Here is a 110,505-nt window from a genome sequence, read left to right on the forward strand (position 1 = left end):
CGCCGGTTTCGGCCATCCCCCGGCCCCATGCAGACGGAGATTTCGCATGAAGAAGTTCACCCTCGCCGCCCTTGCCGGCTCGACCGCCCTCCTCCTCGCCGCCTGCGGAGGCGGCAGCGACGACGACGCATCGGGCGACTCCAGCGCCGAAACCGTCGAGTATCCGGCCGACCAGGCCGTCGACCTCGTGCAGGACGAACCGGTCGAGGATCCCGAAGCGGCCGCCGTCGACCGCGGCCTGCAGGACACCACGCCCGAACCCGCCCCGCGCGCGACGATCTCCGAAGAACGCATCGACGAACAGGCTGCCGCGGCCGAAGCCGCAGCCGCGGATGTCGCTGCGATCGCCGCTGCCGCCAGGGCCGCTGCGGACGATTCCGCGCCCAAGATGGACGACAGCCCGCCGAAGATGGACGATTCTTCCGGCGAGTAAGCGGCCATGCCGTAACGACACGGGCGGGCGGATCGCAATGCGGCGATTCGCCCGCTTTTTCTTTGCGCGCGGTTGGGTATGGTAAGGGCCACGATGCGCCCGATTTCCGCCCTTGCCGCAACTATGGCCGCCCTGACGCTGGGCGCCTGCGAGCCGTCGGACAACGATCCCGGCCCGGGCGGCGTGACTGTGGGCGAAGCGCGCCAGCTGGACGAGGCGGCGCAGAAGATCGAGGCAGAGCACCGCGACATTCGCGAGCTGCGCGACGACGCACCCGCCGACAAGGAAGAGGACCCGAACTGATGGACATGCGCACCGGCCAGATCAGCGCCGCCAACGGAATGGACGCGGAAACCTACGACCAGTTCATCGACCAGCTGAAGCGCTACGTGCGCGAACGCCTGATCCCCGCCGAACCCGCGGTCATCGAGAACGACGCCATCCCGCCCGACCTGATCGAGGAAATGCGGGAGATGGGCCTGTTCGGCCTGACGATGCCCGAGGAATATGGCGGCGCCGGCATGAACGTCCCGCAATATGTCGAGACCATCCGGGTTCTGAGCTACGCCCTGCCCGCCTATCGGTCGATCACTTCGATCAATCTCGGCATGGTGTGCTCCGCGATCAAGAACAGCGGGACCGAGAAGCAGAAGCAGGAATGGCTCCCGCGCCTCGCGGCCGGCGAGATTGCCTGTTTCGGCCTGACCGAACCCGGCAGCGGCAGCGACAGCGCGGCCATGGCGACGACCGCGAAGAAGGACGGCAACGGATACGTCCTCAACGGATCCAAGCGCTACATCACCAACGCCCCTCACGCGAAGCTGGGCCTGATCATGGCGCGCACCCATCCCGAGGCGCAGCCGAAGAACGCGCATGTCAGCGCCTTTCTGGTGGACATGGAAAGCGACGGGATCACCGTGGGCAAGCCGGACAAGAAGATGGGCCAGGCCGGCAGCCACATTGCCGACATCTACATGGACGACGTGAAGGTCGGCGGCGAAGCCCTGCTGGGCGGGGAGGAAGGGCGCGGCTTCGCGACCGCGATGCAGAGCCTCGACAATGGCCGCCTGTCCGTCGCCGCAGCCAGCGCGGGATATGCGCGGCGCATCCTCGACACCGCGATCCGCTACGCCACCGAGCGCAAGGCCTTCGGCGATCCGATCAGCCAGTTCCAGCTCATCCAGGCGATGCTGGCCGACAGCGAGGCCGAAATCTACGCGTCCGAATGCATGTTGCGCGATGCGAGCGCAAAGGCAAACGAGGGCAAGGCGATCATCGAGTGCGCCAGCACCAAGATGTTCGCGTCCGAGATGTGCGGCCGGGTCGCCGACCGCTGCGTCCAGATTCACGGCGGGGCGGGATATTTGGCGGAGTACGAGGCAGAGCGGTTCTTCCGCGACAGCCGCATCTACCGGATCTACGAAGGCACCACGCAGATCATGCAACTGGTCATCGCCAAGCAGATGCTGCGCAATTTCGCAGCCGGCGCCCAGGCCTAGGAGTGTACGACCTCCTTCCCGATCTCTCGATCGTCGAAGTCTCCAGCTTCGTCGCTTCCCCCACCTGTGGCCTGTATTGCGCGCAGATGGGCGCCGAAGTCGTCCGGGTCGATCACGTCGCGGGCGGTCTCGACTACGATCGCTTCCTCCTGACGGAAGAAGGCCGATCGCTCGCCTGGGAGAACCTCAACCGGGCCAAGAAGTCGGTCGCGCTCGACCTGCGCAGCGGCGCGGGCCGCGAACTGTGCATCGAGCTGGCCCGTGCCACGGGAACGCTGATCACCAACCTGCCGGAAAAGAGCTTCCTCACGCACGAGGCGGTTTCCCGCGGGCGGGAAGACATGGTCTCGCTGCGCATCATGGGCTGGCACGACGGACGCCAGGCGATGGATTTCACCGTCCATGCCGCCAGCGGATACCCGCTGATGACCGGGCCGGAAGACTGGGAGGGCGACGAAGTCCGGCCGGTGAACCAGATCCTGCCAGCGTGGGATTTCATCACCGGCGCCTATTCAGCCTTTGCCCTCATGGCGGCCGTCAACCGTCGGACCCGCACCGGGGAGGGCGCCGAGATCCGGATACCGCTGGGCGACGTGGCGATCGGCACCGTCGCGAATTCGGGCGCGATGGCCGAAATGCTCTATCGCGGTTCGGACCGCGAACGTCATGGCAACCACATCTGGGGCGCCTTCGGGCGCGACTATGTCAGCCGGGACGGCAAGCGTTTCATGATGGCAGCGCTGACGCCCAAGCAATGGAACGGGATCATCGCCGCGTTCGACGCGCAGGAACCGCTGGCGCAGCTGGAACGGCGTCTGGACGTCGACTTCTCGGAAGGCGACAAGCCCCGCTTCGCGCACCGCGCGGAACTGTCCGCGCTGTTCCAGGATCTGGCCGGACGGCTGGACATCGACGAGATAGAGCGGCGCCTGACGGACGCCGGATGCACTTTCGAGCGGTACCGCACCATGCACGAAGCCAGCAACGATCCGCGCCTGGTGCAGGAAAATCCGTTGTTCGGGCCGTCACCGGACAATCCGAGCGGGTTCGCCTATCCCGCGCCTCGCAGTTTCGCCAACCTGCCGGAAATGGAGGCCGGCAACCCGAAACCGGCGCCGTTCCTGGGCGAACACAGCGAGCAGGTGCTGGCTGACCGGTTGGGCCTGTCCTCCGGCGCCATCGGAAAACTGGTGGACGAGGGCACGGTCGCCCTGTCCGACAAGCATTCGAAGAGGTGATCCCATGAGTACGACGAACATGCGCCGCGTGGCGATCTGCAAGCCGCTGCGCACACCGGTCGGGAGCTTCCTCGGCACGCTGAAGCCGCTCGAGGCTGGTGAACTGGGCGCGATCATCCTGAAAGCGCTGGTCGAGCGAAGCGGCGTCGATCCCGAGCGGGTGGATGACGTCGTCTTCAGCCAGGGATATGGCAGCGGCGAGGCGCCGGCGATCGGCCGGTGGAGCTGGCTGGCGGCCGGTTTCCCGATCGGGGTTCCCGGATACCAGCTGGACCGGCGCTGCGGCAGCGGGCTTCAAGCAGTCGCGAATGCCGCCATGATGGTCCAGACAGGCGCGGCCGATTGCGTGGTCGCTGGCGGGGTCGAGAGCATGTCCAACGTGGAACATTACACAACGGCTGCGCGGCATGGCGCGCGCATGGGCGACATGGTGCTGTGGGACCGGCTGAGCCGCGGTCGCCTTATGAGCCAGCCGATCGAACGGTTCGGCGTCATCACCGGCATGATCGAAACGGCGGACAACCTGGCCAAGGATTACGGCATCACGCGCGAGGCTGCCGATGCCTTCGCCCTGCGCAGCCACCAGAACGCGGCCGCCGCCTGGGAGGTCGGAAAATTCGACGATCACATCGTCCCGGTCGAGGTTCCGCAGAGAAAGGGCGGTCCGCTGGTGTTCGCCAGGGACGAGGGGATTCGCCCGGATGCGAGCCTGGAAAGCTTGGCGGCACTGCGTCCCATCGATGCGAAGCGCGACCCCGATGCCATCGTGACGGCAGGCAATGCCAGCCAGCAGAACGATGCGGCGGCCGCCTGTCTCGTGGTCGCGGAAGACAAGGTCGAGGAGCTGGGCTTGGAACCCATGCTCTGGTTCACCGGCTGGAGCGCTGCGGGGTGTGACCCGTCGCGCATGGGCATCGGCCCTGTACCTGCCGTGGAGCGCCTGTTCGCGCGTACCGGCATGGGTTGGGACGCCATCGACATGGTCGAACTGAACGAGGCGTTCGCACCGCAGGTACTCGCAGTCCTCAAGGGCTGGGGCTGGAGCGAGAACGACGACCGGATGGAGATGCTCAACGTGAACGGATCGGGCATCTCGCTCGGCCATCCGATCGGCGCGACGGGGGTGCGCATCCTGGCGGACATGGCGCACGAAATGCAGCGGCGCGGTGCGCGGTACGGGCTGGAGACGATGTGCATCGGCGGCGGGCAGGGCATGGCCGCGATCTTCGAGCGCGCCGCGTGACCGACTGGGACAGCTGGATCGGCCGCGAGCAGCGCTTGGCCGACCGGCTCGATCCCGCCCTTGCCGCCCGGTGGATCGCGACCTTCGACCGCGACGCCCCGGCAGGCTTGCAGATGCCGCAGGGGATCCATCTGTGCCTGTGCACGCCCGAAGCCCGCACGCGCGAGCTCGGGGATGACGGCCATCCGCTGAGGGACGAAAGCCCCGCCGGTTTCCTCCCGCCCGTGCCCCTGCCGCGCCGGATGTGGGCCGGAAGCGCCATGACCTTCCACGCCCCGCTCGCGATCGGAGCGACGGTCGAACGAACAAGTCGCATCGCCTCCATCAGCGAGAAGTCGGGAAGCCGGGGAGCGATGGTCTTCGTCGAGGTGGACCATGAAACCGCCAGCGATGGCAAACTGACGGTCGCCGAGCGGCAGACGCTCGTCTATCTGGAAGCGGCGGCACCGGACGCGCCGCTCGCGCCGCCGGAGCCGACCGGCAATGCCTTCGATCCGGGCGGATGGGACGGGCACCGGATCGTCATCCCGGACGAGAAGCTTCTGTTTCGCTATTCGGCGCTCACCTTCAACACCCACCGCATCCACTACGATGCGCCTTATGCGCGGACCGTGGAGCGGTACCGCGGGCTGGTCGTCCACGGACCGCTGCTGGCGAGCCTCTTGCTGCAATTCGCTGCGGCGCAATGGGGGGAGAACCGCCTTGCCCGCTTCGCCTTCCGCGGCGTGAGCCCGGCGATCGTGGGGGAACCGGTGCTGCTTGTCATGCGGGACGCGAACGATGCGATCGAATTGGCCGCCTTCGCCCGCGACGGGCGCCAGATCGTGCAGGCCAGCGCGGCGCTGTCCTAATCGACAGGATATCCGGGGATCGGCTCGATCACCGAGTAGCTTTCCACCTGCGGCGCACCCTCCAGCGGCTCGAAATACAGCGGTTCCGGCGGGATCTCGGTATCGGGCAGGCGGTCGAGCAGATCCCGGATCAGGGTCAGGCGGCCGCGCTTCTGGTCGTTGAAATCGACCAGCGTCCACGGCGCGTGATCGGTATGCGTGGCCCGCAGCATGGCCTCGCGCGCCTCGGTGTAGGCGGCGTATCTGTCGCGTGCCGCCAGGTCGATGGGCGACAGCTTCCAGCGCTTGAGGGGATCGTCCAGCCGTTCGCGCAGGCGTTCTTCCTGTCCGGCCTGGTCCGTTGTCAGCCAGTACTTGAACAGGAGGATGCCGTCATCGACCAGCATCCGTTCGAACCGCGGGGCATCCTCCAGGAAGCGTCGGACCTCTTGTTCCGACGCGAAGCCCATCACCCGCTCGACCCCGGCGCGGTTGTACCAGCTCCGGTCGAACATCACGATCTCGCCCCGGGCGGGCAGGTGCGGGACATAGCGCTGGAAATACCATTGGCCGGCTTCCTGCTCGGTCGGTTTCGGCAACGCCACAATCCGGCACTGGCGCGGATTGAGCCGTTCGCTCACCGCCCGGATCGCGCCGCCCTTGCCGGCCGTGTCGCGCCCCTCGAACAGCACGCAGATCCGGCTGCCGGTCGCCCGCGCCCATCGCGCCATGCCGACCAGTTCCCGTTCCAGCGGTTCCAGCAACCGCTCGTATTCCTTGCGCTTCAGCTTGCCCATGCCCACCTCCGTTTGTGCGATCCCGCGCGAGATGATATTGCGGCAACCTATCTATGGCTACACTGGCAGACCCTCCGCAGGACTTTACCCGACTTCCCGAAATGCCGGGACACGTCTTCACCGCGCCGCTCAAGCGGCCGGTGCATGTGGGGGAGGACTGGCTGGAGCCGAAGCAGACCGAGTACGACAGCGAAGACGACGCGATCTGGGACGATCTGTTCGCACGCCAGATGGAAGTCCTTCCCGGGCGCGCAGCCACGGCGTTCCTGCGCGGTCTGGAGAAGCTGGATCTGGGCCGCGGCGGCGTACCCGACTTCGGCGAGATGTCGGAGGATCTGGAAAAGCTGACCGGGTGGAGCGTGGTGCCCGTGCCGATGCTCATTCCCGATCACGTGTTCTTCTGGCACCTGGCAAATCGCCGTTTCCCGGCAGGGAATTTCATCCGCACGCGCGAGACGTTCGACTACATCCAGGAACCGGACGTATTCCACGACGTGTTCGGACACGTCCCGATGCTGACCGATCCGACCTTTGCCGATTACATGCAGGAATACGGCAAGGCCGGCTGGAAGGCGATGAAGTACAACCGGCTGAAAGCGCTCGGCTCGCTCTACTGGTACACGGTCGAATTCGGCCTGATCCAGGAAGGGCCGGACGACATCAGGGCCTATGGCGCAGGGATCCTGTCCGGGCCGACAGAGGTGGTATTCGCGACCGAGGGGGAGAGCCCCAATCGCATCATGCTCAATGTCGACCGGGTGATGCGCACCGATTACGTCATCAGCGACCTGCAGCCGACCTATTTCGTGATCGAGAGCTTCGAGGATCTCTACCGACAGACCGTGGAGCGCGATTTCGATCGGCTGTACCGCAACCTTCCGCCTGCATTCACCTATGCCAATTCCGCGGTCATCGACGTGGACTACGTCGTGCATCGCGGAACCCAGGAATATCTGCTCCGGGGTGGTCGGGGCAGCGGCGCCTCGCCGGTTTAGACCAGGCGCCGAAACGCACCCGGTCGATATCCGCGCATGAAAAAACCGGCACCGGGTCGCCCCGATGCCGGTTTTTCGCAAGCTTCGTTCGAAAGCTTACATTTCGTCGGCTTGTTCTTCCATCGCCTCTTCGGTGGCGTCGGCCTTTTCTTCCATCATGTCCGACTGCTCTTCCATGCCGGCTTCGTCGAGCGCTTCGGCTTCGGCGTCCATCTCGTCTTCCACGGCTTCGGCTTCGGCTTCCTGCGCGTTTTCGGCGGGCGAGTCGCATGCGGCGACGGACAGGCCGAGAGCGGCGACAGCAACGATCGTGAACTTACGCATTGGATTTTCCCCTGTTTGCGAGTGAGAATTCGCCCATAGGGGTAAAGCGCCCGAATGATAAGGACTTAATCAGCGGTTTCCGTCGCGGGACAGGTGCCGGGTCGCGAAGGTGTACAGGCCGAGCGTCAGGATAGCGACGCCGGTCGAAGCCAGGAATCCGTCGGGACTGACACCGATCAGCAGCGATCCGTTATGCACCAGTGCACCGGCGAGGATGGAGGATACCGCACCCACGGCTATCCACGGTACGGGCTGCTCGCCCCCGGTCGATCCGCGCGTGGAGACGGCGAAAAGCCAGCCCAGCGCAGCGCCGTTAACAAGGAGCAGCAGCAGCCCCATTTATGTTAAAAACCGAGTAGCCATACGCCTACACAAAGCGGACCCGCCCGTGCGGGTTCCAACATTGACTCGCGATCAAGTATCCGTGTGACCGATGGGTACCAGTGTCCGCGACGGCCGGATCAGAACATCCAGAGGAGGAGGACGCCCATCGCGACGCGATAGACCACGAACACCATCATGGATGCCTTGCGCAGGAAATTCATGAGGAACATCATGGTCGCGAATGCCGCCACGAAGGTAAGGGCACCGGTGATGATCGCGTCGCGCAGCAGGCTCGTGTCGGCGGCCAGAAGATCTGGTACGATGAGGATTCCGGCCCCCGCCACGGCCGGGATCGACAGCAGGAAAGAAAAGCGCGCGGCTTCCACCCGCTTGTATCCCAGTACGCGAGCCATGGTCATGGTCACGCCCGACCGGCTGGTCCCCGGGATCAGCGCGAACGCCTGCGCGATCCCGACCAGCAGGCCGTCCTTCCAGCTCATGTCCTCGAAATTCTTCACCGACCGGCCGAACCGGTCGGCAAGGCCGAGCAGGATGCCGTAGACGATCAGGTTCACCGCGATAAGGTCCGTGAAGCGCAGGGCGCCCAGCAGATCGTCGTTCTCAATGACGAGGCCGAACCAGCTCTCGATGGTGGAGTTCATCCAGCCAAGCTTGATCGTCAGCCCGAACAGGACCGCAGGGATCGTCCCGAGCACGATCCACCAGAACAGGCGCCGCTGTTCGGGCGCGTGGCCGATGCCGACCGTGGAAAGACCGCCCCGCGCAAGGCCCATCGCATCGCGGAAGAAATAGACGATGATGGCGAGCAGCGATCCGACATGCACGGCGATGTCGATCATCGGTCCCTGGTCTTCCGATCCGGTCAGGAAGGGAACGAGGATCAGGTGTCCGGAGGACGAGATCGGCAGGAATTCGGTGACCCCCTGCACGATGGCGAGGATCAGCATTTCGAGGAAGGTCATGGACGGCTCCATGGCGCAGGCGCGGCCACTGTCAAGCGCGCGATGGTGGCGGTGCGGACAGGCGCACCGCCCGCCGCGCCAAAAAGAACGGGGCGGCTTTCGCCGCCCCGCCTTGGGTTACCAGATGGTCACGCGCTCTTCCGGGGGAAGGTAGAGTTCGTCCTCCGGCGTCACGTTGAAAGCCTCGTACCAGGCATCCAGGTTCCGCACGACGCCGTTGGTCCGGTATTCTTCCGGGCTGTGGCTGTCGGTCCGCAGGCGCTGGCGATAGCTTGCCTCGGTCTGCTTCGAACGCCAGACCTGCGCCCAGGCCATGAAGAAGCGCTGGTCGCCGGTGAAGCCGTCGATTACGGGCACGTCCTGTCCCGCCGTCGCCATCTTGTAGGCGCGATAGGCCAGGTTGAGTCCGCCGAGATCGCCGATATTCTCGCCCAGCGTCAGGCGCCCGTTCACGCAGGTCTCGCCATCGTCGAGCGGGCAATAGGCGTTGTACTGGGCCACCAGCGCATCGCCGAGCTCGTCGAACGCGGCCCGGTCGGCGTCCGTCCACCAGTTGCGCAGCGCGCCGCTGGCATCGGACTTGGAGCCCTGGTCGTCGAAGCCATGGCCCATTTCGTGCCCGATCACGCCGCCGATCGCGCCGTAATTCACGGCCGGGTCCGCCGTGATGCCGAAGAAGGGCTGCTGCAGGATGGCCGCCGGGAAGACGATCTCGTTCTTCGTGGCGTTGTAATACGCGTTCACCGTCTGGGGCAGCATGAACCATTCGGTCCGGTCGATCGGCTGGCCCAGCTTGGACAGGTTGTCCTGCGTCTGCCAGCGCGCCGCCGCGAAACGGTTGGCCAGCGGATCGCCGTCCGCGATGGCGAGGCCCGGATAGGTCTCGAGATTGTCGCGGTATCCGATCTTGGGATCGAAGCTGTCCAGCTTCGCGAGCGCCTGCTGCTTGGTTTCGGCACCCATCCAGTCGATCTCGTCGATACTGGCGCGCATCGCCTTGCGCAGATTGACCACCAGATCGTCCATCGCGGCCTTGTTTTCCGGCGGGAAGTACCGGGCGACGTAGGACTTGCCGAGCTGCTCACCCAGATGCCCTTCGGTCTCGTCGATGGCACGCTTCCAGCGCGGGCGCTGTTCCTGCTGGCCGCTCAGGGTCTGGCCGTAGAAGGCGAAGTTGGCGTCGTCGAACCGCTTGGGAAGGACGGCGGCATTGCTGCTCAGGAATCGCGCCATGGTCCAGGACTTGAGCAGCGAAAGCGGCCGTTCGGCCAGGAATTCGAACATGCCCGGTGTGCCGGTACCGATCTTCTGCAAGGTCGCCTCGTCGAGGCCGAGTTCCTCGATTTCCTGCGCGGTCGGCGGGATCTGCGGGATCACGAACTTGTCCGACGCGTCGAGACCGGTCGCGGCCAGCATCGTGTCGATTGGGAAGTCGCCCGCCAGCGTGCGCAGTTCCTGCGGGGTGACGGCATTGTAGGTCAGGTCGCGGTTGCGGCTGACCGTGCGGTCCCAGGCAATGGTCCGGGCAATCCAGTCTTCTAGGCCATAGACCGACTGCGCAGCGTTGGCCGGATCCTCGTACCCGGCTTCCTCGAACAGGAAGGTCAGGTATTCGCGATACTTGGCCTGGATTTCCTGGCCCTTCTCGCTTTCATCGAGGTAATAGTCCCGGTCCGGCAGGCCGAGGCCGCCGGTGCCGAGATAGACGGTGTAGGTGTCCGGCTGCTTCGCATCGACGGTCACGTAACCGCCGACGGGGGAGGGGTAGCCGGGGATCGACCACAGCTCGACCAGCTCTTCCAGCGTGGAGGCATTGTTGATCGCGTCAAGATAGGGCTGCGCGTGCAGCAGGTTGGCTTCCTCGATCGCGTCGGTGTCGAGGAAAGCCTTGTAGGCATCCACGATGCGCTGTTCCTCGTTGGCGAGCGAGCCGTCCTGCGCCATCAGTTCGTCGACCAGCGTCTTGATGTCCGTGGTGGACTTCTCGCGCAGCAGGTTGAACGCGCCGAAGCGGGAATATTCGGCCGGAAGCGGATTGGCATCGAGCCATTGCTGGTTGACGTAGCCGAAGAAATCGTCGCCCGGATCGATCTGGTCGGAAACCAGGGCCGGGTCGATACCCCATTCGCCGAAGCTCATCGTGGGGGTCGGCACTTCCTGCGGTGCGGCGGCCTGCGCGACATCGTCCTGGACCAGCTTCTCGATGTCCTGCGCATCGGCGTCTTGGGACGGATGGGCGAGGGCGGGCGCGGCGATGGCAAGCGCCGCGGCGCTGGCCGAAACGGTAAGCAGGGTGCGGATCATAAGCGGATTCTCCAATGACGTGCGTCTTCGCGGCGCGAAGGCGCCGATACAGGATGCACCGTACACTAGAACAGATGTACCTGTTATTGCTGCCGTTCGTCGGCCCGGGTCGCACCTTGTCGAAAAGCGGGCGCCCTTCAGTCGGTCAGGCGGCCTCTCCAGATGCGAATTGCAACGCGGCGAGGCGGGAATAGAGGCCGCTGGCGCTGGAAAGCTGGGCATGGGTGCCCTGTTCCACGATCCGGCCGTCCTGCATCACCACGATCCTGTCCGCCGCGCGGACCGTCGCCAGCCGGTGGGCGATGACCAGCGTCGTGCGCTCCGCCATCAGGCGGTCGAGCGCGTCCTGGACGAGCCGCTCGCTTTCCGCGTCGAGCGCACTGGTCGCCTCGTCGAGCAGCAGGATCGGCGCATCGCGCAGCAGCGCGCGTGCGATGGCCACGCGTTGCTGCTGCCCGCCCGAAAGGCGCGTCCCGTCCTCGCCCAGATGGGTGTCGAGGCCCTGCGGCAGCGCTTTCAGGAAATCCGCGGCATTGGCCGCCTCCGCCGCCGCCCAGATATCCTCGTCCGAGGCTTCCCAGTTGCCATAGCGCAGATTGTCGCGCGCATTGGCGCTGAAAAGCACGCCGTCCTGCGGGACGAGCGCGATGCGCCGGCGGATGTCCGCAGGATCGACGCCGGTCAGCGGCACGCCGTCGATGCGGATGGTCCCCGCCTGCGGATCGTAGAACCGCTCCGCGAGCTGGAACACGGTGGACTTGCCGGCACCCGAGGGGCCGACCAGCGCCACGGTCTCGCCCGGCTCGACTTCCAGGTCGAACTCGGCAATGGCGGCGACTTCCGGCCTCGTGGGGTAGCGGAAGGTCACATTTCGGAAAGACAGACTGCCGCGTGGCGGCAAGGGCAGGGATTGCGGACGCTCCGGAGGGGCGATGCGCGGCTGCTCCGCCAGCAGCTCGCCCAGCCGGCTGGCCGCACCGGCCCCGCGCAGCAGGTCGCCCAGAACTTCCGTCAGCGCGCCGAAGGCACCCGCCACGATGATCCCGGCGAAGATGAACGCGCCGATCGTGCCGCCGCTGATCTGGTCGGTCGAAACGAGGAACGCCCCGCGCCACATCAGGAGCGCGATCGCGCCGAAGATCAGCGTCATGATCAGTGCCGTCATGATGGCACGGATGAGAATGCGGCGCTTGGCAGTGGTGAAGGTGCGCTCCACCGCCTCGCCGAAGCGGGCGGCCTCCCGCTCTTCCTGGTTGAAGGCCTGCACGATCTTCATCGCCGCCAGCACTTCGGTCACCATCGCGCCCACATCGGCGACCCGGTCCTGGCTGGTCCGGCTGATGGTGCGCAGTCGCTGGCCGAAGATGGCGATCGGCACGATCACCACGGGGATGGCGATCAGCAGCAGCGCGGCGAGTTGCGGCGCCAGCCAGAAGAGGTAGACCGTCCCCAGCACCGCCATGATCGTGTTGCGGATGGCGATGGAAAAGGCGGTCCCCACGACCTGCTCGATGATCGCCGTGTCCGACGTCATGCGCGAGGATATTTCCTTGGGGCTGTTCTCCTCGAAGAAGGAGGGCGAGAGGCGCAGCAGGTGGCGCTGCACCCGGCTGCGGATGTCGGCGACCACGCGCTCGCCGATCCAGCTGACGAAATAAAAGCGGACCGCCGTCCCGATGCCCAGCACCAGGATCAGGCCCAGCAGGTAGCGGAACCAGCGGTCTATTTCCTCGGTCCCGCCACCGAAGCCGCGGTCGATGATGAGTTGCAGCGCGGAAGGGAGGGCGACCGACATGACGACCGAAGTCACCAGCAGCGCGACCATCGCGATGGCGAGCTGCGCCGGGTATTTGAGCGAAAGGCCGAACACCATGGCCAGCGGACGGATGGAGCGGGCCGGCTTCGGCTCGCCCTCGTCCCGTTCGCGGCGACGGCCGAACAGGCCGCGGCGGCCGCCTGTCTCGGTTTCGTCCTGTGGCAATTCGTCGGCCCCGTCCATGGAGCGCGAGATAGGTCCGCTCGCGCGCTAAATCCACAGCGGAAAGGCAATCGGCACACCCGTTGCGCAAAATGATGCATTGCACAATCGCGCGTGGGTCGCCACGTTGACGCCCGAGAATGCACCGTTCCAAGGGGAAACAGCTTGCTCTACCACGCCTATGAACTGCAGCGCGCCTGGCTGAACAGCGCCAGCGCCTGGGCTTCGATGAGCGCCGAATGGCTGACGAACCCGCGCAACCCGTTCGCCTATAACGGCCTCGGCCCGGCGGCGGCGAGCGCGCTGGAAGTCTTCGCCCACGCGGCCGCGCCCTATGGCAAGCCGGCCTTCAACATCGAAACCGTGAAGGTGGGCGACGAGCATTGCCCGGTCGTGGAAGCGACCGTGGTCAACAAGCCTTTCGGCGATCTCAAGCGGTTCCGCCGCGAAGGGCTGGCCGAAGATGCGCCCAACCTGCTGATCGTCGCGCCGATGAGCGGCCACTTCGCCACGCTGCTGCGCGGCACGGTGGAACGGATGCTCCAGGAATACACCGTCTTCATCACCGACTGGGCCGATGCCAAGACCGTGCCGCTTCACGAAGGGCGCTTCGACCTCGACGATTACATCGACTACCTGATCGCCTTTCTCGAGCATATCGGCGAGGAAGGCGGCGATCCGCGCCCGCATGTCATGGCCGTCTGCCAGCCGTCGGTGCCCGCCTACGCCGCCACGGCGATCATGAACGCGAATGACCATCCCAACCGACCCAGGACGCTGACCATGATGGGCGGTCCGATCGACACGCGCGAATCCCCGACCACGGTCAACGATTACGCGATGGAGCGGCCGATCGGCTGGTATCGGCAGAACGTGATCGCCACCGTGCCGATGAACTATCGCGGCGCGGGACGGCGGGTCTACCCGGGATTCCTGCAGCTCGCGAGCTTCATGAGCATGAATTTGGGCTCGCACCTCCTCAGCCATTACGAGATGTTCAAGCATCTCACCAAGGGCGACGACGAGAGCGCGCAGGCGACCAAGGACTTCTACGACGAGTATCGCAGCGTCTGCGACATGACGGCGGAATTCTACCTCCAGACGGTGGAGGAGGTCTTCCAGACCCATTCCATCCCCAATGGCGAGTTCCGCCATCGCGGCGAGCTGGTGGACCTGTCCGCCATCACCGATACCGCCCTGCTCGCCATCGAAGGGGAGCGGGACGATATCTCCGGGATCGGCCAGACGAAGGCCGCGCTGAAGCTCGCCACCGGCCTGTCGGACAAGAAGAAGCGCTATTACATGGCCGAGGACGCCGGCCATTACGGCATCTTCAACGGCAGCAAGTGGCGCGGCAAGATCGCGCCGGTGGTCGAGGAATTCATCGCCCAGCACGGCTAGGCGGGCGCGCCGAGCGCGCGCCGCAGGCTGTCGTCAGGTATCCGTCGCGGCGCGCACTGCTTCCGCATGCGCCTTCGCGTTCTCCGCATAATGCGCCACGCCCATCCGCATGCCGGCGATGGCGGCGTCGGACAGCTCCTTCATCGGCCTCGCCGGGCGTCCTGCCCATAGCGAGCGCGGCTCCATCTGCTTGCCTTCGGTGAGCATGGCCCCTGCCGCCAGCATGGAATCGCTGGCGATGCGCGCCTTGTTCATGGCGATCGCGCCCAGCCCCACGAAGCCACGGTCCTCGATGATGCAGCCATGCACCATCGCCATATGACCGATCAGCACGTCGTCCCCGATCAGCAGCGGCGACCCGTCGGGATCGCCCGGGCGTTCGGGATCGCAGTGGAGCACGCTGCCGTCCTGCACATTGGTCCGTTCCCCGATCACGATCCGGCTGACATCTGCGCGCAGCACGCAATTGTACCAGATGGAACTGCCTGCCCCGATGGTTACGTCGCCGATAATCGTGCAGCCGGGCGCGATGAAGGCGCTCTCGTCGATGTTCGGGGACTTCCCGTGGATCGGGATGATGGTGACGCCGGGGCGGGTGTGTGCAGTCATGCCTCAGAGACCTAGCACATTATCCCATTCGAGATAGGGGAGGATGGAGGCGAAGTCGTCCGTCCAGACCGTCTTCGCCGGGGCGGGCAGGTCCGTCCATTCGAGATCGCGCGCATCGATTACCTGTTGCAGCGATGCCGGATCGGCCGACAGCGCGACCCAGTAGGACGCGCTGATGCCGCGCAGGCGGTCCTGCGGCGCCTTGCGGATCGCCGCCCGCATCCCGGTTTCCCTTGCAAGGGCCGCGACCATGGGTTCCAGGTCCAGATAGCGGTTCGAGATATGGGCCAGCAGGACGCCGTCGGGGGCCAGCTTCGCGCGATAGACGGCGAAAGCTTCGGCCGTCATCAGGTGTAGCGGGATGGCATCGGAACTGAAGGCGTCAACCACGAGCATATCGAACGAGCCGTCCGGCAGGTCTTCCAGCACGACCCGTGCATCGCCGACGAGGATATCGGCATCGGGCGCGCAGTCGCGGATATAGGTGAAGCTGCCTTCGCGCGAATATTCGACCACGGCCGGATCGATCTCGAAGAAGGTCCACTCCTGACCCGGCTTGCGATAGCAGGCGAGAGTTCCCACACCGAGACCCACCACGCCGACGGACGCGCCGTCGCCGGCAATTGCCGGCACGGCATTGAGCGCGATGCCCACGCCCGAATCGCGCCCGTAATAAGTGGTCGGCTCGTTCCGGCGCTGCGGATCGGTGTGCTGCAGGCCGTGGAGCGTGGTGCCGTGCGTCAGCGTCCGTTCCGCCGCGATCGGATTGTCGCGAATGGTGTAGATCCCGAAGAAGCTGCGCTCCCGCGATCCGTCCAGCGATGTCTGCAGCGTGTCGTAGCCGCCGCGCCCCAGCATCATGGCCAGCAGGATCGCCACCAGCGCGGCCCGGTTGCCCAGCGCCAGCATCCCGCACACCGCGATCGCCAGCGTCAGGAGCAGCACGGGGGCATCGTCCCCGTCGGCCACGAACCCGTTCATCAGCGCCGCCAGCAGCATCGCGGCGAGGACGAGGCACAGCCAGGTGATACGGCGCGAAGGGCCCTGCAGCCCGAGCCTGTCCATCCAGCCGAACAGCTGCTGCTGCGGCAGGAGCGCGGCAGCGGCCAGCACCAGCAGCGGATGTTCCCAGACCCAGTCGAACACCACCGGCGCGACCAGCGCGGTCAGCAGCCCGCCCAGCGCGCCGCCGGCGCTCATCACGAGGTAGAACAGCGTCAGCCGCGCCGGACCGGGCCGGTTCTCGTACAGGCGCCGGTGCAGGGCCACGGCGACCACGAACAGCATCACGACGCTGGCGATGGCGCCCGAGAAATGCCCGCCGCCCTGGCTGACCATGGCGAGGCTGCCCGCGAGCAGCAGCACCAGCGGCGCGCTGCGGACCAGCGCGAAGCCGAGCGCACTGCGTTCCGAAAAGGCGAAAGTGAAGCTCAGCAGGTAGAGGCCGAGCGGAATCACCCAGAGCAACGGCATCGCGACGATATCGGTGGTCAGGTGAGTGGTCGTGGACAGCATCAGGCCGGACGGAACCGCCGCCAGCGCCAGCCACAGGGCGATACGCTTCCAGCCGATCCGCTCCTGCGCCTCGCCCTCGGTGAAAGTCTCCGTCACCGGCAGGGCGCGCCAGCGGGCGGCCGCCACGCAGGCCACCAGCACGATCAGCAGGGCGTATCCGGCACTCCACGCGAGGCTCTGGTCCGCCAGCGGCAGGTAGGGCTCCAGCAGGATGGGATAGGCGATGAGACCAGCGAAACTGCCGACATTGGATGCGGCATAAAGCCAGTAGGGATCGCCCGCCCGCTCGTCCGCGGCGAACCAGTTCTGCATCAGCGGCGCCTGCGCGGACACCACGAAGAAGACCGGGCCGATGGTCGCGGCGAACAGTAGCGGCACCCACAGGAATTCGAGACCTTCCGCCGGCGGAGGAAGGTCCGCCAGCGCTATCGGCAATGTCAGCGCGGCAATCGCGATCAAGGCGATATGGACGATCGCCTGCCGCCTGATCGGCATGCGCGAGATCGCATGGGCATAGGCGTATCCGCCCAGCAGCAGCGCCTGGTAGACCAGCATCGCGCTGTTCCAGACCGCCGGTGCGCCGCCCAGTTGCGGCAGCGCCATGCGCGCGACCAGCGGTTGCACCAGGAACAGCAGGAAACTGCCGGTCAGGATCGCCGCGACGAACAGGATGCGCGCGGGGCCCTTCACTTCGCGCGCTCCCGGTCCGACCGGTCGAGCGTGTAGACCACGGTCGGGTTGTCGCTGTCCGGATAGGCCGGATCGCTGAAAAACAGGTCGGGCCTGCGGGTCATTCCGAATTTCTCCATCACGGCGATGCTGCCGCGGTTGGTGTCGCTGGTAAGCGCGGCGAGGACGGGTGCCCCGTGCCGCTCGAATGCCTCTTCGATAAAAGCTGCCACCGCCTCACTGGCATAGCCGCGGCGCCAGCGGTCCTCGCGGATCAGCCAGCCGATTTCCATGTCGCCGACATTCTTCGCCAGCGGATTGTCGACGCGCTTGAGGCCGCAATGGCCGACGAGCTCGCCGGTCGCCTTCTCGATCGCCATGCAGAAGCCGAAGCCCTCGCGCGCGTGGCTGGCGATGGCCTTGGCAAGCTTCGCCTCGATCTCATGCCGTTCCTTGGGGCCGCCCAGATGCGCCATGACGGCGGGCGTGTTGAGCCAGCGATCCTGCAGGTCGACATCGCCCTCCTGCGGCTTTCGCAGCACCAGCCGCTCGGTCTCCAGCACGATGTCAGCCATGCTGCGCGCGCCACTCGTCTCGCCCGATGGCATAGGCGATGATGGTGGGATCGTCCGGATCGAAATCCGGGCTGGCAAAATCGAGATCGGTCCGGCGTTCCATGCCGAGCCGCTTCATGAGACCCCAGCTCGCTGTGTTCCGCTCCACCGTGAAGGCGACGACTTCGCCCGAGCCCAGCGCCTCGAAGGCGTGACGCAGGGAGGCGAGGGCCGCTTCCTTCGCGTAACCGTGACCCCAGGCATCCTCCCGTAACCGCCAACCGACTTCCATCAGTCCCTGCGGTCCGCCTTCCTGGTTGGATCGCTTGAGGCCGCAGAAGCCCAGGATTGCGCCGTCATCCTTGCGCTCGACCGCCCAGAAGGTGTGGCCGTGATCGCGGCGGTAGGACAGCAGGCGGTCGCGCGCGCCGGTCTTCTTGGCGTCATCGCACACGCCGCCCAGCCAGCGCATCACGGCAGGCGTGTTGGTCCCGTCCCAGAACGGCGCCCAGTCCTCGTCCCGCCAGTCGCGCAGGACGAGACGGTCGGTCTCCAGCCGGAATTCATCCATGCAGGAGGCGCGCGGCATGGGCCGCGTGGTAGGTCAGGACGCCGGTGCATCCCGCCCGCTTGAAAGCCATCAGCGATTCCAGCACCAGCGCGTCCCTGCTGCCGCCGCCGGCCGCGGCGGCTGCCTCGATCATCGCGTACTCGCCGCTCACCTGGTAGGCGAAGACGGGCACGTCGAACCGCTCGTAGGCGCGGCGCACGATGTCGAGATAGGGGAGGCCGGGCTTCACCATCACGCTGTCGGCCCCTTCGGCGATGTCGAGCGCGATCTCGCGCATGGCCTCGTCGCCATTGGCCGGATCCATCTGGTAGGTCTTCTTGTCCCCTTCCAGGAAATCCCCGCTGCCGACCGCGTCGCGAAACGGGCCGTAGAAGGCCGAGGCGTATTTGGCGGCGTAGCTCATGATCTGGACGTTGACATGGCCCGCCATTTCCAGCGCCATGCGGATCGACCGGACCCGGCCGTCCATCATGTCGGACGGGGCGATGATGTCCGCGCCCGCCTCGGCCTGGTTGATCGCCTGGTCCACGAGGATGGCGACCGTATCGTCGTTGCCGACATAGCCACGCTTGTCGAGGACGCCGTCCTGGCCGTGCGTGGTGTAGGGGTCCAGCGCGACATCGGTCAGGATGCCGATGTCGTTACCGCAGGCGTCCCGAACGGCCCGAACGGCCCGGCACATGAGATTGTCCGGATCGAGCGCTTCTTTGCCATCGGGCGAACGCAGATTTGGGGGCGTATTGGGGAACAGGGCAATGCAGGGAATGCCCAGATCGACGGCTTCCCTGGCCCGCTTGGCGACATTGTCGACCGACCAGCGGGAGACCCCCGGCAGCGTCGCCACCGGCTCTTCCACCCCCTTGCCCTCGGTCGCGAACAGCGGCCAGACGAGGTCGCTCGGCGCGAGCACGTTCTGGCGATGCATGGAACGGCTCCACGCATGCGCCCTGCTGCGGCGCATACGGGTGTTGGGATAAGCGGCAGTCATAGGCAGCGCATGGCGCAATCCACGGTCCCGCGCAATCGGCGCGGGGCAAGCCGGTCAGGCGGGCCCGTCCGGGCGGTCGAGCTTGTCCACTTCGCGTCGCGGCGCTTCCGCCCCGCGCTCGGCGGCAGTCGGCGTGAGTTCTGTCAGAGCGGAACCCGCCTCCACCGTCTTCAGCTTCGCCAGAGCATCGCGGAAACGCTGGAGTTCCGCGCCTTCCAGCTCGGCGCGCGTCACGTAGCTGACGCTTTGCGGATCGACCGCCCGGCCGTTGCGGCGCATCTCGTAATGCAGGTGCGGACCCGTAGAGAGGCCGGTCGAGCCGATATAGCCGATGACCTGTCCGCGACGGACCTGCTGCCCGGAATTCACCGCCATGCGGCTCATGTGGCAATATCGCGTCTGCAGGGCGCCGGCATGGTTCAGGCGGACCGTGTTGCCGCAACCGCCTTCGCGCCCGGCGCTCGCGACGATACCGTCTGTCACTGCCACGATCGGCGTCCCGTGGCCGCCCCGGAAATCGAGGCCCCAGTGCATCCGCTTGTAACCAAGGATCGGGTGGCGCCGCATACCGTAGCGCGAACCGATCGCGCCCGGGACCGGAGCCAGCAGACCGCTACGCCGTTCCCCGACGCCGGACGCTTCGTAGAACCGGCCTTCCGAACCCCATCGCATAAGTTGCGCAAGCGGTTTTCCGCCGCGATCGATGCCGGCATAGATGAGCTTGCCGGCCTGCCGTTCGCCGGTGGCCGCGCGGCGATGGCTCACGATGATGTCGAACGTATCGCCGGGTTGCACCGACCGTTCCATGTCCATGTTCTCGTCCAGGACGCGCAGATATTGCTGGATCGCACTTGCAGGCGCGCCCGCCGCGCGGGCCGAACGGTAGAGGCTGTCGCCGATCGTGCCCCTGATCCTGAGCGGCGTATCGTCGACCCGGATGGGGATCGACCTCACCGCAAGATTACCGGCCGTCCGCTCCACGGCGAGCTTCAGGTCGAAGCGCGCACGGAATTCCAGCGCGTCCAGCGGGCGCGGCTGTCCGGGAGCGACCCTACGGCCCAGCGTGATGTCCACTTTGGTGCCCGGTTCGATGTCGCCGAGCGCAATCGACCGGCCCACCAGTTCCGCCACGCGAGACGCATCGGCGGGGCCAACGCCAGCGCGCTGCAGCATCCGTTCGAAACCGTCGCCCTGGGCGAGGGTCGCAAGCAATTGCACCTGCGGCCGCTCGGGCGCCCGCTTCAGCTCGGTAACGGTCGGAAGGGCAGCCATGCGACGGCCGCTGTCGCCGCCGAGCGCCAGCGGTGCGATCATCTGGCTGCGGAACTCGTCCCGCGATTGCTGGTCGAGCCGGGTCGCAGGAGCAGCTTCGAGCGGGGGAAAGGCAGGCCAGAGCGCGATCGCGGCGCCCGCCAGTCCGAGAAACGTCGCCAGACCGCGAAACCAGCGTCGGCTGCCGATGCCCTCGGCAAGGTCGGGTGCCAGGTCGAGCCCGGAAATCCATTCCGATACCGCAAACCGCTTCTGCGCCAGCCGTTCAGGTACCGTCGCGGGCGGTACCGGATCGGACACGCGCGCCTCCCGCCGGACGAATTCGGCCGGCGACGCGAAGCTCGCGGTATCGTGCGACTGGTACAAAATGCCCCTCATCCGTTGGGAGATGCAGACGATCCGGTATGGCCCTGCCGGATCAGAGTTAATTTCGCTTTAATGTGCCGGGTGGAACGCACAGCAGAGCGACGGAACGCCCGCCGTGCGGGGCGAAGCTTGTTTCGTGCGCAGGCAACTGCCACATCGGACCGGTGACCGACCAGGCAATCAAGGCCGTCCTCGGCCCGACCAATACGGGCAAGACCCATCTGGCGATCGAGCGGATGTGCGGCCATTCCAGCGGTGCCATCGGGTTCCCGCTCCGCCTGCTGGCACGCGAGGTGTACGACCGGGTCGTCGCGATCAAGGGTGAGGCGCAGGTCGCGCTGATTACCGGCGAAGAACGCATCGAACCTCCCGGGGCCCGCTATTTCCTCTGCACTGCGGAAGCGATGCCGCGGACCGGAGGCGGCCACGCTTTCGTGGCTCTGGACGAAGCGCAGCTCGGCGCGGATCGGGAGCGCGGCCATATCTTCACCGATCGGCTGCTTCACGCGCGCGGCCGTGAGGAAACGATGATCCTCGGCGCCGGCACGCTGGAACCGATGATCCGCGCGCTGGAGCCGGATGCCGAGATCATCGAGCGCCCGCGTTTCTCGACCCTGACCCATGCAGGGGCGCGCAAGCTCTCCCGATTGCCGCCGCGCAGCGCCATCGTCGCGTTCAGTGTCGAACAGGTCTATGCGGTCGCCGAAATGCTGCGCCGCTTCCGTGGCGGCAGCGCGGTCGTGATGGGCGCGCTTTCACCGGAAACGCGCAACCGGCAGGTTGCAATGTTCCAGAATGGTGAGGTCGACTATATCGTCGCGACCGATGCGATTGGCATGGGTCTGAACCTCGATCTCAGGCATGTGGCATTCGCATCGCTCAGCAAGTTCGACGGAGTCCGGCAGCGACGCCTGACACCCCCGGAAATGGCGCAGATCGCCGGACGAGCCGGCAGGCATCAGACCGATGGGAGCTTCGGCACCTTGTCCGGCACCGGCGGCCACGACGCGGAGTTTACCGAGGAAGAAATCTTCGCGATCGAGGAACATCGGTTCGCACCGATCACTCAGCTCTACTGGCGCGAGGCCGAGCCACGGTTCACCGATGTCGATACACTGATCCGCGACCTGGAGAGCAAGCCGGACAATCCGCAACTGCGCCTCGTGCCCGAGGCGATCGACCTGACCGTCCTCAAGATCCTCTCGGAACACCCGGTTGCGCGCGACGTGCGCGGGCCGGCCGTGGTCCGGCGGTTCTGGGAAGTCTGTTCGCTGCCGGACTTTCGCCAGGTGGGCGCCGACACCCATGCGCGCTTCGTCGCGCGGTTGTGGCAGGACCTGCGCGAGGGATACCTGGGCGCAGACTTCGCGGCCGCGCGGATCGCAGAACTGGACAACCCGCAAGGCGACATCCACGCGCTTCAAGGCCGTATCGCCGCCATTCGCAGTTGGGCGTATATCTGCCAGCGTCCGGACTGGGTGCTGGCGAGAGACGAGATGGCGGCACGTGCAAGGGCAGTGGAAGCCCGCCTGTCCGATGCGCTACACCAGCGCCTCAAAGAACGATTCGTAAATCGAAGGACCGCAATACTGATGAAAACGCTGGGTCAGGATGCCTCCCTGCTGCCCGTACATCTGACAGAAGACGGCGCGCTGATGGTGGAAGACGAAACGATCGGCACGGTCGAGGGCTTTCGCTTCAGCGTGGACGCGAAGGCGAACGTTGCGGACCGCAAGATGCTTCTGTCGGCGGGCGAAAAGGCCTTGCCGAAGATTCTTGGCGAGAGAGCCCAATCGCTGGTCGATTCCGGTCTCGAAGGGGTTGAACTTGTTCGTGGCAAGATTCGCTGGGGAAGGCAGATCCTGGCTTCCGTGGAGATAGACGAGGGCTGCGCCAGGCCGCGACTGGTCCCGCCGCCGGAAATCGAGAAGATCGCCGAAGGGCCACGCACCGCTCTGCTGTCGGCGCTGGAAGACTGGCTGGTAAAGCAACTTGAACCACTCGAGCCGATGCGCCGGATGGCGGGGGCGACCGAAGATGCCGACGCAGGATCGCAGGCGCGCGCCTTGCTGCTGACGCTGATCGACGGGCACGGTTACGTCAGCCGCGAAAGGGCGGGGCTTCAGCACCTGCCAAAGGAAATGCGGCCCTTCCTGCGGCGGCTGGGGGTGACGTTCGGCGCCCTCGATATTTTCGCCCCCCTGCTGCTGAAACCGGCACCGCGGCAGTTGATGGCGTCGCTCGGGCTCGACCGCCGCCCGCTGGAGGAATCCATGTTTCCCGTCATCGACGGGCAGAAGAAGCTGCCATCGGGCTATCGGCCGGCCGGCAAGCAGGCTGTGCGCATCGATGTGGCGGAAAAGATCCTGAAGGCGGCGTTCGAGGCGCGCTCGAAGACCAAGAACCGGCGCTTCATCGTCGACTCCGCTCTCGCAATATCGACCGGCCTGACCCTCGACAGCTTCCGCCGCCTGCTTGGTGCAGCAGGTTTCCGGTCGCTTCCTGCAAAAGACCTGAAGGACGGCATGTTCGGTCCGCCCGAACCCGATCGGTTCGAATGGCGTCCGTCCCGCCGCAAGCAGGAGCGCACGGAAAAGCCTGCTGCACCGAAGGAAGGAAACGCCTTTGCCGGACTGGCGGACCTGATCCGCTGATGCGAGTCGATGCCTGGTTGCATCGCTGCCGCTTCGTCCGATCGCGCTCCCGCGCCCACGACCTCGTCGACACCGGACTGGTGCGCAGGGACGGCGTCCGGTTGCACAAGGCCAGCGAGCAGGTCGTGCCGGGACAGACGCTGACCTTCCCCATCGGGCGCGACGTTCGCATCGTGGAGATACTGCGCTGCCCGGAACGGCGCGGTTCGCCCGCAGATGCGCAGGCGTGCTATCGGGTGCTTGACCGCGTGGCCCAAACCGCCATAGCACGCGCGAAAGCGCCACAACTCAAGGATACCCCCGCGCCATGACCTACGTCGTCACCGACGCCTGCATCAAGTGCAAGTACACCGACTGCGTCGAGGTCTGTCCGGTGGACTGTTTCTACGAAGGCGAGAACATGCTCGTCATCAATCCGTCCGAATGCATCGATTGCGGTGTGTGCGAACCGGAATGCCCCGCCGAAGCGATCCTCCCGGACACTGAGAACGGGCTGGAAAAGTGGCTCGAGCTAAATACGAAGTTCAGTGCCGAGTGGCCCAACATCACCGGCCAGAAGGAACCGCCGGCCGACGCCGACGACCACAAGGGCGAAGAAGGCAAGTTCGAAAAGTACTTCTCCGAGGAACCTGGCGAGGGGGATTGATCGTTGGGGTGGCATGAGTTCCACCAACAGGGATCGAATGCGCAATGCGGTCAGCGACTCCGCCGGTGTGGCGGGCCGCTCCGCGAAAACCGTCGGCGGTATCGTTTCCGACATGTTTGCCCGGGCAGGGCGTAACAATACGTCCATCGTGGCGGCCGGCGTCGCCTTCTACGCCTTTCTCGCGATGGTGCCGCTGCTTGCCGCAACGGTACTCACCTACGGGCTCGTCGCGACACCGCAGACGGTCGCCGCCAATATCGGAACCCTGTCCGACGTGCTGCCCGAAGCTGCCGCAGGCCTTTTTGCCGAACAGCTCGAAACGGTCGTCGAGACGTCGGCGGGGAAGAAAGGGCTCGGTCTCCTGATAGCCCTAGCAGTAGCGCTGTTCGGTGCCCGCAACGGCGCAGGTTCGATCCTGACCGCGCTCAACATCGCGCACGGCGTTCCGGAAGCGCGCGGCTTCATCAAGGCCAACCTCGCCGCGCTTGCCATCACCGCCGCCGGGATCGTTGCGATCGTTCTTGCAATCTTGGCGATGGGCGTCCTGACGGCTACGCTTGCCTATCTGGGCGGGGGCATCGCGATTGCCGGGACGGCGGCGACCTACCTGTTCCTCTTCGGGGTGGGCACCGTGGGCGCCTCGCTCCTTTACCGGTACGCGCCGAACAGGGCCGTTCCGCGGTGGCGGCTGGTCGTTCCCGGTGCGCTGTTGTCCACCAGCGGATGGATGCTGCTCACGCTGGGTTTCGGATATTACGTCGCGAACTTCGGCAACTACAACGCGACTTACGGTTCGCTGAGCGCCGTCGTCGTGTTGCTGACCTGGCTCTATGCATCGGCATTTCTTCTACTGCTCGGGGCAGAACTCAACGCCACGCTGGGCGATCGACGGTCCGGATACAAAGGATTGCCGGTCGGCTGAACGGGCCGAGAACTTGCTCTCGCGCAACTAATTGCGCTGCGACTCGCAATTTTGTTCCAAAGCTGCTATATACTAGGGCGACCCGCCAATCTGGTCTTTGCGCGCGGTCAGAGTTGGAAAGGTCCGGACCACAATTGACAGCACAAGCGGTACCTCCCGCCGTATCCCTCAGGGATACGGAGCTGGCCGCTTTTACCGTCGCAGGGGCTCCGGACCGGCAAGAAAGGAATCTTCATGGCAAGTGAGGCACCTGCCTTCGATGTCGGCGACTACGTTGTCTATCCCAAGCACGGCGTCGGCCGTGTTATCGAACTGCAGAGCGAGGAAATCGCCGGCATGCAGCTCGAACTGTATGTCCTTCGATTCGAAAAGGAGCGGATGACGCTTCGCGTTCCCACGAACAAGGTCGAGTCGATCGGGATGCGCAAGCTTTCCAGCGACAAGACGCTGAAGGAAGCGATGGAGACCCTGAAGGGCAAGCCCAAGGTCAAGCGCACCATGTGGAGCCGCCGGGCGCAGGAATACGAAGCCAAGATCAATTCGGGCGAGATCAAGCTGATAGCCGAGGTGACGCGCGACCTTTTCCGGCCCGAAGATCAGCCGGAGCAGAGCTATTCGGAGCGCCAGATCTTCGAAGCCGCTTCCAGCCGGCTGGCTCGCGAGCTTGCAGCCATGGAAGAAACGGACGAAGCGACGGCGCTGGAAAAGATCCTCAACGTCCTGCGCGAACACGCGCCGCAATATTACGAGAACACCGAAGAGGCCTGACCGTCCTCGATCCGGATTTAGCGAGAGGGCCATCCGCAAGGGTGGCCCTTTTTTCATGTCTTGCACAAAGAAGACAGGTGTATTATGTGAATAACACACAAGGGAGATGAACCATGAATGCCATCGCCAGGACCCTCGCTGCGGCAACTTTGATGATGGGCGTGACAGGCTGCAATGTCAGCTACTCGAGAAGCTCCAGCGATGGCGTACCCCTGTCCGAGCTCGACATGAGCGGGCAGGCTCCCGCCGGACTCGAACTCGCGGCTCCCGTGACCGTCAGGATCGAGGAAGGTCCGGCCCTTTCCATTACCCCTTCGGGCGACGACGAACTCGTCGCCGCCCTTCGCTACGAGATCGAGGATGGCCAGCTGAAGATCGACCTTGAGGACGGCAACTGGCGGTTCGGAGGCAACGCTTCGATCGTCGTGACGATGCCGGCGCCCCGATCGCTGGAGGTCGACGGGTCGGGCGATATCGAAAGCTTCGCGCTTTCGGGCGATGCCGAGGTCGAGATCGCCGGTTCCGGCGGCATCCAGGTTGATGCGATCGATACCCGATCGCTGGACATCGCGATTGCCGGGTCGGGAGACCTTACCGGGGCAGGCACGACCGATACGATATCGATCGAAATCGCAGGGTCCGGCAATGTAGGGCTGGCCGACCTTCAGGCGGGATCCGGCGATATCGCGATTGCCGGCTCGGGTGACGTTGCATTCGCATCCGATGGAAAAATCTCTGTCAGGATCGCGGGTTCGGGGGACGTCCGGATCACCGGAAATGCGACTTGCGATGTCAGTACGGCTGGCTCGGGAGACGTCATCTGCGCGAACAGCGGCTCGTGAACGTTGCCGATGACGCCGCGGCGCCAAACGCATGCGGCGAAAGGGAGCACTATTGGGCTCAATGGGCGAGAATCAGAGCGATTCGGTAAGCATGATCTGTCATGGTGGGCGAACAAGGAGCCGCCCATGCTCATACGCAACCTGCTGATCGTACCTGCTCTCAGTTCCATCCTTGCCGGCTGTTTGCTCAACACCGCTGCCGATATTGTGACGGCACCTGTCAGGATCGCCAGCAAGGGCGTCGATCTGGTCACGACCAGCCAGTCCGAGGCGGACGAAAAGCGTGGTCGGGAAATTCGCCGCCGGGAAGAGCGCCTCGGGAAGCTGCAACGCGAGCTGGATGATAAGCGGCGGAATTGCTCCAAGGGCTCGGCGAAGGCGTGCCGTCAGGCGGGAAGGATCGAAGAGGAAATGCAGGCTCTGCTTCCCACGATCCCGTCCGAGCCTGACAACCGCTAGCCGTGTCAGGCTGCCGCGCGGCGTAGCCTGTCGTTGATCGCGATGCCGATACCCTCATTCGGTACGGACGCGACGGCGATCTTGGGCTTCGCGGACGAAGCGGCGCGGTGGAGACAGGCGTAGAGGCTCGCCGCGGCCGTCGCGAGATCGCCCTCCGCTGATAGCGACACGTCACCCGCGATCGCACCGAAGCCGATGAAGAACTCGTCATCCTCGGCTCGCAATGCGTCGAGGCGCACCGGTTTGCCGGGCGCGTAGTGGCTCGTCATCTGTCCCGGCGCTTCGAGGGCGCCTTCCGGCGAACTCGACAGCAACGGACCACGTCCGAAATCGCGATGGAGGGCTTCCAGATCGACCGGGCCCGGTCTCAGCTCTTCCCAGCTCCCGTCGCCGCGGATCGCGAGAATGGTCGACTCCAGGCCGTTCTCGCAGTCCGCTCCCCCGTCGAGCACCAGATCGATCCGGCCGTCCAGGGTCCGCAGGACATGAGCGGGACTGGTCGGACTGACGAACCCGCTGCGGTTCGCAGACGGCGCCGCCAAGGGGAAGTCGCACTGTGCCAGAAGGGCCTGCATGACCGGATGGGCCGGACTGCGCAGGGCCACGGTGGGAAGCCCGGCGGTCACGGCCGGGGCCAGCCGGACATCGGATCTTGCCGGAAGGACCAAGGTCAGCGGTGCCGGCCAGTAGCGATCCATCAACTCGGCCGCCCCCGGCGGAAAGTCGGCCAGTTCGCGCGCTGCTTCGCCGTTGGCGACGTGTACGATCAGCGGATTGAAGTCCGGCCGACCCTTGGCCCGGTAAATTGCCGTCACGGCTTCATCGCTGTCCGCACGGGCCGCGAGGCCGAAAACCGTCTCGGTCGGAACGGCGACCAGCCCTCCCCGTTCGAGGATTGCAACCGCCCGGGCGATCCCCCCGGCATCCGCCGCAACCGTTTCCGTAGCGTTCTTGCTGCTCATGGAGACGCGCTATATTCCGGTGATGAACAAGCCAAGCCCGGAGCTTGAAGGAAAGGCATAGTCGTGATTCCCTACTCGCCCGCAACCAAGGACCAGCTGCTCGCCATTCGCGTCAATGCCGGGATCGAGGAGCTCGCCAAGACCGAACGGTTCGAAACGGCCGAACAGGACCTGGTCGAGGCCATCGTCGAAGGCGTGGGACAATTTGCGGCCGGAGAATGGGCGCCGCTCAACCGGATCGGGGACACCGAAGGGGCACGCCTGGAGAACGGCGTCGTGCGCCTGCCCAGCGGCTTTGCCGAGGCCTACGAGCATTATGTCGAGCAGGGTTGGAACGCCATCGACGGTCCCGTGGACTATGGCGGTCAGGGCCTGCCCTTCACGCTGTCCTGCAACGTTCTCGAGAACCTCGGCACCGCCAACATGGCCTTCAACCTGCTGCCGATGTTGTCCGTCGGCGCGACCGAGGCGATCATGGAGCACGGCAGCGACGCGCAGAAATCGCGCTACCTCCCCAAGCTGGTGAGCGGAGAATGGCCGGGCACCATGAACCTGACCGAACCGCAGGCCGGCAGCGATGTGGGCGCCCTGCGCACGACGGCCACCCCGATCGAGGATGGCGAACATGCCGGCAAGTACCGGATCCAGGGACAGAAGATCTACATTACCTGGGGCGATCACGAGCTTGCCGAAAACATCATCCATCTGGTCCTTGCGCGCACACCCGGCGCTCCGGAAGGAAGCCGGGGCATCTCTCTCTTCATCGTGCCCAAATACCATGTGAAAGAGGACGGATCGCGCGGAGCTCGAAACGATCTGCGCTGCGTCAGCCTGGAGCATAAGCTCGGTATCAACGCCTCGCCTACATGCGTGATGAGCTACGGCGACAACGGGGAGTGCATTGGCGAACTGGTGGGGCAGGAAAACCGCGGCCTGATGGCCATGTTCACCATGATGAACAACGCCCGCATCAATGTAGGCAACCAAGGCGTACAAATCGGCGAACGGGCAACGCAGCAGGCCTTCGCCTATGCCACCGACCGCGTCCAGTCCGCGAGGGCGGGCGCGGCCGACCGCGCGGCGGTCGCCATTGCAGAGCATCCGGACGTTCGCCGCATGCTTGTCCGGATGAAATCCCTGACCGAAGCGATGCGCGCCCTTCTCTATTACACGGCCGGGCAAGTCGACCGGGGCACTGCCGGTGACGAAGCAGCTGCCCGCAGGGCCGAAGTCCTCGTGCCTATGTTGAAAGCTTGGGCGACCGACACCGGCATCGATGTCGCGAGCCTCGGGGTGCAGGTCCATGGCGGCATGGGCTTCGTCGAGGAAACGGGCGCCGCCCAGCACTGGCGCGATTCTCGTATCGCGCCGATCTACGAAGGAACGAACGGAATCCAGGCCGCGGATCTCGTGACTCGCAAACTCGGGCTGGAGGACGGTGAAGTCTATGGTGCTCTGATGGAAGAGATCGCGCGCGAATGTGCCGATGAAGCCACGCTCTTTGCGCTGGCCGGCGATTGTGCCGCGGTCGCCAAGTGGATGCGTGAAGAAGCGTCGCTCGACGATCGTCTCGCCGGCAGCGTGCCGTTCTGTGCGATGTCCGCCATTGCGGTCGCCGGGTGGCAGATGGTGAGGCAGCTCAAGGCCATCGAGGATGGGCTTTCGGCCGACCTTGGCCCTGCAAAGGCTGTTACGGTACGCTACTTCCTGAACCATGTGGTCCCGGAAGCGATCGGCATGAAGGCGTCCGCCGTAGCGGGCGCGGAACTGCTCTACAGCATCCCGATGGACCGCCTCGCCAGCTGATCGTCAGAACTGCGGCGGGTTCTCCCGGGCGAACTCCTCACTGAAGGCATCCGCGGGATCGCCCCGCAGCTCGCTCTGCGGTGGGAGGCTTTCCCCGCGTACCCTCTGGATTTCCGCCGCAGGTTGCGCGTTCGGAGCGATGACACGCCAGATGATGCCGGCGGTGTCGTCGCTGACAAGGAGCGCACCGTCTGCCGCCCAGTCCACCCAAGTCGGACGACCGCGCGTGGTGCCGTCTCCGGTGATGAAATCGGTCAGGATCGGAACCGGCTTGCCTTGCGGGTTGCCGCGCTCGTCGAACGCCACATAGACGACGTCGTAACCGGACGCGGGGACCCGGTTCCACGATCCATGCCGCGCAATGAATGCGCCGCGGCCGAAGCGACTTCCCATGCGATTGCCCTGCTCCGAGAACACGAGGCCGAGCGCCGCGACGTGCGGGCCGAGCGCGTATTCCGGCGTACGGGTATAATTGGACAGGTATTGCGGGCGCGGGGCCTCAACTCGCTCGTCCACCCGGTCGCCCCAGTACAGCCAGGGCCAGCCATAATGGGCGCCCACGGGCACGTTGGTCAGGTAGTCGGGGACGAGGTCGGAGCCGAGCATGTCGCGCTCGTTGACCGTGGTCCAGAGTTCGCCGCTCCAAGGGTTCCAGTCCAGTCCGTTGGGATTGCGAAGACCCTGGGCGAAAATGCGCGAAACGCCGGTTTCCAGATTGTATTCATGGATAGCCGCCCGGCCCTGTTCGACCTCCATTCCCTGATCCCCGATATTGGAGACCGAGCCGACCGCGACGTAGATCCGCTCGCCATCGGGATCGAGAATGATGTTGCGCATCCAGTGACCGCCGCCTGGGGGAAGGTCCATCAGCTTTCGCGGTTCGCTGGTGATGGCGGACGCGCCGAGGCGGTAGGGAAAGCTCACCAGCGCGTCGTGATTGGCAATATAAAGCGTGTCGTCGCCCCAGGCGATGCCCGAGGGGGAATCGAGGTTCTCCGTCAGGACGCTGCGCTGGTCGGCGCTGCCGTCGCCGTTCGTGTCGCGCAGCAGGACGAGCTGGTTCGGAGAAGGACCGGCCGCGCCGGCACGCTCGAACAGCAGCCCCTCGATCCAGCCCCGGATACCCCCGCTTTCTTCCTTGGCCGGCGCGCGCGTCAGGGTGACAAGGACGTCGCCATTGGGAAGCGTATGGACCACTCGCGGATGTTCCAGCCCGTCGGCAAAGCGCTGGACCTGCAAGCCTTCGGCCGCAGTGGGAACCTGTCCATCCTCCCAGCCGATCGGCTTCAAGACGTTGACGGTGGGAAACGATTCCGCGTCGGGCGCAGCCAGGGTAGGATCGGTGCCTGTCACGTCCGCCAGCGGAACTTCGGCTTCGTCACCCTGGAGGAGCAGGTAACCGGCGACCCCACCCACCAGGATGAGGACCAGGAGGGCGACGAGGAGTTTCTTGATGAGGCTCATGATAAGGACAATTAAGCGCTGCAAAGGCTTGCGGCAACGGCGCATCGCCCTAGGTGCGAACAATGTTCGATTTTGCACCACCCGCCGATCTGCCCGCCGAGGAACGCTACCGGCAGCTCGCCGATGCGGCCGATGCCCTGACGCAAGGCGAACCCGACGGCGTCGCCAACATGGCCAATCTGGCAGCCTTGATTTGGGAATTCATTCCGGACCTGAACTGGGCGGGTTTCTATCGCGTCGTCGACGGGGAACTGGTGCTGGGACCGTTCATCGGCCGGCCGGCCTGCATTCGCATCCCGATGGGTAAGGGGGTCTGCGGAACCGCTGCGCAGACGGGTGAAACCCAGCGGATCGAGGACGTACATGCCTTCCCCGGACACATCGCCTGCGATGCGCAAAGCCAGTCAGAACTGGTCGTGCCGATCGTCCGTGACGGAAAGGTTGTGGCGGTGATCGACCTCGACAGCCCAAAGCCTGCCCGCTTCACCGAGGATGATGCGAACGGCGTGGAACAACTCGCAGCGCGAATCGGCTCCCGCATCTGACGCGCTCCATGGCGCGTGACCCGATACGGGACATGCGCGTCTGGTGCGATTCTCTGCTTCTCCGACATGGTATACCTCAGGTTAACGCGTGCGATTCGCACCCGACCCGGAAAGGATGCCTGTGATGAAGTACCGCTCGATCACGTCCGCGTGTGCCGCCATGGTCGCGCTGACGGCAACTGCGCCCGCCCTTGCCCAACCCGAAATGGGTTACGAGGACGATGCCTACGAATATGCAGTTCCGGTCGAAGGTGCGGATCAGGTTATCTATCGCGACGCTCCACTGCAGCCAGATGCCGGCGAGTACGAGACGCCGTACTGGGAAAATTCGGCAGATCCGCGCTGGTCTGAAGCGGATGCTGCCGCCTATCGCGAGCACGCTTCCTATCCTGGTTACGCCGCCCCAATGGCTTACGACCGGGATGAGTGGGTCGGACGGTGCTACGCCGAAGTCCGCGCCGGCGACTATGACGGGGCCGACGACGGCAAGGCGGTCGGCGGGGTCTTGGGCGCTCTGGCCGGTGGCTTCGTCGGCAACCGGGTAGCCGACGGCAACAGGCTGGCCGGAACTCTGATCGGTGGTGGTATCGGTGCCTTGGGCGGCCTCGCGATCGGTTCGGCCATCGATTCATCGACCGACGAACATGAAATCCGCCGGTATTGTGACTCCGTCTACGATCGGCACTACGGCGGATACGAACAGGCCGGCGCGGATTACGCCGGCGGTTACTACACCGAAGGCGATCACGGGTATGCCTATGCCGCTCCGCTGGGGCATGCCTACCCTTACGCGAACTATCAGCATGCCTATGGCGCCTATGGCTATCAGCATGGCTATGCGCAGACTTATGTCGCCCGGCCCGTCATGCTCGTTCCGGTATTGGTGGCCGTGCCGCAGCGCCGCGTCGTGCGCGAATACGTGACCGAGGAAGTGGTGGTCGAGCGCAAGCCGACCTACCGCAAGGAAGTCGAATACAAGAAGCAGCCCGTGCGTTACCGCAAGGCGGCACCTGCTCCGAAGGCCAAGAAGGTCAGATACGCCAACTAAGCGGAAAGCATTGCGAAGCGGATCACACCCTAGAAAGTGATCCGCTTCCGGAACTCAGATCTCGCCACCGCTCAGGCGCTGGCACAGCATGTCCAGCTGATCGAGCGACTTGTAACGGATCGTCACGGCGCCCGATTTGGGATCGGCATCGGCCGTAATCTTCACGCTGAGGCCAAGGCAGGCCTCGAGTTCATCCTGGACCGCACGAATATCGGCATTGTCGTTCGATGGCTGAGAAGTTGCGCCGCGCGACTTCTGCTTGCGCGTTCCGGCACCCTTGGCGAGCTTTTCCATGTCCCTGACGGTCAGGCCCTTTGCCACCGCCTCTTTCGCGAGCCTCTCGGCATCCTCGTTCCCGATCAGCGCCCTTGCATGGCCCATGCTCAAAGCGCCTTGGACCACAAGGTCCCGCACGGATTGCGGTAGCTGCAGCAGCCGTTGAAGATTGGCGACGTGGCTGCGGGACTTGTCGACCAGCTTGCCGATTTCCTTCTGGGATAGTCCTTCCTTGTCGGCAAGCTGTTGATATGCCTGCGCTTCTTCGACCGGGTTGAGATCCTCGCGCTGGATATTCTCGATCAGGGCGAGAGCCATGATCTCCCGCTCTTCGAGCTCCCGGACGATCGCCGGGATCTGATGAAGCCTGGCCTTTTGTGCCGCACGCCACCGGCGCTCGCCCGCCACGAGCTGGTACCGGCCACCGGCCAGTGGCCTTACGATGATGGGCTGGATCACGCCGCGCTGCGCGATCGAGGCCGCAAGCTCTTCGAGCGCATCCTCGTCGAAATGGGTACGCGGCTGGCCCGGCAGCGGCTCGATAGACGCGACGGGTAGCGACGCGAGGCCGCCCTTTGCCGCATCCGCGGAGGCAATCGTTCCGCCCTCCGACGACAGGTCCACCTTCGCTTCCGTACGGGTCTCGCCCATGAGCGCCCCGAGGCCTCTGCCCAGTTTCTTCTTGCGATCGGTGCCCTTGCCGGCTGGCGACGCCTGGTCGGGTGCATTCTGCGCGCTCATGCGGCGGCCCTTTCTGCCGGAAGACGGCCTATCAGTTCTCTTGCCAGCGCCATGTAAGCCCGGCTGCCACGACAGCTATGATCGTAAATCAGGGCGGGAACTCCGTGACTCGGTGCTTCCGATAGGCGGACATTGCGCGGAATGACCGACTCGAACACCAGATCGCCGAGGCAATCCCGGACATCGTCGGAAACCTGATCGGTCAACCGGTTGCGCTTGTCGAACATGGTCAGAGCCACCCCGATGATGCCGAGCGAGGGGTTGAAGCGCTCCCGCACCTGTTCGACAGTCTGGAGAAGCTGGCTCAGCCCCTCCAGGGCAAAGAACTCACATTGCAGCGGAACGAGCAGCGTGTTCGCAGCACAAAGGGCGTTCAGGGTAAGCAGTCCTAGCGACGGCGGACAATCGATAAAACAGATGTCGTGACCGGAATGCGTAGACAAGGCTTGTCGCATCCGTCCGGTGCGGTGGGGGACATCGACCAGTTCCACTTCGGCGCCACTCAAATCGACTGTCGCCGGAACCAGATCGAGCTTGGGAATACCGGTCGAATGAATGGCACTGGCAATCGAAGCATCATCAACCAGCACGTCGTAGCTGGAAAGCTTGCGCTCGCCGGACGATACGCCAAGCCCGGTGGATGCGTTGCCTTGGGGGTCACAGTCGACAAGGAGTGTCCGCCAACCCGTTGCCGCCAGCGCGGTCGCGAGGTTCACGGCGGTCGTCGTCTTGCCCACCCCGCCCTTCTGGTTCGCAATCGCAATGGTGATCATGGTAATTCTCCGGCTCGAATCTGGCCTCTACCCACAATGATTCCGGCGTCCGCCGAGGTCAACGACTGTTTCACGTGAAACACTTGCTGAAGTCGCTCGGGAAGAGCTCTGATTTCTTGCTCCGCAGATCGCCCCTTGGGCAACACCCAAGCCGTTTCGGATGTGGAGAAGCGAGCGGACAACTTGAGCAATTTTGCGAGCGGTGCGAATGCCCTTGCGGATATCACTCCGGCGTCCTGCCGTGGGACGGTCTGGAGCCTTGATGCCTCAATGGATACATTCGGCAGTTGCAGGCGGGCGACCATTTGGACCAGCCAGTTGGTGCGCTTTTGTCGCTCCTCGATCAGAACGAATTTTAGTTCAGGTCGCATGACCGCGAGTACCAATCCGGGCAGGCCCGGACCCGAGCCGAGATCCAGCCAAGGGGATGTTCCACGTGAAACATGCTCCAAAAGCTGCGCGCTATCGGCGATATGGCGTTGCCAGATGATTTCGACGGTAGGTTCCGCGATCAGGTTCTGGTTCCGGTTCTCCGCTATCAGACCGTCAACCAACCTTCCCAGATTGGCAAAAGCCGATACGTTGCAGAGAGCGCGAACGTAGTCGCGCGCCTGTTCTTCGGATTGGATGGTACTCACGCCGCCTGGTCGTTTCGCCGGCGGGCCTGCACCAGGATCGCGGCGAGTGCGGATGGCGTGATCCCGGCGACCCGGCTCGCTGCGGCCATGTCTTGCGGCCTTGCGTTCGAAAGCCGTTCGACCATCTCGTTGGAAAGCCCCGGGACGGTCGTATAGTCGAAATGGCGTCCCAAAGACACGGCCATGCCCGATTGGAGGTCGCGCAGTTCGGCGTCCTGTCGAACCAGATATGGCTCATAAAGAGCGTCCTCTGCCAGCTCCTCCATGACCGAACTGTCCAAATTAATATCCCCGAGCAGGGGTGCAATCGATTCGGGCGTCACACTTTCGAGCCGCAACCAATCCTTCAGGCTTCGTCCCGGCTGATCGAGGCGCACGTCGATTTCCGCGTCCTTCAGTTCCTTGGCCGTGGCGGTACGTGCCAGCCCTTTCCGCAATGTCGCTGTCGCCTCGGCACGCCGCTCGAACCAGCGCCTGCGTTCGTCGCCAATGCATCCCGCTCCGATGCCAAGCGGCGTGAGCCTAGTATGCGCATTGTTCGCTCTCAGCCGGAGGCGATACTCCGCCCGAGCGGTGAGCATGCGATAGGGTTCGCTCACCCCATGAAGCGTGAGATCGTCGATCATGACTGCGATATAGGAGTTGCTCCGGTCGAGGGCCGGCGCTTGGGTATCGCATTCAGCCGCGGCTGCCGCGAGTCCCGCGACGAGCCCTTGCGCAGCCGCTTCCTCGTACCCGGTTGTGCCGTTAATCTGACCCGCACAATATAGGCCGGGTATGGCTTCCACCTGAAGGGAACTGTCGAGCGCTCTCGGATCGATGTGATCGTACTCGACCGCATAGCCCGGGACCGCCATTTCCACGTGTTCGAGCCCCGGCATGGCGCGAAGCATGTCATGCTGCACATCGACTGGCAGCGATGTACTGATGCCATTGGGATATATCAGTGGGCTATCCAGCGCTTCGGGCTCCAGGAAAATCTGGTGCCCGTCCCGATCTCCGAAACGATGGATCTTGTCTTCGATCGACGGGCAATAGCGCGGGCCCGCCGCCCCGATCGCACCCGAAAACAATGGCGAACGATCGAGGTTCTTCCGGATGATCTCGTGCGCCGCTTCGGTCGTTCTGGTGATCGCGCAAAACAGTTCCGGATTCTTCCGCCGCTTCGTCAGCGGCGACATGGTCCAGTCATTGGCCTCGGACGGCTGAACATCCAGTTGCGCCCATTCGATTGTCCGCCCGTCGAGGCGTGGCGGGGTACCGGTCTTTAGCCGGGCGAGCGGCAAATCCGCCTCGCGCATTTGCAGCCCTAGGCGCGATGCAGCCGCTTCGCCGATCCGCCCGCCTTCGAAACGCTCTTCGCCGCGGAACAGCTTGCCGCCCAAAAATGTGCCTGTGCAGAGGATGACACGCGGCGCGGAGAGGAGCGTGCCGTCGGAAAGCTCCAGGCCGCCGACCCGGCCGCCTTCGAGCCGGAGAGCCGCAACCTCACCCTCGACGACCACGAGTCCCTCCTGCGTCGCGACGAAGGACTGAACGCTTTCGCGAAAGAGGCGCCGATCCGCCTGGATGCGGGGGCCCCATACGGCGCTTCCCTTCGAGCGGTTGAGCATTCGGTAGTGTATCGCCGCTGCGTCGGCCGCCCGGCCGATCACGCCGTCCAGCGCATCGACCTCGCGCACAAGATGGCCCTTTCCGAGCCCGCCGATGGCCGGATTGCAGCTCATCGCGCCGACGGTGTCTTTGTCGAACGTGACCAACGCTGTCGCCGCGCCCATGCGCGCCGCCGCACGTGCGGCTTCGACGCCGGCGTGGCCGCCGCCGACAACAAGGACCTGAAATTCGTTCATGGGCGCCATTTACGCCTGTTGGTTTAAGCGGTCAAAGACTGTCGGACGTTTCACGTGAAACACCTACTTGCCGATGCAGAACCGCCCGAACAGATGGTCCAGCATCGCCTCGGTAGACTTGAGCCCGAGGATCGCGTCGCATGCCGAAAGACACTCGCGCAGGTTCTCGGCAACCAGCAGAAGGTCGCTACCGTCCTCCGCTCGCTCCAGCGCACCCCGCGCCACAACGAGATGCGCGCGTTGTCTTTCGTTCCACGCATTACGTCCCTGTGCCGGGACGAGCGAGCTTCCGGCTTGCTCGGCGATCCGAAGGAGAAGATCCTCGACGCCCCGTCCGGTCCTGGCCGACACGACGACATCCGCGGCCGACTTTCGCGGCGTATCGGGGAGATCGGCCTTCGGCTCTACCTCCCATGCGCCCGTCGGACCCTCGCCTTCCGGACCGAGCCACAGAACAAGATCCGCCTTGGCCAGTTGATCGCGCGCCTTGGAAATGCCGATGCCTTCCGCCTCGTCGGCCACGTCGTCGCGCAGGCCCGCCGTGTCGGAGAAGACCACCGGTACGCCGCGGATACTGACCGGTCGCTCCAGGACGTCCCTTGTAGTGCCCGGGCTCGCCAGTGCGATAGCGACGTCTTCGCCTATCAAAGCATTGAAGAGGCTGGACTTTCCGGCATTTGGCGGGCCGGCGAGGACCACGCGGTAACCGTCGCGCATACGCTCCGCCCTCGGCGCGTCCAGTTCTGCCGCTATTTCGCCCGCAAGAGCCGACACATCTTCGCGGAAGGATTGCGGCAGCTCGCTCACATCGTCCTCGTCCGAAAAGTCGAGGATGCTTTCGACTGTTGCGGACAGGGTCAACGCCCGTTCGCGCCAGCCGTGGACCTTCCGGGAGATGACCCCGCCGACCGCCGACATCGCCGCGCGGTGCTGCAATTCGGTTTCCGCTTCGAGCAGGTCGGCCAGCCCTTCCGCTTCGGCCAAGTCCAGCCGGCCGTTGGCGAACGCGCGGCGGGTGAATTCCCCTGGCTCCGCCTTCCGAAGGCCCGGTAGTGTCGCGAGCGCCTGTTCCACGACGGTTACGACCGCCCTACCCCCGTGCAAATGCAGCTCCGCGCAATCCTCACCCGTTGCCGAGGCCGGACCGGGAAACCACAGGACCAGCGCGCGGTCGAGGACCTGACCGTCCGCTCCCGCCAGCGTCCTGAGCGATGCGTGGCGCGGCTGCGGCAGACTGCCGGCGAGCGCTTTCACGGCGGAGCCGGCGTCAGGCCCCGTAATGCGCATGACGGCGATCGCGGCCGGGGGGCTGCCGCTCGACAGGGCGAAGATCGTGTCCATCGTCAGGCGCGGGTAACGCGGGTGCGCAATCAGTCCTTCGACCTGGCCGGCTTGTCCCCGGTGGCAGGTCCGGTCGCCGCATCCAGGAAGGTCTGGAACAGCTTGAAGCCCACCTGCCCCATGGGGGCGAGCTGGCGCGCGAACTGCTGCATCTGTTCGGGGTTGGCCGCCCCCTTCATCGCATTGGTCACGGCATCCATGTAGACGTCGTTCGCCTTGCCAACGTCCGGCAGACCCATGAAGGCGCGCGCCTCTTCGGGCGTGCAATCGATTTCCACTTGGACCTTCATGGCGTTTTCTCCGTTATCGTGGTGTCCATGACCGCATTTGGGCACGAATTTCCCTGCCCGCAAGCACGACCGACCAAGGAGAGAACCCCCGATGACCGCCAACACGCAGATTTCCACGCTCGACCAAGACGGCGAGTTCGCCGCCTATGTCGCTCGCCCCGAAAGCAAGCCGCGCGCGGCGATCGTCGTGATACAGGAGATCTTCGGCATCAACGCCGGCATCCGTCGCAAGTGCGACCTGCTGGCGGAAGACGGCTATCTCGCCGTCGCACCCGACCTGTTCTGGCGTCTCGAGCCGGGCATCGAGCTCGATCCGGACATCGAACCGGAATTCCAGCGCGCGCTCGACCTGATGGGCAAGTTCGACCAGGACATGGGCGTCCGCGATATCGAGGCCGCCATCGAATGGGCGCGCGACGACATGGAAGAGGGCAAGGTCGGCGCGGTCGGCTACTGCCTCGGCGGGCGGCTCGCCTACATGACCGCCGCACGGACCGGTTCGGATGCAACCGTCGGTTACTATGGCGTCGGCATCGACGAACTGCTGCGCGAAAAGGACGCGATCGCCAATCCGCTGATGCTGCATATCCCGACGGAGGACGGCTTCGTCGACAAGGACACGCAGAAAGCGATGCACGAAGGGCTGGACGACCACCCCAAGGTGACGCTGTACGATTACGAAGGGCTCGACCACGGCTTCGCGACCGAGTTCGGGGAGCGGCGCAGCGAGGAAGCGGCGCAGCTGGCGGACAAGCGCACGGCCGAGTTCTTCGCAAAGCATCTGGGCTGATACCCGTCCCATGCGCGCGCTGACGCCCTGGCGGTTCATCATCCCGTCGGGCCTGCTGGTCCTGACGGCCCTGGCAATCTGGCTGGGGCCGGTCTGGCTCGCAGTCGTCCTCGGCGCCCTCACCGCGCTGGCGCTGTGGGATTTCGTGCAGCGGCGCCATACCTTGCGACGCAATTTCCCGCTGATCTCCCGGGTTCGTTGGCTGATGGAGGACCTGCGGCCCTTCGCGCAGGCCTATGTGGTGGAAGACGACCTCGACGGGCGTCCCTTCAACCACCAGGAGCGCAGCCTGATCTACGCCCGCGCCAAGGGGGAGCTGGACAAGCACCCGATGGGGACGGAGCTGGACGTCTATTCGGACGAGTACGAATGGCTCAGCCACTCCATCGTGCCGAACGATCGCGCACCCGATACCTGGCGGACCACGATCGGCGGGCCCGATACGCGCAAGCCCTACAATTCCGCCCTGCTGAACATTTCGGCGATGAGCTTCGGCTCGCTTTCCGCCCGTGCGATCGAGGCGCTCAACCTGGGCGCCGCGATGGGCGATTTCGCGCACAATACGGGCGAAGGCAGCATCAGCAAGTACCACCTGGCCCATGGCGGCGACCTGATCTGGGAAATCGGGTCGGGCTTCTTCGGGTGCCGCACGGACGATGGCGGTTTCGATGCGGGCCGGTTCGCGTCCAACGCTACGCGCGACGTGGTGAAGATGATCGAGATCAAGCTGAGCCAGGGTGCCAAGCCGGGGCATGGCGGCGTCCTGCCGGGGGAAAAGGTGACGGCCGAAATCGCCCGGGCGCGCGGCGTGCCCGAAGGCAAGACAGTCACCTCGCCCGCGGCCTTCTCCACCTTCGCCACCCCGATCGAATTGCTCGAATGGCTGGCACGCCTGCGTGAACTGTCGGACGGCAAGCCGGTCGGCCTCAAGCTGTGCGTGGGCAAGCCGCACGAGGTGTTCGCTCTCGCCAAGGCCATGCTGGAAACCGGCATCACGCCCGATTTCATCACGGTGGACGGCGCGGAAGGCGGAACCGGTGCCGCACCGCTGGAACTGTCGAACAGGGTCGGCATGCCGCTGCGCGAAGGGCAGATCTACGTGCGCAACGCACTCGTCGGCACGGGACTGAAGGACAGGGTCCACCTCGCCGCTTCGGGCAAGATCTATTCCGGCGCTCAGATGGCCGCAGCCTACGCGCTGGGGGCGGACTGGTGCAATGCGGCGCGTCCCTTCATGTTTGCGCTGGGCTGCGTGCAGTCCATGCAGTGCCATACGGATCATTGCCCCACCGGAGTCGCCACCCAGCAGGCCTGGCGCCAGAAGGGCCTGGTGGTGGAGGACAAGGGACCGCGCGTGGCGCGCTTCCAGCAGCAGACGCTCAAGTCGCTGCGCGAAATCGTGGTCGCGATGGGTCTTTCGTCACCATGGGAAATCGAACCGCGCGACTTGCGCGAACGGCTCAACGGGGCGCGCAGCGACGCGATGAATGCGATCTACACCTTTGCGGAGCCGAACCAGCTGCTCGAAGACCCCGATTCGCTCGCCTTCGCGCATCACTGGCACGGCGCGCGGGCCGATACCTTCAAGCGAATGAGCTGAGCCGGACTGGGGTCAGTTCAGGACGGCGAAATTCAGCACCGACTGGCGCAGGTGCCCGTCGAAGCGTTCCGGCAGCAGTCCTGCGATTTCCTCGCGCCGCCGGTCGCGGTCGTGGTTCAACGAGATGCGCTTCATCGCCCAGTCGGGAAAGGTGCGATCCTCGACTCGGGCATCGTCGATCTTCACGATCCCGCTGTGGCGCGGATCGGACCCGATACGTCGCATGAGCGCGTTGAGATCCTCGCTCGCCCCCTCGAGGACCTGCAGGAAATTGCGGCCGTTGTAGAGGAGGAAACCGGTGATCCCAACATGGGCGTTTCTGCGCATGGCCGACTGGAGGATAGCGTCCACATTCGCTTCCTCCAGCGCCTCGGCCGTGCTGATGTAGGCAATCCTGATCATTGCGACTGAACCCGACTGAGCGCCCTACTGGTTCATCGTGTCGAAGAAATCTTCGTTGGTCTTGGAATCCTTCATCTTGTCGAGGAGGAATTCCATCGCGTCGATCGTGCCCATCTGCATGAGGATGCGGCGAAGGACCCACATCTTGGACAGCTTGTCTTTCTCGACCAGCAGCTCCTCCTTGCGGGTGCCGGACTTGCCGACATCCAGCGCCGGGAAGATGCGCTTGTCGGCGACCTTGCGGTCGAGCACGATTTCGGAGTTACCCGTGCCCTTGAATTCCTCGAAGATGACTTCGTCCATGCGGCTGCCGGTATCGATCAGCGCGGTCGCGATGATGGACAGCGATCCGCCTTCCTCGATATTGCGTGCCGCACCGAAGAAGCGCTTGGGACGCTGCAGCGCGTTCGCGTCGACACCGCCCGTCAGCACCTTGCCCGAGGACGGCACCACGGTGTTGTAGGCGCGGCCGAGACGCGTGATCGAATCGAGCAGGATCACGACGTCCTTCTTGTGCTCGACCAGGCGCTTGGCCTTTTCGATCACCATTTCGGCGACCTGCACGTGGCGCTGCGCCGGCTCGTCGAAGGTGGAGGAAATGACTTCACCGTTCACGGAACGCTGCATGTCGGTCACTTCTTCCGGCCGTTCGTCGACCAGCAGGACCAGCAGGAAGACTTCCGGATGGTTGTCCGTGATCGCCTTGGCGATGTTCTGCAGCAGCACGGTCTTACCGGTTCGCGGCGGCGCGACGATCAGTGCGCGCTGGCCCTTGCCCTGCGGGCTGATGAGGTCGATCACGCGGGCCGACTTGTCCTTCACCGTCGGATCGAGCGTGTCGAGGTTGAGCTTCGATTCCGGGTAGAGCGGCGTGAGGTTGTCGAAATTGGTGCGCATGCGCACCTGCTGCGGATCCTCGTAATTGACCGTGGCAAGGCTGGTCAGCGCGAAATAGCGCTCCCCTTCGCGCGGGGCGCGGATCTCGCCTTCGACCGTGTCACCGGTCCTGAGGCCCCATTTGCGGACCTGGTTGGGCGACACGTAGATGTCGTCCGGTCCGGCGAGGTAGTTCGCTTCCGGGCTGCGCAGGAAGCCGAAGCCGTCCTGCAGCACCTCGATGGTGCCGATGCCCATGATCTTCTCTTCGTATTCCTCGTCCTCCGCCAGTTCGCGAAGGATGCAGAACATCAGGTCCTGCCGCCGCATGGTGCCGGCCGCTTCGACCCCGAGTTCCTCGGCCATGGAGACCAGTTCGGCGGGCGCTTTCGCTTTGAGTTCTTTGAGATGCATGATTCAGGTAATTTTCCGATAGGTAGGACGGCCGGATCGATCGATGGGCTTGGAGAAAGCGGATCGAGGCGCAGGACTTGGAAGGGCGCCGGTTCCGGATACGGGGTTGCAGATACTCGCTTGGCGAAGGGCCGTCAATCGACCTCGGCGGGCCACGATGGTTTGCGCGGGGGCCGCCTCGGGGTCAGAAGGGCTTCACCACCGCCAGGATGACGATCAGCGCCGCGGCGACGGCCGGGACTTCGCCCCACAGCCGCAGCTGCCGGTCCGTCAGCGGACGTTCGCCCCGCGCCATCTTCTTGGCCTGCACGACCATCCAGCCGTGATACCCGCTCAGCGCCAGCACCAGCAGCAGCTTCGCATGGAACCAGCCCATGGTGTAGGCGCCGATCGCGACCATCATCAGCAGGCCGAACGTCCAGACGATGATGAGGCTGGGCGTCAGGATCATCTTGCGCAGCAGGGCGCTGCGCCCGGCCCAGAGCGCCTCTTCCTCGGACCCGGGCGCGCTGGGATGCATGTAGACCAGCTGGCGCGGGAGCATGAACAGGCCCGCCATCCAGAAGATCACAAAGATGATGTGCCCGGCGGTCAGCCAGCCTGCGGCGTAGATCTGGAAGAGAGCGTCCTGCATGGTGCCGATCTAGGAAACGCGAGGGCCCGCGTCACCCCTCCTCCTGCCGGACGATCCGCAAAAGCTGCTCGACATGCGCGACAGGTGTGCGCCGGTCGATCCCGTGGCCCAGGTTGAGGACATGCGGCCGCCTGGAAAACGCCGCCAGGATATGGCGCGCCCGCCGGTCCAGCGCCTCGCCGCCCGCCAGCAGCAGAAGCGGATCGAGATTGCCCTGCACCGGCAGGTCGGGCGGCAGGATCGCCGCGGCCCATTCGGGATCGATCGTCTCGTCTATCCCGAGCGCATCGACTCCCGTTTCCAGCGCGTAGAGCGGCAATTTCTCGCCCGCACCTTTCGGGAAACCGATCACCGGGACGTCCGGATGGCTCGCGCGGATTTCCGACACGATGCGCCGCGTGGGTGCGATCACCCAGCGCGCGAACTCATCGGGCGCGAGGCTCCCGGCCCAGCTGTCGAACAGCTGCACCGCTTCCGCGCCCGCATCGATCTGGCCCCGCAGGTAGCCGATCGTGCGATCCGCGATCCGGTCGATGATCGCCTGCATCGCAGCGGGGTCGCGATAGGCGAGCGAGCGCGCATCGTGCTGGTCCCGGCTGCCCTCGCCAGCGATCATGTAGGTCGCAACTGTCCACGGACTGCCGGCGAACCCCAGCATCGTCACATCGTCCGGCAGGCGCTGGCGACACAGGCGGACGGTCTGGTAGACCGGATCGAACCGTTCGGGATGTTCGGTCAGCGCATCGAGCGGTTCATCGACAAGTCGCGGACACAATCTGGGCCCCTCGCCGGCCAGGAATTCCAGGTCCTGGCCCATCGCATGGGGGACGATCAGGATGTCCGAAAACAGGATCGCGCCGTCGAAACCGAACCGCCGGATCGGCTGCAGGGTCACTTCGGCAGCCGCCTCGCTATCGTAGACGAGGTCCAGGAAACCGCCCTTTTCCGCCCGCAAGGCACGATATTCGGACAGGTAGCGCCCCGCCTGGCGCATGAGCCAGACGGGCGGGATTTCGCATCGCTTTCCGCGCAGCGTATCGAGGATCGGACCGGGCATGGATCAGGTCATTCCAAAATAAATGAAATTTATAAAGAGGATGTAGGAGTCTGTTGGCCCTGTGGAATACGGGGACAAACCGCCCCTGCCGCAATTCTCCCGCCTTTGCCACCCGTCCCGGCCGATCCGAATCGCGGGGCTGCTTGAGTCAAAGACTCGTTTTCCCGCTTACCCACACCCTGTTGGGAACCGGTGCGACGGTCGATAAGCACCCGGAATTTATTCGGCATAGCGAGGAGGAAAACCGTCCCCGAACTTGTCGCCAGAGTCATGCCGTGGTTTATGCCCGTGCTGTCCACAAGCCGCCGAACGAGCGTCGCCACGCATGAACCGCCTTCACCTCCATCTCGTATCCGATTCGACCGGCGAGACGCTGGAGATGGTCGCAAAGGCGGCGCTCGCCCAGTTCGAAAACGCGGAGGTTACCCGTCATTTCTGGCCGATGGTCCGCTCGCGCCAGCACCTGGAGCGGATCGTCCCGGAACTCGCCAGCCATCCCGGGCTGGTGCTCTTCACGCTGGTGAATGCTGAGACGCGGCGCCTGCTGGAGGACCACTGCCGCCGGCTCAGCCTGCCCATGGTGCCGGCACTCGATGCAGTGACCGACGCGCTCGAGGCCCAGCTAGGCCAGGAAGCGCACGGCAAGCCCGGCCGCCAGCACCTGATGGACGATGCCTATTTCCGGCGGGTCGAGGCGATCCACTATACCATCGCCCATGACGACGGTGTCGGGTGGGAAAACTGGGGCGAGGCCGACATCATCCTTGCCGGCGTGTCGCGCTCGTCCAAGACCCCGACCAGCATCTATCTCGCCAATCGCGGATACAAAACGGCCAACATCCCCCTCGTGGTGGAAAGCCCGCCGCCCCCGCTCCTGTTCGAATTGCGCAAGCCGATGATCGTTGGCCTCACCACGGCGCCCGAACGGCTGGTCCAGATCCGGCGCAACCGGCTTCTCAGCCTGAACGAGGGAACGCAAACTTCCTATGTCGATTCGGAGCGCGTGCGCAACGAGGTGCAGTACGCACGCCGCCTGTTCGCGGATAATGGCTGGCCGGTGATCGACGTGACTCGCCGGTCGATCGAGGAAACCGCGGCCGCTGTCATCCGCCTGCATAACGAACGAGGATCGGGCGACGGTAGCCGCAAGAGCGGGACCCGGCCGATCTAATGCTGGTCCTTGCATCCCAGAGCCAGTCGCGATCGGCGATGTTGCAGGCGGCGGGTATCGCGTTCGAGGCGGTGCCGGCCGAGGTCGACGAGCGGGCGCTGGAGCGTGAGATGGAGGGCGCCGATCCGACGGAGATCGCGCAGGCTCTCGCCGCCGCCAAGGCCGCGGCAGTGTCGGCCATGCGCCCGGACGATCTGGTGCTGGGGAGCGACAGCCTCGTGACTGTCGAAGGCGAGCGGTTCGACAAGCCAGCCAGCCGGGAAGATGCTGCACGTCACTTGCGCTATTTCTCGGGAAGGACCCTCCGGCTGCACAGCGCTGCCGCCCTCGCGACAGGCGGCCGGATCGACTGGATTGGCAGCGACATGGCCAGCCTCGGCGTGCGGGAGCTGAGCGACGCCTTCATCGAGGATTATCTCGCTCACGAATGGCCGCAGGTCGCGGGATGCGTCGGCGTATTCCGCATCGAGGCGCGCGGCGTGCTCCTGTTCGACCGGATCGTCGGCGACCATTTCACCATTCTGGGCATGCCCCTCATCCAGGTTCTCGCCGCCCTGCGGGAAAGGGACGTGCTGGAGTGACGGCGTGGGCAGAAGTCATCGGGGATCCCATCACGCAGTCGAAATCTCCTGCGATTCACGGGTTCTGGATCGAGCAACTCGGGCTGGATGCCCGGTACGAGGCAAGACTCGTGCATGCCGATGGTCTGGCAGACTATCTGGACGCACGACGCGGCGATGCGGACTGGTGCGGCTGCAACGTGACCATGCCGCACAAGCAGGCGGTGCTGGATTTTCTCGACGAAGTGGACCCGGTGGCGGCCCGGATCGGCGCGGTGAACACCATCGTCCGGCGGACTAACGGCACGCTTGTGGGTACCAACACCGACATGAGCGGCTTTCTCGAGCCGGTGATGGGCGAACTCGCTTCCCGGCACCTGTTCCGCATGGCGCGGGTGCTGGGGACGGGCGGTGCGGCGCGCGCCATCGTCGCCGGGCTGGCCGAGCATGGGTTCACCATCGTCCTTGCGGGACGCGATCCGGAAAAGGCGCGAGGCATTCTCGATACGCTCGCACCGACCGGGGAGCATTATGCCGTGCAGCTGGATCATTTTGCCGGTCCGACGGATTTCGCCTTCGACGATCGGTCCCAGTGCCTGGATCTCGTGGTCAATGCCTCTCCACTCGGGATGCGCGGCCAGCCTGCGCTCGCGTTCGACTGGAGCCATGCACCCCCCGGATCGATCGCCTACGATATCGTGACAGATCCCGTGGCCACGCCCTTCCTTGACGGGGCGCGGGCACGAGGGCTCGCCACGATCGATGGCCTTGCGATGCTGGTCGGGCAGGCGGCCGGAGCTTTCGAATTGTTCTTCGGCATGAAGCCGCCGCGCGATCGCGACGCCGAACTCAGGGACATGTTGGCCCGATGAGCGCCCCCCGGATTATCGGCCTGACCGGCTCGATCGGCATGGGAAAGTCCACCGTCGCCGCGATGTTCGCCGACGAGGGCGTCCCGGTCTTCGACGCCGATGCCGAAGTCCGCGCGATGCAGGGTGCCGGGGGCGAGCTGGTCCCGGCCATCGAGACCGCCTTTCCCGGAAGCACGGACGGCAACGGCGTGATGCGCGACGTTCTGGGCAGCCGTGTCTTCGGCGATCCGGAAGCTCTCGCGCGGCTCGAGGCGATCGTGCACCCCGCGGTCGCGGAGAGGCGGTCGGCCTTCCTGAAGGACAATGAAGACGCGCCGTTCGTCCTGTTCGATATCCCCCTCCTGTTCGAGAAAGGCGGAGATCGGGGACTCGACAGGATCGTGGTCGTCTCTGCCCCCTCCGCTGTCCAGCGCGAAAGGGTGCTCGCGCGTGACGGCATGACGGCGGACAGGTTCGAGAAAATCCTGCAGCTGCAGATGCCGGATTCCGACAAGCGCGCCCGGGCCGATCACGTCATCGATACGGGTGTCCCGCTCGAGCAGACCCGCCGCAAAGTGCGCGCCCTCGTTGCGCAACTGCGAGAGGAACTGTGACAAACAGGATACCGGCCTTGCAGGGCGCCGCCGATCGGCGGATATTGGGGTCATGCGCGAGATAGTATTCGATACCGAGACGACCGGCTTCGATCCCAAGACGGGCGACCGGATGGTCGAGATCGGCTGCGTCGAGCTCGTCAATCGCCTGCCCACCGGCAAGACGCTACAGCTCTATTTCAATCCGGAACGGGCCATGCCGCCGGGGGCCTTCGCCGTGCATGGCCTGTCCGACACGTTCCTGGCGCAAAAGCCGCTTTTTCGCGACCAGGTCGAAGAGATCCTCGAATTCTTGGAGGATTCGCCGCTCGTTGCGCACAATGCCGGGTTCGACATGGGCTTTCTCAACGCCGAACTGGCGCTGTGCGAGAGGGATGCGATTGATCTGGGGCGCATGATCGATACCGTGGAAATGGCGCGCAAGCGGCATCCGGGCGGGCAGAACTCGCTCGACGGCCTGTGCAAGCGCTACGGGATCGACCGGAGCCACCGCGTCAAGCACGGGGCGCTGCTGGACGCGGAATTGCTGGCCCAGGTCTACATCGAACTGACCGGCGGGCGGCAGATGGGGCTCTCGCTGGCTGCCGAAGCCGCCCGGACCGCCGAAGCGGCACCGGCCCGGATCGTGCGCAGCACACGGCCATACAGGGCGCCGCGACCGCACGCCGCGTCGGCTGCGGAACTTCAGCGACACGAAGCCTTTATCAAGGCCATGGATAATCCCATCTGGAGCAGATAGCGTCAGTCACGCTTTCACGGGAAAGAGGTGCCAATGGATATTCGGGTTTCTGGTCATCAGGTGGACACCGGCGAAGCGCTGCAGGACCATGCGGAAGAACGCCTCACGGGCATCGTCGAGAAATATTTTCCGCGCGCGCTGTCCTCCCACGTCACCTTCGGCAAGGCGCCGGGCGGCGCCTTCACCTGCGATATCGTGACCCATGTGATGCAGGGCGTGATCGTGAAAGGCCACGCGGAAGCGCACGATGCCCACCAGGCCGTCGACCAGGCCGCGACGAAGATCGACAAGCAGTTGCGGCGGTACAAGCGGCGCCTGACCGACCGCCACGCGCAGGCGGATCACGCGGCGCGCGAGGAAGAGGCGGCCTACACGATCTTCGCATCCGAGGACGTGGAAGAGGAGATCGAGGCTGACGCGCCGCCGATCATTGCCGAAACGCGTGTCGACATTCCCGAATCGAGCGTTGCCGATGCCGTTATGATGCTGGACCTGCGCGATACGAACGCCCTGTTCTTCAAAAATGCTGGAACCGGACGGCACAATATGGTCTATCGCCGCCACGACGGATCGATCGGGTGGGTAGAACCCCGCTAACCCGGCATCCCCGCCGCAATTACGGCGCTTTACCCTTCCGGTGCCTGGTGGCGCCGGACAATTGCCTGGACCAATGCTCGACGCATATCTCAAACTTGTCCCGCAGGCGGTCGCGTTTGCGCGCGCATCCGGCAAGCCGGACGTCCTTTCGCAAACCGCGAACATTCTCGCCGACTGCTACGACGTTTCCCCGCATGCCGTCCTCGAAGGGCTGCAGGATCGCGAAGCGCTCGGCAGCACGGGCTTCGGCCGCGGTGTCGCGATACCCCATGCCCGTCTGGCGGAACTCAACCGTCCGGTCGCGATCGTCGTACGGCTCGAAAAGCCGGTCGATTTCGCAGCGGCGGACGGCCTGCCGGTGGAACTGGTCTTCGGCCTCGTCTCGCCCGAAGGCGCGGGCCAGGCCCATTTGCACGCACTTGCCGCCCTCTCGCGGCTGGTGCGCGACGACAGTGTCCTCGAAAGCCTGCTGGCCGAAACCACGCCGGAAGGGCTCTACGCCTTGCTGAGCGATGCAGCCGATCGCGATGCCGCCTGAGCCGAACTCCGGCGAACAGGCCCATTTCCGGGCGCTGGAGCGGCTTTACGCATCGGCCCCTGTCAACTCGCTGTTCGCATCGAGGCTGGCGATCGAATCGCGCGGACATGCCCGACTGGTCTTCGACGTGACCGAGCAATCCTACCACGCGGCGGGCGCTGCCCATGGCACCATCTATTTCAAGATGCTGGACGATGCGGCCTTCTATGCTGCGAACACGCTCGTCAGCGACCGTTTCCTGCTGACCACGTCGTTCAACCTGCATTTCACCAAGCCTGTCAGGATCGGCCAGGTCGTCGCCGAAGGTCGCTGGGTCAGCGGCAAGAGGCGCGTGTTCGTGGCCGAGGCGCGGCTCGTGGACGAGGAAGGGGACGAGATCGGGCGCGGCACCGGCACGTTCATGCGTTCGCACATCCCGCTTTCCGGCCTTCCGGGATACCAGACCGATCACCCGCGTGACTGACGATCGCCTGCCCGCGCATCTGGAAGTTGGCGGGCTGGTGCGCGCAGTGCAGGCTGCCGGCGGGTTTGCGACCGTCCTTTCGAAAGGAGAGCGGGATGCCGGCACGATTGCCCTCGTGTTGCTCGATCGCCACGGGCCCGCCCGCTTCATGGAGCGTATGCCGCAGCTGGACGGCAGCCGGATTTTCACCTGCACGCGCGAGCAGGACACTGAAAATGCAGGGGAATTCGACGCCTATGTATCCCGGCGCGCAGCTTCCGACCCCGATCTCTGGGTGGTCGAACTGGATGTCGCGAGTCCGGAACGTTTTGCCGCAATGCAGCAGAAATAGGTTGACCTGATTTCAGTTGAAACTATCTGGCGGCTCGCAACTTCCGATTAGCGCACGCATCCGGATGGCACTGAGGCCGTCCTGAGAGCACGCAGACGGGGGCCGGACCACAGGTTTTCTACCGTTACAAATGCCCGGACCGTTTCCGGGTTCCGACCTGCGCAGGACCGTCCACCGCCGTAACTTGCGGGATCAATGAAGCGTAAGACTTGTTTCACGGGCCTTCTGGGCCTGGGTACCATGGCGTTCGTCGCTTTCGGCAGTGCCGAAATTTCCGACGCCCACGCCGAAGACAGCTGGACGCCGGAACGCGCCGTCGTCGAATCCACCCTCGATACGATCACGGTCGTTCCGCCGGTCGATCCGGCTCTGGACGGGCTTGCCGCGGACCAGGATGCCGCTCTCGAGGAATTGCAGCCTGACGAACAGGTGGACGCGCCGGAAACCGTGCGCGCGGCGAGCCTCCAGGAACTCATCCGGACCGTCGATACCGGGGCGCGCCTGTCGCGCGAGATGGAGTGCCTCGCCGGCGCCGTGTATTTCGAATCGCGCGGCGAACCCGTGGACGGCCAGCTGGCCGTGGCCCGGGTGGTGATGAACCGCGCGAGTTCCGACGTATTTCCCGACAGCTATTGCGACGTCGTCTACCAGCGCAAGCAGTTCAGCTTCGTCCGCGGCGGGAAGATGCCCCGCATCGTTCGGGGCAGCGCGGCCTGGCAGCGCGCCAAGGCCATCGCCCGGATCGCCCACGAAGGGCTTTGGGACAGCGAGGCCGGCGATTCCCTCTATTTCCACGCGCGCTACGTCACGCCGCGCTGGAGCCGTACCAAGACCCGCCTGGCGGCAATCGACACCCACATCTTCTATCGCTGACGCGGGCCGACCGGGCCCGGGCGGTCCTTTCGGGTCAGTCCCTGACCTGGACCCAGACGGGCGCGTGATCGCTCGCCTTCTCGCGGCCCCTGCGCTCCTTGTCGACGCCGGCGGCTTCCAGCCTGTCGGCCAGTGCCGGCGACAGCAGCAGGTGGTCGATCCGGAAGCCGTGATCGCGTTGCCAGGCGCCGGCCTGGTAGTCCCAGAAGGTCCATACCCCGCCGCGCGGGTTCAGCGTGTCGATCGCGTCGGTCCACCCGTCGTTCAACATGCGCCGGTAGGCGTCACGTGACGCCGGCTGCATCAGGGCATCGTCCGCCATGGCCTTGGGCGACCAGACGTCCTTGTCTTCGGGAATGACGTTGAAGTCCCCGACCAGCGCGGCCGGGACCTCTTCCGCCCAGATTTCCGCGGCGCGCTTGCGCAACCGTTCCATCCAGCGCAGCTTGTAGTCGAACTTCGGACCGGGCTGCGGATTGCCGTTGGGCAGGTAGATGGAAGCGACGCGTACGCCGTTTACGTCGGCTTCGAGGTACCGCGCATGATCGTCCTCGGGTTCGCCTTCGAGGCCCCTGCGGATCTCGACCGGTTCGAACCCGTCGGCGAGGATTGCGACTCCGTTGAAGCTCTTTTGCCCGTGCCAGATCGCCTTGTAGCCGATGGATTCGAATTCCTCGGCCGGAAATCCCTCGTCCATCGATTTAACTTCCTGCAGGCACGCGACTGTCGGCCGCGTCTCTTCGAGCCATTCCTTGAGGCGCGGCAGGCGCGCCTTGATCCCGTTGATGTTGAAGCTGGCAATGCGCATCCGTCGCTGATGCCCGATCGCGCGCGGGAGGTCTAATTCAAATCCCGAAACTCGATCCGCAGCCGCACCCGGCGGCGGCTTGCGGGTTTTCGACCCGGAACGCCGAGCCGCCCAGCGTATCCACGAAATCGACCTGGCTGCCGGCGACGAGGTCGAGGCTGACGGGATCCACCACGAGGCGGACGCCGTCCGTTTCGGACACGGCATCGTCGGCCTTGGGCGTGTCGGCCAGGCCGAACTTGTACTGGAATCCCGAACAGCCGCCGCCCTCAACCGAAAGCCGCAGGATCGCGGGCTTCGACTGCCGTTCCGCGATCCAGGCGATGCGCTTGGCCGCAGCCGGCGTGAGGGTGGGTGTTTCGCTCATGCGCTGGAGATAGGGGGCCTTGCGGGCGCCCTCAAGCGGTGGCGATATAGTCGCGCATCGCTTTTGCTTCCTGCTCGACTTCGACGATGCGCGACTTGACGAGGTCGCCGATGGAAATGAACCCGACCATGTGCTCCCCCTCCATCACCGGCAGGTGGCGGATCCTGCGACGTGTCATCAGGCCCAGCGCGTCATCGACACTGGTCTGCCGGTCCACGGTGATCGCGGGCGCGGTCATGACGCCGCCGACCTTCTTCGCAAGGCAGTCCGTCCCTTCTTCCGCGAGGCGATAGACGACATCGCGTTCGGAAAAGATGCCGACGACCTTGCCGGCGCGAGTGACCGGCATCGCCCCGATCCGCCGCTTGGCCAGGATCGCGATCGCTTCCCCCACGGGCGAATCGACGCTGCACACCACGATTTCAGAGCTGGCCCGGTTTCCCGTCAGTTTGCCGATATCCATGCTTTCATCTCCTTTCCCGGAAAGCAGGATGCCACACGAACCTTCCGAATGCGAATCCCGGGCGCCCTTGAACAGCGGGCGGTCTGCCGCCATTGGAGAGGCATGAGCAAAGGTTCCCCGCTCGACGATCCGGAAAAGGCCGCCCACGCATGGGCGCGCTATCGTCGCATCATGCGATTCATGCTGATCCTGACGATCGGCGTGGTCGTGCTCGCGATGGCGGTTCTCTACGACGGGCAGAGCGAGGCGTCGGTCCACTATTACATCGCGGCCGCGCTCGGCATCGGGTTCACGATGCTGGTCGCCTCAGCACTGATGGGTCTGGTGTTCCTGTCCAACGGAACCGGCCATGACGAGGCGGTCCGGGACGAAAGCGAGAAGCCTAGGCGCAAGCGCCGTTACTAGGTGTCTTCGGGATTCTTCAGCCGGAACCGTTCGACCGGCTTACCCTCGATCAAGTGCTCCTGGATCACCGTTTCGAGCGCTTCTTCGTCCATCGAATGATACCAGACATTGTCCGGCCACACGACGGCGACCGGACCCATCGCGCAGATCTGCAGGCAGTCCGCCTTGGTCCGCTGCACGCCGCCGGTCCCGTCTCCCCGCTTCGGGCCGGCGAGCCCGAGCTCCTTGAGCCGCCGCTTCAGGAAGTTCCAGGCGGCCGTGCCCTCCTCGCGCGAACAGCATTTCTGCTTGTCCGAAACGGAACACAGGAAGATGTGCCGCTCGAGGTCCGGGCCCGCCACCTTGGCGTAGGCCTTCTGCGCTTTCTCCAGCGAGGATCGCTTGCTCATTCGTCGACCGCTGCCGCGCCATCCCGGTTAAGCCAGCGGTCGAGCCAGGCGAACACCGTCCGGTGCCATTGCAGCGAATTCTCGGCACCCAGCACCCAGTGGTTCTCATCCGGGAAGACGAGGAGCTGCGCCGGAACGCTCTGCTGCTGCAGCGCGGTGAAGCTGGCGAGGCCCTGCGTGTAGGGAACGCGGAAGTCCTTCTCGCCCGTGATGACAAGCATCGGCGTCTTCCACTTGTGGACGTGGTTCACCGGGTTCCACTTCTCGTAGGTTTCCTTCTGCGCGGCGTAGGAGCCGCCGAAGTCCCAGCGCGGAAACCACAATTCCTCGGTCGTGTAGTAGAAGCTGCGCATGTCGAACAGGCCGTCATGCTGCACCAGGCAGTCGAACCGGTCGGGCCAGTTGCCCGCGATCCAGTTCATCATGTAGCCGCCATAGGACGCCCCCATCGCGCAGGCCCGCTCCCCGTCGATCTGGCTGTCGAGCGCCAGCGCCGCGGCCAGGCCCTTCTGAAGATCTTCCAAAGGCTTGCCGCCCCAGTCGCGGTTGATGCTGTCCGTGAAGGCTTGGCCGTATCCGGTCGAACCGTGGAAATCGACCGAGATGACGGCATAGCCCTGGCTGGCAAGTACGCGCGGATTCCAGCGGGTGGACCACCCGTCGTTGAAGGAGCCCTGCGGTCCGCCGTGGACGTACAGGATCGCCGGCATTTCGCCGTCGAAATCCTCCAGCTTCGTGATCTGGCCCCAGACCGTGTCGCCATTCGCGCCCGCGAACGAGAAGCGGCGCGTCACGACGGAGGCGAGTTCGCCCACGCGCGACTTGGCGATCATGGATACGGGCATCGCCTGTTCGAAATTGGTCGAGAGGAACAGCTCGGGCGGTGCGCCGATAGAATCCTGCGTGAAGAGCAGCCTGTCGCCGGCAAGCGGCATGACATTGCCGATATGCGCCTCGTTGCCGGCCATGAGATCGAGTTCGGTCACTTCGCCGGAGCGCGGATCGATCCGGTAGGCCGGCGTGTCGAGCACGCTCTGCGCGGTGGCGATGAGGTAGCGCGAGTCCCGCGTCCATGCGAGCGAACCGAAGGACCGGTCGAAACGCTGCGTGAGGGGACGGACCTCGCCCGTCTGCAGGTCGCGCAACTGGACCACCATCCGGTCCGCTTCGTATCCCGGCCGCGCCATGGCGAGATAGGCCAGGTAACGACCGTCGGGCGAAGGGGTCGGCGCGGCATCCGTCGCGGCGTTCGCCTCGGTGACGTTGGAAGCGATTCCCGTGGTCGTATCGAGCTGCCAGATGTCGAGATTGGTCGACAGCGGCTCGTCCGCGCCGCTCTGCCGCGCGACGAACCACAGGTTCTGACCTGACGGCGACCACGCGATGTCCTCCGGCCCACCGAAGGGCTTCGTCGGGGTGTCGCCGGAAAATGCGCCGCCCATGATCCGGGCATCCGCCGGCATGGGGTTGGCAAGGCCGTTGGGCGTCACGTCGTAAACGAAAACGCGGTTGTAATGGCCGGGCGTCTTCCACTGGTCCCAATGCCGCACGAACCCTTCGTCCGCATCGTAGAGACGGCCGGTTCCCACTGTCTCCATGTCGCCGGAGTCCTCGCCAGCGCATGCGATATCCGTGCATTCGCGCGGGAATTCGCCGAACAGGGCGATCCTGTCGCCCGAGGGCGAAAGCTTGAAACCGTCGACCGATCCGCCCGGCGCCCCGACGAGCACCGGCGCGCCGATCCGGCCGCTGGCGTTCGGCGTCACGCGCCAGACGCGGACGGGACCGGCGGAACCGTCGGACTGCGTGCTGCCGTTGGACAGGAAATAGAGGTCGAGGCCGGCACCAAATTCAAGCGATCGCGCATCGCTCGGCAGGGCCAGCGGCACGGGCTTGCTGTCCGCCTCATTCAGGTTCTGGAGGAAATAGGCGCGCGTCCGGTCGTAGCTCTGCGGATCGGTATTCGTGACCGCATACACGACGTAGCGGCCGTCCCGAGTCACCACCGGCGCGCCGAGGCGCGGCATGGTGATGAGGTCTTCCGCCTCCATCGGCCGGGCGGTTTCGGATTGCGCGAACGCCGGCATGGCGGCGAGGACAGCGGCGATGGTGGCGGTAAGCCCGGCGGTCTTTCTCATGCGCGCAAGGACTAAGCCCTTGCGCATTCGATACAAGCGGAAACCGTCAGGAACGCTTGCCGGCAATCCGGGCGATTTCGGCCCGCACCTGCTCCTCCACGATGCCGGGCAGGTTCTCGTCCAGCCATTCGGACAGCATCGGGCGCAGGAGGTCCCTGACGAGGCCTTCCAGCGAGGTTTCGCCGGAGCGCACGATCTTGGGCTGCGCGCCGGGCTCGGCAATCATCGCCAGCGCGGCCAGGTTCTCGCGCATCGCATCGCGCGTCTTCGCCGTCACCAGGCTGATCTCCTCATCCCCGTCCGCGTCGCTTTCGGTCGATCCGAGCGACGGAGCGGAGATAGAGTCCTCGATCAGTTCGGCCGAACCGAGATCGAGGATTTCTTCCGCTTCTTCCTCGTCCACGGGCTCGGGGATCGATTCTGACATGCCGGCCGACTCGCGCCGACGCCGCATGTTCTGCATCCGCTCGCGGTCGTCGCGCGCGATCACTTTCTTGATGGAAGCGAGGATTTCCTCGACCGAAGTTTCGTCGTCGTGCCCCATGCGATCAGTCCCCCCGGCGAAGATCGGTATCCGGATCGATGCTATCGATCGTGTCTGGATCGTCGACATCCGCGGTGGCCGCGGGAATGTCAACTGTCCGCGTGGACTGGGTAACCGGGTCCGGGTCGCGCGACCAGTCCCAGATATTGTTGCGCACGCGGTCGTAATTGACGACCGGATCGTACAGCACGCCCTCGTCGGTCAGGCCGAGATCGCGGGCTTCCGCCTTGCCCATTGCGGCCAGCAGGGTGAAGCCGGCGACATAGGCGTTGCGACGGGCGGTCACCAACTGGACCCGGGCGGTCAGCAGTTCCTGCTCCGCGTTGAGAACGTCGAGGATCGTGCGGTTGCCGATGGAGTTTTCGGCCCGCACGCCTTCCAGCCCGAGCTCGGCCGCCTCCACCGCGACCTGCGAGCTTTCGATGATCGCCAGCGACGCGCGGTAGCTGGCGAAGGAGGCCCGCACCTGCGCGATCACGTCGCGCTCGGCCGCGATGACCTGCTCCAGCGCCTGCGAAGCGCGCGCCTGCGCTTGCCGCTCAAGCGCCGCGGGCCGACCGCCCTGGAAGATCGGAATGCTGACCTGCACGCCCACCTGCGCCGCGTTGGACGTCTGCGGGCTGGCGATGAGCGGGCTGTTCGGATCGTCCGGGTCCAGGAGACCGTCGGGAACGCTGCCGAGGAAATTCTGGTAATCGTAGCCGGTGAAAACGGACACGCGTGGCAAGCGGCCGGCGCCGGCAACGTCGATGTCGAAACCAGCAGCGTCGGCCCGGTCGCGTGCGGCAATCAGGTCCGGATTCTCTTCCAGTGCGACGTCGACGGCCATGTCGGGGGAAGCGGGCAGGCCGGGCAGGGGCGGGGGCGGTTGCAGGTCGTCGGGCGCTTCGCCCACCAGCTGCACATAGGTCTCGCGCGCGCCGATGAGGTTCGACTGCGCGCTGCGCAAATCGCTTTCTGCGAGGGCGAGGCGGGACTGCGACTGCGCAATGTCCGTGCGCGTGAGGTCGCCGATCTCGAACCGGTCCTGAGTCGCTTCCAGATTGATCCGGAGGACTTCGACCTGGTTGGCGTTGAGGCCCACCAGCGCTTCTGCGCGGATCACATCCATGTAGGCCGCGACGACCTGGCTGAAGAGGGCGGATTCGGTCGCTCTCAGATCGGCCCGCCCGGCTTCGACGCGCTGCTCCGCGGCGCGCACGGCGTTCTTCACCGCGCCGCCCGAATAGATCGGCACGCTGAGGTCGAGGCCGGCATTCACCGCCCGGTCGGGAGTGAAGAAGCTCGTGGAGCTCTGCTCGATGAATTCGGTGGCCGTGCCGTTCGCGTTGACTGTCGGCAGGCCGTCGGCCCGCGCAATGGGCACGTTTTCGTCGACGGCACGCTGCTGGGCCCGTGCGCCTTCGAGAGTCGGATTGTTCTCGTATGCCGCGAGCAGCGCTTCGCGAAGGGTATCGGCCTGCGCGGGCGCCTGCGCGGCCGCCAGCACCCCGATCAAAGCCGTAATGACAGCCCCCCGCCGCATGGTCAGAAATTCCAGACTTTCGGTTTGTCGAATTCCGGCAGGTGCGGAATGCCCATCTCGGCCAGGGCCAGCAGGGCAGCGCCCCGGTCGGACCGGCGCCCCGTGGCAAGGCGCGTCACGCCGCCGCTCCACAGCCCGGTGACCAGCCGACCATTGGTGGCGAGCCGCTCCACGAGCGTGTCGGGAATCGCTTCGACGGCGCCGTCGATCAGGAGGAGAGTGAACCCTTCCTGCTTGTCGCCGGTCTGCACCGCCTCGTCGGGCAAGATCGTCTCGACATTCTCGACCAGCGGCTGGACGAGCGCGGGCAGGTAGCCGCTGCCAGAATCCACGACGAGCACCGTGTCGCCGAGCGTGGGCCGTGCCTCTTCAAGCATGCGGCCGTAAAACACCGGCGCGGCGAGCCTGCGCCCGTTCGCCAGCGGGATCGACCGGTCGATATAGGCCAGCTTGCGGGCCTCTTCCGGCACGTAATCTTCCCGCGCGACGGCATTCATGCGCGCCAGCACGAACTCGGCATTGACGCCGCTCGTCCGCAATTGGCTGTCGATCATGGCACGACGGGCTGAAGCGTAATTCATAACGGTTAGTGCATTACCCATATAACACAGCTGGTCAATCCTCGCTTTAGGCGCAAGCGCAGTTGCGGCCAAGCGCTTTGACGGTAACGGGGCACCGACATAGAGCATCGCGCGAATCGACCGGATGAAATTTGCCTTCGACCAGCGACGGCACCCGTCCGGCGTGTACCCGACCAGGAGATTGCCATGACTTCGTCCACCGCTTCCGAGACCCGGCAGGAAAGCGATTCCCTCGGCGAGATCGCCGTCCCGGCCGACCGGTACTGGGGCGCGCAGACCCAGCGCAGCCTCGGCAATTTCGACATCGGCACGGAAAAGATGCCCGAACCGCTCATCCGCGCGCTCGGCATACAGAAGAAGGCGGCGGCGCTGGCCAACATGGAGCTGGGCGTCCTGGACGAGAAAATTGGCCGGGCGATCGTGGCGGCCGCGGAAGAAGTGATCGACGGGACGCTGATCGCCGAATTCCCGCTTGCCGTCTGGCAGACGGGTTCGGGCACGCAGTCGAACATGAACGCGAACGAAGTGATCGCGGGACGCGCGAACGAGCAGCTGGCGGGCACGCGTGGCGGCAAGGAGCCGGTCCATCCCAACGATCACTGCAACATGGGGCAATCCTCGAACGACACGTTCCCGACGGCGATGTACATTGCCGCGGTCGAACAGGTGAACAGCGTGCTGCTGCCGCAATTGCGCCGCCTGCACGAGGCGCTGGACGCGAAGGCCAAGGCATTCGCCGATATCGTGAAGATCGGCCGCACGCACTTGCAGGATGCGACGCCGCTCACGCTGGGGCAGGAGTTCTCCGGCTACGCGAAGCAGGTGGAATACGGGATCGCACGCGTCGAAGGATCGCTTCCGCGGCTGTCGCAGCTCGCACAGGGCGGCACTGCCGTCGGCACGGGAATCAATTCGAAGGGCGGTTTCGCGGAACTGTTCGCGACCAAGGTTTCGGACATCACCGGCCTGTCCTTCGAGACTGCGCCGAACAAGTTCGAGGCGCTCGCCGCGCATGATGCGCTGGTCGAGATGTCGGGCGTCCTGAACGTGCTCGCGGCGAGCCTGATGAAGATCGCCAACGACATCCGCCTGCTCGGCTCTGGCCCGCGCTGCGGGATCGGCGAGATTTCGCTGCCGGCGAACGAGCCGGGATCTTCCATCATGCCGGGGAAGGTCAACCCGACCCAGTGCGAGGCGCTGACGATGGTCTGCGCGCAGGTCATGGGCAACCACGTCACCGTGACGGTTGCCGGATCGAACGGGCATTTCGAACTGAACGTCTTCAAGCCGGTGATGATCTACAACACGCTGCAGTCGATCCGGCTGATCGGCGATGCCTGCGCCAGCTTCACCGACCACTGCGTTTCCGGGATCGAGGCGAACGAGGCACGGATCGAGCAGCTGCTGAACGAGAGCCTGATGCTGGTGACCGCGCTGAACCCTCATATCGGCTACGACAACGCCGCGAAGATCGCCAAGAAGGCGCATGCGGAAGGCACCACGCTGAAGGCGGCGGCACTCGATCTGGGCCTCCTGACCGAAGAGCAGTTCGCCCAGTGGGTCGTCCCGTCGAGCATGATCCGCCCGCGCGACTGAGGACCGCGCGCGTCGACCAAACGCCGCGACAGTTCGACGCGCGTTCTGGCCTTGCCCGCGCCCTGTGCGTAGGCACCGGACGATGACGAGCGAGCAAACGACGACGGACGAGGCGGTGCGCCTTCCGCTGCGCATCGTCGTCCTGTCGGTGACGCTGGTCTGGGTCACCTATTTCGCGCTGACGACCCTTCGCGGCGCGTTCGTCGGTCTCGATTTCCAGCCCGAGCTGCTGTGGCGCCGCGGTGCGGTGACTCTGGCGGGCATCGGCATTACGCTGGTCATGTGGCTGATCCTGCGCACGGTGGAGAACCGCGCGCTGGGCGTGCGGATCACTGCCGCACTGCTGCTGGCGCTCCCGGCGGCGCTGCTTGTGGCGCAGGTCAACCAGATGATGTTCGCTTCCGTCCAGGAGGCTGTCTATCGCGACCTAGGCGAGAAGCAGGGCGTCGTCATCCGGCGCGACGAGACGGGCAACCTCCTGCTGGAAGTCCCGCCGCTGCCGAGCGGGCAGGCGGAACCTGATGCGGAAGAAGGCGGACGGACCATCGTGCTAGCACCTGCGCCTACCGGGGTCGACCGGCTGCGCCAGCTGACCGACATCGCGCTCGGCCGCTACTTCCTGCTGCTGGCCTGGGCCGCGCTCTACCTTGCGCTGCTCGCCGCTGCGAAGGCGCGAATGGCCGAACGCCGGGAAAGCGAGTTTCGCGAGGCGGCGAAGGCGGCGGAGCTGCGCAGCCTGCGCTATCAGGTGAACCCGCATTTCCTGTTCAACACGCTCAATTCGCTGTCCTCCCTGATCATGACCGGCAAGTCCGACCGGGCGGAACAGATGCTGCAGGCGATGGCCAATTTCTATCGCCACAGCCTGGCCGAGGATCCGACCAGCGATGTCGCCCTGGAAGACGAATTCGCCCTCCAGCGCCACTATCTCGAGATCGAGGCGGCCCGCTTCCCGAACCGCGTCCATGCGCGTTACGAACTGCCGGCGGAATTGCAGGGCGTGCGCGTGCCAGGGATGATCCTCCAGCCGCTGGTCGAGAATTCGGTGAAATACGCGGTCGCGCCGAACAATCGCCCGATCACCATTACCCTCGCCGCGGAAGCGGACGGGGAGGGGCGGGTGAAAGTCGTGGTCGCGGACGACGGGCCCGGGGAGAAGCAGGCATCGCCGAAGCACGGCTTCGGCATCGGGCTGGAGAACGTGCGCCAGCGCCTTTCCGCCCGCTTCGGGGACCGCGCCCATGTGACACATGGCGCGACACCGACAGGCTACCGAACCGAACTGCATGTGCCGGGGAGAACGGATGACAGAACAGACGGATGAATCGCCGCTGAGAACGATGATCGTCGACGACGAGCCGCTGGCGGTCGAGCGACTGCAGGTCATCTGCTCGCGTATCGATGCCCTCTCCGTGGTCGGGACGGCCAATGACGGCGCCTGCGCCCTTCGGCTCATCGGCGACCTGCGGCCCGACCTCGTCCTGCTCGACATGACCATGCCGGAAGTCGACGGTCTCTCCGTCGCGCGCAAGCTGGCGAAGCTCGACCGGCCGCCGGCCGTGATCTTCGTGACCGCGCACGATCATTTCGCCGTTGATGCCTTCGATCTCGATGCCATCGATTACGTTCTGAAACCGGTCGCGCCGGAACGGCTGGAACGCGCGGTCGAACGGGCGATGGCCCGGCGAGGCGAAAAGTCCGGCGACAGCGGCAAATGGCTGAAGGAACTATGGGTCCCCCACCGGTCCGAACTGGTGCGGGTAGATGTCGCGCAGATCAGCCGCATCGACGCGGAACGCGATTACGTGCGGCTGCATGTCGATGGCCGCAACTATCTCCTGCTGCAGACCATTGCGGGCCTCGAGAAACGGCTCGACCCGGCCGAGTTCATCCGCATCCACCGGTCCACGATCCTGCGTAAAGACCATATCAGGGGCCTGCGCCACGATGGGCTCGGTGTCTGGTCGGCAGAGCTGCAGGACGGGGACGCGCTGCGCATCGGGCGGACTTACCTCGCCAAGGTCAAGGCGATGGCGGGCCGCTGACAAAAGAGAACCCGGCCGCCGGGGACTGTCGGCGACCGGGTTCCGATCGAGGCGCTGGTCGGGCAGCGCCCCGGATGCCTGGTGGGGAGCTCAGGCTTCTCGCGACTTACCGATCAGGGCCGTTACTTGGCGTTCCGCGCTGGCCTTCGCCCGCGTGTAGCATTGCCTGGATTCGCGGTCGCGAATGCGGGTGCCGAGAGTGGTATCGTCCAGCCCGCAGATCTCGCGGGCGGCACGGTCGATCCGCCGTTCCAGCGTTTTCTGTCCCTGCTCGGTGGCAAGGTCGAGATCGCGGAATTCGATTGTCATGTCCGCGGCCATGGCGGGGGCGACGAGCGCGGTTGCCATGGATAGCGCCATCAAGGTCTTGCTCAACATTGGCTTCCTCCATCTGCGAGGGTTTCGGGGGGACTGGTGCCTCGCATGATCGGATATATCCCCACCGCCCCGCGCGATCATGCGCGCATCGTTGCCGGCATTTCGCCGGTCGACCGGCGATGCGGGCGCTGGACAGATGGCCGGATTTTGCCGACGGAACGCCGATCCGATCCGCCGAATAGCGAGCCCCGAAACGCCCATGCTGATCCTCGCGATCCTGTTTGTCCTCGGAATGGCGAATTTCGCCATGCATCAGGCGATCGTCGAAAGTCGCGCCGCGCAGGTTCCTGGGCTGGCGTTCCTCACCTCGTGCGCGGCGCGCCTGATGGCCCTGCTGGTCGAGCTTGCGCTGCTGATCGCGGCCATGGGCCTTGCCAGTGCCGGCTGGACGGGGTCCGTGGTGGTATACGCGATCTACACCTGCCTGAACGGGCTCGCGGCCTGGCTTATCGCGACGGGACGCATCTGACGGGAACCGGACCGGCCATGACGGGCTTGGGAAGTATGGGAACGCGCCGACAGATGCATCTGGTCGTCAATGCCAGGAGTGGCAGCAACACCGGCGACGCGATCGACAATGTGCGAAAACAGCTTGCGGATGCCGGGTGGGCGATCCCGAGGCTCGCCTGTTTCCCGGACGACGACCTGCCTTCGCCAGAACAGCTCGATGCCGAAGGCGTCGACACATGCGCGGTGTTCGCAGGCGACGGCACGATCAATGCGCTGGTGAACACGCTGGCGGGCTGGGGCGGACAGGTGCTGGTTCTCCCCGGCGGCACGATGAACCTGCTGTCGAAGCGCCTGCACGGCGATCTCGAATTGCCGGAAATCCTGCACTGCTTCCTCGGCGGAGGTGCGCGCCGGGTACGGCCCGGCATCGCGCGCTGTCCGGAAGGATCAGCCCTGGCCGGACTGCTGGCCGGACCCGGGACGCGCTGGAACGTGGTCCGCGAAGCCATGCGGGATCTCGATCTTGCCAAGGCCACCGGCGGGTTTGCAGACGCCATGCAGGAAACGACCGAAGGGCCGGGCGCGCGTCTGGCGGAACCGGAGATCGCGGCCAACCGGCCTTATCCGCTAATTGAGATCACGCCGGGCGAAAACGGCCTCAGCGCGGATGGTTTCCATGCGGAGGATGCGGGCGATTACATCGCGCAGGGCTGGGCATTGCTGCGCCGGCGTTTTCGCGAAGGACCGCACGACCGGCTGGGCGTCTTCAATCGGATCGTGCTGGAAAGCGAGGACGGCAGCGACCTTGGCCTGCTGATCGACGGGGAACCCGCCTCGCTCGCCTCGCCTGCCACCATCACCCTCGCCGAATGCAGGGTCGATCTGTTAGCGACCGGCCATGCCTTCTGATCAGACGCTTCTTTTCCATCTCTCGGACATCCATTTCGGGCTTGAGGACAACCAGGCCCTCGATTGGGTGAAGCAGGAAATCGCCGCCCGCCAGCCCGACGCGGTCGCCATCACCGGCGACCTGACGATGCGTGCGCGCCACCATGAATTCCAGGCCGCCACTCACTGGATCACCACGCTGGACGTTCCGGTGACGGTGGAGGTGGGCAATCACGACATGCCCTATTTCAACCTGCTGGAGCGGTTCTTCGCGCCCTATCGGCGCTTTCAGGGGATGCAGGATCTGGTCGAAAAGGCGATCGACCTGCCCGGCCTCGCGATCGTGCCGCTCAAGACGGCGGTGCGGGCGCAACCGCGCTTCAACTGGTCGAAAGGCTGGGTGACCGACGATGCGCTGCAGAAGTGCCTCGCACTGATCGATGCCCTGCCGGCGGGGACGAAGGCGTTGGTGGCGGTTCACCATCCCTTGCGCGAAGTGGGGACCGAAGGCACCGCGCTGACCAAGAACGGCTCCAAGGCCTTGCAGGAACTGGCGAAGCGGCCCGTCCTTGCCGTCCTCAGCGGCCATGTCCACGACGCCTTCGACATCGTCGAGCAGACCGGGAACGGCCCTGTGCGCATGATCGGCGCCGGGACCCTGTCCAAGCGCACACGCTCCACTCCGCCCAGTTTCAATGAACTGCGCTGGGACGGGGCTGAGCTGCAGGTGACGGTCCGCAACCTCGACGACGTGGCCACGCGGGACATGATGATCGACGACGTGCCGGAAGACGCGATGCCGCCGCGCAATCCGGGCGATCCCGTCGCACCAGTGCGCCAGATACCGCGGACCGATCCCCCCGTGTCCTGAAAGAGAGTGTCCTGACAGAGAGCCTGTTCGCGAGAACCATGAAAAAGGGCGGCACCTTGCGATGCCGCCCTTCCTTGGTGATCCGGTTGAAACGCGCTTAGCGCTTCGAGAACTGGAAGCTGCGGCGGGCTTTGGCCCGGCCGTACTTCTTGCGCTCCACCACGCGGCTGTCGCGGGTGAGGAAACCGGCAGCCTTTACGGTGCTGCGCAGCTTGGGTTCGTACTTGGCGAGAGCCTGGCTGATGCCGTGCTTCACCGCGCCGGCCTGACCGGAGAGGCCGCCGCCGCGAACGGTGGCGATCACGTCGTACTGGCCCATGCGGTCGGTGATCGCGAAGGGCTGGTTGATGATCAGGCGCAGGGTCGGGCGTGCGAAGTAAGTTTCCTGCTCCTTGCCGTTAACCGTGATCGTGCCCTTGCCGGGCTTGATCCAGACGCGGGCGACCGCGTCCTTGCGGCGGCCGGTCGCGTAGGCGCGGCCGTGCTGGTCCAGTTCCTGCTCGCGAAGCGGCGTGTCGCTCTGCTGGGCGATGGCCGCGGCGTCCGCGTCGGGCGCATCGCCGGCGATGTTGCCGAGATCGGCGAAGTCGGTGACGGTGCCGGACTTGTCGTCCGCCTTCTCGTTCGTCTTTTCGGCAGCCTCGTCTTCGGCGGTGTCGCCGGTTCCGGTCTGCGCTTCGACCTTTTCCTCGGCCTTGGGGGCTTCGGTTTCGGGCGTCTCTTCGGGTTTCTTATCGTCGGCCATCAGGCGGTAACCTTGTTCTTGCGGTTCATTCCGGCGACATCGAGCGTTTCGGGCTTCTGGCCCTCATGCGGATGATCCGTACCGGCGTAGACGTGGAGAGCGCGCATCTGCGCACGGCCGAGCGGGCCGCGCGGGATCATGCGCTCGACAGCCTTTTCGATCACGCGCTCGGGGAAACGGCCCTCGAGCACCTTGGCGGGCGTCGTTTCCTTGATGCCGCCCGGATGACCGGTGTGCTTGTAATAGACCTTGTCGGTCATCTTGCGGCCGGTGAACTTCACCTTTTCCGCGTTGAGGATGATCACGTGGTCGCCGCAATCGACATGCGGAGTGTAGCTCGGCTTGTGCTTGCCGCGCAGGTGGTTGGCGACGATCGCGGCGAGACGACCGACGACGAGGCCGTCGGCATCGATCACGTGCCATTTCTTTTCGACCTCGGCCGGCTTGATCGACCGGGTCTGCTTGTGCAGCGCCTTCATGGCTTTTCCATTCGTTGACGAAATGAGTAGTGTGCGAATCGCCGTTTCCGGGATCGCGAGAGGCGCGCATTTGTGCCGCAACGTGCCGCAAGTCAAGTGAAACCGGGCCTTACGGCGGAGGTAAAATAATACCTGTCAGCCTTGTGCGCCGGTCTGCTCGCGCAGCCACGCCGCCGTCGCCTCCCCCGCCCGGCACGGCCAGCCCATGATGGCTGGGGTCTCGTATGGATGAATATCGGCAAGTCGCGCGATCGCCTCGTCGAGGAGGGCCTCATCCGTCTTGAACAGCGCCGCGCACTCGTTCTCGGACTGGACGGCGCCCTTCCAGGCAAAGACCGATACCATCGCCGGGAGCAGGTTCGCACAGGCGACGAGACGCTCCTCGATCAGCGTCGCCGCGGCCGCCCGCGCCTGTGCCTCGTCGGCGAACGGGCTCCAGATCAGGGCGCTCACTTGCGGCGGCCCTCGATATGCATGGCCCAGGCGGTTGCGCCCACGACCAGTGCTCCGATCCCTTGGTGCGCCACCGCGACCCACAATTCGACGCCCGACAGCACGGTCGCGATGCCGACCACGATCTGCAAGCCGACCAGGGCGTTGAGGAGGACGGAGGCCTTCCGCTCGAAGGGCTTAACGCGGCGCGCCTGGAAGATCAGCGCGGCCGCGGCAATCCACGCCCACCAGCGATGGAGGAAGTGGAGCAGGAAGGGATCGTGGGTCACAGCCCACCAGAAGCCCCGCGTACTGTCATACTCCGGGAGGAAACGGTCCTGCATGAGCGGCCAGCTGTCCGACGCATGGCCGGCATTGAGCCCTGCGACCCATGCCCCCAGGAGGAGCTGGATGAACAGCACCACGGCGACGAGGAACGGCACCAGCCGCAGACGGGCCGCAGGTCCGGCAGGAATGCGGGCCAGCCTGCGCATGTCCAGCGCGGTCCAGACGAGCAGCGAGAGCGTGAGCAGAGCCGTGAGCAAATGGATCGAGAGCCAGAAATGGCTCACGTCGGTCATCTGTCCGGACAGCCCGGACCGGACCATGAACCAGCCGAAAACCCCCTGCATCCCGCCCAGGACGAGGAGCAGAACCAAGCGCAGCTTGTAGCCTTGCGGAATGGCCCCGCGGATCCAGAACCAGGCGAGGGGCAAGGCATAGGCCAAGCCAATCAACCGCCCGATCAGGCGGTGGAACCATTCCCAGAAATAGATGAACTTGAAATCGGCCAGCGTCATGCCCGCGGGGCCGGTCACGTTACGGTATTCCGGTATCTGCTGGTACAGTTCGAATTCCGCCTGCCACTGCGCCTCGGACAAGGGCGGCAGCGCGCCCGTCACGGGTTTCCACTCGGTAATGGAAAGGCCCGATTCCGTCAGGCGCGTGATCCCGCCCACGATCACGATCGTCACCACCAGCGCGGCCACGCCCCAGAGCCACCACGCGATCTGCGCAGGTCTGGAGCTCGATGGCACGGCCGCGTCCGGCAGGGTTTCAGTCTCGGTCATGGGGCGTTCCATGCTGCCTGAAGCAGCCCCCGGCAAGAGCAACGCATGCAATAGGACTTGCGGGACTTGCGAAATGTAACATCGTCACATACATGCACCGCGTGTCGATCCCCGCCAAACCCACGATTCGTACGCGGCTCGATCGTGCCGGTCTCATCCTTTCGGGGGTGTGCGCGGCGCATTGTCTGGCAAGCGTCTTGATCATTTCCGGACTCGGCATCGGCGGGCAGTTCCTGCTCGATCCGATTTGGCACGAGATCGGATTGATGCTCGCGCTCTTCATTGCTGCCATCGCAATCGGATGGGGCGCGTTGCGGCACCGCCGCGCCGTTCCCTTCGTCGTCGCCATGATGGGACTGACCTTCATGGGCGGTGCCCTGGCGGCACCCCACGGGATGGAAGAAATGATCCTGACCGTGATCGGCGTCGCGCTGGTTTCGGTCGGGCACGTCCTCAACCTTCGCGCTCCCGCCAAAGCCTGAGCTTGCCTCGCGCGACTTGCCCTCTATCTCGGCGGGCATGACCGATCTGCGCACCGTCACCGTCAACGGCGAATCTCGCCGTACCTCATCGTCCGATGTCGCCGCGCTCGTGCGTGAACTCGAACTCGATCCGCAGAAGGTTGCCGTCGAGCATAACGGCACCATCGCACCGCGATCGCATCTGGGCGAGACGCCGCTTGCCGACGGGGACGTTCTCGAAATCGTCCATTTCGTGGGCGGGGGATCAGGGCAGCAGGACGATAATTGGGAAGTTGCCGGACGCACGTTCCGGTCGCGCCTGATCGTCGGAACCGGGAAATATGCCGATTTCGAACAGAACGCCGCGGCCGTCGAAGCGGCGGGTGCCGACATCGTGACCGTGGCGGTCCGCCGGGTGAATGTCAGCGATCCCAAGGCGCCGATGCTTACCGATTTTATCGATCCGAAAAAGGTCACTTACCTTCCCAATACGGCCGGGTGCTTCACGGCGGACGAGGCCATCCGCACCCTGCGTCTGGCGAGAGAAGCCGGCGGATGGGATCTGGTAAAGCTGGAAGTCCTGGGCGAGGCGCGCACGCTTTACCCGGATATGCGGGAAACCCTTCGCGCCACCGAAACCCTCGCGAAGGAGGGCTTTTATCCGATGGTCTATTGCGTCGATGATCCGATAGCGGCGAAGCAGCTGGAAGAGGCCGGGGCCGTGGCGATCATGCCGCTGGGCGCCCCGATCGGCAGCGGGCTCGGCATCCAGAACCGGGTCACCATCCGTTTGATCGTGGAAGGGGCCAAGGTTCCCGTCCTCGTCGATGCAGGGGTAGGCACGGCGAGCGATGCTGCGGTGGGAATGGAACTGGGATGCGACGGCATCCTGATGAACACCGCCATTGCCGAAGCGAAAGACCCGATACGCATGGCTCGCGCCATGAAGCTGGCCGTCCAGGCCGGCAGAGACGCGTATCTGTCCGGTCGCATGGCAACGCGCAAATACGCCGATCCCTCGAGCCCGCTGGCGGGTCTCATCTGACCGGACATCACAAATGATATGGAGCGAACCGGCAGGATTTGCGGAACGCCGCACCGGTCAACCCGTTCAAATGTCAAGTTGCACGAGAGCAGCCCTGCCTTCCGGCGATACTGCCGGGAGACATAAACGCAGGAAGGATTTCAATCATGGGTGAATTCACAGACAAGGCGAAGGGTATCGCGAACGAAGTTGCCGGCAAGGCGAAGCAGGCTTCCAGCGATCCGGAAACCAAGACCGAAGGAAAGGCGCAGGAACGCAAGGGCGAGGCGCAGAACCTCAAGGGCGAAGTGAAGGGTGCGTTGGGCGACAAGGTCTGACGCAATTCACGATACCACCGAGAAGGGCCGCACTCAGTGGTGGCCCTTTTTGTTTATCGCTTACGCGGCGTTAACCATCTTGCGCGACACTTCCTCCAAGAAGGGGGAATGGTCATGGCGATTACCGGAACGGCTTCACTCGCGATCGCGGAAATGCGGGAGTTTGCCGCGTTCACCGCTGCCGAACAGAGATACATTCGTCGCAGTCTGGACATCGGCCTTGGCAGGCAGGATGCATTCCGCCTCTGGGCGCGGGACGCATCGGAGACTGTAGGAATCAGGCGCCACTACGTTATTTACAACGACCTGAAGGCGTTGCGTTCATCGATACCGGACCCGACTGCATCGGAACCCGCGGAAGCATTCATCGGCAAGCTGACCCGCATTGCAGCCTTCGACCTGGCGCAAGGCAGGATCGAATGTTTCTCCGCCTTCCGTTTTCTCTACGAAAGGCTGCTCGGTCCCGAGGCCCGACCTTGGCTTCCCGCCGCGTTCTGCGGAGCGGCGGCATTGCCGCAGATCGAACCGCACAACCGCAAGATGCTGCTGCAGTCCCTCAGCGAAGCGGCTGCGACGGCACCCGGGTGGTCGGTCCGGCGACCGACCTTCTTCCCGGAATATATCGACAGCGTCGCCGCCTGAGCGCTCCGATCATTCCCACCAATACGGCAGGCGTTCCGCGTCTCCCGTCTCGATTTCGTTCATCGTGCGTGCGTCGTAGAGCCGACCGCCGAGCATAACCGAGGAAATCCGGTCGCTGTTGCGGATGTTCTCGGCCGGATCGGCATCCAGGACGACGAGGTCGGCGAGCTTGCCCGGCTCGATACTGCCGATATCGTTCGCCATGCCCAGCGATTGCGCCGCGACGATCGTACCCGCGCGCAGCGCCTCGACGGGAGACATTCCGCCGCGCACGAAACTCCAGAGTTCCCAATGCGCCGCGACACCCGCCTGCTGCCCGTGTGCACCCAGCGAAACCTTCACGCCCCTGTCGGCAAGCTTCTTGGCCTCGCGTGCGGCGTCGTCGTCCTGAAAAGCCCATTCTGGTGCCTTGGTACGCCGTGCGTTGTCGGCCAGCAGTTGCTTGGGCGGCGTGTGCATCAGCAGCGGGTTCAGCCAGACGTCGGTGGTCTGGCGCCAGTACGGATCGCCCGCCAGTCCGCCATAGGTCACGCCCAGCGTGGGCGTGTAGTTCGACTGGCTCTGGCTGAAGAACTGCAGCACGTCCTCGTACATCACATTGACCGGGACATTGTGTTCGACCGTGGAATTGCCGTCCGCGATCAGGTTCATGTCCATGCCGAAGAGCGATCCGCCCTCGGCCACGACCAGCATGTTCTCGGCAAGAGCAGCGGCGGCCACCTGCTGGCGCTGTTCGCGCCTCGGCTGGTTGTAGTTCTTCACCGATACGCCGCCCTGCGCCTTGATCCGGCGGACATGCGCCAGCGCATCGTCGTAATTGTCGATGCGTGCATAGACGCTCGGCGACTTGGCACCATAGATGATCTCCCCGGTGGAGAAGATGCGCGGCGCGAGCAGTGTCCCGGCCCGCTGGCGCTCCGCTGCGGCGAAGATCATGCTCGCGCTCGAACTGGGGTCGTGGATGGTGGTGGTGCCCATGGCCAGCGCCTGCACCATCGACCAGTTCTGCTGCGGGATCAGGTCCCCGACGCCTTGCGGCCCGTGGGCATGCGCATCGACCAGGCCGGGCATGATGACCTTGCCGCTCATGTCGATTTCGCGGGCACCGCCCGGTATCTCCACCTGACCGCGCGTACCGACCGAAACGATCCGGTCGCCGCGGATCACGATCACGCCATCCCGGTCGATCCTGCCTTCTCCACCGGAAGCCGGCATCTGGAGGATCGATGCATTGACCAGCGCAATCGTGCGATCGGGCTTGGCAGCTTCCACCGTCCGGGCGAGCGAGATGCCTTGACTCGGCGGTGTGAAGGCGGCCTCGCCGTCCGCCTCTCCGGCAGGGGCCGACCGGAACAGGTCGTCCGTGCGCACGGAATACAGGGTCGGCCCCATGGACCAGTGCAGGGTTTCGCCGTCCCGCGTCCAACCGATATAGTCCGCCCCGCCTTCGCTGGCCTTGGTGACAGGGAGCGGGCCACCGTTCTCGGCCACGCTCACCGCTTGCCCGCCGGGCATCAGCGGCATGGCGAACACTTCGTAATTCTGCCGGAACGCGACGAATTCACCATTGGGGGAAACGCGGAAATCGTTCGCGAGTTCGCCTTGGGCATGGACCCGGCGGGCCTCGCCGTTGAGGTCGGTCGAGACGAGCTGCAAGGCACCGCCTTCGTTCGCCAGCATGAACAGCCGGTCTTCGGTCGCCCCGAACTGCGGTGTCCCGGTTCCGCGTGCGACCAGTTGCGGCGTGCCGCCGTCCGCGTCGATGCGGTAGACGCCGGGATTTTCCGAATAGGCCTGGTCGGTGAGGTAACCGCCGCTGCGCTTTTCGAAGACGATCGTTTCGCCGTCGGGTGAAAACTGCGGACTGGCGTAGTGGCCGGGCTGGCGTGTCACGGTGCGAAGGTTGCGCCCGTTCGCATCCGCGACCACGATTTCGCCAAGGCCTTGGTCTGTCCAGCGAACGAACACGATCCGCCGCCCGTCGCGCGAGAATGCGGGCCAGAGTTCCAGCGCATCACCGCTGCCAGTAAGGCGGCGCGGTTCGCCGCCCGATGCATCCTTGGCGTAGAGCTTGCCCATGCTTTCGAAGACGACCCGGCGCCCGTCGGGTGAAAGTGTCGCGAAACGCGGGATGCTGGTGACGAACCGTTCGGGCGCGACTTCGATGACGGGATGCGGCGCGTCGGCCACGCCGCGCGTATCGTCGATGCGGAACGGGATCTCGCGAACGGCACCGTTTGAGACGGCGACCCGGCGCAGCTTCCCGCCGGCCCAGAAGACGATTTCCTCGCTATCGGGCGTCCAGTCCATGTTCGGGTACACACCCGTGACCGCCCAGGTCTCCTGCACGTCGAGATCGAGGTTGGCGTAAATCCGGCGTTCTTCTCCGCTGGCGAGGTCCTTGACCCACAGCTGGGACTGATCCTGTTCCCGCCGGACGAATGCGATGAGGCGTCCGTCGGGCGAGGGCGTGGGCCGGACGGCCCCGCCATAGCCGGAAACGGCGGTCGTGGTTTCCCCCGTGCGCAGGTCGTATGCTTCGATATCGAAGATGCCTTGCGTGGAATCTTGCGCGTATTCGAAGATCGGGCCCGGTGTGGTGTTGCGCGTGAAATAAATCGTTTTGCCGTCCGGGCTGTAGATCGGCTCGCCGAGTTCCTTCTGGTGCTGCTCGTTCGGGCGCTCGACCAGCTTGACGCCGCCGCCGCCGCTCACGTGGTAGAGCCAGACCTCGCCGGTGCCGAGCGACCGACCGGTCGTGAAATGCTTCTTGGCCGCGATGAACCGTCCGTCGGGCGACCATGTCGGCTGGTTGAGGAGGCGGAAATCCTCCTTGGTCAGCTGGCGCATGTCGCTGCCGTCGGCATTCATCAGCCAGATGTTGTCGCCCCCGCCACGATCGGAGGTGAACGCGATGCGGCGCCCGTCGGGCGAGAAGCGCGGCTGCACTTCCCATGCCATGCCTTCCGCGATCCGCGTGGGGGAGCCTCCCGCGATCGGCATGGTGTAGATGTCGCCCAGAAGCGAAAAGGCGATGGTCCGGCCGTCGGGGGAGACGTCCACGTCCATCCAGGTCCCCTCCTCCGTCCGGATCGGGATCTGGCGGATCGTCATGCCCGCAGGATTGCTGACGTCCCACGCCGCGTCCTCGGCCGGTTCTTCCGTCTCCATCGCGGGATCGACAGGCTGGCCGCTGTCTTCCTCGGGCAGGCCGTCGCCTTCCGGTTCGGGGCCGAGTATCTCGTCTTCCGGAACCTCGGTTTCCTCGACCGGCGGGATGCGCTGCTCCTGCGCAGCCGTAGCGGCGGTCTGGATCGCAAACAGGCTCGCAGCGGCGAACAGGAACGTCTTGGTCATGGCAGTCTTCTCCCCACAGGTCGCGAGAAGCTCTACTACCGCCTTGTCGCCAAAGGCAAACTAGCTTCGATACAATCCGTCGAGCCGATCGCCGTAGCGATCCTTGATCTTGTGCCGCCGGATTTTCATGCTCGGCGTCATTTCCTCGTTCTCGATTGTGAACGCCTCGTCCGCCAGCGCGAACTGGCGCACTTTCTCGACCACGGAAAGGTCGGTGTTCACTCGGGCCACGGCTTCGCCCACCGCCTTCCGGAACTCGGGCAGGTCCTGCAACTGGGCCATGTCGAACTTCTTATCGTTCGCCTGCGCCCATTCGACCGCCCATTCCGCATCCGGAACGATAAGGCCGACGATGTAAGGGCGTTTGTCGCCCACCACCATCGCTTGCGCAATCTCGGGCTGCAGCGTGAGCATCCCCTCGACCTTCTGTGGCGCGACGTTGTCGCCCTTGTCGTTGACGATCATGTCCTTCTTGCGGTCGGTAATGACGATCCGGCCTTTCTCGTCGATATGGCCGATGTCGCCGGTGTGGAGCCAGCTGTCCTGCAAGGCGCGCTGGGTTTCGGCCTTGTTCTGCCAGTAGCCCTTCATCACCAGTTCGCCGCGCACCAGGATTTCCCCGTCCTGCGCGATCTTGACCTCGACACCCTTCATCGGCGGACCGACCGTATGCATGGCGATGCCAGCGGCCGGGCGATTGCAGCTGATGACCGGGCCCGCCTCGGTCTGGCCGTAACCCTGCAGCATCGTGAGACCCATAGCGTCGAAGAACACGCCGACCTCGGGGTTGAGCGGCGCCCCGCCGCTCACCATCGCCTTGATGCGCCCGCCGAATTTCTGGCGGATCTTCGGCCGCAGCGCCTTGTCGATAACCAGGTTCATCGGCTTGTCGCGCAGTCTCGTGCGGCCTTTTTCCGCCTTGCGCTCCCCGATCGCGAGAGCCTGCTCCATCAGGAATTTCGCCGCGCCCCCCTGCTTGTCGACCTGCTTCATGATTCGGGTCCGCAGCACTTCGAACAGGCGCGGGACGACCACCATGATCGTCGGGCGGGTTTCCTCGATATTGCTCGCCAGCTTCTCCAGCCCTTCGGCATAGTAGATCTGGGCGCCGACACTGATCGGGAGGAACTGGCCCCCCGAATGCTCGTAGGCATGGCTCAGCGGCAGGAAGCTGAGGAACCGCTCGTCTTCCTCGATCCCGAAATCGTTGATCAGGATCTCGGCCGCCCCGTGGATATTGCACAGGATCGCCCCGTGATGCTGCATCACCCCGCGCGGCGCGCCGCCGGTCCCGCTGGTGTAGATGATGCAGGCGGTCTGGCTGCGGCTGATTTCGGCCACGCGTTCGTCGACCAGCTTGCGCGCCTGGACCCCGTCGCCGTCCGTCATGGCATCCCACGAATGACAGACGAGATCACCCGACTGGTAGGACCGTATGGTCTCGAAAGGGATGATGTGCTCCGCCACGCCGCTGCGCATCATGGCCGGCAGGAGCGGGCCCGAGAGCTTGTCGTTGGAGACGATGACCGCGCGCGCGCCCGAATTGTCGAGTATATGCAGGTGATCGCGTTCGGTATTCGTGATGTAGGTCGGAACGGAGATACACCGGGCCGCCATGATCCCGAGATCCGCGATGCACCATTCGGGTCGGTTCTCGGATACCAGCATGACGCGGTCGCCGTCTTCCAGCCCGATCCGCCGCAAATGTTCGGCAAAGAGGCAGACTTTCTCGGCAGCCTCGCGCCAGCTCATCGTGTGCCATTCCCCGTCCTTCTTTGCGCCGAGGAAAGGCGCATCGCCCTTCGCATCGGCACGCTTCAGGAAGAGTTCGACGAGATTGTTCGCCCGCTCGATGTCATCCAGCAAGTTTCGGCTCCTCACCCGGTTGGTTGCGCGTGCAACCTTTTCCTCTCGATTAGGGTCTCGGCGGCTCGACCACAAGGCAGGGGACGGCGCAACGCGCCGGTCGCTTGCCTCAGGGGGCTACCAGTTGTCCGGAAAGGCGCGGATCGCGCGCGGTGGTCCATCCCTGCGCAGTGCGCAGGATGGCGCCCGCTTTCACCGGTGCGCCCCTGATCTGTAGGTCCGAGTGACCCAGCGCCCGAAAGCGTTCGGCCGATGTTTCCAGCCAGGTTCCGCGTTCCAGCAGGATGCTGTCGCCGAATGCCATGATGAAGGGCATCCCGATGGCTTCCTCCACCGATAGGTCGAAATCGATCACGCCGATTATGCTTCGCGCTGTCTGGACGGGGATCGTTCCGCCGCCCGCCGCGCCGACGACGAACAGCGGCTCACCCTGCGGGTCGAACACGATCGTCGGAGCCATGGAGCTGCGCGGACGCTTCCCGCCTTCCACCCGGTTCGCGACCGGGTTCCCGTCGATTTCGGGCACGAAACTGAAATCGGTCAGCTCGTTGTTGAGGTAGTATCCGTCCACCATCAGGCCGGACCCGAACGCGCTTTCGATGGTCGACGTCCAGCTGACGACGTTGCCGATGCCATCGGCCACGGAAAAATGGCTCGTCCCGGCTTCGGGCCCTTCCTCGCCGTCCGCGAGCGCTTGCGAAGCGCCGGGGGGTGTTCCGGCCTCGGCCTGCGCCAGCGTGCCGCCGGGGTCGATCAACGCGCTGCGCCGGGCGAGATAGGCGGGATCGACCAGGCCGCGGACCGGGACGGACACGAAGTCATCGTCCCCGATATAAAGCTCGCGATCGGCATAGGCGAGACGCTGTGACTCGACGAAGAGATGCCAGGTGACGGGGTTGTCCATGCCCAGGGAAGCGAGATCGAAGCGTTCGAGCTGCCCGAGGATCTGCAGGACCGCCACGCCGCCGGAGGACGGCGGCCCCATCCCGCAAATCTTGTACGCCCGGTACATGCCGCAGACCGGCTGGCGATCCTTCACGGCGTAGCTTTCGACATCGCCGACCTGCATCGGTTGCCGTCCGGCGGGAGTCGCCTCGGCAATCGTGCGCGCGATACGGCTGGCCGATGCGCCGGTGTAGAAGGCCCGGGGCCCGCCGGTCGCAATGGTTCGCAGCGTCGCCGCGAGCGGCCGATTGACCACCGTGGATCCCACCGGCAGCGGTTGCCCGTCCGCATCGTAATAGATGGCGCGCGCTTCGGCGCTGTTGCCGGCGCGCGTATCGGACTGGCCGAGGGAATTGTGCAGCCGCGGGTTCATTTCGAAACCCTGTTCGGCAAGGGAGATGGCCGGTGCGAACAGCGTTGCCCAGTCGAGTTTGCCGTGGCGGCGATGCGCTTCGGCGGCGAGGGCGATGTTGCCCGGAACACCCGCACTCAGCCCGGTGCCGACAGCTTCGCCGAACTGCAGGCGTTCGCCGTCGGGTCCGATGAACCAGTTCGGCGTCGCACCCGCGGGGGCAGCTTCGCGTCCGTCGAGCGAGACGACGTTGCCGTCCCCCTGGCTGTAAAGGTAGAAACCGCCCCCGCCGATGCCGGAGCTCTGCGGTTCGACGACCGTCAGTGCCAGCATCACGGCAATCGCGGCATCGGTCGCGCTGCCGCCCTGCCGCAGTATTTCCTCGCCTGCGGCCTGCGCTCGCGGATCCGCCGCAGAGACGGCCCCGGCAGGAAGAGGCGCCTGCGCCGTTTCGACGGAAGCCTGTTCGGCGGTAATGGAGGAGCAGGCGGCAAGCGCAGTGCCGACCAGAAGGGCTAAACCTGTGCGGAAAGACATGGCCGAAAGGCTATTCGCTTCCGACCGCTTCGGCAATCGAATTGAAACCGTCCCGCTCCATCAGCGCCGCGAGATCGCGATTGATCCGCTTTGCGAGGCCCGGCCCTTCGTAGACCAGCGCGCTGTATAGCTGCACCAGGCTGGCCCCTGCGCGGATGCGCTGCCATGCTTCGGATGCGGTCGAGATGCCGCCCACGCCGATCAGGGGCAGGGTGCCGCCGGTAGCTTGCCGGAAATCGCGCAACCGCTGCAGGGCAAGGTCGTGCAACGGGGCACCGGACAGACCGCCGGCTTCCGCACGATGCCGGGACGCAAGCGCAGGGCGGGAGATGGTCGTGTTCGAAACGATGAGGGCACCCAGCTTCTTTTCGATTCCGATCCGGGCGATATCGTCGATATCCCGCGGTTCCAGATCGGGAGCGACCTTGAGAAAGATTGGCGGCCCGCTTCGCCCACGCGCTTCGATGACGCCGTCGAGCAGGTCCTCCAGCGCCGAGGCGTCCTGCAGCGCCCGCAGGCCCGGCGTGTTCGGACTGGAAATATTGACCGTCAGGTAGTCGGCGTAAGGCGCCATCGCCTGCGTACCCAGACGGTAATCCGTGGCACGGTCCTCGCTGTCCTTGTTCGCGCCGATATTGATGCCGAGGATGCCGCGGCGCGGAGCGGTACGTCGCTCCAATCTTTCGCGGGCGGATGCCTGCCCCCTGTTGTTGAACCCCATCCGGTTGATGACCGCCCGGTCCTCGACCAGCCGGAAGAGGCGCGGTTTCGGATTGCCCGTCTGAGGTAGGGGTGTGAGCGTCCCCACTTCGACGTGGCCGAACCCCAGCGCCATCATCTGACGCGGCACTTCCGCATCCTTGTCGAAACCCGGCGCGAGGCCCAGCGGTGTTGGGAAGGAAAGCCCCGCTACTTCGATACCCAAACCATCTGGATAGGACGGCGTCCCTGGCAGCGGTGCCAGTTTCAGCGCCCGGATGGTCAACCGATGCGCGCGCTCCGGATCGAGGCTGAAAATCGCGGGGCGCAGGACGTCGAACAGCATGATCGCGCCTATGCCAAGCCGGCAAGTCGCTGTCGAGAAAGGGCAGCCACGCGAACGGACAGACAGTGTTTAGGTCCAGATCCGACGCAAAATGTCGATTCCGTACAATACCGGATCGCGCGACCTGCCCTATCTGGACGGTGCGACCCGAGGGGCCCCGGGCAGAAATGCATGGGGTTCGTCGACTTTACGGGCGGTTCCTTCGGGGGCCGCCCCTTTTTTGTGCGGTATTCCCGCATCGAAGGCATACTGGCGTTCCGCCTTCCGATCCCCTAGCCGGAAGGGGCAATCAAATCGGGAGAATGTCATGCGTCTGAACCGGCTTTGCCTGATCGCGAGTCCCCTGGCCCTTGCGGCCTGCGCCACGATGCCGGCTGCCGAACAGGCCGGACAGGGAATGTCCGAGACCGCGACGAGCGCGGATATCGACACGCTTTTCGAAGAGTACGACCGGGCGCAGCTCGCCCTGTCGCCGCTGTCCAAGGCCTATCGCGGCATTCGCGACGACGATTACGGGAAATGGGGCGACTTCTCCGACGCGGCGGCGGTCGAGGAGGAAGCCCTGCTGCAGAGCACCGCGGACCAGATGCGGAGCAATTATGCGCTCGAAGACCTTTCGGGGCAGGATGCCCTGTCATATCGCCTGTTCGATTACGATGCGCGCAACAGCGCGAACCTCTTTCCCTACCGCGATTACGGCTACACCTTCGACCAGATGAACGGCGCGCAGAGCCAGTTGCCGGCGTTCCTCATCAACATCCATTCGGTGTCCACTTTCCAGCAGGCGACTGACTATGTCGACCGGATCACCGGCATGGAGCGGGCGCTGGACACGCTGACCGATCAATCGCGCGAGGCGGCCGCGGATGGCATCATGCCGCCGGCCTGGGTCTACGCCTATGTGATTTCCGACATCGAGAACCTGCTCGAGGCGGGTGACGAGAACGCGATCCTCGAAGATTTTGCGGAAAAGGTCGGCGAACTCGACATCTCGAACATGCAGAAGGAGATCACGCAGGGTGCCGCGCGGCAGGCATGGCGCGAAAAGGCGCGGCCCGCCTACGAACGCCTCCTCGCCGAGATGAAGCGACAGCAGGCGATCGCGCCGACCGACGACGGCGTCTGGCGGTTCCCGGACGGCGATGCCTACTACGCGGCGCTCCTGAAGAACTACACCACCACCGACCTGACCGCCGACGAGATTCACGCGATCGGGCTGCGCGAGGTCGAGCGGATCCATGGCGAGATGCGCGCCATCATGGAGCAGGTGGGGTTCGAAGGCGATCTGCAGGATTTCTTCGAATTCACCCGCACCGATCCGCGGTTCTACTATGATACGCGCGAAGCCTACCTCGCCGATGCCGAGGCGAAGCTGGACGCGATGGAAGCGAAGCTGCCGGAATTCTTCGCGACCCTGCCGACCGATCCGCTGGTCATCAAGCCGGTCGAGGCGTTCCGCGAACAGAGCGCGGGCAAGGCGTTCTATCAGCGGCCGGCGCCCGACGGATCGCGGCCGGGCACCTACTACGTCAATCTCTACAACCTGAAGGACATGAGCCGGAACGAGCTGGAAGCGCTCGCCTATCATGAAGGGCTGCCGGGCCACCATCTCCAGCTGTCGATCCAGACCCAGCTCGGCGACGTGCCGCCCTTCCGCCGCTTCGGCGGGATCACCGCCTATTCAGAGGGCTGGGGCCTCTATTCCGAGGAGCTCGGCAAGGACATGGGCTTCTATACCGACCCGTATTCCGACTTCGGCCGGCTGGGGATGGAGCTGTGGAGAGCCTGTCGACTGGTCGTGGATACCGGCATCCACCACAAGCGCTGGAGCCGTGAACGCGCGATCCAGTACCTGACGGACAACACGCCCAATCCCGACGGAGACATCCGCAAGGCGATCGAGCGCTACATCGTCTATCCCGGCCAGGCGACCGCCTACATGATCGGCAAGCTCAAGATCATGGAGCTGCGCGAGCAGGCGCGGGCCGAACTGGGCGACCGGTTCGACATCAAGGGCTTCCACGACGCGATCCTGAAGACAGGGCCGGTCCCGCTCAGCCTGATGGAAGAGAACGTCGAGGCATGGGTTGCCGAGACCAGAGGCAACCGGTCCACGGCGCCTGCGATCATGGGCGAATAAACGCTAACGACTCGCAACAATCGGTTTCCGGTTGAAATCGGAGCGAATTGCTCCGATTTCGATCGCATGCGCCTCAGCAACCTTGCAGACTACGCCGTCGTCACGATGAGCGCGGCCGCCCGCCATTGCGGCGGGGCGCGCGTTTCGTCCGGGCAACTGGCGGAGGAAACCGGCCTGCCGGCACCCACGGTGCAGAAGGTGGTCAGCAAGCTGACGGCGGCGGGGCTGCTGCGCTCCACGCGGGGCGTCGGCGGCGGATTGCAGCTGGCGCGGCCGGCCGCAGCCATCAGCCTGGCCGAGATCGTGGAGGCGATCGAAGGCCCCATCGCGCTGGTGAGCTGCGTGGAGGGCGACGACTGCGCGATCCACTCCAATTGCAGCGTGAAGCCGCACTGGCCGATCGTGAACGAAGCCCTGCGCGGCGCGCTGGCGGACATTCCACTGACGCGGCTTGCGGGCACGCCGGAAATGACACGGGAAATGGCATGAGCGACGATATCGACATTCAGGACAGGCCGGAAACGGATGCCGCGGCGAAGGAAGCTGCGGCGCGCGCCGCCGAATACGAGTTCGGCTGGCATTCGGACATCGACACCGAATTCGCGCCCAAGGGCCTCACCGAAGACACGGTGAAGTACATTTCGGCCAAGAAGAAAGAGCCCGAGTGGATGCTCGAATGGCGGCTCAAGGCCTTCCGCCTGTGGCAGACGATGGAAGAGCCGGACTGGGCCAAGATCGGCTATCCGAAGATCGACTACCAGGACGCGTATTACTACGCCGAGCCGAAGAAGAAGGAAGAGCTGGAGTCGCTCGACGAGCTCGATCCGGAGATCAAGCGGGTCTATGACAAGCTCGGCATCCCGATCGGGGAGCAGGAAGTGCTCGCCGGCGTGAAGGGTGCGCGCAAGGTCGCCGTCGATGCGGTGTTCGACAGTGTCAGTGTCGCCACGACCTTCCGCGAGGAACTGAAGAAGGCGGGCGTCATCTTCCTGTCCATCAGCGAGGCGATCCGCGAATATCCGGAGCTGGTGAAGAAGTGGCTCGGCAAGGTCGTGCCGCAGCGCGACAACTACTTCGCCACTTTGAATTGCGCGGTCTTTTCCGACGGGACCTTCGTCTACATCCCCGAAGGCGTGCGCTGTCCGATGGAGCTCAGCACCTATTTCCGCATCAATGCGGAAAATACCGGGCAGTTCGAACGCACGCTGATCGTGGCGGAGAAGGGCAGCTATGTCAGCTATCTCGAAGGCTGCACCGCGCCGATGCGCGACGAGAACCAGCTACACGCCGCCGTGGTGGAGCTGGTCGCGATGGACGATGCGGAGATCAAGTATTCGACCGTCCAGAACTGGTATCCCGGCGATGCCGACGGCAAGGGCGGGATCTACAACTTCGTCACCAAGCGCGGCCTGTGCCAGGGCGCGCGGTCGAAGATCAGCTGGACTCAGGTGGAAACCGGCAGCGCGGTCACGTGGAAATACCCCTCCTGCGTGCTGAATGGCGAAGGCAGCGTGGGCGAATTCTACTCCGTCGCGGTTACGAATAACCACCAGCAGGCGGATACGGGAACCAAGATGGTTCACAATGCGCCGAACACGCGCTCCACGATCATTTCCAAGGGGATCAGCGCGGGCCAGTCCAACAACACCTATCGCGGCTTGGTACGCATCGGTCCGAACGCGGAAAACGTGCGCAACCGGACCGAATGCGACAGCCTTCTGATCGGCGACAGATGCGGCGCGCACACCGTGCCCTATATCGAGGTAAAGAACCCCAGCGCGCAGATCGAGCACGAGGCGACGACCAGCAAGATCTCCGACGACCAGCTGTTCTACGCGATGCAGCGCGGGCTGGACGAGGAGCAGGCCATGGCCCTGATCGTCAACGGCTTCGCCAAGGAAGTGCTGAAGGAACTGCCGATGGAATTCGCCGTCGAAGCGCAGAAGCTTCTGGCGATTTCGCTCGAAGGGAGCGTGGGGTGATGGCTCAGCGCGCAATTGGAATGATCGCAGCAATATGGATCGTTCTCGCCCCCATCACCTCGATATGGTTGATGTGGGAATTCGCGTTCGGGACGCTCACAGATTACTATGTCGGAAACGCCCTGATTTCGCTCATCCTTTTCGGGCCCCCAGCCACGATGGTTGCCATTTATCTCATCTGGATGAGAAAATCGCATGACTGACCGCAAGACCCTCAATCTCCGCGAACCCTCGGATGCCGACGAAGCCCCCGCGATCAAGAAGCGGGGCCGTGGCTGGGAAATCTCCGAGAAGCGGCTCGATGCGCTGCACGAGCGGGCGCGCGACCTGCGTCGTCATTCGTCGGAGGCGCACAAGGCGCTGGCGAGGCGTTTCGCCGACGCCGACATGGGCCCCTACACCTTCACCCGGCACGCCGTGGTCGGCAGCGCCATCGTCGATTTCAATTGCCACAAGCTCGGCATGGCCATCGCGATCGACGAACCGGACCAGAACGATGCCCTCGCCAAGCGCCGGGACAAGAGCCTGGAAGCCGTCGGCATCCGCATCATGCGGATCAAGGCGGAGGATATCCTGGAAAACATGGATGCTGTGCTCGCCCGGATCACGGCAGGCATGCGCCTGCGGATCGAGGACAAGAAGCAGGCCCGCCGCGAACACAATGCCAAGAACCCGCGCCAGACCGCGCCGCGCTACGATCGCGCCGGTAACGGTCCGCCGCGCAGAAAACGGAACGACTGATGCTGAAAATCGACAACCTTTCCGCCGAAATCGACGGCAAGCAGATCCTCGACGGGCTGACGCTGGAAGTGCCCGCAGGCGAGGTCCACGCGATCATGGGCCCCAATGGTGCGGGCAAATCGACGCTGGCCTACGTCCTCGGCGGCCGACCGGGATACGAAGTGACCGGTGGATCGGTGCAGTTCGGCGGCGAGGACCTGCTCGGGATGGAAGCGCACGAACGCGCCGCCGCCGGCCTGTTCCTGGGGTTCCAGTACCCGGTCGAGATACCCGGCGTTTCCAACGTCCAGTTCCTGCGCGAGGCCTTGAACGCGCAGCGCACCGCGCGCGGCGAGGAGCCGCTCTCGGGCGGCGAATTCCTGAAGCTGGCGAAGGAAAAGGCCGGCCTGCTGAAGCTCGACATGGAAATGCTCAAGCGCAACGTGAATGTCGGCTTTTCCGGCGGTGAGAAGAAGCGCGCGGAAATGGTCCAGATGGGCATTCTCGACCCGGCCTTCGCCGTGCTGGACGAGACGGACAGCGGGCTCGACATCGATGCCCTGCGCGTCGTCGGGGACGGCATCAACGCCATCATGCGCCAGCCCGACAAGGGCGTGCTCCTGATCACGCATTACCAGCGGCTGCTCGAAGTGGTGAAGCCCGACAAGGTGAGCATCCTGTCGCGCGGGCGGATCGTGCGCACCGGCGGTCCGGAACTCGCCGTCCAGCTCGAGGAAGAGGGTTACGACGCGGTGATGGGGGAAGTGGCTTGAGCGAAAGCGTCATCCTCCCCACCCGCAAGGACGAAGCCTGGCGCTATTCGGACGTCGATGCGCTGGCCGGGATGGATCTCGGCCGGTTCGACGACTGGCGCGATATCGAAGTGCCCGCAGGCGAGACGTTCCGCGATACGCTCGTTCTCGACAGCGAGGACGGCGTCGAACTGCGGCGCATCCGCGTGAAGCTGGGCGAGAAGGCCCGCTGCGAACTGTTTGCCGTGAACGCCGGCGGGCAACTCGGCCGGATCGAGGTCGTCGTGACGGCGAGCCGCGGCAGCCATTTCGAATTCGGCGGCGTCACTCTGGGCGGCGGGAACACGACGCGCGAATTCGTCACCTGCATGGCGCACGAGGAGCCGGAAGCGACCAGCAACCAGGTCGTGCGCAGCGTCCACTGGGGACGCGGCACCGGCAATTTTCTCGGCCGGATCGATGTGGTGCGCGATGCGCAAAAGACCGACGCGGCGCAGGATTTCAAGGGGCTGCTGCTGGAAAAGGGCGCGAGCGCCAACACCGTGCCGCAGCTGGAGATTTTCGCCGACGACGTGAAATGTGCGCATGGCGCGACGGTCGGCCGGCTGGACGAGGCGGCACGCTACTACATGGCGGCGCGCGGCATCCCGCCCGAAGCCGCGAAGCGCCTGCTGGTCCGCGCCTTCCTGGCCGACGCTTTCGTCGGCCTGGATGACGAGGCGGAGCGCGAGCGCCTGCTCGGCATCGCGATTGCCACGATGGACGCGCAGCTGTGACCGGTACGGCGATCGACACGCGTAAAGCCGATTTCCCCGGCCTTGCGATGCCGGACGGATCGCCTTGGCATTACCTCGACACGGCGGCCACCGCGCAGAAGCCGCAGGCGGTCATCGATGCGATGTCTCGCGCGCTGGGCGAGGATTACGCGACCGTCCATCGCGGCGTCTATGGCCGCAGCGCGCGGATGACGCTGGGTTACGAGGCCGCGCGGCGCCGCGTCGCCGAGTTCATTGGCGGGGCGGAAGCGGAAGTGGTGTTCACGAAGGGGGCGACCGAAGGGATCAACCTGGTCGCGAGCAGCTGGGGCGATGCCAATATCGGCCCGGGCGATCGGATCATGCTCAGCATGCTGGAGCACCATTCCAACATCGTGCCGTGGCAATTGCTGGCCCAGCGAACCGGCGCGACGATCGATGTCTGCCCGCTGACCGAGGATGGTCTCGTCGATCTCGACTGGCTGGAAGCCAATCTGACCGAACGGCACGCCATCGTCGCGCTCGCCCACGTGTCCAACGTGCTGGGTTCTGTCCTCGGCGCGAAACGTGCCGCCCGCGCCGCCCATGCGGTGGGGGCGAAACTGCTGCTCGACGGGTGTCAGTCCGCACCCCGCATGCGGCTCGACATGGGCGAACTCGACTGCGACTTCTTCGTGTTCTCGGGCCACAAGCTCTACGGACCGACCGGCATCGGCGTGCTCTGGGCGCGTGAGGAACTGCTCGACGCGATGGCGCCCTACCAGGGCGGCGGTTCGATGATCGAGAAGGTCTCGTTCGAACGCAGCACCTGGGCGCCGCCGCCTCAGCGCTTCGAGGCGGGAACGCCGATGATCACCGAAGCGATCGCGCTGGCGGCTGCCATCGATTACGTCGAGGACGTGGCCGGCGCCGGGGGCATGGAAGGCCTCTTCGAACACGAAAGCGGTCTCGCCAGGCAGCTGAGAAACGAATTGAAGCGCTTCAATAGCATCCGGTTGGTCGGCCCGGAGCGGAGTGCGGGGATCGTCTCCTTCGTCATGGAAGGGGTTCACCCGCACGATCTCGGCACCATATTGGACGAGGAAAACGTCGCAATCCGGGCCGGACACCACTGCGCACAGCCGCTGATGGAGCATCTGGACGTCCCCGCCACCGCCCGCGCCAGCTTCGGCCTCTACAGCGACGAAAGCGATATCGAGGCGCTCCTGCGCGGTATCGAACGCACGCAGACCATATTCGCCTAGGAATGAACGAGATGAACAAGCCAACCGAGGAAAAGGACTTCGTCGCAGCGCCCTCGCCCACGGAGCAGGTCGTGGCGCAAGCGCCGGCGAAACCGCCGCGAGCCCGGGTTTCCGATGCTGTCGATCCGGATGCGGAGACCGCGAGCGAGAAGCTGGAGCGCAAGCGCGACTATCTCGAAGGATTCCTGGCGAAGAAGCCGGAAGAAGCCGGAAACGGCGGCCCCGGCGGTCCGCTGCAACAGGCCGTCGTCGATGCGCTGAAGGAAATCTACGACCCCGAAATTCCGGTCAACATCTACGATCTTGGCCTCATCTACGGCGTGGATGCGACCGAGGACGGCGAGGTGGTAGTCACCATGACGCTGACGACGCCGCATTGCCCGGTCGCCGAATCCATGCCGGCCGAGGTCGAGTTGCGCGCAGGTTCTGTGCCCGGCGTGCGCGATGCCGAGGTCAATCTTGTCTGGGATCCCCCATGGAGCCCCGACAAGATGAGCGACGAGGCACGGCTCGAACTGGGGATGCTGTGATGGCCGCAACAGACGAAGCAACGAAGACGCGCGAACGCCCGGCCGCGGTCGTCCTGACCGATGCCGCGGAAGCGCGAATAGCCGAACTGATGGCGAGGGCGCCCGACGATGCGATCGGAGTCAAGCTCTCGACGCCGCGGCGCGGGTGCTCCGGTCTCGCATATTCCGTGGACTACGTCTCCGAAAAGCAAAGCTTCGATGAGAAAATCGAAACGCCCGGCGGCACGTTCTACATCGATGGCGCGAGCGTTCTCTACCTCGTGGGTAGCGTCATGGATTGGGTCGAGGACGATTTTTCCGCCGGTTTCACCTTTGAGAACCCGAACGCCAAGGGTGCGTGCGGCTGCGGCGAAAGCTTCATGGTCTAGGCTTTCGGCCCGCTTTCCTGCTCGGCCATGATGAAATCCAGCAGGGCGCTTTCATAGGCATCGATTTTCCCGTCCGCGGCGATTGCCCGTTCCAGCCATCCCTGCTCGGCGGCATCCAAGGTTTGTTGCCCCGCGAGATGCCGTGCTCGCCTCTCCGCCATGCGGTCGCGATCGAAGACGGAATCGACAGCTTCGCCGACTCCTGCGCCAAGGTTCCCGAAGCTTCCGGGCAGTGCCTTCAGGAGGCTGCCCATGAAGCGACCGACGCCGTGCCGACCGTCAGCCATGAAGGCTTCCAGCTCAAGCGCTCTCTCGCGGCTGATCTGTGCGCTGGGGCCGGAAAAGCCCAGCAGGTAGCTACCGACGCCCCTCACGAAGACGTCCTTCCATTCGGTCGCGTTGTCCGCGTTCGCGGTCGCTTCCTTGAGCCTGAACAACATTTCCGCTTCGCGACGACCGACGGCGCCGGGGCGATCGCCGCCGGACGAAAAGATCACCCGGCGCAATATCTCCGCTTCGACGGCGGTAATGCCCGACGGATTGAGAGAACCTCCCTGCCTCGTCGGACCTTCGCCGTGCAATACCGCTTCCTCAATTCGCGCAAGGACGTAGGCTTTCAGCGTTTCAGGTATATTGAAAGCACGCTCCAGGATGCGGACGAGCAACTCCAGCTCGGTCATGGTGCAGAACCGACCGTCGCCATCTAACTGGGCTATCAGCCACTCGGCCTCCTCGTCGGAAACGTAGTTGCGCGGTTCGGTCCCGTTGATGACGAATTCGCCGATCGCCTCGACCATGAAATCGGTCCAGGCTCCGGTCGGCATGGTATTGGCGTGATCGGCGGCGAAGATGGCCTCCGCCTCCGCGCGCGTTATCTTTCCGTCATCGCCCCAGCCCGCGCGCCGAAGCTGCAGGATTTCATCTGCGGAAATAAAGCCGTCCTGGCCCGCGTTCCGCGCCAGATCGCCGAAATATGCCGTCATCGCCGCTCGTGCCCCCGAATGAATGGACGTTGAGCGCGGCAATATCGGCCGATTTGCTTAAATCCGGGTTAGCGATAGGGCGTCGATCAGCGGCGGAGCGCCGACACGCAGGCCGCCCGATCGACATCCAGCCCGTCGGAGCTGCGGCGGGCATCGACATAGGTCGCGCTCGGTTCCGCCCCCTGGCGCAAGGGATAGAGAAACACGTCGAGCACGCACCGGTCGCCGGAGAATTGCAGCTTTCGCGCATCGCCTTCGCGCACGTCGAGTCGGGGCTCGCCGAATTGCGAGACGAGGGACGATGCGTTCGCTCCGATCACGCCCTCCAGTCCGGGCAGGTTCATGACTCTTGGCGCGTTGGGATCGCGATCGGCCGGACGTGGCACCTGCGGCCGTGTCGGCGGCGGGGCGACCTCCACCGGGGGCGGTCGATCCACCGGAACTCGCGGCTGGCCCTGCGGAACGGCGGTGGCGCAAGCGGCGAGGCCCGGGAGGAGAAGCAATGCGAGTTTGGATTTCACGGGGTGGCTCCGGAACGTCGATGGACGAGATGAGTGGCGGCAGCCGCGCCCAGAACGGGCGCGACTAGGTTGAGGAACGGGATCGCGAGCAGCCCGGCCGTGACCCCGCCGAGCGCCAGGCGGCGGGCGCGACCGAGAGGTTGCAGGTCATCCGATCCGTCGTGATGCCGCAACCATACCATGTCCTGCAACTCGCGCCCCAGAAGCCACGAATTGACGGCAAAGAACACGAGCGGCGGACCGACGGCCGTGACGGCCAGGGGGATGGAAAGGATCAGCGCCAAGAGGTTGAACCCCAGCGCCCTGACCGTGCTTCGCACCGAGTTGCGCAATTCGTCGACGAAGGGCCGGTTGCGGATATTGGCCACGAGATCAGGATAGTGCTTGCGCTCCACCGCCAGCACGACCTCGTCGGCGAAAAACTGGATGACTGCCAGCGCGACGAGGCGAAACAGAAGCCATCCTCCCACGAGCGTCAGGAGTATCCCCACGATGGCGCCCGCCTGCGGACCGAAGCCGAAGTTCCAGTAGTCGAACAGTGCATCGACAAGGAAACCGGCCGCAAATCCGCACGCGACGAAAGCGGCGATCGTCAGCGCGATGCTCTTGGCCAAGACTTTCAGTATTGCCGGATCGCCCAGCTGGCCGATTGCGCGTCCGAATGCGTTGGCGAGCGTGAGCATCGCCTGTGAGTGGAGCGGCTCGACCCGAAAAGTCAATCGACAAGCTGCCAGACGGGGCCTTGGCGCGGCGACGACAGGCCGCTAGGCGCGCGGCAACTTCCTTTCCGCATCAGGACACAGCATAATGAGCAAGCCCCGTTTCGACGTCATCGCCATCGGCAACGCGCTGGTCGATGTCTTCACATCCTGCACGGACGAAGACATTTCGCGCCTCGGGCTCAACCGCGGCGGCATGACTCTGCTCGACGAGGCACGTGCGGACGAATTGTACAACGCCATGGGGCCCACTACGGAAAAGTCGGGCGGATCGGCCGCCAACACGCTTGCCGGTCTCGCGATGCTGGGCCTCGACTGCGCGTTCATCGGTCAGGTGAACGACGATCAGCTGGGCAAGATCTTCACCCACGACATCCGTTCGATCGGTATTGCGTTCGAGACCGAGAAACTCGCCGACGGGCCCGAAACGGGCCGCTGCCTGATCTTCGTCACGCCCGACGGGGAGCGCACCATGAACACGTTCCTGGGTGCGGGCCAGGTACTGCCCGCGGCCGCTCTCGACGAGGGCATGATCGCCGATGCCGCGATCCTCTACCTGGAAGGCTATCTATGGGACCCCGAAGAGCCGCGTCGTGCCATGCGCCGTGCCATCGAGGTTGCGCGTTCCGCCGGTCGCAAGGTCGCCTTCACGGCGAGCGAGAGCTTCGTGATCGATCGGCACGGCGACGATTTCCGCCGCATGATGGACGAAGGCCTCATCGATATCCTGTTCGTCAACGAGCACGAGCTTGCGACCCTGACCGGCAAGTCCGATTTCGAGGAAAGCGTTGCGCATGTTTCCGCAAAAGTGCCGGTCCTCGTCGCGACCCGCAGCGAACGTGGCGCGATCGCAGTTGCCAACGGTGAACGGGCCGAAGTCGCAGCCGAGCCGATCGAGAAGGTCGTCGATACGACCGGTGCGGGCGACCAGTTCGCCGCCGGCTTCCTCTCGGGCCACGCCCGCGGGGCGCCTCTCGAGGAATGCCTGAAGCGCGGAGCGATCGCTGCGGCCGAAGTGATAAGCCACTACGGTCCGCGACCCGAGGCCGATGTCTCGGCCATGATCGCCGAAAAGCTCGGCTAGGCCCTCTCGCGTTCGACTTCGCGCCAACCGATGTCGCGGCGGCAGAAACCGGTCGGAAATTCGATCCGGTCGACTGCCGCGTAGGCTGCCTTCTGGGCTTGGGTGACATTCGCTCCGGTAGCGGTGACATTGAGCACCCGCCCCCCCGCGGAAACCAGCGAACCGTCCTCCCCGCGCGCCGTGCCGGCATGGAATACCGTGACGCCTCCGGCGCCGTCCGGCGCTAGAGTTATGGCGCCGCCCTTTTCCGGCGCGTCGGGGTAGCCATGCGCCGCCATGACCACCGTCAGCGCCGTCGAGTCCGAGAACTGCGGCTGCCCGTAATCGTGTAGCCGACCCTGCGCACAGGCCAGCATCGCTTCACCGAGATCGCTCTCGAGCCGCATCATAAGGACCTGGCATTCGGGATCGCCGAAACGGCAGTTGTATTCGATCAGTTTCGGACCGGCCTCGGTCAGCATCAGCCCGGCATAGAGAACCCCGGAATAGGCCATCCCTTCCGATGCCATGGTCGCGACCGTGGGCTCGACGATTTCCGCCATCGCACGGCCGCGCAGCTTCTCGTCCAGCACCGGGGCGGGGCTGTAGGCACCCATACCGCCGGTATTGGGTCCCGTATCGCCTTCACCCACGCGCTTGTGGTCCTGCGCCGTTCCGAACGGGACGATCGTCTTTCCGTCGGTGAGCGCGAAGAAGCTCGCCTCCTCGCCTTCGAGGAATTCCTCGACGACGACTTCCGCCCCCGCCGATCCGAAACGGCCATCGAACATGTCGCGTACGGCTTCCTGCGCTTCTTCGCGCGTCGCGACGATGACCACGCCCTTGCCTGCCGCGAGACCGTCGGCCTTGAGGACGAACGGGGCATCGAACATCTTCAGCGCGCCCCAGGCGTCCTCGAGCGAGGTCGCACGCATGTATCGCGCCGTGGGAATGCCTGCGCGCTCGCACAGATCCTTCGTGAACCCCTTGCTGCCTTCCAGTTGTGCGGCCTGTTTCGAAGGCCCGAAGACCGGGATGTCTGCAGTGCGCAGGCTGTCGGCCAAGCCGTCCACCAGTGGCGCCTCTGGACCGATCACGACCAGCCCGATGGAGTTGTCGCGGCAGAAGGACACGACCGCGTCGTGATCGCCTGCGTCCAGCGTCACGCACTCGGCATGGTCCGCGATCCCCGGATTGCCTGGCGCGGCGAACAGCCTGTCCCCATCTCCTGCGAGCAGGCGGGATTGCGCCAGCTTCCATGCCAGCGCATGTTCGCGCCCGCCGCTACCCAGCAGAAGGATATTCATGGCTCGCACTCCGACAAATGACGACTTCGATATGGACCGGCCGGGATTGGTAGCGCGCGGCACACCGGGGGACAACGCCGCGGCGGTCAGTGTCAGCGAGATTTCCTCCCTCCTGAAGCGCACGGTCGAGGACCGGTTCGGTTTCGTGCGCTTGCGGGGGGAGCTTTCGGGCGTGAAGCGTGCGGCCAGCGGCCACCTCTACTGCTGCCTGAAGGACGAGAAGGCGGTCATCGACGGCGTGATGTGGCGCGGCAGCACCGACCGCCTGGCCTTTGCACCCGACGACGGACTCGAAGTGATCGCGAGCGGCAAGATCACGACATATCCCGGACGTTCGAAATACCAGATCGTGATCGAAAGCCTGGAACTGGCCGGGGAAGGCGCGCTGCTGGCGCTTCTGGAGAAGACGAAGGCCCGGCTGGAAGCGGAAGGCCTGTTCGCGGCAGAGCGCAAACGGGCGCCACCATTCCTTCCGCATACGATCGGCGTCGTGACGTCGCCGACAGGCGCGGTCATTCGCGACATCCTGCATCGGCTGGCCGATCGGTTTCCAAGCCGCGTGGTCGTCTGGCCGGTGCTGGTGCAGGGGAAGGGGGCGGCAGACCAGGTGGCGGGCGCCATTCGGGGCTTCGGCGCCCTTGAGGTCAACGGCCCGGTACCGAAGCCCGACCTGCTGATCGTCGCGCGCGGTGGGGGATCGATAGAAGACCTGTGGGGCTTCAACGAGGAAACCGTCGTCCGGGCCGTCGCGGAAAGTCCCATTCCCGTGATCAGCGCGGTCGGCCACGAAACGGATACGACGCTAGCGGATTACGCCGCCGATCGGCGGGCGCCGACGCCCACGGCTGCAGCCGAGATGGCCGTCCCGGTGCGCAGCGAACTGGTGACCGCGCTGGAGAGCTTCGGATTGCGGAAAAAGCGCGCGATCGCACGCCCCGTCGAGATCGGACGGGAGCGACTGCAAGCCCGAGCGGACCGCCTGCCCGGTCCCGACGCGGTGTTACAGCCATTCTCGCAACAGCTCGACGAGCTCGCAGACCGCGCCCGTGCCGCGCTTCGGGAAAAGGCCGGCGGGGGTCGGGAACGGCTCGCGCGGCAGAGCGGAAGGCTCGGCCCCGCAATGTTGCAGCGGAGCATCCGCCAGTCCCGCGAACGACTGGGCGCGGCGCGACTGCGCCCGTCGCTGCTAAATGACCGGCTCTCCCGCGCCCGGGAAAGGCATGCTGGCCTCGCGCGACTGCTGGTGTCCGTGAACCCGAAGGCGCCGCTGGAACGCGGCTTCGTGCTGGTTTCCGATCCCGACGGAGCTCCTGTTCGCAGCCGGAAGACCGCCGCATCGCATGGCAGCCTGACCCTTTCCTTCGCTGACGGCAGTTTGCCGGTCGCGCCGTTGCGCGCCGCACCCAGAAAGCGACGGCCTTCACCGCCTCCTTCGGGACAGGACGACCTCTTCGGCGGTTAATTGTTCCGCCAGCCGCGCTTTGCTAAGGCCCTCGCCATGCTCATGTCTTCCAGCAGTCAGCCCGCCAAGCTCCAGTATGGCCCGAACGGCTTTCGCGTCCTTCGCGCGGGCCAGCACGTCTTCTGTGCCGTCACCGGAGAGGCGATCCCTCTCGAGGAACTGCGATACTGGGACGTCGAGCGGCAGGAGCCCTACGCCAGCGCCGAGATTGCCACGAAGCGACTGACGGACGGGGTGTGAGGATAGCCAAGGCCGTCCGCAAATCCGGTTTGTTAACAATCGCGGCGGGCGTTCTAGCGGCCTGTGCCGCTGCGAACGGCCAGGATGCCGGTACCGCAACGCAGTCCGCATCCACGCCAGTCGATCGGTCGATACCTGCCCGAGAGTCGCTGTCTCCAGAGCCCGTTCGCCCCGATTTCTCGTTCGAGGGTCGCCTGACGCAAGGCGGATGGATAATCGGCAGGGCTCCCGCCGGCACGCGCCAAGCGTCGCTGGGCGAGCAGGAACTGGTGCTGGATCGAGACGGGCGCTTCTTTGCCGCCTTCGACCGCGATTCCGCTTCCAGCGTCATCCTTTCCGCAACTCTCGCCGATGGGCAGATCGTCCGGCAAGTGCTCACGATCGAGCCGCGGGAGTGGGACATCCAGCGCGTGAACGTGGCGCTTCGCGGCGGCCGGACCAGCGAAGCGTTCTGGAAAATCCGCGAGCCCGAATACAATGCGATCGTGGCCGCCCGCGCGCAGGAAACGGGATCCGAAGGCTGGAAGCAATCCTTCGTCTGGCCGGTGCAGGGCCGCATCTCCGGGCGGTTCGGGCGGCAGAGGATCTATCGCGGCGAGCCGGGAAGCTATCATTCCGGGCTCGATATCGCTCCCGGGGCGGGAGTGCCCTATGTCGCGCCTGCCGACGGGGTCGTCGTCCTCGCCGAAACAGGCTTCAGCCTGGAAGGTGGACTGATCATCATCGATCACGGGCAGGGTCTCAACAGCGCCTTTCTCCATTCCTCCCGAATTCTCGTGGAGGAAGGAGACGTCGTGAAGCAGGGCCAGCATATCGGGGATGTCGGTGCGACCGGACGCGCGACCGGGCCGCATCTGCACTGGAGTATCAAATGGCGCGATGCGCGTCTCGACCCGCTGCTTTTCGTCAATCCGCAGAGCTGAGGCAGGACCTGCGATGATACGCTGGCGACGCGTTCTGGCGATCGCGGGAATTGCGTTCGCTCTCGCGCCCGGAACGTTCATCAAGGCGAGGCAGCCCGCCGTGATCGAGGACGCGCCCCTGATGATCACGCCTCTCGCATACGATGGCGCCCGGACGAGCGCGGGATGGTCGGTCACCGGTCTCTGGGCGCTGGAAAGCGGGAACAGCCGGTTCGGCGGTTTCTCGGCGCTGGAAGTCCGGCAGGACGGTGCCGGGGCGCGTCGGTTTTTAGCCCTGAGCGATACCGGCGATTACATGAACTTCGTCCTGGAAAAGGGCGAACAACCCATGCGCTTGCTCTCAGTTGCCGGAGGGAACGGACCGAAGGTCGCGGCCGATGTCGAATCGGCAGCCTACGATCCGGTTACGGGGCGCGTCTGGCTCGCTTACGAGTTTCGCAACATGATCGAGCGGCGCGACCCGAAGACCTTCGCGCCCGACGGTAGCGTGGAGCCCGAGGTCATGGCGGACTGGGGCGCGAACAGCGGGCCGGAATCCATGGCGCGACTGGCCGATGGCCGGTTCATCGTGATTTCCGAAGGGCGGCGCGGAACGCCTGACGGCACGCACCGGGCGATCCTGTTCGACGGCGATCCGGTCGAAGGCGCGGCCGAAACTCCGTTCCGCTTCCGGCCTCCTGACGGCTATCGACCGGTCGGAATGACCGCCTTGCCCGGCGGAAAGGTCGCGATCCTGCTGCGGGCCGTACGTATCGGCCTGCCTCCGCATTTCGAATCGGCCGTCGCAATCGCCGATCCGTCTGCCATCAGGAAAGACGAGACATGGGAAGGGGCGGTCGCCGTCTCGCTCGCGCCGCCGTTTCCGTCCGACAATTTCGAAGGGATTACCAGTACGACCGGTCCCGGCGGATCGGTCACGCTCTGGCTGATTTCGGACGACAATTTCGCGACGCTGCAGCGTACGCTGTTCGCGCGAATAGACTACACGCCGAGAAACAGGCGGGCACGCTAGCCCGCCCGAGGTAAAGTCAGGCCGCTTCCTTCGCGGCCTTCTTCAGCTCGCGCTTCACCTTGAGGGCGCGCGTGCTCAGCTTCTCGTCACGAGTCTTGAGCAGCCAGTTGTCGAGACCGCCATTGTGTTCGACCGAGCGCAAGCCATGGGTGGACACGCGGAACTTGAAGCTGCGATCCAGCTTCTCGCTCAGAAGCGTGACGTTCTGCAGGTTCGGCAGGAAGACGCGCTTCGTCTTGTTATTCGCGTGGCTCACATTGTGGCCCGTCAGGCGGCCTTTGCCGGTCAGTTCGCAAATGCGCGACATGGTATCTCTCGCTCGCAATCTATGTGCCGACGAGGCAATCTCGCCGGTCTGGAGGTCTGGGGATGATCCCGGAAAGCGGCGCGCATAGCGGTAGACCGCCAAATCGTCAAGCGACGTTGCAGCAATCGCGGACCCCCGCTAGCCGTTGCAGGATGACCCGCTGGCCGCTTCCGGACCCGATGCGCGAAGCGCTGAAACTGGCGCAGGAGGCCGAACAGGCGGGCGAGGTCCCCGTCGGGGCGGTGGTGACTCGCAACGGGGCGATAATCGGCAGGGGCCGCAATGTCACGCGCGTCAGGCACGATCCGACCGGCCATGCGGAGATCGTGGCGATTCGCGAAGCGGCACGGCTATCGGGAAGCGAACGGCTGACGGATTGCGAAATCTGGGTGACGCTCGAGCCATGTGCGATGTGCGCCGGTGCGATCAGCCATGCCCGGCTGGCGAAGCTCTACTACGCCGCGCAGGACCCGAAGGGCGGCGCGGTGGCGCACGGCGCGCGGGTGTTCGACCATCCCCAGTGCCTGCATAGGCCCGATGTCTATCCGGGCCTTGGAGAGGCGGAGGCAGGCCTGCTGCTGCGAAGCTTCTTTGCCGCCCGCCGCTAGAGCCCGCGCCAGATTCTGATCCGTGCGCCGTCGGACGGACCGAACCGGCGCCTGTCGCACGTCTTCGGCCGCATCAGCGAATCGTAACAGAGCCGCATCTCCTGCAACCAGCCGCGCCGATTGACCTTCAGGCCGACGGCATCCTGCGGCCACCACGGATTGGCAGAGGCGAAGGCTTCGCGCAGCCGGCCGGCGGTCAGGTCGTCCTCGCGTGAAAGGCGATCGGTATCGGGAAATGCGATGAAGCTGCGCAGGATACGCGCGGTCGTGAAGTATTCGCGCGGCGTGCGGGCCATGCAGCTGCCGTGCTTGGCCCATTGGCGCGCGATCAGCGGTACAGAGGGGCTGAGGCACAAGTTGCGCCGTGCGATGGCGGGCGTGACATTGGCGCGGGTGGGGCACCATTGCGGCCAGCCGCCGGCTCCTTCCGGCCACAATCCGTGAGTCACGAAGCCGAACCGGCCGTTCCGCCCGGAACACTGGCTGCGGTGGCGCGCGTCGGTTTCGCGGCCCTTGCAGAACTCGGGGCTCCAGCTGAGCGCGAGCGTGTAGCCCGTGATGCGAACCTGCCGGGGCGGTCCGTCCGGTCGGATTTCAGGAATGGCGACCGTTCGCGCGAACCGGCACTGGTAGGATTGGGCCTGTGCCGATCCGGCAAACACGAGGGCCAGCGGTACGGCGAGCGCGATCCCTTTCACAACGGGGTGAAGTCGAGACCGATATCGGCTGCCGGGGCGCTTTGCGTCAGCCGGCCGACCGAGACGTAGTCGACACCTGTCGCGGCCTTGTCCCGGATCGTGTCCAGAGTGATCCCGCCGCTGGCTTCCGTGGGCACGCGGCCCGCCACGATGGTCACGGCCTCGCGCAAGGTCGGCGGGTCCATGTTGTCGAGCAGCAGGCGAGTCGCGCCCGCGTCCAGCGCAGGTTCGATCTGGTCGATCCGGTCGACCTCGCAAATGATTTCCGCAACGCCGGCTTCGACCGCACGACGCACGGCTTCGGCGACCGATCCGGCGACCAGGACGTGGTTGTCCTTGATCATGGCCGCGTCCCACAGGCCCATGCGGTGATTGTCGGCGCCGCCCATGCGAGTGGCGTATTTCTCGAGCTGGCGGAGGCCGGGGAGGGTCTTGCGGGTGTCGAGGAGGGTGCAGTCCGGGTTGTCCATCGCGGTCACGTATTGGCGGACCATAGTGGCGATACCGGAGAGGTGCTGCACGGTGTTGAGCGCGCTTCTTTCCGCGGTCAGCATGGCCCGGGCATTACCGGTCAGGCGCACCAGGTCGGTGCCTGCCTCGACGGAATCTCCTTCGTTTACAAGGCGTTCGATCTCGATCTCGGGGTCGAGGAAACGGAAGAATGCTTCGGCGATGGGGAGGCCGGCGACGACGATCGCGTCGCGGCTGTCCATCACGCCGGAGAACCGCGCATCGGCGGGAATCACGGCTTCGCTGGTCACGTCCCGCCCGCCCCCGGGCAGTCCTTCGCCCAGATCCTCTGCCAAGACGGTGCGAATGAAGCGCTCGATATCGAAGCCGGGAAGTTCGAACCGCTCAGTGTACAAAGCGCGCCACCACGTCGCGATAGCTACGGCTCACCTTCACCTCGGCCCCGCTGTCGAGGACCAGGAAGCATTCGCCGTTGGTGTGCGGCTTCACCTGCCGGACCTGGTCCAGGTTGACGATGGTGGAACGGTGGACGCGCTGGAACTTGCGCGGGTCGAGCCGGCGTTCCAGGTCCTTCATCGTCTCGCGCAGGATCAGCGAGTTGTCGCCGGTGTAGATGCACATGTAGTCGCCCGCCGCCTCGATATGCTCGATCGAGCCGACTTCGACGCGGAAGATCTGGCCGCGGTCCTTCACGTTGATCAGCTTCTCGTACCGGTCGCTGCCTTCGGCGTCCTGCTCCTGGAACTCTTCCGCCGCATCGGGCGCGACTTCGGACAGCACGCTCATCAACTTGTCCGCTTCCTCGGCCGATTTCTTCTCGGCAAGGCGGGTGCGCACGCGTTCGATCGTGTCGGCGAGCTTGTCCTCGTCGACCGGCTTCATGAGGTAGTTCACCGCATTCGCCTCGAACGCGCGGATCGCGTGTTCCTCGTAGGCGGTGACGAAGACGAACAGCGGCGGGTCGATTTCCATCACGCCCTTCACGACGGAGAACCCGTCGAAGCCGGGCATCTGGATGTCGAGGAAGACGAGGTCGGGCTTCTCCGTCTTGATGGCGCGGATCGCCTCGCGCCCGTTGGCGCAGGTGCCGATGATCTCGATGTCCTCGAACGGCTCCAGCCTGAGCTGCATGCCTTGGATCGCGAGTTTCTCGTCGTCGACAATAATGGTGCGTATGGTCACGGTCTTGTCCTTATGGGATGGCGTGCGAACGCCGGGGGGATGAGGGGGGCCGGTTCGGCCGTCACGGGGCGCAACTGCCCGGACCGGCCGGCGGTTTCTGCTTCCGCCGCGACGTCGTCGGCCCGCTCGAAGGGTATCTCGATCACCACGGTGAAGCCGCCGCCGGGCGGAGTGCGGATCTCGAACAGGTGGTTGTCGCCATAGGCCTGCGCCAGCCGGTCGCGGATATTGGCGAGGCCGACGCCGGTGGAGGTGCGCCTGTCGCCGGTGATCTCGGGCGGCAGACCCGGACCTGCATCTTCGGCCTGCGCGCCGGGCCCGCTATCGGCCACGGACACCCGCAGCCGATCGCCGATCTTCTGCGATTCGATGGTGATCTCTGCGCCTTCCTCCTGCGGAGAGACGGCATACTTGATCGCGTTCTCGACCAGCGGCTGCAGCAGCATGGCAGGGAGGCAGCCCTTGCCTGCTTCGTCCTGAATCCGGAACGAGGTCCGAAGCCGTTCCTCGAACCGCATCTTTTCGATCCCGAGATAGAGCTTCAGCGTCTCCACCTCCTGCGCCAGCGTCACCTTGCCGCCCGGCTGGGTGACGAGCGTGTGCCGCAGGAACGAGGACAGGCGGGTCAGCATCGCGTTGGCAGGCTCGGTCTGCTTGAGCAGCACCAGCGTGCTGATCGAATTAAGGGTGTTGAACAGGAAATGCGGGTTCAGCTGGTACCGCAGCATCGCCAGTTGCGCACTGGTGGCCTGCGCTTCCACGCGTTCCAGCCGCGCGGCCTGGCTTTCGACCTGCAGGAAGTAGTTGATCGCGAAATAAAGCGCCGACCACGCGCCCAGCAGCGTCAGCGGATAGACGAAATAGCCAAACAGCTGCGCCGTGAAGCTCAGTTCCGAATCGCCGCGCACCAGCGTGATGACCCAGGTGTTGATGAAGGCCAGTACCAGCACCGCGATCAGCAGGGTCAGCGCGGCCAGCGTCCAGGTGACCAGCGGCTTGCGCATGATCAGTTCGCGGTAGATCGTCGCGAGGATCAGGCTGATGGAAAAACCGGTGACCGCTTCGGCCAGCACGATCAGGAAGATCGGCCAGTCCTGCCCGTTGACCACTGCCGGTACCGCGCGCAGCAGGAACGCGCCGCTCCACCCCAGGAACTGGAGGCGCCAGAAGGCCTCGTTCTTGCTCTCGAAGAACGGAGAGGGTCGGTAGGGCGTAAGGGCCATGGTTCACGCCCCTTAGCCCAGATTATCGGCTGTCGTCACATCCTTGTGTCGACGATGCGGTTCCTAAGGCAGCCGAATTGCGATAATTGCGGGCCCACAGGAGAGAATTGATGGCCGATACCACGACGCAGGAACTGCACGGCATGCGCGAACGCGCCCGGTTTCGCGAAATGAAGGAAGGCACGAAGGAAGACTGGGACATCATTTCCGGCCAGTACTTCGCCTTTGCAAAGGGCTTGCCCGACCGCGTGCTGAAACACCTGAAACTGCTGGAAGGGGATTTCGGCGGCTTCCCGGTCTGCCGGCTGGAACACTCGCTCCAGACCGCCACCCGCGCCCATCGCGACGGACGGGGGGAGCGTTACGTGGTCATGGCCCTGCTGCACGACATCGGCGATACGCTGGGCACCTACAACCACCCGGAAGTGGCGGCAGCGATCCTGAAGCCATTCGTGACCGAGGAAGAGCACTGGATCTGCCAGAACCACGGCGCCTTCCAGGGGTACTACTACTTCCATCACCTGGGCATGGACCGGAACCTGCGCGACCGGTTCGAGGAACATCCCCATTACGCCGCCTGCGCGGAATTCTGCGAGAAATACGACCAGGCCGCGTTCGATCCCGATTACGAGAGCGAGAGCCTGGAGTTCTTCGAACCCATGGTCCGCCGCGTGATGGCGAAGCCGCTGTCCTCCATGTACGTGAAGTCGGACGCCGAAGCGGCCTGAGCGCCGGGCTCTAGTCCACGTCCTTCGCGGGGAAGCGGGCGCGCCAGTCGGCGTGCCCGTCGCGCGCCAGCGCCGCGCGCACCAGCGGCAGTTCCGCCTCGATGAACTCGACCCGCTCGTCCCACCCGTCATGGGTGCGCTTGCGGAACAGGCCGCCGCCATGGGCCGGACCCCAGCGGCGCATGAAACGCAATGCTGCTTCCGGATCGTATCCCGCATTGGCGAGCAGCCAGGGCATCAGCCGGTCTGCCTCGCGCTCGGTCATCCGCACGTCCTTGCGCTTGCGCCCGCGCTCGGTCAGCCAGGCCGGGTGGCGCAGGATGACATGCGCCATTTCGTGCGCGACGGCGGCGGCAAATTCGTCCTCGACATAGGACAGGCCGGGAAAATCGTCCCCGATATAGACGACCGCCCAGTCCGCGACCGCGCTCGAATGGCCGGTCCGGATCTCGAAATCGACCGTGCAGGCTTCTTCGCCCAGCAGCGCGAGGACCGGTCCGTCGGCAGACGTGGCGAGAAGCGCGACTCCGTCATCGGCCAGCGCACTGTCGAGCGCCGCCTTCGCCGTGCGCAGTCTTTCCCAGGCTTGCGTCCGGCCCGCCACGAGATCGGCGAGGCCGGTACCGTCGATGGACAGGACCGTCTGGTTCGCGCGGAGGCCGGCGCGCGCCGCCGGACTATCCTTCGCCGCGGCCTGTACCGCGAAATCGCCGGTGACGCCGAGCGCGGCACGCGCCGCGTCCGCATCGCCATATCCGGCCATGTCCTGCAACAGCAGGCCGCTCGCCAGCCGCGTTCTCTCGCAGCTTTGCGCATTGCCGCGCACCAGCTTCCAGGCGACGTCGTTCAGCCGTGCGTCCTTGGCCTGGAGGATGTGCAGCGCGCTGTCGGCCTGCGTCCCGGCATGCGCTACGATCGGACCGGACAGGAGGAGCGCAAATGCGGCGGCGATGCCGTCCGTCTTCGTCAGCAGGCGAAGGCCACGCATCACGAGCCTTGCGCTTCGGTAATCGCCTCCTGCAGGCCCTGTTGCCCGACCGCGCCCTGTATGATGCGGTCGCCCACGACCCAGCTCGGCGTACCGGTGAAGGCGAGTTCGCTCGCGAGCGCGCGGTTCTTCTCGATCTCGAAATCGGCATCGCGCGAGGCGACGAACGCCTCGGCCTTGGCCATGTCGAGGCCGGCGACCTGCGCCGCGCGGGCGATGCTGTCCGCGCTCACCTGCCCGCCTTCGAACATGGCGTTGTGGAACGCGGGGAACTTGCCCTGCCGCGCGGCGGCCAGCGCCATGCGGGCCGCTTCGTCGCTGCCTTCGAAGATCGGCCATTCGCGGATCACGACGCGCAATTCCGGGTTGGCAGCGATCAGCGCGGCGACATCCGACTGGCTTTGCCGGCAGTAGCCGCAGCCGTAATCGGTGAATTCGACCAGCGTGACCGATCCGTCGGGATTGCCGAGGACTGCGCCCGGGAAGGGTTCCGTCACGTCGCCGCCCAGCCGGGTCAGCTTTTCCTGCGCCTGCTGCTTTTCCAGATTGGCGATCATTTCCGGCAGGATTTCCGGATTTTCGAGCAGGTAGGATTTGGTTCGGCTGTCGCCGAAACCGGCGACCTGCCACAGGGCCGCACCGGCAAAACCGAAGCCGAGCGCGACGAGCGCGGTGATCAAAAAGTGTCTGAAAGTCATGTCGGGTGAGCCGGCCTTACCGCCGTTCGCGGATACGTTCCAGTTCGGCGCGCGCCTGGAAGGCGATATCCTGCGCCCGTATCCAGTCGACCGAGTTTTCCGGCAGGCCGGCCATCGCGAACTGCGCGCTTTCCAGCGCCCGCGTATATTGCTGCGTCATCACCTGCTGTTCGGCGGACGCCAGCCGGGCGCGCGGCATGTCGCCGCGCTGGGCATAGACCACGCCCAGCTGGTACCAGGCGAAGGGATTGCGGCGATCGCGCGCCACGGCTGAGCGCAAAACCTGTTCCGCTTCCTCGTGATGGGACGCATCCTCCGTCGCGATCAGGGCATGGCCGAACATGGACGCGATGAGCGGTTCGTAGGCGGTCATTTCGGTCGCTTGCCGCAGCGGGTCGAGCGCCTCGGCCACGCGGCCCGATTCGAGCAGGATCTGGCCCTTCAGCTCGAGGAAATAGGGATCGTCGGGGTCCTGCGCGAGCAGCGCGTCGGCTTCGGCCAGCGCCTTGTCGACGCGCGCCTCGCGGTGCCAGGCATAGGCGCGGGCATAGCGCGCGGGCACGTCGGTGCGGCTCTCGGGATAGGCGACCAGCACTCGCTCCGGATCGGCCTGGTAGCCGTAGAGCTTGGCCTTGACGCGTTCGAACCGGGCCTGGAGCGCCGGATCGTTGGGCGCATCCCACGCGGGATCCTCCTGGTAGGTGGCCTGCAGGCGCGAGATGCGATTGCCCGACAGCGGGTGGGTGCGGGCGAACTCGTCGCTGTCGCGCTGGGTATAGCCATAGCGGTATTCCAGGTTGCGCAGCTTCTTGAAGAACTCGATCGAGCCGCGACCAGAAATGCCGGCCTTGGAGAGGTATTCCGCGCCCGCGGCATCGGCGCTGGATTCCTGCACCCGGCTGAAGGCGAGATAGCGGCCGAGCGCGGCCCGCTGGCCCGCCTGCAGTACGCCCGCGGCCGCTTCCGGCGGCGCACCGGCAAGCGCGGCACCCACGCCCAGCAGCAGGGACAGGATGGAAATCTTGCTCGCCTGCGCCACCCCTTCGGAATGACGGATGACGTGGCCGCCCTTCACGTGGCCGAGCTCGTGCGCGATGACGCCCTGTACTTCGTTGGCGGTGTCCGCCGCCTCGATCAGGCCGGTGTGGATATAGACCGCCTGCCCGCCCGCGACGAAGGCGTTGATCGACCGGTCGTCGATCAGGACGAGGTCGACATTGCCCTCTTCCAGCTCGGCCGCCTCGACCAGCGGGGCGGCCATGTCGCGCAGCAGTGCCTCGGTTTCCGCGTCGCGCAGGACCGACTGGGCATGGGCCGGCTGGACCAGCAGCGACAGCGCCGCCAGCATGGCAACGAACTGGGCGAGTATGCGCATGGCGCGACGCTAGCGTGTTTTGCGCTGAACGGGAACTGAAGCCTTGTCGCGCGCGGCATTCGGCTTCTCGACCGTCTCCACGATTTGTGCCGCGTCCTCGTCATGCGAGAGGCCGGCCGCGTCCAGGAACGCGCGTCCGGTGCTGTAGTCGCTCCCGGTCCACAGCGGCACGCCCGACGCCTCGATCGCGTCCTGCGCGGCCAGCTTGTCCGCCGACAGCGTGTCGCCCGCATTGCGGATGAACACCGCTGCCACCCGGCCGGGATAGGCCTCGATCACGTCGGCAAAGGCGGCAAAATCGCCCTGCGTGTCGTCCCCGATCAGGGCGAAGCGGGTGTCGGGATAGGTCTCGAGGATCGTGCCGATCGCCTGCCGCTTGTGCCCGCCATGGCTCGCCTCGCCGAAGGTCTTCCGGCTGAGCGACCAGTCGCGCAGGAAGATCGGACCCAGCGGCAGATCGTGCACTTCCTGGAACGCGACGAGGTAGCTGAACAGGTTCCAGGGGCTGGACGAGACGTAGAAGAACGGGCGCCGCGTCGCAGGCGGCATCGCACCGCACGGCGTGCCTGCGGACGTTTCCGGCGTCGCCCCGCCGCCCAGCGCGGCGTAGAATACCGCCGCTTCGGGCACTTGCAGCCGCTCGTTCGGCATCTGCGCGAAGACCCGCTTCCAGTTGCGGACGAGCGAGCGGAAGCCCTTGTTGATGCCGGTCTCGATGATGGTGTCGTCGATATCGGAAATGACCGAGATCCGCGGTTCGGCCGGCGGTGCCTTGACGTAACCGCGCACGCTCTGCGGTCCGGCCTCGTTATGCCATTTCAGGCGCACGACGTCCCAGTTGCTGTGCGGGCCGAGCGGCCATTCGCCCGTCTCGACGTCGAAATGGATGAAGCCCTCACGATTGCTGCAGCCCTCGTAACGGCGGAGGCCACCGGGCGTCTCGATTTCCAGCTCGACCGCGAGGCCTTCCACCTCGTGCGAGAGGAACTGCGCGAGCATGGTGCGGATCGCCTGCCAGGTCCCGCCGGTGCGCGAGAAATTGCTCGGCGCCGCTCTCAGCGCCCGCGCCGAGATGTGAAGCGCGGTCCGGTTGCGATATCCGAAATAGGGTTGGATCCGGACCGGGGCCCGCGGGAAGAACGGCATGGCGCCATCGCGCCTAGCGAATCGCGGCTGCGCAGACCACCCCCGCGGGGGCGGCCGGCTCAGTCGACGATCTTTTTCGCGACTCGTTCGATCAGTGCGACCTCGTCGGACACTTCGCCCAGCACGCGGATTTCGCCCGAGGGCAGGCGGCGGATCATCAGCACGGCGAATTCCTCGCCCTCGTCCGCAACCTCGTCCAGCGATGTGCCTTCCAGAGCCCGAAGGCTGCGCGCGAGGACCTCGCGCACGGTCCGTTCCTCGGGCTCGTCCTCGCCGCGCAGCGAACGGCGCCAGGCGCGTTCCTCCGCGACGATGCCCTTGAGCCCGCCCGGCACGGAGCCGAGATAGCTGCCCAGGCTCCCGGCGGCCATGTCGTGGCGCGCCGCGTGATCGAGAACGGCTGCGTATTCGGTGACACGCGTCTTGTCGTAATTCGCGCCGAAGACCAGCTTGACCACCGGCACCATGGGTGCGCGGTCCTGCATGGTGAGGCCGTTTTCTTCCAGCAGCGCGGCGAATTCCTCGCCGTCCGCACGGGCGGCCAGCGCCACGTCGTAGGCGCGTCCGACCGCGGCGTAGAGCGTCGCGCGCGAGCGGCTTTCGGCATCGCGTGCCGCATCCGCCAGTTCGCGGGCATCGGCAAGGCAATCGTAGAGGCCGCTTTCCGGAACCGGCGGCTCCTGGACGGCGGGCAGGTTGGCGGTGCCGGCGAAGCCCGGAGCGTCGTATGCCGGCTCTTCGGCGACGGGGAATTCGACGATCCCGACCGGCTCGTCGTCCTCCTCCTCCTCCAGCGCTTCCATCGGCGCCTCGAACATCGGTTCGGGCGTGAAGGCCTGCGGGACCGGCGCGGCGGGTTCGTAATCCTCTTCTCCCGGCCCGGGCGCGAGCAGGTCGCTGCCGCTGTCGAGGTCGAGCACGGGCCGCTTGGGCTTGCGCGGCTGGATGAGCGCAGAAAGCCGCGCGATGACCGCTTCGTCCTCGTCGCTGAGGTCGCGGACATCGGCTTCCTCGTCCTCGTATCCGTCCTCGTATTCGGGGTAGTCGAATTCCTCGTCCTCGTCCTCGTCGTCCTGAAACGAAGATGCCGGGCCGTCGGAGATGGGATTATCCGCGAGCGGACCATCGGCCCAGTCCTCGATCGGATCGGCCTGGCGGACGGCGACTTCCTCTTCCTCCGGCTCGGAACCCTCGAGCGCCTGGTCGATCTCGAGAAGCAGCTCGTCGGTCGTCGCCTGGTCGGCCATTTCCTTCCAGTTGATGACGCCGAAGACGAAATCGATCGTCTCGCCGTCGCTCGAATAGGGAAGCAGGATGCCGCGATACAGGATCGTTGCCTCGCGCTGGTTCACGAATTCAGCTTCGAATCCGATCGGCGCCTGGTTGGCGAGGATCTGCAGGTAATGGTCGGTGATACGGCTCAGCAGGGACCGGCTGGGCACGTCGGACAGGTTTTCGATCTGGTCTTCGGCGCCGCATTCCGTCGCCAGTTCCGACCCGAGATAGGCAACCGCCGGATCCTCGATCCCGGCCGTGAAATCCAGCAGGACCGAATGGGGCGCGAAATCGGGAAGATCCTGCGGCTCGAGGTCCTCGATCGAGGGGAAGCTGCGGTCGCCCAGCAGGCTCGCCCAGTGATTGTAGGCGCGCACCTGCATTCGGCGTTCGTCGGTGCCAATATCGGGGGGAGGGGCGTCGAATCCGCTTTCGTCGCCGGTGACCCAATCGTCTTCGTCGTCGAAAGCCGACGATTCGAAGTTCCCGCGAAGCGTATCCATCCTGAGGCGTCCCCTGTCATGCCTTTGGTCGGGGACCGCTTCTGGCGCACCATGGTAAAGTTTGCGTTAAGCCTCGGATTGCGGCCAGGCCGCGATGCCGGGCCCGGTGCGAGCCGTGGTCAGAAGACGTAGCGCATCTTTACCTGGATCATCTGCCGCCCGGGCCGCACATTAACGGCCGCCGCATCGAACTTGGGCGGGCCGAAGGACGCCTTGGCATCGCGCGAAAAGGCGAAGCCTTCCTTGGGGATCATCGACAGGGCGGTGTCCGCCTTGTTGTTGTTGTTCTCGTCATGCAGGATCGCGAATGCGTAACGGCCGGGCTTCAGCCCGGTAAAGCGCAGGACCACGCTGTCGTCCGCCGGCGTTTTCAGCTTCCAGCGCGCAGGCGTCGTGTCGCAGCCGGGAAAGTCGGACGCCTTGGACGCCAGGCAGGCGCGCACGACGCCCTTGGCATTGCGCACGTTGGACACGTGCACGTCGATCGTGCCCAGTTCGGTCTCGTCCGCCGCGCCCGTCAGCAGCATGGCTGATGCTGCCAGCCCGCACAGGCCAATCCGCCGCACGCTCACGGCGGCGAGAGGCCGCGGTCGGTCCGACACAGTCGATCCCAGAAACGGAAGTAGAGGCCGTAATTGCATGTGTAGCGCTCGTGATGCTTGTGATGGTGACTTGCAGTGATGATCCAGCCGCCGATGCGCGAATGGACCAGCCAGCGGGGAAACATTTCCCAACCCATGTGGTTGGTCACGCCCATGACGGTCATGATGGTTAGCACGGCCAGCAGGGCTGCAAAATGAATGGGAATGAGGAAAACCAGTACCGGTATCACGATCGCGCCGGTCAGCGCCTCTGCCGGATGGAAGCTCATCGCCGCCCAGGCCGTCGGCGGCCTGCTGGAATGGTGGACCGCATGGGCCACGCGAAAGATGCGCGGTTTGTGCATCCAGCGGTGGGTCCAGTAGAACCAAGTGTCGTGCGCGAACAGGTACAGCAGGACCGAGACCGGCAGGTACCACAGCGGATAGGCGTGCGGATCCGTGTAGATCAGCGTCCAGCCGTGTTCTTTCCAGCCCCACCCGACGATGCCCGCCGGGATCCCGAAAATGACTGCGGACACCAGCGACCAGCGGATTTCCCGCGCGATCTGACCCCTCAGGGGCGCGTAGAGGCCGGGGCGCACCCTGGTTGTCGCCCACGCGAACGCGCCGCTGACCGCGAGGTAGCGCAAGGCCACGATCAAGGTCGTGGCGACGGCGGAAATGGCGATGGCAACCCACATGCGCGCCCCCTATGCCCGTTCCTGCCCCCGGCGGACAAGCGGGATGTGGCGCTCATGCCATTTGCGGGGTTCAGGCGAGGTCGCGGCCCCAGGCGTCGCATTCCGGATCGGATCCGGTGACAAGCCGTCGCAGGGCCGTGCGGGCGAGCCGTTCGGTTTCCGTCTTGCGGCGCGCTGCGGCGAGCGCATGGGTCGGTGCCGGACGGACGATTTCCGCATCGTACCCGTCGGCGCAGATGATACCGCAGCAATCGGGCCGGTATTCGATCGTGTCGAGGATGTTCCGGTCGAGAGAGGGCGGCAGCCCCCAGTAGAACCGGTCGCAGTAATCGAGATAATCGGGCCATTTGCCGTCGCCGAGCAGATCCGCGCGGCTGACCTTGATCTCCACGATGGTGATCCGGCCCTTCGGATCCAGTCCCATGAGATCCGCCCGGCGTCCGTTGCGCAGCGGCATTTCGGACAGGCACCAGATGCCGTTGCGGGCGAACAGGCGCGCAATGCCGCGGCACAGGTCGGATGCGACAGGGGAAGACGGCGGCGGGGCCACGGGCGATTCGGTTTCGAGCATGCCCCCGTCTGGAACATAGCATGAACTCGGTCAAGCGGCCGGGAGAGGGAGCGGAGCCGCCGTCAGGCGCGGCGCGGCGGGCCCAGCGGGCTGTGCACCGGGGCAAGCGCCGCGATTGCTTCCCGCGCGGCATGATATTCGCGCCAGAGCATGAGGGCGGGCGCGGTGACGTCGCGGCCCCTGGCACTGGCCGCCAGAAGCGCGGTCAGCCCGGTCTCCAGCACGGATGCGAGATCGGCGATGGCGTTCTTCGCATTGTCCACCTGCCAGGGTGCGGCGCTCTGCAGTTGCGAGGGGAACCGGCGCAGGCGCGCGCCCCCGTCATCGGGCGCGATCCCGGCTAGCGGCGCGATCGCATTGCCGGCATCGAGCAGCGCGGCCCAGCGCGCGCCGAGCATGCGCTCGCTCGCGCGCGCTTCGGCTGGCGAGGGATCGGCCGGCGGCTGTCTGGCGGGAATCGACTCCATGCCGGGTGTCCTAGCCCGCCGCGCATTGCCAATTCGCTAAACATGCGGGCCCATGCGTTTTGACTGGCAAGACCGCCCCGCCTTTGCTAACCGCCGCGCCCTGGCCCCACGGCCCCGGCACCCGTAGCTCAGCTGGATAGAGCGCTGCCCTCCGAAGGCAGAGGTCACAGGTTCGAATCCTGTCGGGTGCGCCATTTCGACCTCGAAATACACCCGTGACTTATCGGTCAGCCGGGCTGGATCATGCCGCGTCGAAGGCCATGACCTTTTCCACGTCGGCCTGCGTGCTTTCGAGTTCCCGTTCGCACTGCCTGAACCCGTATGCGGGGACCATTTCCCCGTCGCGTTCGATAACTGACTGCCATTTGCTGGCGAGCTGTTCCGCGGCGTCGTCCGCCCTAGGTACCGCGCGGCCTTCGGTCAGGGTGACGTTGGCGGCTGCGAAATGACCGGCGCCTGCGCACAGGATGGTCCTGGTGGGGGCGTCCTTGCTCACCAGTACCGAAAGGCCGGGGCTGACCGCTTCCGGTGCGAGCGCGCGCAGCGCATCCTGGGACAGCACGCCATCGGTCATCTGCGTCGCAGCCGTCGGCGCCAGGCAGTTGACCCGGATGCCGTATTTCTCGCCTTCGATCGCTAGGGTCTGCATCAGCCCGACCAACGCCATCTTGGCCGCACCGTAATTCGCCTGGCCGAAATTGCCGTACAAACCCGAGGACGAAGTCGTCATCACGATCCGCCCGTAGCATTGCTCCCGCATCTGGTCCCAGACTGCCTTCGTGCAGATCGCGGCGCCCATCAGGTGGACGTCCACCACGAGGCGGAAATCGTCGAGGCTCATCTTGGCAAAGCTCTTGTCGCGCAGAATCCCGGCATTGTTCACCAGGATATCGACCTTCCCCCAGCGCGCGACCGTCTGTTCGACCATGGCCCCAACGGCAGCCTCGTCCGTGACCGACGCAGCGATCGCGAAGGCTTCTCCGCCCGCCCCAGTAATCTCGTCCGCCACCGCACGGGCACCCTCGATGGCAAGATCGTTCACGACGACCTTTGCACCGCGCCGCGCGAGTTCGAGCGCATGGCTGCGCCCGAGGCCGCCGCCTGCTCCCGTGACGATGGCAACCCGATCGGCGAGGGAGACTGGCTGTGACATTATAGATCCTTTTTCGTAACTAACTGGCGAGTGAATAATTAAACGCGGGCATGGGCCCGAGCGCATTCGGCGATTTGAACGTCAATGCGTGATCAGGTGCAGATGGCCTTGAAGCCGGCAGCCATGAAGTCGGCCATGCGCGCCTTCACCGCTTCGAAATCATCCGATTCGCACAGGCCGTCCGACAGCTTGTCGATGCGTCCGGTCCGCGCGAGCGTCAGCAGCAAGGCGCCGGAGACGAAGTGATAGCCCCAGAAGATGTCGACCTTCTTCGCGTCGGGAAGGGCACGGTTGATGATGTCCACCAGCTTGAGCACCACCGGATCGAAATTCTTGTCCATCAGCTTGGCACCCCATTCGGGAGTGTTGGCGACCTGGGAGGCGAGTGCGCCGTAATTGCGCCATCCCTCGCCGCCGGAACCGTAGAGGTTGAGGTCGGTGTCGAGAAAGGTGTGGAGGGCGCCTTCGACGGTCAGCTTGCCGGCATTGGCGGTCTCGTATTCCTCGAGCGCCTTCATCCGCAGGTCGCGCGTGACTTCGGCGCGACGCTCGAACACGGCTTCGAACAGCGTGTCCTTGTCGTCGAAATAGTAATTGACGAGCGTGTGATGCACGCCCGCCCGCTTGGCGACGTCCTTCAGCGTGACGCCGTACAGCCCGTGCTTTGAGAAGAGATATTCGGCTTCGTCGAGGATCAGCTCGGTCGTCTCGGCACGCCGTTCCGCCTTGCTGAGCGAACTCTTACTCGTCTTCTTTGCTGCCGGCACGCGCTTGCCCTTCCCCGAGGTCGCCGCGTGGGCGGCTGTGATGGTCACTGGATCCTTCATGCCCTGCAATATTGGTTGCGCAATCGCAACTTGTCGATCTTCCCGGTAGGGGCGAGCGGCATCGCGCGCAATCGGACGACTTCCTGCGGGATCCACCAGTTCGCGACCTTGCC

The 110,505-nt window shown here is 65.1% G+C and carries 119 protein-coding genes and 1 tRNA gene (1 of these 120 only partly in view); 58 read left to right on the top strand and 62 right to left on the bottom strand.

The features are described 5' to 3' along the window. Nucleotides 1-46 precede the first annotated feature (46 nt). The 6 genes from AB1K63_RS10235 (at nt 47) to AB1K63_RS10260 (ending at nt 5,264) form a co-directional block, all read left to right on the top strand. A complete protein-coding gene (locus tag AB1K63_RS10235) occupies nt 47-433 on the top strand; it encodes a hypothetical protein (RefSeq protein WP_366960020.1) in 387 nt (128 codons plus the stop codon). A 123-nt stretch (nt 434-556) separates the two neighbouring features. Continuing rightward, the gene (locus AB1K63_RS10240) at nt 557-736 is read left to right on the top strand and encodes a hypothetical protein (RefSeq protein ID WP_366960021.1); all 180 of its coding nucleotides are present in this window, start codon (nt 557-559) and stop codon (nt 734-736) included. Continuing rightward, nucleotides 736-1,932, top strand: coding sequence for an acyl-CoA dehydrogenase family protein (locus tag AB1K63_RS10245; protein WP_366960022.1), 1,197 nt, complete (start codon nt 736-738; stop codon nt 1,930-1,932). Before AB1K63_RS10240 ends, AB1K63_RS10245 begins: the two co-directional genes overlap by 1 nt. Before the next feature lie 2 nt (nt 1,933-1,934). After that, nucleotides 1,935-3,170, top strand: a complete 1,236-nt coding sequence (locus AB1K63_RS10250; RefSeq protein WP_366960023.1) for a CoA transferase — start codon at nt 1,935-1,937, stop codon at nt 3,168-3,170. Nucleotides 3,171-3,174: 4 nt separating this feature from the next. Beyond that, nucleotides 3,175-4,413, top strand: coding sequence for an acetyl-CoA C-acetyltransferase (locus AB1K63_RS10255; protein ID WP_366960024.1), 1,239 nt, complete (start codon nt 3,175-3,177; stop codon nt 4,411-4,413). Next, nucleotides 4,410-5,264, top strand: a complete 855-nt coding sequence (locus AB1K63_RS10260) for a MaoC family dehydratase N-terminal domain-containing protein (RefSeq protein WP_366960025.1) — start codon at nt 4,410-4,412, stop codon at nt 5,262-5,264. The genes AB1K63_RS10255 and AB1K63_RS10260 overlap by 4 nt, the downstream gene beginning before the upstream one ends. Here the strand turns inward: AB1K63_RS10260 and ppk2 are convergent. Then, nucleotides 5,261-6,040: a polyphosphate kinase 2 gene (ppk2, locus tag AB1K63_RS10265; RefSeq protein WP_366960026.1), complete on the bottom strand. Its 780-nt coding sequence runs from the start codon at nt 6,038-6,040 to the stop codon at nt 5,261-5,263. The two genes, AB1K63_RS10260 and ppk2, sit on opposite strands and share 4 nt — an antisense overlap. Nucleotides 6,041-6,093: 53 nt before the next feature. On the opposite strand from ppk2, the gene phhA reads away from it, so the two are divergent. Next, nucleotides 6,094-7,035 carry a phenylalanine 4-monooxygenase gene (phhA, locus tag AB1K63_RS10270; protein WP_366960027.1) on the top strand — a complete coding sequence of 314 codons (942 nt, stop codon included), beginning with the start codon at nt 6,094-6,096 and terminating at the stop codon, nt 7,033-7,035. A gap of 96 nt (nt 7,036-7,131) precedes the next feature. Here the strand turns inward: phhA and AB1K63_RS10275 are convergent, their stop codons facing one another. The 5 genes from AB1K63_RS10275 to AB1K63_RS10295 all read right to left on the bottom strand — a co-directional run bounded on the left by AB1K63_RS10275 (nt 7,132) and on the right by AB1K63_RS10295 (nt 12,843). After that, a complete protein-coding gene (locus AB1K63_RS10275) occupies nt 7,132-7,359 on the bottom strand; it encodes a hypothetical protein (RefSeq protein ID WP_366960028.1) in 228 nt (75 codons plus the stop codon). 69 nt (nt 7,360-7,428) lie between these two features. Next, nucleotides 7,429-7,698 (bottom strand): hypothetical protein, encoded by a 270-nt coding sequence (locus AB1K63_RS10280; protein WP_366960029.1) that lies wholly within the window; start codon nt 7,696-7,698, stop codon nt 7,429-7,431. A 122-nt stretch (nt 7,699-7,820) separates the two neighbouring features. Continuing rightward, entirely contained in the window at nt 7,821-8,666 is an 846-nt protein-coding gene (locus tag AB1K63_RS10285; RefSeq protein ID WP_366960030.1) for an undecaprenyl-diphosphate phosphatase, read from the bottom strand. 117 nt (nt 8,667-8,783) lie between these two features. Then, the gene (locus AB1K63_RS10290; protein WP_366960031.1) at nt 8,784-10,970 is read right to left on the bottom strand and encodes a M13 family metallopeptidase; all 2,187 of its coding nucleotides are present in this window, start codon (nt 10,968-10,970) and stop codon (nt 8,784-8,786) included. Nucleotides 10,971-11,115: 145 nt separating this feature from the next. Next, nucleotides 11,116-12,843, bottom strand: coding sequence for an ABC transporter transmembrane domain-containing protein (locus AB1K63_RS10295; RefSeq protein WP_366960699.1), 1,728 nt, complete (start codon nt 12,841-12,843; stop codon nt 11,116-11,118). A gap of 270 nt (nt 12,844-13,113) precedes the next feature. On the opposite strand from AB1K63_RS10295, the gene phaZ reads away from it, so the two are divergent. Continuing rightward, on the top strand, nt 13,114-14,349 hold the full coding sequence (gene phaZ / locus AB1K63_RS10300; RefSeq protein ID WP_366960032.1) for a polyhydroxyalkanoate depolymerase: 1,236 nt from the start codon (nt 13,114-13,116) through the stop codon (nt 14,347-14,349). A gap of 33 nt (nt 14,350-14,382) precedes the next feature. On the opposite strand, the gene AB1K63_RS10305 is transcribed toward phaZ, so the two are convergent. Genes AB1K63_RS10305 through AB1K63_RS10330 form a run of 6 tightly spaced genes read right to left on the bottom strand, consistent with a single transcriptional unit; the run spans nt 14,383 to nt 20,905 of the window. Next, nucleotides 14,383-14,958, bottom strand: coding sequence for a gamma carbonic anhydrase family protein (locus tag AB1K63_RS10305; protein WP_366960033.1), 576 nt, complete (start codon nt 14,956-14,958; stop codon nt 14,383-14,385). A gap of 3 nt (nt 14,959-14,961) precedes the next feature. Next, nucleotides 14,962-17,163: a fused MFS/spermidine synthase gene (locus tag AB1K63_RS10310; RefSeq protein ID WP_366960034.1), complete on the bottom strand. Its 2,202-nt coding sequence runs from the start codon at nt 17,161-17,163 to the stop codon at nt 14,962-14,964. Next, entirely contained in the window at nt 17,160-17,717 is a 558-nt protein-coding gene (locus AB1K63_RS10315; RefSeq protein WP_366960036.1) for a GNAT family N-acetyltransferase, read from the bottom strand. The genes AB1K63_RS10310 and AB1K63_RS10315 overlap by 4 nt, the downstream gene beginning before the upstream one ends. Then, on the bottom strand, nt 17,710-18,267 hold the full coding sequence (locus AB1K63_RS10320) for a GNAT family N-acetyltransferase (protein ID WP_366960038.1): 558 nt from the start codon (nt 18,265-18,267) through the stop codon (nt 17,710-17,712). Before AB1K63_RS10320 ends, AB1K63_RS10315 begins: the two co-directional genes overlap by 8 nt. After that, a complete protein-coding gene (gene hemB, locus AB1K63_RS10325; protein ID WP_366960039.1) occupies nt 18,260-19,255 on the bottom strand; it encodes a porphobilinogen synthase in 996 nt (331 codons plus the stop codon). Before hemB ends, AB1K63_RS10320 begins: the two co-directional genes overlap by 8 nt. A gap of 54 nt (nt 19,256-19,309) precedes the next feature. Next, nucleotides 19,310-20,905, bottom strand: a complete 1,596-nt coding sequence (locus tag AB1K63_RS10330) for a M23 family metallopeptidase (RefSeq protein WP_366960040.1) — start codon at nt 20,903-20,905, stop codon at nt 19,310-19,312. 152 nt (nt 20,906-21,057) lie between these two features. On the opposite strand from AB1K63_RS10330, the gene AB1K63_RS10335 reads away from it, so the two are divergent. From AB1K63_RS10335 to AB1K63_RS10365, 7 genes are all read left to right on the top strand, one after another. Beyond that, complete coding sequence (locus AB1K63_RS10335; protein WP_366960041.1) at nt 21,058-23,547, top strand: helicase-related protein; 2,490 nt, start codon at nt 21,058-21,060, stop codon at nt 23,545-23,547. Continuing rightward, entirely contained in the window at nt 23,547-23,858 is a 312-nt protein-coding gene (locus AB1K63_RS10340; RefSeq protein WP_366960042.1) for a S4 domain-containing protein, read from the top strand. Before AB1K63_RS10335 ends, AB1K63_RS10340 begins: the two co-directional genes overlap by 1 nt. Further along, on the top strand, nt 23,855-24,193 hold the full coding sequence (fdxA, locus tag AB1K63_RS10345; RefSeq protein WP_366960043.1) for a ferredoxin FdxA: 339 nt from the start codon (nt 23,855-23,857) through the stop codon (nt 24,191-24,193). Before AB1K63_RS10340 ends, fdxA begins: the two co-directional genes overlap by 4 nt. Before the next feature lie 13 nt (nt 24,194-24,206). Then, nucleotides 24,207-25,115 (top strand): YihY/virulence factor BrkB family protein, encoded by a 909-nt coding sequence (locus AB1K63_RS10350; RefSeq protein WP_366960044.1) that lies wholly within the window; start codon nt 24,207-24,209, stop codon nt 25,113-25,115. A 234-nt stretch (nt 25,116-25,349) separates the two neighbouring features. Then, nucleotides 25,350-25,883: a CarD family transcriptional regulator gene (locus AB1K63_RS10355; RefSeq protein WP_366960046.1), complete on the top strand. Its 534-nt coding sequence runs from the start codon at nt 25,350-25,352 to the stop codon at nt 25,881-25,883. A gap of 113 nt (nt 25,884-25,996) precedes the next feature. Beyond that, entirely contained in the window at nt 25,997-26,725 is a 729-nt protein-coding gene (locus AB1K63_RS10360) for a head GIN domain-containing protein (RefSeq protein ID WP_366960047.1), read from the top strand. 126 nt (nt 26,726-26,851) lie between these two features. Then, nucleotides 26,852-27,184, top strand: coding sequence for a hypothetical protein (locus AB1K63_RS10365; RefSeq protein ID WP_366960048.1), 333 nt, complete (start codon nt 26,852-26,854; stop codon nt 27,182-27,184). A gap of 5 nt (nt 27,185-27,189) precedes the next feature. Here AB1K63_RS10365 and AB1K63_RS10370 read toward each other — a convergent pair whose 3' ends face one another. Next, nucleotides 27,190-28,146 (bottom strand): L-threonylcarbamoyladenylate synthase, encoded by a 957-nt coding sequence (locus AB1K63_RS10370; protein ID WP_366960049.1) that lies wholly within the window; start codon nt 28,144-28,146, stop codon nt 27,190-27,192. A gap of 66 nt (nt 28,147-28,212) precedes the next feature. Here AB1K63_RS10370 and AB1K63_RS10375 point away from each other — a divergent pair, with 66 nt between their 5' ends. Continuing rightward, nucleotides 28,213-29,952, top strand: coding sequence for an acyl-CoA dehydrogenase (locus tag AB1K63_RS10375; protein ID WP_366960700.1), 1,740 nt, complete (start codon nt 28,213-28,215; stop codon nt 29,950-29,952). Nucleotides 29,953-29,955: 3 nt separating this feature from the next. On the opposite strand, the gene AB1K63_RS10380 is transcribed toward AB1K63_RS10375, so the two are convergent. Beyond that, nucleotides 29,956-31,416, bottom strand: a complete 1,461-nt coding sequence (locus tag AB1K63_RS10380) for a sorbosone dehydrogenase family protein (RefSeq protein ID WP_366960051.1) — start codon at nt 31,414-31,416, stop codon at nt 29,956-29,958. A 62-nt stretch (nt 31,417-31,478) separates the two neighbouring features. Between AB1K63_RS10380 and AB1K63_RS10385 the strand changes: the two genes are divergently transcribed. Together AB1K63_RS10385 and AB1K63_RS10390 are read left to right on the top strand one after the other, a co-directional pair. Further along, entirely contained in the window at nt 31,479-31,961 is a 483-nt protein-coding gene (locus AB1K63_RS10385; RefSeq protein ID WP_366960053.1) for a GAF domain-containing protein, read from the top strand. A gap of 124 nt (nt 31,962-32,085) precedes the next feature. Continuing rightward, a complete protein-coding gene (locus AB1K63_RS10390) occupies nt 32,086-33,009 on the top strand; it encodes a glycine zipper 2TM domain-containing protein (protein ID WP_366960054.1) in 924 nt (307 codons plus the stop codon). A gap of 54 nt (nt 33,010-33,063) precedes the next feature. Here AB1K63_RS10390 and AB1K63_RS10395 read toward each other — a convergent pair whose 3' ends face one another. From AB1K63_RS10395 to AB1K63_RS10420, 6 genes are all read right to left on the bottom strand, one after another. Beyond that, nucleotides 33,064-34,026 carry a ParB/RepB/Spo0J family partition protein gene (locus AB1K63_RS10395; RefSeq protein ID WP_366960055.1) on the bottom strand — a complete coding sequence of 321 codons (963 nt, stop codon included), beginning with the start codon at nt 34,024-34,026 and terminating at the stop codon, nt 33,064-33,066. After that, on the bottom strand, nt 34,023-34,799 hold the full coding sequence (locus AB1K63_RS10400; RefSeq protein ID WP_366960056.1) for a ParA family protein: 777 nt from the start codon (nt 34,797-34,799) through the stop codon (nt 34,023-34,025). Before AB1K63_RS10400 ends, AB1K63_RS10395 begins: the two co-directional genes overlap by 4 nt. Next, nucleotides 34,796-35,437 (bottom strand): 16S rRNA (guanine(527)-N(7))-methyltransferase RsmG, encoded by a 642-nt coding sequence (gene rsmG / locus AB1K63_RS10405; protein ID WP_366960057.1) that lies wholly within the window; start codon nt 35,435-35,437, stop codon nt 34,796-34,798. Before rsmG ends, AB1K63_RS10400 begins: the two co-directional genes overlap by 4 nt. Further along, nucleotides 35,434-37,287, bottom strand: coding sequence for a tRNA uridine-5-carboxymethylaminomethyl(34) synthesis enzyme MnmG (gene mnmG / locus AB1K63_RS10410; RefSeq protein WP_366960701.1), 1,854 nt, complete (start codon nt 37,285-37,287; stop codon nt 35,434-35,436). The genes rsmG and mnmG overlap by 4 nt, the downstream gene beginning before the upstream one ends. A gap of 63 nt (nt 37,288-37,350) precedes the next feature. After that, a complete protein-coding gene (mnmE, locus tag AB1K63_RS10415) occupies nt 37,351-38,628 on the bottom strand; it encodes a tRNA uridine-5-carboxymethylaminomethyl(34) synthesis GTPase MnmE (protein ID WP_366960058.1) in 1,278 nt (425 codons plus the stop codon). A gap of 29 nt (nt 38,629-38,657) precedes the next feature. Beyond that, complete coding sequence (locus tag AB1K63_RS10420) at nt 38,658-38,918, bottom strand: DUF6489 family protein (RefSeq protein WP_366960059.1); 261 nt, start codon at nt 38,916-38,918, stop codon at nt 38,658-38,660. Between the two features lie 91 nt (nt 38,919-39,009). On the opposite strand from AB1K63_RS10420, the gene AB1K63_RS10425 reads away from it, so the two are divergent. Together AB1K63_RS10425 and AB1K63_RS10430 are read left to right on the top strand one after the other, a co-directional pair. Then, entirely contained in the window at nt 39,010-39,708 is a 699-nt protein-coding gene (locus AB1K63_RS10425; protein WP_366960060.1) for a dienelactone hydrolase family protein, read from the top strand. A 10-nt stretch (nt 39,709-39,718) separates the two neighbouring features. Beyond that, a complete protein-coding gene (locus tag AB1K63_RS10430; RefSeq protein ID WP_366960062.1) occupies nt 39,719-41,308 on the top strand; it encodes an FMN-binding glutamate synthase family protein in 1,590 nt (529 codons plus the stop codon). Nucleotides 41,309-41,320: 12 nt separating this feature from the next. Here the strand turns inward: AB1K63_RS10430 and AB1K63_RS10435 are convergent, their stop codons facing one another. From AB1K63_RS10435 to hemE, 4 genes are all read right to left on the bottom strand, one after another. Then, nucleotides 41,321-41,710, bottom strand: coding sequence for a BLUF domain-containing protein (locus AB1K63_RS10435; RefSeq protein WP_366960063.1), 390 nt, complete (start codon nt 41,708-41,710; stop codon nt 41,321-41,323). Between the two features lie 24 nt (nt 41,711-41,734). Further along, nucleotides 41,735-43,000, bottom strand: coding sequence for a transcription termination factor Rho (rho, locus tag AB1K63_RS10440; protein WP_366960064.1), 1,266 nt, complete (start codon nt 42,998-43,000; stop codon nt 41,735-41,737). A gap of 184 nt (nt 43,001-43,184) precedes the next feature. Then, nucleotides 43,185-43,634, bottom strand: a complete 450-nt coding sequence (locus AB1K63_RS10445) for a CopD family protein (RefSeq protein ID WP_366960066.1) — start codon at nt 43,632-43,634, stop codon at nt 43,185-43,187. 31 nt (nt 43,635-43,665) lie between these two features. Then, nucleotides 43,666-44,691 (bottom strand): uroporphyrinogen decarboxylase, encoded by a 1,026-nt coding sequence (hemE, locus tag AB1K63_RS10450; protein ID WP_366960068.1) that lies wholly within the window; start codon nt 44,689-44,691, stop codon nt 43,666-43,668. A 325-nt stretch (nt 44,692-45,016) separates the two neighbouring features. Here hemE and AB1K63_RS10455 point away from each other — a divergent pair, with 325 nt between their 5' ends. From AB1K63_RS10455 to AB1K63_RS10500, 10 genes are all read left to right on the top strand, one after another. Next, the gene (locus tag AB1K63_RS10455; protein ID WP_366960069.1) at nt 45,017-45,862 is read left to right on the top strand and encodes a pyruvate, water dikinase regulatory protein; all 846 of its coding nucleotides are present in this window, start codon (nt 45,017-45,019) and stop codon (nt 45,860-45,862) included. Beyond that, on the top strand, nt 45,862-46,443 hold the full coding sequence (locus AB1K63_RS10460; RefSeq protein ID WP_366960070.1) for a Maf family protein: 582 nt from the start codon (nt 45,862-45,864) through the stop codon (nt 46,441-46,443). The genes AB1K63_RS10455 and AB1K63_RS10460 overlap by 1 nt, the downstream gene beginning before the upstream one ends. Next, complete coding sequence (locus AB1K63_RS10465; protein ID WP_366960071.1) at nt 46,440-47,294, top strand: shikimate dehydrogenase; 855 nt, start codon at nt 46,440-46,442, stop codon at nt 47,292-47,294. The genes AB1K63_RS10460 and AB1K63_RS10465 overlap by 4 nt, the downstream gene beginning before the upstream one ends. Further along, nucleotides 47,291-47,887, top strand: coding sequence for a dephospho-CoA kinase (gene coaE, locus AB1K63_RS10470; protein WP_366960073.1), 597 nt, complete (start codon nt 47,291-47,293; stop codon nt 47,885-47,887). The genes AB1K63_RS10465 and coaE overlap by 4 nt, the downstream gene beginning before the upstream one ends. A gap of 52 nt (nt 47,888-47,939) precedes the next feature. Further along, nucleotides 47,940-48,626: a DNA polymerase III subunit epsilon gene (dnaQ, locus tag AB1K63_RS10475; RefSeq protein WP_366960074.1), complete on the top strand. Its 687-nt coding sequence runs from the start codon at nt 47,940-47,942 to the stop codon at nt 48,624-48,626. A 33-nt stretch (nt 48,627-48,659) separates the two neighbouring features. Then, nucleotides 48,660-49,223: a ribosome-associated translation inhibitor RaiA gene (raiA, locus tag AB1K63_RS10480; RefSeq protein WP_366960076.1), complete on the top strand. Its 564-nt coding sequence runs from the start codon at nt 48,660-48,662 to the stop codon at nt 49,221-49,223. Nucleotides 49,224-49,296: 73 nt separating this feature from the next. Next, a complete protein-coding gene (locus AB1K63_RS10485; RefSeq protein WP_366960078.1) occupies nt 49,297-49,761 on the top strand; it encodes a PTS sugar transporter subunit IIA in 465 nt (154 codons plus the stop codon). Next, nucleotides 49,751-50,224, top strand: coding sequence for a PaaI family thioesterase (locus AB1K63_RS10490; protein WP_366960080.1), 474 nt, complete (start codon nt 49,751-49,753; stop codon nt 50,222-50,224). Before AB1K63_RS10485 ends, AB1K63_RS10490 begins: the two co-directional genes overlap by 11 nt. Continuing rightward, on the top strand, nt 50,217-50,555 hold the full coding sequence (locus tag AB1K63_RS10495; RefSeq protein ID WP_366960081.1) for a DUF1491 family protein: 339 nt from the start codon (nt 50,217-50,219) through the stop codon (nt 50,553-50,555). Before AB1K63_RS10490 ends, AB1K63_RS10495 begins: the two co-directional genes overlap by 8 nt. Before the next feature lie 195 nt (nt 50,556-50,750). Further along, on the top strand, nt 50,751-51,428 hold the full coding sequence (locus tag AB1K63_RS10500) for a cell wall hydrolase (RefSeq protein WP_366960083.1): 678 nt from the start codon (nt 50,751-50,753) through the stop codon (nt 51,426-51,428). 34 nt (nt 51,429-51,462) lie between these two features. Here AB1K63_RS10500 and xth read toward each other — a convergent pair whose 3' ends face one another. Genes xth through AB1K63_RS10515 form a run of 3 tightly spaced genes read right to left on the bottom strand, consistent with a single transcriptional unit; the run spans nt 51,463 to nt 53,066 of the window. After that, complete coding sequence (gene xth / locus AB1K63_RS10505) at nt 51,463-52,236, bottom strand: exodeoxyribonuclease III (protein ID WP_366960085.1); 774 nt, start codon at nt 52,234-52,236, stop codon at nt 51,463-51,465. A gap of 37 nt (nt 52,237-52,273) precedes the next feature. After that, complete coding sequence (locus AB1K63_RS10510; RefSeq protein WP_366960086.1) at nt 52,274-52,603, bottom strand: iron-sulfur cluster assembly accessory protein; 330 nt, start codon at nt 52,601-52,603, stop codon at nt 52,274-52,276. A 31-nt stretch (nt 52,604-52,634) separates the two neighbouring features. Next, nucleotides 52,635-53,066: a CBS domain-containing protein gene (locus AB1K63_RS10515; RefSeq protein ID WP_366960087.1), complete on the bottom strand. Its 432-nt coding sequence runs from the start codon at nt 53,064-53,066 to the stop codon at nt 52,635-52,637. 102 nt (nt 53,067-53,168) lie between these two features. Between AB1K63_RS10515 and AB1K63_RS10520 the strand changes: the two genes are divergently transcribed. Beyond that, nucleotides 53,169-53,471, top strand: coding sequence for a hypothetical protein (locus AB1K63_RS10520; RefSeq protein WP_366960088.1), 303 nt, complete (start codon nt 53,169-53,171; stop codon nt 53,469-53,471). Here AB1K63_RS10520 and AB1K63_RS10525 read toward each other — a convergent pair. The 5 genes from AB1K63_RS10525 to AB1K63_RS10545 are packed head-to-tail and all read right to left on the bottom strand — an operon-like array spanning nt 53,468 to nt 58,648. Then, nucleotides 53,468-53,860, bottom strand: coding sequence for a (2Fe-2S) ferredoxin domain-containing protein (locus tag AB1K63_RS10525; RefSeq protein ID WP_366960089.1), 393 nt, complete (start codon nt 53,858-53,860; stop codon nt 53,468-53,470). The two genes, AB1K63_RS10520 and AB1K63_RS10525, sit on opposite strands and share 4 nt — an antisense overlap. Then, nucleotides 53,857-55,998 carry a S9 family peptidase gene (locus AB1K63_RS10530; protein WP_366960090.1) on the bottom strand — a complete coding sequence of 714 codons (2,142 nt, stop codon included), beginning with the start codon at nt 55,996-55,998 and terminating at the stop codon, nt 53,857-53,859. The genes AB1K63_RS10525 and AB1K63_RS10530 overlap by 4 nt, the downstream gene beginning before the upstream one ends. A gap of 46 nt (nt 55,999-56,044) precedes the next feature. Continuing rightward, nucleotides 56,045-56,542: a DUF2497 domain-containing protein gene (locus tag AB1K63_RS10535; protein WP_366960092.1), complete on the bottom strand. Its 498-nt coding sequence runs from the start codon at nt 56,540-56,542 to the stop codon at nt 56,045-56,047. 4 nt (nt 56,543-56,546) lie between these two features. Beyond that, nucleotides 56,547-58,067 (bottom strand): TolC family outer membrane protein, encoded by a 1,521-nt coding sequence (locus tag AB1K63_RS10540; RefSeq protein ID WP_366960094.1) that lies wholly within the window; start codon nt 58,065-58,067, stop codon nt 56,547-56,549. Between the two features lie 2 nt (nt 58,068-58,069). Beyond that, on the bottom strand, nt 58,070-58,648 hold the full coding sequence (locus AB1K63_RS10545) for a protein-L-isoaspartate O-methyltransferase (RefSeq protein ID WP_366960095.1): 579 nt from the start codon (nt 58,646-58,648) through the stop codon (nt 58,070-58,072). 186 nt (nt 58,649-58,834) lie between these two features. On the opposite strand from AB1K63_RS10545, the gene fumC reads away from it, so the two are divergent. The 3 genes from fumC to AB1K63_RS10560 all read left to right on the top strand — a co-directional run bounded on the left by fumC (nt 58,835) and on the right by AB1K63_RS10560 (nt 62,289). Next, complete coding sequence (gene fumC / locus AB1K63_RS10550) at nt 58,835-60,244, top strand: class II fumarate hydratase (RefSeq protein ID WP_366960096.1); 1,410 nt, start codon at nt 58,835-58,837, stop codon at nt 60,242-60,244. A gap of 82 nt (nt 60,245-60,326) precedes the next feature. After that, nucleotides 60,327-61,568 carry a histidine kinase gene (locus tag AB1K63_RS10555; protein WP_366960098.1) on the top strand — a complete coding sequence of 414 codons (1,242 nt, stop codon included), beginning with the start codon at nt 60,327-60,329 and terminating at the stop codon, nt 61,566-61,568. Then, entirely contained in the window at nt 61,549-62,289 is a 741-nt protein-coding gene (locus AB1K63_RS10560) for a LytTR family DNA-binding domain-containing protein (RefSeq protein ID WP_366960099.1), read from the top strand. Before AB1K63_RS10555 ends, AB1K63_RS10560 begins: the two co-directional genes overlap by 20 nt. A gap of 90 nt (nt 62,290-62,379) precedes the next feature. Here AB1K63_RS10560 and AB1K63_RS10565 read toward each other — a convergent pair whose 3' ends face one another. After that, complete coding sequence (locus AB1K63_RS10565) at nt 62,380-62,667, bottom strand: UrcA family protein (protein ID WP_366960100.1); 288 nt, start codon at nt 62,665-62,667, stop codon at nt 62,380-62,382. Between the two features lie 136 nt (nt 62,668-62,803). Here AB1K63_RS10565 and AB1K63_RS10570 point away from each other — a divergent pair, with 136 nt between their 5' ends. Genes AB1K63_RS10570 through AB1K63_RS10580 form a run of 3 tightly spaced genes read left to right on the top strand, consistent with a single transcriptional unit; the run spans nt 62,804 to nt 64,876 of the window. After that, nucleotides 62,804-63,136 (top strand): hypothetical protein, encoded by a 333-nt coding sequence (locus AB1K63_RS10570; RefSeq protein WP_366960101.1) that lies wholly within the window; start codon nt 62,804-62,806, stop codon nt 63,134-63,136. Nucleotides 63,137-63,189: 53 nt separating this feature from the next. After that, complete coding sequence (locus AB1K63_RS10575) at nt 63,190-64,026, top strand: diacylglycerol kinase family protein (protein ID WP_366960102.1); 837 nt, start codon at nt 63,190-63,192, stop codon at nt 64,024-64,026. Continuing rightward, nucleotides 64,016-64,876 (top strand): metallophosphoesterase, encoded by an 861-nt coding sequence (locus tag AB1K63_RS10580; protein ID WP_366960103.1) that lies wholly within the window; start codon nt 64,016-64,018, stop codon nt 64,874-64,876. The genes AB1K63_RS10575 and AB1K63_RS10580 overlap by 11 nt, the downstream gene beginning before the upstream one ends. A 97-nt stretch (nt 64,877-64,973) precedes the next feature. Here AB1K63_RS10580 and rpsI read toward each other — a convergent pair whose 3' ends face one another. The 4 genes from rpsI to AB1K63_RS10600 all read right to left on the bottom strand — a co-directional run bounded on the left by rpsI (nt 64,974) and on the right by AB1K63_RS10600 (nt 67,602). Then, nucleotides 64,974-65,621 carry a 30S ribosomal protein S9 gene (rpsI, locus tag AB1K63_RS10585; protein ID WP_366960104.1) on the bottom strand — a complete coding sequence of 216 codons (648 nt, stop codon included), beginning with the start codon at nt 65,619-65,621 and terminating at the stop codon, nt 64,974-64,976. After that, entirely contained in the window at nt 65,621-66,100 is a 480-nt protein-coding gene (gene rplM / locus AB1K63_RS10590) for a 50S ribosomal protein L13 (RefSeq protein WP_366960105.1), read from the bottom strand. Before rplM ends, rpsI begins: the two co-directional genes overlap by 1 nt. A 135-nt stretch (nt 66,101-66,235) precedes the next feature. Continuing rightward, a complete protein-coding gene (gene cutA / locus AB1K63_RS10595; RefSeq protein ID WP_366960106.1) occupies nt 66,236-66,553 on the bottom strand; it encodes a divalent-cation tolerance protein CutA in 318 nt (105 codons plus the stop codon). Continuing rightward, nucleotides 66,550-67,602, bottom strand: a complete 1,053-nt coding sequence (locus AB1K63_RS10600) for a COX15/CtaA family protein (RefSeq protein WP_366960107.1) — start codon at nt 67,600-67,602, stop codon at nt 66,550-66,552. The genes cutA and AB1K63_RS10600 overlap by 4 nt, the downstream gene beginning before the upstream one ends. 92 nt (nt 67,603-67,694) lie before the next feature. On the opposite strand from AB1K63_RS10600, the gene AB1K63_RS10605 reads away from it, so the two are divergent. The 4 genes from AB1K63_RS10605 (at nt 67,695) to AB1K63_RS10620 (ending at nt 70,067) form a co-directional block, all read left to right on the top strand. Continuing rightward, a complete protein-coding gene (locus AB1K63_RS10605) occupies nt 67,695-68,084 on the top strand; it encodes a MerC domain-containing protein (protein WP_366960108.1) in 390 nt (129 codons plus the stop codon). 37 nt (nt 68,085-68,121) lie between these two features. Next, nucleotides 68,122-69,108: a sulfur carrier protein ThiS gene (thiS, locus tag AB1K63_RS10610; protein ID WP_366960109.1), complete on the top strand. Its 987-nt coding sequence runs from the start codon at nt 68,122-68,124 to the stop codon at nt 69,106-69,108. A gap of 146 nt (nt 69,109-69,254) precedes the next feature. Then, entirely contained in the window at nt 69,255-69,425 is a 171-nt protein-coding gene (locus tag AB1K63_RS10615; RefSeq protein WP_366960110.1) for a CsbD family protein, read from the top strand. 114 nt (nt 69,426-69,539) lie between these two features. Next, entirely contained in the window at nt 69,540-70,067 is a 528-nt protein-coding gene (locus AB1K63_RS10620) for a hypothetical protein (protein WP_366960111.1), read from the top strand. Nucleotides 70,068-70,076: 9 nt separating this feature from the next. Here the strand turns inward: AB1K63_RS10620 and AB1K63_RS10625 are convergent, their stop codons facing one another. From AB1K63_RS10625 to AB1K63_RS10640, 4 genes are all read right to left on the bottom strand, one after another. Beyond that, complete coding sequence (locus AB1K63_RS10625) at nt 70,077-73,238, bottom strand: amidohydrolase family protein (protein WP_366960702.1); 3,162 nt, start codon at nt 73,236-73,238, stop codon at nt 70,077-70,079. Nucleotides 73,239-73,484: 246 nt separating this feature from the next. Further along, on the bottom strand, nt 73,485-75,290 hold the full coding sequence (locus AB1K63_RS10630) for a long-chain fatty acid--CoA ligase (protein ID WP_366960112.1): 1,806 nt from the start codon (nt 75,288-75,290) through the stop codon (nt 73,485-73,487). A 109-nt stretch (nt 75,291-75,399) separates the two neighbouring features. Then, nucleotides 75,400-77,124 carry a gamma-glutamyltransferase gene (gene ggt / locus AB1K63_RS10635; protein ID WP_366960113.1) on the bottom strand — a complete coding sequence of 575 codons (1,725 nt, stop codon included), beginning with the start codon at nt 77,122-77,124 and terminating at the stop codon, nt 75,400-75,402. Between the two features lie 10 nt (nt 77,125-77,134). Next, nucleotides 77,135-78,169 carry a quinone-dependent dihydroorotate dehydrogenase gene (locus tag AB1K63_RS10640; RefSeq protein ID WP_366960115.1) on the bottom strand — a complete coding sequence of 345 codons (1,035 nt, stop codon included), beginning with the start codon at nt 78,167-78,169 and terminating at the stop codon, nt 77,135-77,137. A gap of 367 nt (nt 78,170-78,536) precedes the next feature. On the opposite strand from AB1K63_RS10640, the gene AB1K63_RS10645 reads away from it, so the two are divergent. The 9 genes from AB1K63_RS10645 (at nt 78,537) to AB1K63_RS10685 (ending at nt 86,660) form a co-directional block, all read left to right on the top strand. Continuing rightward, nucleotides 78,537-80,309: a DUF885 domain-containing protein gene (locus AB1K63_RS10645; RefSeq protein WP_366960116.1), complete on the top strand. Its 1,773-nt coding sequence runs from the start codon at nt 78,537-78,539 to the stop codon at nt 80,307-80,309. A gap of 66 nt (nt 80,310-80,375) precedes the next feature. Continuing rightward, the gene (locus AB1K63_RS10650; protein WP_366960118.1) at nt 80,376-80,798 is read left to right on the top strand and encodes an SUF system Fe-S cluster assembly regulator; all 423 of its coding nucleotides are present in this window, start codon (nt 80,376-80,378) and stop codon (nt 80,796-80,798) included. Further along, nucleotides 80,795-82,291 carry a Fe-S cluster assembly protein SufB gene (gene sufB / locus AB1K63_RS10655; protein WP_366960119.1) on the top strand — a complete coding sequence of 499 codons (1,497 nt, stop codon included), beginning with the start codon at nt 80,795-80,797 and terminating at the stop codon, nt 82,289-82,291. Before AB1K63_RS10650 ends, sufB begins: the two co-directional genes overlap by 4 nt. Before the next feature lie 195 nt (nt 82,292-82,486). Next, nucleotides 82,487-83,032 carry a DUF559 domain-containing protein gene (locus AB1K63_RS10660; RefSeq protein WP_366960120.1) on the top strand — a complete coding sequence of 182 codons (546 nt, stop codon included), beginning with the start codon at nt 82,487-82,489 and terminating at the stop codon, nt 83,030-83,032. Continuing rightward, nucleotides 83,032-83,784, top strand: coding sequence for a Fe-S cluster assembly ATPase SufC (sufC, locus tag AB1K63_RS10665; protein ID WP_366960121.1), 753 nt, complete (start codon nt 83,032-83,034; stop codon nt 83,782-83,784). Before AB1K63_RS10660 ends, sufC begins: the two co-directional genes overlap by 1 nt. Further along, the gene (locus AB1K63_RS10670) at nt 83,781-84,539 is read left to right on the top strand and encodes a SufD family Fe-S cluster assembly protein (RefSeq protein ID WP_366960122.1); all 759 of its coding nucleotides are present in this window, start codon (nt 83,781-83,783) and stop codon (nt 84,537-84,539) included. Before sufC ends, AB1K63_RS10670 begins: the two co-directional genes overlap by 4 nt. Further along, nucleotides 84,536-85,762 carry a cysteine desulfurase gene (locus AB1K63_RS10675; RefSeq protein WP_366960123.1) on the top strand — a complete coding sequence of 409 codons (1,227 nt, stop codon included), beginning with the start codon at nt 84,536-84,538 and terminating at the stop codon, nt 85,760-85,762. Before AB1K63_RS10670 ends, AB1K63_RS10675 begins: the two co-directional genes overlap by 4 nt. Before the next feature lie 11 nt (nt 85,763-85,773). Continuing rightward, nucleotides 85,774-86,292, top strand: a complete 519-nt coding sequence (locus AB1K63_RS10680; RefSeq protein ID WP_366960124.1) for an SUF system Fe-S cluster assembly protein — start codon at nt 85,774-85,776, stop codon at nt 86,290-86,292. Continuing rightward, nucleotides 86,292-86,660: an iron-sulfur cluster assembly accessory protein gene (locus tag AB1K63_RS10685; RefSeq protein ID WP_366960125.1), complete on the top strand. Its 369-nt coding sequence runs from the start codon at nt 86,292-86,294 to the stop codon at nt 86,658-86,660. The genes AB1K63_RS10680 and AB1K63_RS10685 overlap by 1 nt, the downstream gene beginning before the upstream one ends. Here the strand turns inward: AB1K63_RS10685 and AB1K63_RS10690 are convergent. From AB1K63_RS10690 to AB1K63_RS10700, 3 genes are all read right to left on the bottom strand, one after another. After that, entirely contained in the window at nt 86,657-87,643 is a 987-nt protein-coding gene (locus AB1K63_RS10690) for a hypothetical protein (protein WP_366960127.1), read from the bottom strand. The genes AB1K63_RS10685 and AB1K63_RS10690 overlap by 4 nt on opposite strands. 86 nt (nt 87,644-87,729) lie before the next feature. Beyond that, nucleotides 87,730-88,164: a hypothetical protein gene (locus tag AB1K63_RS10695; protein WP_366960128.1), complete on the bottom strand. Its 435-nt coding sequence runs from the start codon at nt 88,162-88,164 to the stop codon at nt 87,730-87,732. Further along, on the bottom strand, nt 88,161-88,847 hold the full coding sequence (locus AB1K63_RS10700) for an EI24 domain-containing protein (RefSeq protein WP_366960129.1): 687 nt from the start codon (nt 88,845-88,847) through the stop codon (nt 88,161-88,163). Before AB1K63_RS10700 ends, AB1K63_RS10695 begins: the two co-directional genes overlap by 4 nt. Nucleotides 88,848-88,971: 124 nt before the next feature. Here AB1K63_RS10700 and AB1K63_RS10705 point away from each other — a divergent pair, with 124 nt between their 5' ends. Further along, nucleotides 88,972-89,967: an adenosine kinase gene (locus AB1K63_RS10705; protein WP_366960130.1), complete on the top strand. Its 996-nt coding sequence runs from the start codon at nt 88,972-88,974 to the stop codon at nt 89,965-89,967. On the opposite strand, the gene purD is transcribed toward AB1K63_RS10705, so the two are convergent. Further along, nucleotides 89,964-91,253 (bottom strand): phosphoribosylamine--glycine ligase, encoded by a 1,290-nt coding sequence (gene purD / locus AB1K63_RS10710; RefSeq protein ID WP_366960131.1) that lies wholly within the window; start codon nt 91,251-91,253, stop codon nt 89,964-89,966. The two genes, AB1K63_RS10705 and purD, sit on opposite strands and share 4 nt — an antisense overlap. Between purD and xseA the strand changes: the two genes are divergently transcribed. The 4 genes from xseA to AB1K63_RS10730 all read left to right on the top strand — a co-directional run bounded on the left by xseA (nt 91,252) and on the right by AB1K63_RS10730 (nt 94,890). Next, nucleotides 91,252-92,715 (top strand): exodeoxyribonuclease VII large subunit, encoded by a 1,464-nt coding sequence (gene xseA / locus AB1K63_RS10715; RefSeq protein ID WP_366960132.1) that lies wholly within the window; start codon nt 91,252-91,254, stop codon nt 92,713-92,715. The genes purD and xseA overlap by 2 nt on opposite strands. A 36-nt stretch (nt 92,716-92,751) precedes the next feature. After that, nucleotides 92,752-92,955, top strand: a complete 204-nt coding sequence (locus AB1K63_RS10720) for a DUF2093 domain-containing protein (protein ID WP_366960133.1) — start codon at nt 92,752-92,754, stop codon at nt 92,953-92,955. A gap of 269 nt (nt 92,956-93,224) precedes the next feature. Beyond that, entirely contained in the window at nt 93,225-93,878 is a 654-nt protein-coding gene (locus AB1K63_RS10725) for a M23 family metallopeptidase (RefSeq protein ID WP_366960134.1), read from the top strand. 13 nt (nt 93,879-93,891) lie between these two features. Beyond that, complete coding sequence (locus tag AB1K63_RS10730; protein WP_366960135.1) at nt 93,892-94,890, top strand: esterase-like activity of phytase family protein; 999 nt, start codon at nt 93,892-93,894, stop codon at nt 94,888-94,890. Between the two features lie 16 nt (nt 94,891-94,906). On the opposite strand, the gene rpmB is transcribed toward AB1K63_RS10730, so the two are convergent. Next, on the bottom strand, nt 94,907-95,197 hold the full coding sequence (gene rpmB, locus AB1K63_RS10735) for a 50S ribosomal protein L28 (protein WP_366960136.1): 291 nt from the start codon (nt 95,195-95,197) through the stop codon (nt 94,907-94,909). Between the two features lie 152 nt (nt 95,198-95,349). Here rpmB and AB1K63_RS10740 point away from each other — a divergent pair, with 152 nt between their 5' ends. Then, on the top strand, nt 95,350-95,805 hold the full coding sequence (locus AB1K63_RS10740; protein ID WP_366960138.1) for a nucleoside deaminase: 456 nt from the start codon (nt 95,350-95,352) through the stop codon (nt 95,803-95,805). On the opposite strand, the gene AB1K63_RS10745 is transcribed toward AB1K63_RS10740, so the two are convergent. From AB1K63_RS10745 to AB1K63_RS10760, 4 genes are read right to left on the bottom strand one after another with little or no spacing between them, the layout of a single operon-like run. Then, the gene (locus AB1K63_RS10745) at nt 95,802-96,503 is read right to left on the bottom strand and encodes a ribonuclease T (RefSeq protein ID WP_366960139.1); all 702 of its coding nucleotides are present in this window, start codon (nt 96,501-96,503) and stop codon (nt 95,802-95,804) included. The genes AB1K63_RS10740 and AB1K63_RS10745 overlap by 4 nt on opposite strands. Next, complete coding sequence (gene nadC, locus AB1K63_RS10750; RefSeq protein WP_366960140.1) at nt 96,500-97,369, bottom strand: carboxylating nicotinate-nucleotide diphosphorylase; 870 nt, start codon at nt 97,367-97,369, stop codon at nt 96,500-96,502. Before nadC ends, AB1K63_RS10745 begins: the two co-directional genes overlap by 4 nt. After that, a complete protein-coding gene (locus tag AB1K63_RS10755; protein ID WP_366960141.1) occupies nt 97,359-98,156 on the bottom strand; it encodes a LytTR family transcriptional regulator DNA-binding domain-containing protein in 798 nt (265 codons plus the stop codon). The genes nadC and AB1K63_RS10755 overlap by 11 nt, the downstream gene beginning before the upstream one ends. Next, nucleotides 98,153-99,379, bottom strand: a complete 1,227-nt coding sequence (locus AB1K63_RS10760; protein ID WP_366960142.1) for a histidine kinase — start codon at nt 99,377-99,379, stop codon at nt 98,153-98,155. Before AB1K63_RS10760 ends, AB1K63_RS10755 begins: the two co-directional genes overlap by 4 nt. A gap of 110 nt (nt 99,380-99,489) precedes the next feature. Here AB1K63_RS10760 and AB1K63_RS10765 point away from each other — a divergent pair, with 110 nt between their 5' ends. Beyond that, nucleotides 99,490-100,107, top strand: coding sequence for an HD domain-containing protein (locus tag AB1K63_RS10765; RefSeq protein WP_366960143.1), 618 nt, complete (start codon nt 99,490-99,492; stop codon nt 100,105-100,107). A gap of 10 nt (nt 100,108-100,117) precedes the next feature. Here the strand turns inward: AB1K63_RS10765 and AB1K63_RS10770 are convergent, their stop codons facing one another. The 9 genes from AB1K63_RS10770 to AB1K63_RS10810 form a co-directional block, all read right to left on the bottom strand. After that, a complete protein-coding gene (locus AB1K63_RS10770; protein WP_366960145.1) occupies nt 100,118-101,098 on the bottom strand; it encodes a hypothetical protein in 981 nt (326 codons plus the stop codon). Next, complete coding sequence (locus tag AB1K63_RS10775; RefSeq protein WP_366960146.1) at nt 101,095-101,793, bottom strand: DsbA family protein; 699 nt, start codon at nt 101,791-101,793, stop codon at nt 101,095-101,097. The genes AB1K63_RS10770 and AB1K63_RS10775 overlap by 4 nt, the downstream gene beginning before the upstream one ends. Before the next feature lie 16 nt (nt 101,794-101,809). Then, nucleotides 101,810-103,168 carry a M48 family metalloprotease gene (locus AB1K63_RS10780; protein ID WP_366960147.1) on the bottom strand — a complete coding sequence of 453 codons (1,359 nt, stop codon included), beginning with the start codon at nt 103,166-103,168 and terminating at the stop codon, nt 101,810-101,812. Nucleotides 103,169-103,177: 9 nt separating this feature from the next. Continuing rightward, a complete protein-coding gene (locus AB1K63_RS10785) occupies nt 103,178-104,314 on the bottom strand; it encodes a phosphatase domain-containing protein (RefSeq protein WP_366960148.1) in 1,137 nt (378 codons plus the stop codon). Between the two features lie 59 nt (nt 104,315-104,373). Then, nucleotides 104,374-106,092: a hypothetical protein gene (locus AB1K63_RS10790; RefSeq protein ID WP_366960149.1), complete on the bottom strand. Its 1,719-nt coding sequence runs from the start codon at nt 106,090-106,092 to the stop codon at nt 104,374-104,376. A gap of 119 nt (nt 106,093-106,211) precedes the next feature. Further along, entirely contained in the window at nt 106,212-106,664 is a 453-nt protein-coding gene (locus AB1K63_RS10795; protein WP_366960150.1) for a DUF2141 domain-containing protein, read from the bottom strand. Then, on the bottom strand, nt 106,661-107,374 hold the full coding sequence (locus AB1K63_RS10800) for a sterol desaturase family protein (RefSeq protein ID WP_366960151.1): 714 nt from the start codon (nt 107,372-107,374) through the stop codon (nt 106,661-106,663). Before AB1K63_RS10800 ends, AB1K63_RS10795 begins: the two co-directional genes overlap by 4 nt. Nucleotides 107,375-107,444: 70 nt before the next feature. Further along, entirely contained in the window at nt 107,445-107,945 is a 501-nt protein-coding gene (locus AB1K63_RS10805) for an MmcB family DNA repair protein (protein ID WP_366960152.1), read from the bottom strand. Nucleotides 107,946-108,007: 62 nt separating this feature from the next. After that, nucleotides 108,008-108,412, bottom strand: coding sequence for a hypothetical protein (locus tag AB1K63_RS10810; RefSeq protein ID WP_366960153.1), 405 nt, complete (start codon nt 108,410-108,412; stop codon nt 108,008-108,010). A gap of 117 nt (nt 108,413-108,529) precedes the next feature. On the opposite strand from AB1K63_RS10810, the gene AB1K63_RS10815 reads away from it, so the two are divergent. Beyond that, nucleotides 108,530-108,606, top strand: a tRNA-Arg gene (locus AB1K63_RS10815). 47 nt (nt 108,607-108,653) lie between these two features. Here the strand turns inward: AB1K63_RS10815 and AB1K63_RS10820 are convergent. From AB1K63_RS10820 to AB1K63_RS10830, 3 genes are all read right to left on the bottom strand, one after another. Then, the gene (locus tag AB1K63_RS10820; protein WP_366960154.1) at nt 108,654-109,565 is read right to left on the bottom strand and encodes an SDR family NAD(P)-dependent oxidoreductase; all 912 of its coding nucleotides are present in this window, start codon (nt 109,563-109,565) and stop codon (nt 108,654-108,656) included. Nucleotides 109,566-109,657: 92 nt separating this feature from the next. Beyond that, complete coding sequence (locus AB1K63_RS10825) at nt 109,658-110,380, bottom strand: TetR/AcrR family transcriptional regulator (RefSeq protein WP_366960155.1); 723 nt, start codon at nt 110,378-110,380, stop codon at nt 109,658-109,660. 8 nt (nt 110,381-110,388) lie between these two features. Beyond that, on the bottom strand, nt 110,389-110,505 hold the end of the coding sequence (locus AB1K63_RS10830) for a long-chain-fatty-acid--CoA ligase (RefSeq protein WP_366960156.1). The gene runs 1,446 nt beyond the window's last position; only the last 117 of its 1,563 coding nucleotides appear in the window; the start codon falls outside the window, past its right edge; its stop codon occupies nt 110,389-110,391.

This window comes from Qipengyuania sp. JC766, assembly GCF_040717445.1.
Lineage (GTDB): Bacteria > Pseudomonadota > Alphaproteobacteria > Sphingomonadales > Sphingomonadaceae > JC766.

Bases quoted from the DNA above. Each gene is read 5' to 3' on its own strand.
- AB1K63_RS10420 (WP_366960059.1), bottom strand. From the start codon at position 38,918: ATGAAGGTCCAAGTGGAAATCGATTGCACGCCCGAAGAGGCGCGCGCC.
- AB1K63_RS10385 (WP_366960053.1), top strand. From the start codon at position 31,479: ATGTTCGATTTTGCACCACCCGCCGATCTGCCCGCCGAGGAACGCTAC.
- thiS (WP_366960109.1), top strand. From the start codon at position 68,122: ATGACCGATCTGCGCACCGTCACCGTCAACGGCGAATCTCGCCGTACC.
- AB1K63_RS10690 (WP_366960127.1), bottom strand. From the start codon at position 87,643: ATGACGGCATATTTCGGCGATCTGGCGCGGAACGCGGGCCAGGACGGC.
- AB1K63_RS10555 (WP_366960098.1), top strand. From the start codon at position 60,327: ATGACGAGCGAGCAAACGACGACGGACGAGGCGGTGCGCCTTCCGCTG.
- purD (WP_366960131.1), bottom strand. From the start codon at position 91,253: ATGAATATCCTTCTGCTGGGTAGCGGCGGGCGCGAACATGCGCTGGCA.
- AB1K63_RS10295 (WP_366960699.1), bottom strand. From the start codon at position 12,843: ATGGTGTTCGGCCTTTCGCTCAAATACCCGGCGCAGCTCGCCATCGCG.
- AB1K63_RS10515 (WP_366960087.1), bottom strand. From the start codon at position 53,066: ATGGATATCGGCAAACTGACGGGAAACCGGGCCAGCTCTGAAATCGTG.
- AB1K63_RS10625 (WP_366960702.1), bottom strand. From the start codon at position 73,238: ATGGAGACGGAAGAACCGGCCGAGGACGCGGCGTGGGACGTCAGCAAT.
- AB1K63_RS10565 (WP_366960100.1), bottom strand. From the start codon at position 62,667: ATGTTGAGCAAGACCTTGATGGCGCTATCCATGGCAACCGCGCTCGTC.
- AB1K63_RS10255 (WP_366960024.1), top strand. From the start codon at position 3,175: ATGAGTACGACGAACATGCGCCGCGTGGCGATCTGCAAGCCGCTGCGC.
- AB1K63_RS10605 (WP_366960108.1), top strand. From the start codon at position 67,695: ATGCACCGCGTGTCGATCCCCGCCAAACCCACGATTCGTACGCGGCTC.
- AB1K63_RS10445 (WP_366960066.1), bottom strand. From the start codon at position 43,634: ATGCAGGACGCTCTCTTCCAGATCTACGCCGCAGGCTGGCTGACCGCC.
- AB1K63_RS10535 (WP_366960092.1), bottom strand. From the start codon at position 56,542: ATGGGGCACGACGACGAAACTTCGGTCGAGGAAATCCTCGCTTCCATC.
- AB1K63_RS10435 (WP_366960063.1), bottom strand. From the start codon at position 41,710: ATGATCAGGATTGCCTACATCAGCACGGCCGAGGCGCTGGAGGAAGCG.
- AB1K63_RS10330 (WP_366960040.1), bottom strand. From the start codon at position 20,905: ATGAGGGGCATTTTGTACCAGTCGCACGATACCGCGAGCTTCGCGTCG.
- AB1K63_RS10620 (WP_366960111.1), top strand. From the start codon at position 69,540: ATGGCGATTACCGGAACGGCTTCACTCGCGATCGCGGAAATGCGGGAG.
- AB1K63_RS10400 (WP_366960056.1), bottom strand. From the start codon at position 34,799: ATGATCACCATTGCGATTGCGAACCAGAAGGGCGGGGTGGGCAAGACG.
- AB1K63_RS10370 (WP_366960049.1), bottom strand. From the start codon at position 28,146: ATGAGCAGCAAGAACGCTACGGAAACGGTTGCGGCGGATGCCGGGGGG.
- AB1K63_RS10290 (WP_366960031.1), bottom strand. From the start codon at position 10,970: ATGATCCGCACCCTGCTTACCGTTTCGGCCAGCGCCGCGGCGCTTGCC.
- AB1K63_RS10245 (WP_366960022.1), top strand. From the start codon at position 736: ATGGACATGCGCACCGGCCAGATCAGCGCCGCCAACGGAATGGACGCG.
- hemE (WP_366960068.1), bottom strand. From the start codon at position 44,691: ATGCCCGGTCCGATCCTCGATACGCTGCGCGGAAAGCGATGCGAAATC.
- xth (WP_366960085.1), bottom strand. From the start codon at position 52,236: ATGCGCATTGCCAGCTTCAACATCAACGGGATCAAGGCGCGCCTGCCG.
- AB1K63_RS10700 (WP_366960129.1), bottom strand. From the start codon at position 88,847: ATGCTCACGCTCGCCAACGCATTCGGACGCGCAATCGGCCAGCTGGGC.
- xseA (WP_366960132.1), top strand. From the start codon at position 91,252: ATGGCTCGCACTCCGACAAATGACGACTTCGATATGGACCGGCCGGGA.
- rpmB (WP_366960136.1), bottom strand. From the start codon at position 95,197: ATGTCGCGCATTTGCGAACTGACCGGCAAAGGCCGCCTGACGGGCCAC.
- AB1K63_RS10615 (WP_366960110.1), top strand. From the start codon at position 69,255: ATGGGTGAATTCACAGACAAGGCGAAGGGTATCGCGAACGAAGTTGCC.
- AB1K63_RS10390 (WP_366960054.1), top strand. From the start codon at position 32,086: ATGAAGTACCGCTCGATCACGTCCGCGTGTGCCGCCATGGTCGCGCTG.
- AB1K63_RS10680 (WP_366960124.1), top strand. From the start codon at position 85,774: ATGAACAAGCCAACCGAGGAAAAGGACTTCGTCGCAGCGCCCTCGCCC.
- AB1K63_RS10790 (WP_366960149.1), bottom strand. From the start codon at position 106,092: ATGGATACGCTTCGCGGGAACTTCGAATCGTCGGCTTTCGACGACGAA.
- AB1K63_RS10820 (WP_366960154.1), bottom strand. From the start codon at position 109,565: ATGTCACAGCCAGTCTCCCTCGCCGATCGGGTTGCCATCGTCACGGGA.
- AB1K63_RS10780 (WP_366960147.1), bottom strand. From the start codon at position 103,168: ATGCGCATACTCGCCCAGTTCGTTGCCATGCTGGCGGCGCTGTCGCTG.
- rpsI (WP_366960104.1), bottom strand. From the start codon at position 65,621: ATGGCCGACGATAAGAAACCCGAAGAGACGCCCGAAACCGAAGCCCCC.
- AB1K63_RS10775 (WP_366960146.1), bottom strand. From the start codon at position 101,793: ATGACTTTCAGACACTTTTTGATCACCGCGCTCGTCGCGCTCGGCTTC.
- AB1K63_RS10600 (WP_366960107.1), bottom strand. From the start codon at position 67,602: ATGACCGAGACTGAAACCCTGCCGGACGCGGCCGTGCCATCGAGCTCC.
- AB1K63_RS10395 (WP_366960055.1), bottom strand. From the start codon at position 34,026: ATGAGCGCGCAGAATGCACCCGACCAGGCGTCGCCAGCCGGCAAGGGC.
- sufC (WP_366960121.1), top strand. From the start codon at position 83,032: ATGCTGAAAATCGACAACCTTTCCGCCGAAATCGACGGCAAGCAGATC.
- AB1K63_RS10425 (WP_366960060.1), top strand. From the start codon at position 39,010: ATGACCGCCAACACGCAGATTTCCACGCTCGACCAAGACGGCGAGTTC.
- coaE (WP_366960073.1), top strand. From the start codon at position 47,291: ATGAGCGCCCCCCGGATTATCGGCCTGACCGGCTCGATCGGCATGGGA.
- AB1K63_RS10570 (WP_366960101.1), top strand. From the start codon at position 62,804: ATGGCCGGATTTTGCCGACGGAACGCCGATCCGATCCGCCGAATAGCG.
- AB1K63_RS10520 (WP_366960088.1), top strand. From the start codon at position 53,169: ATGAGCAAAGGTTCCCCGCTCGACGATCCGGAAAAGGCCGCCCACGCA.
- AB1K63_RS10350 (WP_366960044.1), top strand. From the start codon at position 24,207: ATGAGTTCCACCAACAGGGATCGAATGCGCAATGCGGTCAGCGACTCC.
- AB1K63_RS10765 (WP_366960143.1), top strand. From the start codon at position 99,490: ATGGCCGATACCACGACGCAGGAACTGCACGGCATGCGCGAACGCGCC.
- hemB (WP_366960039.1), bottom strand. From the start codon at position 19,255: ATGACTGCCGCTTATCCCAACACCCGTATGCGCCGCAGCAGGGCGCAT.
- phhA (WP_366960027.1), top strand. From the start codon at position 6,094: ATGGCTACACTGGCAGACCCTCCGCAGGACTTTACCCGACTTCCCGAA.
- AB1K63_RS10275 (WP_366960028.1), bottom strand. From the start codon at position 7,359: ATGCGTAAGTTCACGATCGTTGCTGTCGCCGCTCTCGGCCTGTCCGTC.
- AB1K63_RS10760 (WP_366960142.1), bottom strand. From the start codon at position 99,379: ATGGCCCTTACGCCCTACCGACCCTCTCCGTTCTTCGAGAGCAAGAAC.
- AB1K63_RS10240 (WP_366960021.1), top strand. From the start codon at position 557: ATGGCCGCCCTGACGCTGGGCGCCTGCGAGCCGTCGGACAACGATCCC.
- AB1K63_RS10485 (WP_366960078.1), top strand. From the start codon at position 49,297: ATGCTCGACGCATATCTCAAACTTGTCCCGCAGGCGGTCGCGTTTGCG.
- AB1K63_RS10575 (WP_366960102.1), top strand. From the start codon at position 63,190: ATGCATCTGGTCGTCAATGCCAGGAGTGGCAGCAACACCGGCGACGCG.
- AB1K63_RS10460 (WP_366960070.1), top strand. From the start codon at position 45,862: ATGCTGGTCCTTGCATCCCAGAGCCAGTCGCGATCGGCGATGTTGCAG.
- fdxA (WP_366960043.1), top strand. From the start codon at position 23,855: ATGACCTACGTCGTCACCGACGCCTGCATCAAGTGCAAGTACACCGAC.
- AB1K63_RS10305 (WP_366960033.1), bottom strand. From the start codon at position 14,958: ATGACTGCACACACCCGCCCCGGCGTCACCATCATCCCGATCCACGGG.
- AB1K63_RS10560 (WP_366960099.1), top strand. From the start codon at position 61,549: ATGACAGAACAGACGGATGAATCGCCGCTGAGAACGATGATCGTCGAC.
- sufB (WP_366960119.1), top strand. From the start codon at position 80,795: ATGAGCGACGATATCGACATTCAGGACAGGCCGGAAACGGATGCCGCG.
- AB1K63_RS10805 (WP_366960152.1), bottom strand. From the start codon at position 107,945: ATGCTCGAAACCGAATCGCCCGTGGCCCCGCCGCCGTCTTCCCCTGTC.
- AB1K63_RS10685 (WP_366960125.1), top strand. From the start codon at position 86,292: ATGGCCGCAACAGACGAAGCAACGAAGACGCGCGAACGCCCGGCCGCG.
- raiA (WP_366960076.1), top strand. From the start codon at position 48,660: ATGGATATTCGGGTTTCTGGTCATCAGGTGGACACCGGCGAAGCGCTG.
- AB1K63_RS10280 (WP_366960029.1), bottom strand. From the start codon at position 7,698: ATGGGGCTGCTGCTGCTCCTTGTTAACGGCGCTGCGCTGGGCTGGCTT.
- dnaQ (WP_366960074.1), top strand. From the start codon at position 47,940: ATGCGCGAGATAGTATTCGATACCGAGACGACCGGCTTCGATCCCAAG.
- AB1K63_RS10530 (WP_366960090.1), bottom strand. From the start codon at position 55,998: ATGAGAAAGACCGCCGGGCTTACCGCCACCATCGCCGCTGTCCTCGCC.
- AB1K63_RS10705 (WP_366960130.1), top strand. From the start codon at position 88,972: ATGAGCAAGCCCCGTTTCGACGTCATCGCCATCGGCAACGCGCTGGTC.
- AB1K63_RS10355 (WP_366960046.1), top strand. From the start codon at position 25,350: ATGGCAAGTGAGGCACCTGCCTTCGATGTCGGCGACTACGTTGTCTAT.
- AB1K63_RS10235 (WP_366960020.1), top strand. From the start codon at position 47: ATGAAGAAGTTCACCCTCGCCGCCCTTGCCGGCTCGACCGCCCTCCTC.
- AB1K63_RS10730 (WP_366960135.1), top strand. From the start codon at position 93,892: ATGATACGCTGGCGACGCGTTCTGGCGATCGCGGGAATTGCGTTCGCT.
- AB1K63_RS10545 (WP_366960095.1), bottom strand. From the start codon at position 58,648: ATGAATTACGCTTCAGCCCGTCGTGCCATGATCGACAGCCAATTGCGG.
- rplM (WP_366960105.1), bottom strand. From the start codon at position 66,100: ATGAAGGCGCTGCACAAGCAGACCCGGTCGATCAAGCCGGCCGAGGTC.
- AB1K63_RS10430 (WP_366960062.1), top strand. From the start codon at position 39,719: ATGCGCGCGCTGACGCCCTGGCGGTTCATCATCCCGTCGGGCCTGCTG.
- AB1K63_RS10540 (WP_366960094.1), bottom strand. From the start codon at position 58,067: ATGCGGCGGGGGGCTGTCATTACGGCTTTGATCGGGGTGCTGGCGGCC.
- AB1K63_RS10380 (WP_366960051.1), bottom strand. From the start codon at position 31,416: ATGAGCCTCATCAAGAAACTCCTCGTCGCCCTCCTGGTCCTCATCCTG.
- AB1K63_RS10315 (WP_366960036.1), bottom strand. From the start codon at position 17,717: ATGGCTGACATCGTGCTGGAGACCGAGCGGCTGGTGCTGCGAAAGCCG.
- AB1K63_RS10365 (WP_366960048.1), top strand. From the start codon at position 26,852: ATGCTCATACGCAACCTGCTGATCGTACCTGCTCTCAGTTCCATCCTT.
- AB1K63_RS10645 (WP_366960116.1), top strand. From the start codon at position 78,537: ATGCCGGCTGCCGAACAGGCCGGACAGGGAATGTCCGAGACCGCGACG.
- AB1K63_RS10740 (WP_366960138.1), top strand. From the start codon at position 95,350: ATGACCCGCTGGCCGCTTCCGGACCCGATGCGCGAAGCGCTGAAACTG.
- mnmE (WP_366960058.1), bottom strand. From the start codon at position 38,628: ATGGACACGATCTTCGCCCTGTCGAGCGGCAGCCCCCCGGCCGCGATC.
- AB1K63_RS10650 (WP_366960118.1), top strand. From the start codon at position 80,376: ATGCGCCTCAGCAACCTTGCAGACTACGCCGTCGTCACGATGAGCGCG.
- ppk2 (WP_366960026.1), bottom strand. From the start codon at position 6,040: ATGGGCAAGCTGAAGCGCAAGGAATACGAGCGGTTGCTGGAACCGCTG.
- fumC (WP_366960096.1), top strand. From the start codon at position 58,835: ATGACTTCGTCCACCGCTTCCGAGACCCGGCAGGAAAGCGATTCCCTC.
- AB1K63_RS10455 (WP_366960069.1), top strand. From the start codon at position 45,017: ATGAACCGCCTTCACCTCCATCTCGTATCCGATTCGACCGGCGAGACG.
- AB1K63_RS10800 (WP_366960151.1), bottom strand. From the start codon at position 107,374: ATGTGGGTTGCCATCGCCATTTCCGCCGTCGCCACGACCTTGATCGTG.
- AB1K63_RS10810 (WP_366960153.1), bottom strand. From the start codon at position 108,412: ATGGAGTCGATTCCCGCCAGACAGCCGCCGGCCGATCCCTCGCCAGCC.
- mnmG (WP_366960701.1), bottom strand. From the start codon at position 37,287: ATGAACGAATTTCAGGTCCTTGTTGTCGGCGGCGGCCACGCCGGCGTC.
- rho (WP_366960064.1), bottom strand. From the start codon at position 43,000: ATGCATCTCAAAGAACTCAAAGCGAAAGCGCCCGCCGAACTGGTCTCC.
- AB1K63_RS10640 (WP_366960115.1), bottom strand. From the start codon at position 78,169: ATGCTGTTCGACGTCCTGCGCCCCGCGATTTTCAGCCTCGATCCGGAG.
- AB1K63_RS10340 (WP_366960042.1), top strand. From the start codon at position 23,547: ATGCGAGTCGATGCCTGGTTGCATCGCTGCCGCTTCGTCCGATCGCGC.
- AB1K63_RS10490 (WP_366960080.1), top strand. From the start codon at position 49,751: ATGCCGCCTGAGCCGAACTCCGGCGAACAGGCCCATTTCCGGGCGCTG.
- AB1K63_RS10320 (WP_366960038.1), bottom strand. From the start codon at position 18,267: ATGGATGAATTCCGGCTGGAGACCGACCGTCTCGTCCTGCGCGACTGG.
- AB1K63_RS10660 (WP_366960120.1), top strand. From the start codon at position 82,487: ATGACTGACCGCAAGACCCTCAATCTCCGCGAACCCTCGGATGCCGAC.
- AB1K63_RS10525 (WP_366960089.1), bottom strand. From the start codon at position 53,860: ATGAGCAAGCGATCCTCGCTGGAGAAAGCGCAGAAGGCCTACGCCAAG.
- AB1K63_RS10285 (WP_366960030.1), bottom strand. From the start codon at position 8,666: ATGACCTTCCTCGAAATGCTGATCCTCGCCATCGTGCAGGGGGTCACC.
- AB1K63_RS10500 (WP_366960083.1), top strand. From the start codon at position 50,751: ATGAAGCGTAAGACTTGTTTCACGGGCCTTCTGGGCCTGGGTACCATG.
- AB1K63_RS10360 (WP_366960047.1), top strand. From the start codon at position 25,997: ATGAATGCCATCGCCAGGACCCTCGCTGCGGCAACTTTGATGATGGGC.
- AB1K63_RS10785 (WP_366960148.1), bottom strand. From the start codon at position 104,314: ATGCCGTTCTTCCCGCGGGCCCCGGTCCGGATCCAACCCTATTTCGGA.
- AB1K63_RS10720 (WP_366960133.1), top strand. From the start codon at position 92,752: ATGCTCATGTCTTCCAGCAGTCAGCCCGCCAAGCTCCAGTATGGCCCG.
- ggt (WP_366960113.1), bottom strand. From the start codon at position 77,124: ATGTCTTTCCGCACAGGTTTAGCCCTTCTGGTCGGCACTGCGCTTGCC.
- AB1K63_RS10580 (WP_366960103.1), top strand. From the start codon at position 64,016: ATGCCTTCTGATCAGACGCTTCTTTTCCATCTCTCGGACATCCATTTC.
- AB1K63_RS10510 (WP_366960086.1), bottom strand. From the start codon at position 52,603: ATGAGCGAAACACCCACCCTCACGCCGGCTGCGGCCAAGCGCATCGCC.